Origin of the sequence: Bacillus sp. 03113, from assembly GCF_006546985.1 — a bacterium.
GTDB lineage: Bacteria > Bacillota > Bacilli > Bacillales > Cytobacillaceae > VATK01.
In genome coordinates this window covers 1-89897 of record NZ_VATK01000017.1, presented here as the reverse complement: position 1 = coordinate 89897, position 89897 = coordinate 1, and the positions used below count along the sequence as shown (strand labels likewise).

General features: G+C 36.8%; 95 protein-coding genes, 1 other RNA gene, 2 pseudogenes and 2 other annotated features. Of the genes and pseudogenes, 14 read left to right on the top strand and 84 right to left on the bottom strand.

The genetic code is table 11. From position 1 onward, the window contains the following. Positions 1–92: 92 nt before the first annotated feature. From FDO66_RS16245 to FDO66_RS16200, 11 genes are all read right to left on the bottom strand, one after another. Positions 93–461, bottom strand: coding sequence for a hypothetical protein (locus FDO66_RS16245; protein WP_141433713.1), 369 nt, complete (start codon positions 459–461; stop codon positions 93–95). Positions 462–554: 93 nt separating this feature from the next. Continuing rightward, entirely contained in the window at positions 555–1187 is a 633-nt protein-coding gene (locus FDO66_RS16240) for an AP2/ERF family transcription factor (RefSeq protein ID WP_141433712.1), read from the bottom strand. A 23-nt stretch (positions 1188–1210) separates the two neighbouring features. After that, positions 1211–1498, bottom strand: coding sequence for a hypothetical protein (locus tag FDO66_RS16235; RefSeq protein WP_141433711.1), 288 nt, complete (start codon positions 1496–1498; stop codon positions 1211–1213). A gap of 170 nt (positions 1499–1668) precedes the next feature. Then, a complete protein-coding gene (locus FDO66_RS16230; RefSeq protein ID WP_141433710.1) occupies positions 1669–2295 on the bottom strand; it encodes an ERF family protein in 627 nt (208 codons plus the stop codon). Positions 2296–2365: 70 nt separating this feature from the next. After that, positions 2366–2944: a host-nuclease inhibitor Gam family protein gene (locus FDO66_RS16225; RefSeq protein ID WP_141433709.1), complete on the bottom strand. Its 579-nt coding sequence runs from the start codon at positions 2942–2944 to the stop codon at positions 2366–2368. A 17-nt stretch (positions 2945–2961) separates the two neighbouring features. Then, on the bottom strand, positions 2962–3168 hold the full coding sequence (locus tag FDO66_RS16220) for a YqaI family protein (protein WP_141433708.1): 207 nt from the start codon (positions 3166–3168) through the stop codon (positions 2962–2964). Then, positions 3161–3541 (bottom strand): hypothetical protein, encoded by a 381-nt coding sequence (locus tag FDO66_RS16215; protein ID WP_181444610.1) that lies wholly within the window; start codon positions 3539–3541, stop codon positions 3161–3163. The genes FDO66_RS16220 and FDO66_RS16215 overlap by 8 nt, the downstream gene beginning before the upstream one ends. Further along, positions 3538–3666, bottom strand: coding sequence for a hypothetical protein (locus FDO66_RS21325; protein WP_258535759.1), 129 nt, complete (start codon positions 3664–3666; stop codon positions 3538–3540). Before FDO66_RS21325 ends, FDO66_RS16215 begins: the two co-directional genes overlap by 4 nt. Positions 3667–3678: 12 nt before the next feature. Continuing rightward, positions 3679–3966, bottom strand: a complete 288-nt coding sequence (locus FDO66_RS16210; protein ID WP_141433706.1) for a hypothetical protein — start codon at positions 3964–3966, stop codon at positions 3679–3681. Between the two features lie 11 nt (positions 3967–3977). After that, positions 3978–4676 carry an ORF6N domain-containing protein gene (locus FDO66_RS16205; RefSeq protein WP_141433705.1) on the bottom strand — a complete coding sequence of 233 codons (699 nt, stop codon included), beginning with the start codon at positions 4674–4676 and terminating at the stop codon, positions 3978–3980. A gap of 18 nt (positions 4677–4694) precedes the next feature. Continuing rightward, positions 4695–4913, bottom strand: a complete 219-nt coding sequence (locus FDO66_RS16200) for a helix-turn-helix transcriptional regulator (RefSeq protein ID WP_141433704.1) — start codon at positions 4911–4913, stop codon at positions 4695–4697. A 157-nt stretch (positions 4914–5070) separates the two neighbouring features. Here FDO66_RS16200 and FDO66_RS16195 point away from each other — a divergent pair, with 157 nt between their 5' ends. The 5 genes and pseudogenes from FDO66_RS16195 to FDO66_RS16175 all read left to right on the top strand — a co-directional run bounded on the left by FDO66_RS16195 (position 5071) and on the right by FDO66_RS16175 (position 8392). Next, positions 5071–5631: a helix-turn-helix domain-containing protein gene (locus FDO66_RS16195; protein ID WP_141433703.1), complete on the top strand. Its 561-nt coding sequence runs from the start codon at positions 5071–5073 to the stop codon at positions 5629–5631. Between the two features lie 192 nt (positions 5632–5823). Then, positions 5824–6036, top strand: coding sequence for a helix-turn-helix transcriptional regulator (locus FDO66_RS21530; protein ID WP_141433702.1), 213 nt, complete (start codon positions 5824–5826; stop codon positions 6034–6036). Positions 6037–6544: 508 nt separating this feature from the next. Beyond that, entirely contained in the window at positions 6545–7066 is a 522-nt protein-coding gene (locus FDO66_RS16185; protein ID WP_141433701.1) for a hypothetical protein, read from the top strand. A gap of 70 nt (positions 7067–7136) precedes the next feature. After that, a pseudogene (locus tag FDO66_RS16180) lies at positions 7137–7529 on the top strand (sigma-70 family RNA polymerase sigma factor); the annotation flags it as partial. A gap of 209 nt (positions 7530–7738) precedes the next feature. Continuing rightward, complete coding sequence (locus FDO66_RS16175) at positions 7739–8392, top strand: exonuclease domain-containing protein (protein ID WP_141433700.1); 654 nt, start codon at positions 7739–7741, stop codon at positions 8390–8392. 258 nt (positions 8393–8650) lie between these two features. Here FDO66_RS16175 and FDO66_RS16170 read toward each other — a convergent pair whose 3' ends face one another. The 6 genes from FDO66_RS16170 to FDO66_RS16145 form a co-directional block, all read right to left on the bottom strand. Then, positions 8651–8791, bottom strand: a complete 141-nt coding sequence (locus FDO66_RS16170; RefSeq protein WP_141433699.1) for a YrzI family small protein — start codon at positions 8789–8791, stop codon at positions 8651–8653. A gap of 419 nt (positions 8792–9210) precedes the next feature. After that, positions 9211–9453: a YrhC family protein gene (locus tag FDO66_RS16165; protein ID WP_141433698.1), complete on the bottom strand. Its 243-nt coding sequence runs from the start codon at positions 9451–9453 to the stop codon at positions 9211–9213. Between the two features lie 141 nt (positions 9454–9594). Further along, the gene (locus FDO66_RS16160) at positions 9595–10731 is read right to left on the bottom strand and encodes a bifunctional cystathionine gamma-lyase/homocysteine desulfhydrase (protein ID WP_141433697.1); all 1137 of its coding nucleotides are present in this window, start codon (positions 10729–10731) and stop codon (positions 9595–9597) included. Then, on the bottom strand, positions 10732–11655 hold the full coding sequence (locus FDO66_RS16155) for a PLP-dependent cysteine synthase family protein (protein WP_141433696.1): 924 nt from the start codon (positions 11653–11655) through the stop codon (positions 10732–10734). It abuts the gene before it with no gap. Between the two features lie 260 nt (positions 11656–11915). Then, on the bottom strand, positions 11916–12617 hold the full coding sequence (gene mtnN / locus FDO66_RS16150) for a 5'-methylthioadenosine/S-adenosylhomocysteine nucleosidase (protein ID WP_141433695.1): 702 nt from the start codon (positions 12615–12617) through the stop codon (positions 11916–11918). A 17-nt stretch (positions 12618–12634) separates the two neighbouring features. Continuing rightward, positions 12635–13273 carry a class I SAM-dependent methyltransferase gene (locus FDO66_RS16145; protein ID WP_141433694.1) on the bottom strand — a complete coding sequence of 213 codons (639 nt, stop codon included), beginning with the start codon at positions 13271–13273 and terminating at the stop codon, positions 12635–12637. A gap of 162 nt (positions 13274–13435) precedes the next feature. Between FDO66_RS16145 and FDO66_RS16140 the strand changes: the two genes are divergently transcribed. After that, positions 13436–13642 (top strand): DUF2536 family protein, encoded by a 207-nt coding sequence (locus FDO66_RS16140; RefSeq protein ID WP_141433693.1) that lies wholly within the window; start codon positions 13436–13438, stop codon positions 13640–13642. Positions 13643–13722: 80 nt separating this feature from the next. On the opposite strand, the gene FDO66_RS16135 is transcribed toward FDO66_RS16140, so the two are convergent. The 20 genes from FDO66_RS16135 to cymR all read right to left on the bottom strand — a co-directional run bounded on the left by FDO66_RS16135 (position 13723) and on the right by cymR (position 35081). Next, on the bottom strand, positions 13723–14376 hold the full coding sequence (locus FDO66_RS16135) for a YrrS family protein (RefSeq protein WP_141433692.1): 654 nt from the start codon (positions 14374–14376) through the stop codon (positions 13723–13725). Positions 14377–14507: 131 nt separating this feature from the next. Further along, positions 14508–16295: a peptidoglycan D,D-transpeptidase FtsI family protein gene (locus FDO66_RS16130; RefSeq protein ID WP_141433691.1), complete on the bottom strand. Its 1788-nt coding sequence runs from the start codon at positions 16293–16295 to the stop codon at positions 14508–14510. 68 nt (positions 16296–16363) lie between these two features. Continuing rightward, the gene (gene greA / locus FDO66_RS16125; RefSeq protein WP_141433690.1) at positions 16364–16840 is read right to left on the bottom strand and encodes a transcription elongation factor GreA; all 477 of its coding nucleotides are present in this window, start codon (positions 16838–16840) and stop codon (positions 16364–16366) included. Between the two features lie 556 nt (positions 16841–17396). Then, positions 17397–18032 (bottom strand): uridine kinase, encoded by a 636-nt coding sequence (udk, locus tag FDO66_RS16120; RefSeq protein ID WP_141433689.1) that lies wholly within the window; start codon positions 18030–18032, stop codon positions 17397–17399. A gap of 4 nt (positions 18033–18036) precedes the next feature. Further along, positions 18037–19305 carry a peptidase U32 family protein gene (locus FDO66_RS16115; RefSeq protein WP_141433688.1) on the bottom strand — a complete coding sequence of 423 codons (1269 nt, stop codon included), beginning with the start codon at positions 19303–19305 and terminating at the stop codon, positions 18037–18039. A gap of 187 nt (positions 19306–19492) precedes the next feature. Next, on the bottom strand, positions 19493–20416 hold the full coding sequence (locus FDO66_RS16110; protein ID WP_141433687.1) for a peptidase U32 family protein: 924 nt from the start codon (positions 20414–20416) through the stop codon (positions 19493–19495). A gap of 5 nt (positions 20417–20421) precedes the next feature. Further along, entirely contained in the window at positions 20422–21060 is a 639-nt protein-coding gene (locus FDO66_RS16105) for an O-methyltransferase (protein ID WP_141433686.1), read from the bottom strand. 268 nt (positions 21061–21328) lie between these two features. Next, positions 21329–22462 carry an endolytic transglycosylase MltG gene (gene mltG, locus FDO66_RS16100; RefSeq protein WP_141433685.1) on the bottom strand — a complete coding sequence of 378 codons (1134 nt, stop codon included), beginning with the start codon at positions 22460–22462 and terminating at the stop codon, positions 21329–21331. 426 nt (positions 22463–22888) lie between these two features. Further along, complete coding sequence (locus tag FDO66_RS16095; RefSeq protein ID WP_141433684.1) at positions 22889–23176, bottom strand: DUF1292 domain-containing protein; 288 nt, start codon at positions 23174–23176, stop codon at positions 22889–22891. A 165-nt stretch (positions 23177–23341) separates the two neighbouring features. After that, complete coding sequence (ruvX, locus tag FDO66_RS16090; RefSeq protein ID WP_181444609.1) at positions 23342–23758, bottom strand: Holliday junction resolvase RuvX; 417 nt, start codon at positions 23756–23758, stop codon at positions 23342–23344. Positions 23759–23761: 3 nt separating this feature from the next. Beyond that, positions 23762–24028: an IreB family regulatory phosphoprotein gene (locus tag FDO66_RS16085; RefSeq protein ID WP_141433683.1), complete on the bottom strand. Its 267-nt coding sequence runs from the start codon at positions 24026–24028 to the stop codon at positions 23762–23764. A 78-nt stretch (positions 24029–24106) separates the two neighbouring features. Continuing rightward, entirely contained in the window at positions 24107–26740 is a 2634-nt protein-coding gene (alaS, locus tag FDO66_RS16080; protein ID WP_141433681.1) for an alanine--tRNA ligase, read from the bottom strand. A gap of 379 nt (positions 26741–27119) precedes the next feature. Further along, positions 27120–28187 carry an AI-2E family transporter gene (locus tag FDO66_RS16075; protein ID WP_141433680.1) on the bottom strand — a complete coding sequence of 356 codons (1068 nt, stop codon included), beginning with the start codon at positions 28185–28187 and terminating at the stop codon, positions 27120–27122. Between the two features lie 61 nt (positions 28188–28248). Next, positions 28249–28401, bottom strand: a complete 153-nt coding sequence (locus FDO66_RS16070) for a hypothetical protein (protein ID WP_395939795.1) — start codon at positions 28399–28401, stop codon at positions 28249–28251. Between the two features lie 59 nt (positions 28402–28460). Further along, the gene (locus FDO66_RS16065; protein WP_141433678.1) at positions 28461–28931 is read right to left on the bottom strand and encodes a PRC-barrel domain-containing protein; all 471 of its coding nucleotides are present in this window, start codon (positions 28929–28931) and stop codon (positions 28461–28463) included. Between the two features lie 74 nt (positions 28932–29005). Next, on the bottom strand, positions 29006–31426 hold the full coding sequence (recD2, locus tag FDO66_RS16060; RefSeq protein WP_141433677.1) for an SF1B family DNA helicase RecD2: 2421 nt from the start codon (positions 31424–31426) through the stop codon (positions 29006–29008). A 45-nt stretch (positions 31427–31471) separates the two neighbouring features. Further along, entirely contained in the window at positions 31472–32119 is a 648-nt protein-coding gene (locus tag FDO66_RS16055; protein ID WP_141433676.1) for a tetratricopeptide repeat protein, read from the bottom strand. 91 nt (positions 32120–32210) lie between these two features. Beyond that, positions 32211–33326 (bottom strand): tRNA 2-thiouridine(34) synthase MnmA, encoded by a 1116-nt coding sequence (gene mnmA / locus FDO66_RS16050; protein ID WP_141433675.1) that lies wholly within the window; start codon positions 33324–33326, stop codon positions 32211–32213. Between the two features lie 132 nt (positions 33327–33458). Then, positions 33459–34604, bottom strand: coding sequence for a cysteine desulfurase family protein (locus FDO66_RS16045; RefSeq protein WP_141433674.1), 1146 nt, complete (start codon positions 34602–34604; stop codon positions 33459–33461). A 57-nt stretch (positions 34605–34661) separates the two neighbouring features. Further along, the gene (cymR, locus tag FDO66_RS16040) at positions 34662–35081 is read right to left on the bottom strand and encodes a cysteine metabolism transcriptional regulator CymR (RefSeq protein WP_141433673.1); all 420 of its coding nucleotides are present in this window, start codon (positions 35079–35081) and stop codon (positions 34662–34664) included. 441 nt (positions 35082–35522) lie between these two features. On the opposite strand from cymR, the gene FDO66_RS16035 reads away from it, so the two are divergent. Then, complete coding sequence (locus FDO66_RS16035) at positions 35523–36818, top strand: replication-associated recombination protein A (protein WP_141433672.1); 1296 nt, start codon at positions 35523–35525, stop codon at positions 36816–36818. A gap of 109 nt (positions 36819–36927) precedes the next feature. Here the strand turns inward: FDO66_RS16035 and FDO66_RS16030 are convergent, their stop codons facing one another. From FDO66_RS16030 to FDO66_RS20940, 11 genes are all read right to left on the bottom strand, one after another. Then, positions 36928–37818: a M23 family metallopeptidase gene (locus FDO66_RS16030; protein WP_141433670.1), complete on the bottom strand. Its 891-nt coding sequence runs from the start codon at positions 37816–37818 to the stop codon at positions 36928–36930. 131 nt (positions 37819–37949) lie between these two features. Beyond that, positions 37950–38912: an ABC transporter permease gene (locus FDO66_RS16025; RefSeq protein WP_141433669.1), complete on the bottom strand. Its 963-nt coding sequence runs from the start codon at positions 38910–38912 to the stop codon at positions 37950–37952. Beyond that, positions 38905–39831, bottom strand: coding sequence for an ABC transporter ATP-binding protein (locus FDO66_RS16020; protein ID WP_141433716.1), 927 nt, complete (start codon positions 39829–39831; stop codon positions 38905–38907). The genes FDO66_RS16025 and FDO66_RS16020 overlap by 8 nt, the downstream gene beginning before the upstream one ends. Positions 39832–39946: 115 nt before the next feature. Next, a complete protein-coding gene (locus FDO66_RS16015) occupies positions 39947–40633 on the bottom strand; it encodes an ABC transporter ATP-binding protein (protein WP_141433668.1) in 687 nt (228 codons plus the stop codon). Further along, complete coding sequence (locus tag FDO66_RS16010) at positions 40630–41010, bottom strand: GntR family transcriptional regulator (RefSeq protein ID WP_141433667.1); 381 nt, start codon at positions 41008–41010, stop codon at positions 40630–40632. The genes FDO66_RS16015 and FDO66_RS16010 overlap by 4 nt, the downstream gene beginning before the upstream one ends. A gap of 4 nt (positions 41011–41014) precedes the next feature. Then, the gene (locus FDO66_RS16005) at positions 41015–41788 is read right to left on the bottom strand and encodes a hypothetical protein (protein WP_141433666.1); all 774 of its coding nucleotides are present in this window, start codon (positions 41786–41788) and stop codon (positions 41015–41017) included. A gap of 137 nt (positions 41789–41925) precedes the next feature. After that, positions 41926–42693, bottom strand: a complete 768-nt coding sequence (locus tag FDO66_RS16000) for a tRNA threonylcarbamoyladenosine dehydratase (RefSeq protein WP_141433665.1) — start codon at positions 42691–42693, stop codon at positions 41926–41928. A gap of 109 nt (positions 42694–42802) precedes the next feature. Next, positions 42803–42987: non-coding RNA, 6S RNA (ssrS, locus tag FDO66_RS15995), on the bottom strand. Between the two features lie 60 nt (positions 42988–43047). Beyond that, on the bottom strand, positions 43048–44823 hold the full coding sequence (gene aspS / locus FDO66_RS15990) for an aspartate--tRNA ligase (RefSeq protein ID WP_141433664.1): 1776 nt from the start codon (positions 44821–44823) through the stop codon (positions 43048–43050). Between the two features lie 44 nt (positions 44824–44867). After that, a complete protein-coding gene (hisS, locus tag FDO66_RS15985) occupies positions 44868–46133 on the bottom strand; it encodes a histidine--tRNA ligase (RefSeq protein WP_141433663.1) in 1266 nt (421 codons plus the stop codon). A gap of 82 nt (positions 46134–46215) precedes the next feature. Beyond that, positions 46216–46441, bottom strand: a binding site (T-box leader). Positions 46442–46503: 62 nt separating this feature from the next. Continuing rightward, positions 46504–46656 carry a hypothetical protein gene (locus FDO66_RS20940; protein ID WP_181444611.1) on the bottom strand — a complete coding sequence of 51 codons (153 nt, stop codon included), beginning with the start codon at positions 46654–46656 and terminating at the stop codon, positions 46504–46506. Positions 46657–46875: 219 nt separating this feature from the next. On the opposite strand from FDO66_RS20940, the gene FDO66_RS15980 reads away from it, so the two are divergent. Further along, entirely contained in the window at positions 46876–48606 is a 1731-nt protein-coding gene (locus FDO66_RS15980) for an N-acetylmuramoyl-L-alanine amidase family protein (protein ID WP_141433662.1), read from the top strand. Positions 48607–48889: 283 nt separating this feature from the next. Here the strand turns inward: FDO66_RS15980 and dtd are convergent, their stop codons facing one another. The 4 genes from dtd to recJ all read right to left on the bottom strand — a co-directional run bounded on the left by dtd (position 48890) and on the right by recJ (position 54784). Then, positions 48890–49330, bottom strand: coding sequence for a D-aminoacyl-tRNA deacylase (gene dtd / locus FDO66_RS15975; RefSeq protein ID WP_141433661.1), 441 nt, complete (start codon positions 49328–49330; stop codon positions 48890–48892). Positions 49331–49340: 10 nt separating this feature from the next. Next, positions 49341–51536 (bottom strand): RelA/SpoT family protein, encoded by a 2196-nt coding sequence (locus tag FDO66_RS15970; RefSeq protein WP_141433660.1) that lies wholly within the window; start codon positions 51534–51536, stop codon positions 49341–49343. Positions 51537–51917: 381 nt separating this feature from the next. Next, positions 51918–52430 carry an adenine phosphoribosyltransferase gene (locus FDO66_RS15965; RefSeq protein WP_141433659.1) on the bottom strand — a complete coding sequence of 171 codons (513 nt, stop codon included), beginning with the start codon at positions 52428–52430 and terminating at the stop codon, positions 51918–51920. Beyond that, positions 52421–54784, bottom strand: coding sequence for a single-stranded-DNA-specific exonuclease RecJ (gene recJ / locus FDO66_RS15960; RefSeq protein ID WP_141433658.1), 2364 nt, complete (start codon positions 54782–54784; stop codon positions 52421–52423). The genes FDO66_RS15965 and recJ overlap by 10 nt, the downstream gene beginning before the upstream one ends. A gap of 102 nt (positions 54785–54886) precedes the next feature. Between recJ and FDO66_RS21320 the strand changes: the two genes are divergently transcribed. Next, entirely contained in the window at positions 54887–55018 is a 132-nt protein-coding gene (locus FDO66_RS21320; protein WP_258535756.1) for a hypothetical protein, read from the top strand. 40 nt (positions 55019–55058) lie between these two features. On the opposite strand, the gene secDF is transcribed toward FDO66_RS21320, so the two are convergent. Both secDF and FDO66_RS15950 read right to left on the bottom strand, forming a co-directional pair. Next, positions 55059–57323 carry a protein translocase subunit SecDF gene (gene secDF, locus FDO66_RS15955; RefSeq protein ID WP_141433657.1) on the bottom strand — a complete coding sequence of 755 codons (2265 nt, stop codon included), beginning with the start codon at positions 57321–57323 and terminating at the stop codon, positions 55059–55061. A 664-nt stretch (positions 57324–57987) separates the two neighbouring features. Beyond that, on the bottom strand, positions 57988–58284 hold the full coding sequence (locus FDO66_RS15950; protein ID WP_141433656.1) for a post-transcriptional regulator: 297 nt from the start codon (positions 58282–58284) through the stop codon (positions 57988–57990). Positions 58285–58404: 120 nt separating this feature from the next. On the opposite strand from FDO66_RS15950, the gene spoVB reads away from it, so the two are divergent. Beyond that, positions 58405–59967: a stage V sporulation protein B gene (gene spoVB / locus FDO66_RS15945; RefSeq protein WP_141433655.1), complete on the top strand. Its 1563-nt coding sequence runs from the start codon at positions 58405–58407 to the stop codon at positions 59965–59967. A gap of 26 nt (positions 59968–59993) precedes the next feature. On the opposite strand, the gene FDO66_RS15940 is transcribed toward spoVB, so the two are convergent. Further along, complete coding sequence (locus FDO66_RS15940) at positions 59994–60641, bottom strand: DUF421 domain-containing protein (RefSeq protein ID WP_141433654.1); 648 nt, start codon at positions 60639–60641, stop codon at positions 59994–59996. A 218-nt stretch (positions 60642–60859) separates the two neighbouring features. Here FDO66_RS15940 and FDO66_RS15935 point away from each other — a divergent pair, with 218 nt between their 5' ends. After that, on the top strand, positions 60860–61255 hold the full coding sequence (locus tag FDO66_RS15935; RefSeq protein WP_309475288.1) for a TIGR04086 family membrane protein: 396 nt from the start codon (positions 60860–60862) through the stop codon (positions 61253–61255). A gap of 73 nt (positions 61256–61328) precedes the next feature. Here FDO66_RS15935 and yajC read toward each other — a convergent pair whose 3' ends face one another. The 7 genes from yajC to FDO66_RS15900 all read right to left on the bottom strand — a co-directional run bounded on the left by yajC (position 61329) and on the right by FDO66_RS15900 (position 66433). Then, complete coding sequence (gene yajC / locus FDO66_RS15930) at positions 61329–61613, bottom strand: preprotein translocase subunit YajC (protein ID WP_141433653.1); 285 nt, start codon at positions 61611–61613, stop codon at positions 61329–61331. A 27-nt stretch (positions 61614–61640) separates the two neighbouring features. Next, entirely contained in the window at positions 61641–62780 is a 1140-nt protein-coding gene (gene tgt / locus FDO66_RS15925; protein ID WP_141433652.1) for a tRNA guanosine(34) transglycosylase Tgt, read from the bottom strand. A 47-nt stretch (positions 62781–62827) separates the two neighbouring features. Beyond that, entirely contained in the window at positions 62828–63856 is a 1029-nt protein-coding gene (gene queA / locus FDO66_RS15920; protein ID WP_141433651.1) for a tRNA preQ1(34) S-adenosylmethionine ribosyltransferase-isomerase QueA, read from the bottom strand. Positions 63857–63875: 19 nt separating this feature from the next. Continuing rightward, the gene (locus FDO66_RS15915; RefSeq protein ID WP_141433650.1) at positions 63876–64082 is read right to left on the bottom strand and encodes a DUF2905 domain-containing protein; all 207 of its coding nucleotides are present in this window, start codon (positions 64080–64082) and stop codon (positions 63876–63878) included. Continuing rightward, positions 64079–65080 (bottom strand): Holliday junction branch migration DNA helicase RuvB, encoded by a 1002-nt coding sequence (gene ruvB / locus FDO66_RS15910; RefSeq protein WP_141433649.1) that lies wholly within the window; start codon positions 65078–65080, stop codon positions 64079–64081. The genes FDO66_RS15915 and ruvB overlap by 4 nt, the downstream gene beginning before the upstream one ends. A gap of 44 nt (positions 65081–65124) precedes the next feature. Then, positions 65125–65739 (bottom strand): Holliday junction branch migration protein RuvA, encoded by a 615-nt coding sequence (gene ruvA, locus FDO66_RS15905; RefSeq protein WP_141433648.1) that lies wholly within the window; start codon positions 65737–65739, stop codon positions 65125–65127. 148 nt (positions 65740–65887) lie between these two features. Next, the gene (locus FDO66_RS15900) at positions 65888–66433 is read right to left on the bottom strand and encodes an intercompartmental signaling factor BofC (protein WP_258535755.1); all 546 of its coding nucleotides are present in this window, start codon (positions 66431–66433) and stop codon (positions 65888–65890) included. A 276-nt stretch (positions 66434–66709) separates the two neighbouring features. On the opposite strand from FDO66_RS15900, the gene FDO66_RS15895 reads away from it, so the two are divergent. Continuing rightward, complete coding sequence (locus tag FDO66_RS15895; protein ID WP_141433647.1) at positions 66710–67429, top strand: YebC/PmpR family DNA-binding transcriptional regulator; 720 nt, start codon at positions 66710–66712, stop codon at positions 67427–67429. An 87-nt stretch (positions 67430–67516) separates the two neighbouring features. Here FDO66_RS15895 and FDO66_RS15890 read toward each other — a convergent pair whose 3' ends face one another. The 6 genes from FDO66_RS15890 to nadB all read right to left on the bottom strand — a co-directional run bounded on the left by FDO66_RS15890 (position 67517) and on the right by nadB (position 75034). Next, a complete protein-coding gene (locus FDO66_RS15890) occupies positions 67517–68086 on the bottom strand; it encodes a hypothetical protein (protein ID WP_141433646.1) in 570 nt (189 codons plus the stop codon). Positions 68087–68184: 98 nt separating this feature from the next. Further along, positions 68185–69186: a phosphotransferase gene (locus FDO66_RS15885; RefSeq protein WP_141433645.1), complete on the bottom strand. Its 1002-nt coding sequence runs from the start codon at positions 69184–69186 to the stop codon at positions 68185–68187. Next, positions 69176–71254, bottom strand: a complete 2079-nt coding sequence (safA, locus tag FDO66_RS15880; RefSeq protein ID WP_181444608.1) for a SafA/ExsA family spore coat assembly protein — start codon at positions 71252–71254, stop codon at positions 69176–69178. Before safA ends, FDO66_RS15885 begins: the two co-directional genes overlap by 11 nt. A gap of 253 nt (positions 71255–71507) precedes the next feature. Further along, positions 71508–72614 carry a quinolinate synthase NadA gene (gene nadA, locus FDO66_RS15875; protein ID WP_141433643.1) on the bottom strand — a complete coding sequence of 369 codons (1107 nt, stop codon included), beginning with the start codon at positions 72612–72614 and terminating at the stop codon, positions 71508–71510. Between the two features lie 28 nt (positions 72615–72642). Further along, positions 72643–73479: a carboxylating nicotinate-nucleotide diphosphorylase gene (nadC, locus tag FDO66_RS15870; protein WP_141433642.1), complete on the bottom strand. Its 837-nt coding sequence runs from the start codon at positions 73477–73479 to the stop codon at positions 72643–72645. Further along, positions 73448–75034, bottom strand: coding sequence for an L-aspartate oxidase (gene nadB, locus FDO66_RS15865; RefSeq protein WP_141433641.1), 1587 nt, complete (start codon positions 75032–75034; stop codon positions 73448–73450). The genes nadC and nadB overlap by 32 nt, the downstream gene beginning before the upstream one ends. A 217-nt stretch (positions 75035–75251) precedes the next feature. Here nadB and FDO66_RS15860 point away from each other — a divergent pair, with 217 nt between their 5' ends. Together FDO66_RS15860 and FDO66_RS15855 are read left to right on the top strand one after the other, a co-directional pair. Next, the gene (locus tag FDO66_RS15860; RefSeq protein WP_141433640.1) at positions 75252–76376 is read left to right on the top strand and encodes an IscS subfamily cysteine desulfurase; all 1125 of its coding nucleotides are present in this window, start codon (positions 75252–75254) and stop codon (positions 76374–76376) included. A gap of 74 nt (positions 76377–76450) precedes the next feature. Next, positions 76451–76990, top strand: a complete 540-nt coding sequence (locus FDO66_RS15855; protein WP_141433639.1) for a transcription repressor NadR — start codon at positions 76451–76453, stop codon at positions 76988–76990. Between the two features lie 62 nt (positions 76991–77052). Here the strand turns inward: FDO66_RS15855 and pheA are convergent, their stop codons facing one another. The 16 genes and pseudogenes from pheA to FDO66_RS15775 form a co-directional block, all read right to left on the bottom strand. After that, the gene (pheA, locus tag FDO66_RS15850) at positions 77053–77907 is read right to left on the bottom strand and encodes a prephenate dehydratase (RefSeq protein WP_141433638.1); all 855 of its coding nucleotides are present in this window, start codon (positions 77905–77907) and stop codon (positions 77053–77055) included. Positions 77908–78070: 163 nt separating this feature from the next. Further along, positions 78071–78526 carry an ACT domain-containing protein gene (locus tag FDO66_RS15845; protein ID WP_141433637.1) on the bottom strand — a complete coding sequence of 152 codons (456 nt, stop codon included), beginning with the start codon at positions 78524–78526 and terminating at the stop codon, positions 78071–78073. A 28-nt stretch (positions 78527–78554) separates the two neighbouring features. Next, entirely contained in the window at positions 78555–79844 is a 1290-nt protein-coding gene (gene obgE, locus FDO66_RS15840) for a GTPase ObgE (RefSeq protein WP_141433636.1), read from the bottom strand. A gap of 114 nt (positions 79845–79958) precedes the next feature. Then, positions 79959–80492, bottom strand: a complete 534-nt coding sequence (locus tag FDO66_RS15835) for a Spo0B C-terminal domain-containing protein (RefSeq protein WP_141433635.1) — start codon at positions 80490–80492, stop codon at positions 79959–79961. A 127-nt stretch (positions 80493–80619) separates the two neighbouring features. Continuing rightward, positions 80620–80910 carry a 50S ribosomal protein L27 gene (gene rpmA, locus FDO66_RS15830; RefSeq protein WP_141433634.1) on the bottom strand — a complete coding sequence of 97 codons (291 nt, stop codon included), beginning with the start codon at positions 80908–80910 and terminating at the stop codon, positions 80620–80622. A gap of 12 nt (positions 80911–80922) precedes the next feature. Then, a complete protein-coding gene (locus FDO66_RS15825) occupies positions 80923–81255 on the bottom strand; it encodes a ribosomal-processing cysteine protease Prp (RefSeq protein WP_141433633.1) in 333 nt (110 codons plus the stop codon). Between the two features lie 12 nt (positions 81256–81267). Further along, positions 81268–81576, bottom strand: coding sequence for a 50S ribosomal protein L21 (rplU, locus tag FDO66_RS15820; protein ID WP_141433632.1), 309 nt, complete (start codon positions 81574–81576; stop codon positions 81268–81270). 14 nt (positions 81577–81590) lie between these two features. Then, positions 81591–81671: a sequence feature (ribosomal protein L21 leader region), on the bottom strand. 120 nt (positions 81672–81791) lie between these two features. After that, complete coding sequence (locus tag FDO66_RS15815) at positions 81792–83246, bottom strand: Rne/Rng family ribonuclease (protein WP_309475289.1); 1455 nt, start codon at positions 83244–83246, stop codon at positions 81792–81794. A gap of 55 nt (positions 83247–83301) precedes the next feature. Continuing rightward, positions 83302–84168, bottom strand: a complete 867-nt coding sequence (locus FDO66_RS15810; protein WP_141433630.1) for a M50 family metallopeptidase — start codon at positions 84166–84168, stop codon at positions 83302–83304. Further along, complete coding sequence (locus tag FDO66_RS15805) at positions 84161–84940, bottom strand: M23 family metallopeptidase (protein WP_141433629.1); 780 nt, start codon at positions 84938–84940, stop codon at positions 84161–84163. Before FDO66_RS15805 ends, FDO66_RS15810 begins: the two co-directional genes overlap by 8 nt. A gap of 143 nt (positions 84941–85083) precedes the next feature. Beyond that, positions 85084–85887 (bottom strand): septum site-determining protein MinD, encoded by an 804-nt coding sequence (minD, locus tag FDO66_RS15800; RefSeq protein ID WP_141433628.1) that lies wholly within the window; start codon positions 85885–85887, stop codon positions 85084–85086. A 1-nt stretch (position 85888) separates the two neighbouring features. Beyond that, a complete protein-coding gene (minC, locus tag FDO66_RS15795; protein ID WP_141433627.1) occupies positions 85889–86572 on the bottom strand; it encodes a septum site-determining protein MinC in 684 nt (227 codons plus the stop codon). 272 nt (positions 86573–86844) lie between these two features. After that, the gene (gene mreD, locus FDO66_RS15790) at positions 86845–87363 is read right to left on the bottom strand and encodes a rod shape-determining protein MreD (protein ID WP_141433626.1); all 519 of its coding nucleotides are present in this window, start codon (positions 87361–87363) and stop codon (positions 86845–86847) included. After that, positions 87360–88247, bottom strand: a complete 888-nt coding sequence (gene mreC / locus FDO66_RS15785; RefSeq protein ID WP_141433625.1) for a rod shape-determining protein MreC — start codon at positions 88245–88247, stop codon at positions 87360–87362. The genes mreD and mreC overlap by 4 nt, the downstream gene beginning before the upstream one ends. 193 nt (positions 88248–88440) lie before the next feature. Further along, positions 88441–89460 (bottom strand): rod shape-determining protein, encoded by a 1020-nt coding sequence (locus FDO66_RS15780; RefSeq protein WP_141433624.1) that lies wholly within the window; start codon positions 89458–89460, stop codon positions 88441–88443. A gap of 157 nt (positions 89461–89617) precedes the next feature. Further along, a pseudogene (locus tag FDO66_RS15775) lies at positions 89618–89821 on the bottom strand (JAB domain-containing protein); the annotation flags it as partial. Positions 89822–89897 lie beyond the last annotated feature (76 nt).

Genomic DNA, 89897 nt, shown 5'->3' with positions numbered 1-89897 from the left:
AACCAAAACATTCGACTTCCACAGCATGCATCTAAAATACGTTGCAAGGATTTTCCTCCTTTCTATGAAACTTAATAATTCTTTTGTTAATCTCAATTGGCGATTAAATTACACCATTTACAAAAAGCTTTTAATATTGGCTCTACATTTACATCACTAAATTCTCCACCAAATCCAATGAAACCAGTTTGGCTGAATGTGATGCCCTCTCTCCTTTTAAAATAACTACCGTCTATTTGAATTCGAGCATACTGTAGACCACTTTTTAAAACTTTTACATCTTTTTTTCTTGCCTTACTAACTTTCATATTCATCTGTTGGGCGTGTTCCCCACCGTATTCAAGGTAAGATAACAATTCTTCTGAAAGTATTGCTGTAAGTTTATTAATATCTTCTTCTTTTAAGCTTGAATAACTTAAATCCAAGTTTTTAAAATGCTCTCTTGCTCTGTTCCTATCCAATTTCCCGTCCCTCCTTATGACATTAAGGAAACACAATACAAAATTTGTTACCTACTAAACTCTTTCTGTTTTTTTGTTAATCTCTCAAACCATTCAGAATATATTGTTCGATAAACATTCGTTTTTAAGAAAATAAGCTATTTCGTATTGAATACGAGCTTCTTTTTTTGTATCGAACGCCCCTAAATAACGTTGTTTACCATAAAAACATATACGGGCTTCGTATTTACCATTCGATTTCTTGGTATAACCTTTAATTTCTTGTGTTCGCCTATTATTACCTTGCTCTCTAGCAGTAGCCCATCTGCAATTCCCTTTTTCATAGTTACCGTTATTGTCTATGCGATCAATACTGTGTTTAGGTGATGGTGAATAACCAACATCTTCCAGAAATTCCTCAAACGAGTTATAAAGAAACTTTATCCCTCTACCACCGTAATTTTTGTAATCTTGTCCATTAGTATTGTTGCATCTATTACGAGCTCCCATATAAGCTTTATGCTCCTTCGTGCCAGTTCCTCCGTGTTTAGGAGGACGCTTATAACAACCGCAAGATTTTATTCCACCACTTTTTAAATGACCGCCACGTACTATCTTTTGTGTGCCGCATTCACATTCACAAAGCCACATAACATTTTTATGTCTATGCTTTTCGTCATTTTCTGCACGTTTCAAGACTGTAAATCTACCGAATTTTCGACCTGTTAAATCTATTAATTCAAACATATTACAACCTCCATCAAGATTATTTACTTATTTGCAGCAATCTTTTTTTCAAATAACGTTTTTGCCCATTGGATATCTTTAGTATCCAACGCAAGATCAATCAGGTATAATAAGCCTTCTTTTCCTGTATCGCCTTGAAATGGGGCTAATATGAAGTTATACGGATCACCATATTGGACACTGGTTAGTCTGTTGCCTTTTTTATCCCTTACATATCGTACAGACATTCTATTAGTAAAGGTGTTGATGCCATCTACGTAACCAATATTGCCGCTGTGTATGTTTACGATCCAATCTCCTACTTGGAACACGGGATCACTCCTTTAATCATTAATAATTCCAATGCTATAAGCGATAATTATTAGTATTACTGATGAATAAAACACTACCGTCCAGATCCAATGCTTGTGGTTTAGGAGAAGAAACTCCTGTTGCTGCTCTTGTTGTGTGTCTGGAGTTTCTTGTTTGGGTAGGGACATAATCATGCCCCTTTCTTCATCGCATTAGTTAAGACTTTAATTGCTTCGCTGGCATCGGCAGCCGTATACCATTCCATATCCTTTTGCATGTGCAATTTAAGGGTTTTATAGGCTTCGTCTTTTGTGATGTTCTTGGCACTTGCTACGTCCTTTAGAAGCTTATCTATTAGGTTTAATTGTTTTTCGGAAGCCATTGGAGCGTTTTTATTGAATTGATTATTTTGTTGATTGTTACTATCTGATGCTCCGTTTGCATCGTCATCTTCCTCTGCTGCAATCCCTAGGGCTGCACACAAACTGTATCGTCTTGCATATGTGATTGAGCTCCCTGCCCCTTGTGCTGTGTTTTTACCCATTGGGAGCTTTAGAGGATCAGATTCAATAAACTCTCCACTAGAATGGATGATAAGAGTTGTGATTACGATATTTTCATTTTCTGTTGTGGTAGACTGAAAAAATGATAATTGGTTTGCTGCAAGGTGTGGTTTTGCAACGTTAATAATTTCCTCTAAAGGAGCATACTTGCTCTTAAAATGTGGATTAGTAGACGTTTTCTTTGGCGCAGGACATTCTCCTTGGAATTTACATAGGGCAACAGCGATATTTTTAATGCTCTCACTTCTTTGCATTGTCCTTTCATCTCCTTTTGTGGTACACTACCACTGATATTTGTTTACAGAGGGAAGATAATGGCAGTTATCAACCCTCAAGTTTGAATTCAAATTTATCTTCTCTTTCAACTACAACTACACCAGGAACAATTTCACCCGTTTCCTCATTGACTAAAGATCCATCAACTACAGTGCAATCCTTTTTTAACTCACTCCATTTTGTTTCCCATTTAGGCTCTGCATATCCAGCTGTTTTTGCGTACTCAAGTAACACAGCTTTATCTTTTTGATACTCTGGTTGTTGTTTCGTGAGCGACATTTTTCCAAACGGTAGTGGTATTGTTTTCTTTGCTTTCTTGCCAGCTTCCAACTGCTTAGTGACCTCTGCTCGTAAATAAGATTCTAATTGACCGCTGTAATGAGACTGCTTGTCCACAAATTCTTGCTTGGCTTGTACACCCCATTCCTTGATCTTTTCAATTTTGGCTAGGAAAGGCGCAATTTGAGCTTCGATGATAGAATCGATTTCAGCTTTCTTTCCCTCGAAATAAGAGATACGGCGTGAAGCTTCTGCAGCTGTTTCTAGGTCAGTGACAACGAATGGTTGATACACGACTTCCTTTTCTTGTTCCTCGATTGCAGTTAATACGTTTTCTAGTGTTTGCATGGGTTTATTCCTCCTTATTAAGCTTGTTTGAATTCAAATTCCATAACCTCGGTTAAATACCGATCTAAATTTTCTTTCAAGATGATTTCTCCATCATGTTCGATGTATTCATCACCAAGAAGGACTTCATCCCCAAAATAATCTGTTCCAAAATGTTCTGGCTGCTCAACTAAATTCGCATACCCTGTTTTCTCAACTCGGACAATATCAGGATGCTCAAGCAATTTCTTCACCTTCTTCGGCAGGATCAGATCCAGTAAGGTCTACGTCCTCTTCTAAGGTTTTAAAATCATAAAAAGAACTGTAATTAACCTTGTCCGAGTTAAAGTTAAACCACGCATAACCATCTTTTTCTACTTCTCGAACACTACCATTTACAACATTTGATAACTCACTGATCCGTCCTGAAGCTACAGATTTATCTTGATCAAAACCATAATCAAGTAGTGATACTTTTCCTCCACGGTCCAAAACATCAGATACAAACTTCAATAACGCTTCTTTATCAAACTTTTCCATTTCAATATCCACTCCTTCAAAATATTTAGTCCAATCACCTTTTACTATTTGGTCACGCAAGGTTTCTAGGAGGTTCAAGCTTGCTTTTGAGCGTCTTTCTTCATTTCTTCTTTTACTTTTTCACTCATGAATTTGTATAGGATTTCATGGACCTTCTTTTCAGTTGTTGCAAAGTGAGGTCCTTTGATGATTCTTACTTTCATGGTTAGGACTCCTTATAAGATTTTTGTTATAACACGTATCAACTTTAGTATCTTTTGAAATTCTGATGGCGCCTGTTCTAAATAAGAAATAATCACCAATGTATCAGAATCAATATTCAGTACTTTCGCAAGCGTGCGAGTAACTTCATATGACGGAGGTGGCATTCTATCGTTTTTTAGTTTACTCAAGTAGGATACGGTTATTTTTTGCCCTTCTTTTTCACATTGAGCGACAATATCAGTTAGGCTTATGTTCAATTTGTTGATTTGCTCAGAAATGATTTCATGATATTTTTTCACTGATTATCTCCTTACGAAACTCTTCTTGGCATGAAGTTGTTAACATAACTAATTGCTTGTTGTAGTTCTTTCTTTTTCACATCTTTGTAACTGGCAACAGCGAAACGATCTTTGATTTCACGATAGATTTCACGGAATAATTTCGATCTCTTTTCTGGATCGCTTTCCAGCTCATAAACACGTTTAGCAACAGCTTTTTGTAGCGTTCTTTGTTCACCACTATCAAGAGTTATTTGTTCATCTACCTTTTGATCAACTCTATCTATTAGCATTCTAATTTCATGTTGCTCTTGCTTGATTGCTTGTGTATCTTCTACTAGATCAGCTGTGGTACGAAGTACAGTGATAAGAGCTTTATCTTTTGAAAGAGGGACGACGTTATCTTTAACGTTGTAATATTCATCAACGAGTAATTCGTATGCATCCCAAGCTTCATCGGTGTTTAACGATTTCGCATGTAACCATGCTCCTTTTTCTGTCCAAAGGTAAAGTTTATTAATCTTTAACGACTTATCAATTTGATAAGTTGATTTAAACTCTTTAAGATCATCACCTTGAAGAAGTATAAAATGTTTACCTTCTTTGTAACGTTCTTTATTTCTATTAAAATTAACTTGGATTCTTTCCGCATCAGTTCCATAGGATTCAGCTAATTGCGTAGTTAAAAGAACTCTTTGTTTGTTATGAATAATTGGTTGTAATTGTTTCATTACAAATCCTCCTAATTATTAGACAGACAAGTCTGTCTTGTTTATTTCAAAAACAATATCATTGGGACTAACTTTAAATATTCTAGCTAGTTCTAATAAGTTAACTGTGCTAGGTTGAACAACATTTCTTTCCCATCTAGAAATGACAGTAATGTCTTTCTGGTCTTTGAATAGTTGTCCTAATTGATGTTGTGTTAACCCACTTTGTAATCTTAACTCTCTAATGGTGTTTTTCAACTTTTTCTCACCGCCTTTCTAGACTAAATTGTCTATCTGTTTATTATAATACTATGACTAAGTTTTTTCGTCAAGACTAATTTGTCTAGTTTTTAAATTTTATTGCTCTTTGAGTCTTGTAAGTTGTAAACTCTTTAATTGAGGAGGTGTTTTAGTAATGGAATATAAGGATTTATTAGCTGAATATATAAAAAAGTCAAACATGACTCTTGATCAAATAGCAGAAGAATGTAAAAAATACGGCATTAATATCCACCCAACATATATAAGTAAACTCAGATTAGGAAAAAGGCCTCCTGCTTCATATGTAGTTACTGCTGTATTAGCAAAGGTACTAGGAGGAGATCCGCAAAAATTATTATCATCAGGCAGAAATGAAGAATCACAAAACGATATTAACGAGTTATTACTGGCTCTGCAGATGGTATATCCAGATTTAGAGGGTAAAGATTTATATGAAAAAATGCTCGAAGTTCACTTTTCGTATATACCGTTAGTTAGTCCTCCTGATATGTCCAGAGAAGAATTTGAAGAGATATTAAAAGAATCTGGTTATGATGGAGATTATATTGAAAATAATAATGAATTTGATTTCAAAAAAGCTTTTGAAGGACAGACATTAAAATGGGGTGACGAGGTTTTAGACTTAAATGAAGATGAAAGAATAAAGGCAATGGAATTATTGAAAGTTCTATTTGGCATTAAAAAAGACACTTAGCTTGTGCCTTTTACTAACCTAAGGTATTCGGATGCAATTTTTTCGTTAAAACACTTGGTTAGTAGTAATTTGATGTCTATTTCTTTTGTTTCGCAATGCTTTTTTTCTTCTTTAATATGCACATGAACACCCCTCTTGATAGAACGTATGTTCTTATTTTAGCATAAAACTACCTAGGGAGGCGATTAGTTTTTGTATAAAGTCGGTAAGTGCAAACTTAGCGACCTCTTAAAATCAAGAGATCTGACACAACAACAACTAGCTGAAATACTACATATATCGAAATCGACAGTTTCAGAATACGCTAATGACAAGTACACCATGTCATATGAGCGTGCTATGAATATTTCAGCTATACTAGGTTGCGCTATGGAAGATCTTTATGAACGGGTTGCGGGCGATTGATTCAATCGTCTGATGGAAAGTTCCTGTACTCCGAACCCGAAACAAAAACTAATACGACCTTGTTACTACATTTTGCTTAAATAAGAACATTTGTCCTTCATTTCTATAATTCAATGGTACTAAAATATAGAAAAATAATGAAGATGGTCACGACAACTTTTTACGAGGTTTCTACAATGAAAGACATCATTCGACAAAAAAAGTACAAAAATTCACAATTCAGTCATACTTTATGCGATTTCCGCACTTGTCGATGGTAACTTTTTGTATTACTGTCGAACGCTTACATTTGAAGCAAGCACGAAAAACATAATGTTCTCCTTCCATGTAAAAATCATAAATATGCATAAATTTACAATTAGTCCTTTTGTGTTCTAGGTGATGTTTTGCGATATTGTAAAGTTGTTCAAAAGTTTTCATACTCGCATTATATTTGTAAGCAAGACAATTTTCCTTAGTAATTCATGGTTTGGATGTGATAATGTGGAATTATGAAGGGGTGATAAGGATGAATATTTTTAGAAAAAAAATTACTCATAGACAAGCAGTTGCTGTTTTCATTAATAGTCTTCATGAAGACATTAAAGAAATATGGCCGATTTTTGTTCGTGATCTAAAAGAGTACGGTGGTACTATTAGTGATGAACTAGAGAAAATTTATATGGCAGAGCTATTTTTAGCAATAACTTCATTAGAATTAATCTCTCTAAAAAAAGTATTTAAATCAGAACAGGTTGATCTTCTGTATGATTTGGTAGTGTTAAACTTGGCTGCAGCAGAAGATGGTTTCGGAGAGTATGCAAAACATACGATAGAAGAAGAATATTTAAACGTTATATATTATTGTACGGAACATAATTTTAATTTTTTAGATGAAATGAGTAAAATGTTGTACCATAAAATCGAAATAAAAACGGAAGAGGAGAAAGCATATATTTCTCCCTTAATTTTAACTGTTATAAATACATATTTAGCTACTAATATAGGTAGATGGAATAAAATAGATAAAAAATTCAAAATCAAAGGATAAAACGTTAGTAAAAAATTAAATAGTTGAAGATGTACTCCACTCCTTCCTTTAATCGCACTTCCCTATTGTAATGAGTAATGAAATACTTATGCATTTAAGAGCTTTAAAAAAGACAAAGAAGGATGTTTCACTTCATGATCCAATAGGACAGGATAAGGAAGGAAACGAGATTAGCTTAATTGATATTTTAAAATCAGAGTCAGAGGATGTCATTAATACAATTCAACTAAATATGGAGCTTGAGAAGGTTAAGGAGTATATTGATGTATTAGACGACAGAGAGAAAGATGTCATTGTTGGTCGATTTGGACTTGATTTACAAAAAGAAAAGACCCAACGCGAGATAGCAAAAGAGCTGGGAATTTCAAGAAGCTATGTGTCTCGCATTGAAAAAAGGGCATTGATGAAAATGTTCCATGAATTCTACAGAGCAGAAAAAGAAAAGAAGAAAAAACAACAATAAATCTTATACCAACTGGAGGCTGTCCGATATGTAGGGCAGTTTTTTCTTGCTTTTGGGAATTATTTCCATCTGTCTGATCGTGCAATCAATATCATATCCTTTGAAAAAATTTTTTTGCTTGTTTATTTTAAACAAGTCAACTTATTTACGCTGAATCTCACTTTGTTCTATAATTAAAGCACTCACAATAACTGAATGAGGTGTTATACGTGATAAAAAACCAACGCATTGGATTATTATTAGATGTTGAAACGACGGGTTTATCACCCTATCAAGATGAAATGATTGAATTGGCATTAATCTTATTTTCATATTGTCAGGACACTGGAGAATTTATAGAGGAATTGGAACATGATTCTTTTTTAAGGGAGCCCTTATCCGAAAGTTCAAGAAATAATTACGAATCTGCCTATAAGATACATGGGATTCCTTTTCAGGAAGTAGAAGGGAAAAGCTTTCATGATGTGAAAATTAAAACATATTTTCATAGAGCTGATTCTATTTTTGCCCACAATGCTTCATTCGATCGAAGCTTTTTATATCAAATGTACCCTGAAATAAACCTTTTAAAATGGTATTGTACGATGCGAAATATTGAATGGAAAAAATATGGTTACCAAAACAGCAAGCTAATCACCTTACTCCAAGCCCATCAAATTACAAATTATCAATCACATAGAGCGATGGATGATATTACATATTTAATGCAGCTGCTGAAAAAACAAAACCCTCAAGGAAATTATTATTTAAAAGAGGTTATAAATAAAAAGCCCATGAACAAATACCAGCCAGTAAAATCGAAAAATAAAGTTAACAAACAAAAGTCATATTATCCTTTTTCCTCTAACCCTTTCAGTGGATGAAATGATTAGTAAATAGATGGCCTAAAATTAGTTACCTTTAAATTTAGGCCATCAGTTTTTTTAAAAATTTTTGAAGACGATCTAGACTTTTTTCCGTCGAAAAGACAAAGTGATGAGCAAAATATGCAGAAACATATAAACCACCTCCAAAGAAATCGAGTCGTTAGGTGGAATCTTTCTCCACCCAGAGGATTGCTTGACGTCCTTGCAAAATGTATATCATTTTCATAACCACCTTTCTTTTTATTTTTGTATGGATTAATACATACGATGCATTGAATATTGACGATCCTTATTTTCTTCATAAATCCTATTAACCATTTCCTCATGTTGAATCTCTTCAGTAGATAATGTTCTCTTTTTTATCGTAATCGTTAAAAATAAAATGTGTAATGTCATTGTGTGATCACCTCCCTTATCTACATTCATTAGTCCTTCGTTCCTTTTTTTGGACACAAAAAAGCCGCAGTAAGATATTACACCTGCGGCAATACAAATAAATATAAAAAGCCGCAGGGCACTATTCTCCCTGCGGCATGGATAGACAAATGAATAAAATTAAGCAGTCCATTCCTTATTGGTCGAATATGTGCAATGAGCATATGAAATTTGATTAGTCTTTGCAATTGTCATTTTAATCATTTTATTCGACCTCCTTTTAAGTAATTTTATGCTTACATTGGTAAGTATATCCACAAAAAGAAAATTTGTAAACACTTTTTTAAGAAAAGAGCACCCAATTTGTATAGGGTGCTCTTGCCTTTAAATATATTCGAAGGGTCCGTTTAAGAAAAATTTCTCTGAACCTTGTTTGTTAATTAATATTCTTCTTCCATTTCAGCAAGCTTCTGTTTACATTTCTTTGCCTTTTGGAAAAAGAAGATAGCAGATGCAAGAAAAGCTGTTGAAGCGAGCATCAGCAATTGTAAATCAAGGAGACTCTTTGCAGCATCAGGAATGATCACTCCTAAATATAAAAAAGCTCCTACAGCTAGTAATGTAATGGCGAATCTTTTAAAATCAGCCATTTTTCCGTGTAATTCCTTAGCAGTCTGTTTCATCATCATCACCTTTACATTTTTTTCAAACTATAAAACTTATATTATCATAAAAAAACAGCATGGAGGTGATGAAATAAATAGAAATATTGGTAACTAGTTTTCTATCATGGAACAAACACCTTCGTACTTTGGTTTGAGCCGCTATTCTTTTAAAGCAGTTGATAAATCGGTTAGCAGGTCCTCAATATCTTCTAATCCTACAGAAATGCGTATTAATCCATCTGTAATCCCTAGCTGATCTCGACGTTCTTTTGGAATAGATGCATGAGTCATTTTTGCAGGTATGGATATTAAACTCTCTACTGCCCCTAGGCTTTCAGCAAGCGTAAAATAATTTAGCCTTTTAATCAGTTTATCTGCTTTTTCTTCACTGCCAACATCGAAGGAAACCATCCCTCCAAATCCAGTTGCTTGCTTCTTTGCAACTAAGTGATTCGGATGCCATTCAATTCCAGGGTAGTATACTTTTTCAACAAAAGGATGCTTAATTAAAAAGTCAACAATTTCCTTGGTGTTTTGTTCATGTTCTTCCATTCTAATACCTAGCGTTTTCATTCCTCGCATTAATAGCCAAGAGTCATTCGGGCCTAATACTCCCCCAGTAGCATTTTGAATAAAATGTAATTCTTTCCCGAGATCAGATCGATCCACGACAACAAGACCTGATACAACATCACTATGTCCGCCTAAATATTTTGTCGCACTGTGTATCACAATGTCAACGCCTAGTGAAAGAGGTGTTTGCCAGTAAGGAGTAGAAAATGTATTATCAACAATGGTTAGAAGATGATGTTGTTTTGCAATAAGTGCTGTTGCTTTAATATCGGTGATTTTTAAAAGTGGATTGGTTGGAGTTTCGATAAAGATTGCTTTTGTATTCGGTTTTATTTCTTTTATTATATGTTCAAGATTGCTAGTATCAATGAAGCTTGCTTCGAGTCCAAAACGATTCAATACTTTCGTCATAATACGGAATGTTCCCCCATAAACATCGTCCGTGATCAAAATATGATCTCCTTTTTGAAAAAGCATCATAACAGCCGTTATGGCAGCCATACCAGAACCAAAGGCAAATCCTCTTGTTCCACCTTCTAAGTCCTTTATTAGCTCTTCTAGTGCATGACGAGTAGGATTCCCAGTTCTCGAGTATTCATATCCCCTATGAATGCCTGCCGCTTCCTGCTTGTAGGTGCTAACTTGATAGATTGGATAAGAAACGGCACCTGTATGAGGATCAGATGGAATTCCTCCATGGATAAGCATCGTTTTCTTTTTCACTTATATCCCCCCTTCATAAATTTTCTTGCTCAAATATCGCTCGCTTCCATCCGGAAAAATGGTCACAATATTCGTTCCAGCTGGGGCATGACTCGCTTCTTTTAGCGCCGCATGTAAAGCAGCACCTGAAGAACTCCCAATAAGTAATCCTTCCTTTAAAGCAGCCTCTTTCACTCGAAAAAAAGCATCTTCATCTGAAATTGTATAAATGGTGTCAAAAAAAGATGTATCCATAAAACTTGGAAGAAATTCCATCCCTATTCCCTCTGTTTTATGTGAACCTGCATTTCCGCCATTTAAAATGGAGCCCTCAGGTTCTACAATAACGGTTTTCACTTTTTCGCTCTGATCCTTTAAATATCGAGCTGTTCCCATAAAGGTTCCCCCTGTTCCAGCTCCTGCAACAAATATATGAACATTTCCTTCGAGTTGTTCCCAAATTTCTGGTCCAATCGTTTCATAGTATGTGTTTGGATTTGCTGGATTAGAAAACTGCTCAGGTGAAAAGGCGTTAGGAATTTCCTGTAATAGCTCTTGTGCTTTCGTTATCGCGCCTCTCATCCCTTCAGAGGTCGGCGTATGAACAATTTTTGCCCCTAGGGCTTTCATGATGATTTGCTTTTCAATACTAAATTTTTCAGGCACACAAAGGATTACATTAATCTTTTTATTTAAGGCAGCAAGGGCTAAGCCTATTCCTGTATTTCCCGCTGTCGGTTCAATAATCGTACCACCTTCTAATAGCTTTCCACTTTCAATAGCTTCCTTTAACAAAGACGCCCCAAGACGATCTTTTACACTTCCACCAGGATTCATATATTCAAGTTTAGCAAATATGCGAACTCCGTTTGGAATCCGATAATGTGTAAGCTCAACCAATGGAGTATTGCCAATTAGCTCATGGATATTCTTATATACCTTCAGATAGGCCGCCCTCCCTTATTGTGTCTAGCTCCGACGTACAGGATGTACTAGTGCCGATATTGCCACAGGACGTGGCGCTCTTAATCGGCCAGTGCCTACCCCTTGTGAAAAATAACCCTTTGCCTCTAAAAGCAAAAAACGCTTTTGGAGGCAAACGAACATTTTTCTTCAGGGCTGAACAAGGCACTTCCGACGTACAGGATGTACTAGTGCCGATGCTGCCACAAGACGTGGCGCTCTTAATCGGCTGCTTTTCTTTTTTAATTTTCCGTTAATCTAGCAACCATTTTCATTACTAGGGTAGCTGAATGTAAACCAGCTTGATCTAAAAACTGATCAAAGGATATATTGGATTCTTTTCCAGCTATATCAGATAAAGCGCGTATAATAACAAAAGGAACTTTAAATTGATGGGAAACCTGCGCAATCGCTGCTGCTTCCATTTCGACAGCTTGAAGATGATCGAACTTTCCTTTTATAAACTCAACTCTAAGAGGATCATTCATAAAAGAGTCCCCTGTTGTAATGAGCCCTTTTACCACTTGAATGTCTGTAATCGCTTTTGCACATTCTTCTGCTACCTGCACTAATTTTTCGTTCGCTATAAACGCCGCTGGCAGCTGAGGCACTTGACCATATTCATATCCGAATGCTGTTACGTCCACATCATGATGACGAACCTCTGTTGAAATAACCACATCTCCTACCTCTAGCTGAGGATTTAATCCTCCTGCAGAACCTGTGTTAATTACATAATCTGGTCTATATTTTTCCATTAAAATCGTCGTTGACATTGCTGCATTTACCTTGCCAATCCCAGACCGCAATAAGACGACTTCCGCTCCATTCATAAATCCTGTTGTAAATTCACAGCCTGCGAATGTCATTTGCTGCTTATCTGTTATATTTTCTCTAAGTATTGTTACTTCCTCTTCCATTGCTCCGATGATGGCAATTTTCATTTTTTAAAACCTCTTTCTTATATTTTTACACCTTCCATAATCCAGACAAAGTCGTTGCATTTAGAAAATGTAACCGTAAAGCTATTCTCCTCCATCATTTTCTTTAAAACTGGAATGGTAGGATAATACTCTCGTTGTAAATCCTCTGCTAGATTATGAAAGCCACTTTGTACAGCATCTGAGATCGCTTGCTTAAAGTCCTCTAAAGATTTGTACATCGTATCCGCAAAAATTATTTTACCACCTGGGGCCAGTATGTTGCTATAAGATAATATCGCTTCTCCTTTTTCTTGATCGGTTAAATGATGAAAAGCATACGTACTTACAATTGAATCTAAAGCTAGATCGGCTGGATAATGAAGAAAATCACCTTTGAATATATTTGCGTTAGCACCTATTTTTTTTTCTCCGATTTTTTTCATAGCATCAGATGGTTCAATCCCTGTAACCTTCAGCCCTTTCTCCAACAGTTTTAAAGTTAAATTGCCCGTTCCTGTGCCAAATTCTAGTACGTGACCAAATGCACGATCAGCAACTTCTTTTAATATCTCATCATAATTGTAAAAAACCTTTTGATATTCAAGATCATTTCCCATCACACTTTTGTCATAGTTCTCTGCCCACTTTTCGAATAATTCAACAAACTCTGTACCCACCTGTAACCCTCCCCTATACAAATTATTCGTATAAACATACTATGTTTTATAGAGTTACATGTTGCCTATTTTTCTAGCGGCAAATGTATTGATTGGCGTATACAGATCCATTAAACTGAAGCTATACATATAGGATAAACCTTACTGGGAAGGATGTTTGAAATGAATTTACATCTAGATTTTATAGAAGATAAAATAGAATTTTTTGAAGATCATGATCTTAAAAATTTAGAAAAAAAAATAAACAATCAAATTGAAGTTAACAAGGGGATTCTTCTCTCTGTTCATTCTGTTTCCAATCAAATGCATGTCGATGATAGCGGCAGACCTTATCACGCTGCTGTTGTTCATTTTAAAATTAAAAAGTAAATTGGGTATTTTAAATAGGACAGGCATCCGTCAGAGATCTTGAAATAAATTTCTGATGGATGCCTATCTAATTTCTCGCTTTACCGAATGTTAATTGCATTTAATTCTTCCACTTTTGAAGGCTTCCAACCTTTACCATCTATCCATTCAATATACACCCGATATTTTTCCTGCTTATCCTTTGTCGAAACAGTTCCGATTGCTTTCTGAGGATCATGATTATTATTCCCGATATATACAACCGTCATATTTCCTTTTTCAATCCCTGTTGCATATGAAAGAGCGTTTAGCATTTCATCCCAATCGACTGTGCCTGTTTCATAAAGAGTAGCATGTTCTCCAGTTTGAGTAGTACCTACAGGCTTCCAAGATGGATTCTCAATCGTTCTTATTACGCTTGAATCGCTGCCGCCCTCTGTAATAATAGGTTCCTCACTCGTTTCTTGTTTTGAATCATTATCGTCTAATTGATCAGACTGACTCTTATGATCCTTCTCTTTAACGCCAGCAGATGCCTCGTTAGCTTTTTTATTTTCATTCTTTGCATCTGTTTCCTTTTCAATTGCAGGCTGCTTCACATTTGGAGCTGCAGTTTCGCCGCTAAAAAAGATTTTTACAGTTACGAATATAATCAATATCACAACAATGGCGATTAGTCCATTTAATATAAGATTTGTTTTTCGTCTTTTTGAGCGTTTCGCTGTACGAGAGCTTCTGTTTATTTCCTCATTCATAAAGTTATCCACCCCATTTTTTCTTCTATAATGGTTTCCATTATTTTACCATAATATTGAATAATTCTTAAAGAAAATACATGTTGGAAGAAAACATTTCTCCCAACAAGTCACTTTACCATATTACCTTTCTATTCTACAGAGGAAAAGGAATTATTTTGCCGTTGATCGTAGTTATATAGTTCCTTTACCATATCAGCGAAAAGTGGATTAATCCCCCCTTGTTGTCCTTCAACGCCTAAATTTACAACAACTAAAGCATATCTTGGATTTTTATACGGAAAATAACCCGCAAACCATTTGTTATGCAGCTGTTGCCCTTCCTTAAAAACGCCTGTTTCTGCTGTTCCAGATTTTCCAGCTACCTCATATGGAAGATCTTGAAACCATCTTCCTGTACCTTCCTTATTTGTAACAACTTCACGTAAAAGAGATTGTAGCTTCATTGCAGTGAAAGGAGATATCGTCTCTCCATCTAGCTGCTTCTCATCAAATTTAATAATCGAATTGCCATTTTTATATTCGATCGTTGAAGCTATTCGAACCATTTCTTTTTCTCCGCCTCTTGCGATTGTTGCCATCATATTTGCAACAGATAAAGGCGTTACTCTTACCTCATGCTGCCCAATTCCTGTCATTGCGACATAATTATCATCTTTTTTCGCTTCTTCTGATAGGAAAACTCTTCCACTATCTTCATCTGCTAATTGCTTAAAATCTTGAATATGGTAAATGTCCCCATTCCACCCTGCTTGTCCAACTAATGAAAGTTTTTTTGCATACTCTTCAATTAGGTTAGGATCGATCTCTTTGAGTTCTTTTGCTAAGGTTGCAAATGTATTATTACAACTTTTTGCAAAGCTATCAGTAAAGGTTAAGTTTCCGTATTGATAGGTTACATCCTGTTCTCCATTGATTTTCTTACTACAATCAAAGGTTCTTGAAGGCTGATCAAGATGATGATCAATAGCAGCTGCAGATACGACTGTTTTAAATACAGATCCTAAAATTTGCTGCTTTAGCATTAAATTTTCTATACCACCGGTATCCTTTTGAAAAGGGGTATATTTATTAATTTCTGGTACAGATACCATTGCAAGTACGGAATTCGTTTTTATATCCAATAAAACGAGCCCGCCTTTTTGTATTCCATGTCCTTTAACTTGCTCTTCAGCTATTGACTGTAGGCCACGATCAATTGTCGTCTTTATATTGATTGGATAAAATGGATTCGCGGGTTCTACATATTTTACATTGATCCCAAACAAAGGGCCTCCCATCGCATCAACGTGGTAAACGAGCTTTGATTTCCCTTCAGACAGAAGAAACTCATCGAAGCTTTTTTCTAAGCCTGTTAATCCGACTAATGTTCGTGAGGAAAATTCCTTTCCAGGATATCTGCTTTTTAAAACTTGATCATTTTCTCCTGCAATCCCAATCAATTGTTCGGCAAGATTTTTCGTTAGATTATATTTCTTGTCAACCGCAAATACTCCTGGAATTTTTAAATCATTAATTTTTTCCATTTGACTACTCGTTAGTTCGACTGGATCTCTTCTGCCAAAAACAATAGGTTCCTTCGTGTTTTCAATAGCCCTTTTTAATGAAGACTCTGAAATTCCAGTTATAAGAGATACTTTTTTACTGTCCCAATCCATATTTTTTAAAAACGGAAAAAGTATGAGTACTTTTTTTGTTTGCTGTGTCAAGGATTGCCCATTTTGATCAAGAAAATTTCCTCTTCCGTTATCTATTACCATTTCCTGTGATCGTTGTTCGACGCTTTCTTCTAAAAGATTAATATTATGGCTAGAAAAATGCTCTGTTTCAAAAAGCTGAATTTGCATTAGCCTACCAATAAGAATAAAAAATGAAGTAAAAAAAAGGAATAGAAATACGACCATTCGTTTTCTCCACATAAAAAACACCTCGTCAAAAGTGTTGACGAGGATTTCCTTTTTCAAACTTATTTATCGTAAAATGTCTATTACTTAATCTCTACAATACGAACTTTCATTTCTCCACCAGGTGTCACAACAGGAATTTCATCCCCAACTTTACGGCCAATTAAACTTTTTGCAATCGGTGAATCGTTAGAAATTTTCCCTTCAAACGGATCTGCTTCTGCACTTCCAACTATGGTATAAGTTTCTTCTTCTCCATCCGGTAATTCAATAAAAGTAACTGAGCGACCTAATGAGACCACATCGCTTGTCATCTCATCTTCTTCAATAATTTTTGCATTTCGAATCATATTTTCAAGTGTAGTGATTCGCCCTTCAACGAAGGCTTGTTCTTCTTTTGCAGAATCATACTCAGAGTTCTCCGATAAATCCCCAAAACTTCTAGCAATTTTTATTCTTTCTACAACTTCTTTTCTTTTTACTGTTTTTAATTGCTCTAATTCTTGCTCAAGCTTCTCTTTCCCAGCTTGTGTCATTGGAAAAATCTTTTCAGTTGCCAAACCCCTTCACTCCTTCTAATTTTCCACAATCACAAAAAGATTGCGTAATCGAATATATGTATCTCATTCCCACAATTGGAAATACTTAGACGCACCCCAATAAAAGGGGCGCGTAAAAAAGATTATATTGGATTAAGACCCCACTGCATACCGAAGATGGTAAAGTATAAATCCATTTTTTACTTACTAAACCAATTTTTAATATAACAATTATTTTAATACTTCCATAACAAAATGCGAAGATTTTTTTATATAAAATAGAGTATCAAAATGATTACTAAAGCAGTTTGTTCACATTTTTGTCAAAATTTATTTCGCGTATACTTTTTCTTCAATGCTGTTCAAGCCGCCTCCGACGTACAGGATGTACGAGTGCCGATGTTGCCACAGGACGTGGCGCTCTTAATCGGCCGCTTTTCTAATTGTCCAGCTCCGCCGCCTAGCCCCTCAAGTCATAAGTCAAATCACTCCAGAAATCAGGATTTCCTGCGTGATTCGCCTTATGCTTGTCGGGGCTAAACAAGTCGGCTCCGCTTTTCTATATTATGCTATTGTTTCACAAAAATGATTTTTGTTCAAGAATTGTTTGAACTTTTGTTACCATTAGATCAATTGCGACATGATTATGCCCACCCTCTGGAATAATGATATCAGCATATCTTTTAGTAGGCTCAATAAATTGATTATGCATTGGCCGAACAACACTTACATATTGTTCAATGACCGAATCCATTGATCTTCCTCGTTCTTTAATATCTCTTAAAAGCCTTCGAATAATTCTTAAATCTGCATCTGTATCAACATAGAGCTTTATATCCATTAAATCCCTTAAGCGTTCATCCTCAAGAATAAGAATTCCTTCTAGAATAATGACATCCTTTGGCTCTACATTGATTGTCTTTCCTGATCTAGTATGAATGGAATAGTCGTATACAGGCTTTTCAATCCACTCATATCGTAGAAGCTTTGTTAAATGCTCGATCAATAAATCATTATCAAAGGCTAGAGGATGATCATAATTTGTTTTTAATCTTTCTTCAAAAGGAAGATGCGATTGATCTTTATAATAAAAGTCTTGCTCGAGCATTAAAATGGAGTGCCCTTTAAAGCATTCATAAATGGATTTTGTGACACTAGTTTTTCCAGAGCCTGAACCTCCGGCTACCCCAATCACTACTGGCTTGCGATTCATGAAATTAAAGCTCCTTTCGCATCATGTTATCGCGGTAAACCGGTTGATTCACCTTAAATTTTACGATTTGCAATGGATGACGAGCTGCATCTAGCTCATTTCCATCTTCATCCCAAATTCTCTCGATCACTTGTGTAAAATTATCTATCTCCGGACCAAAGAACTCTACTTCTTGACCTGGTTTAAAATGATTTCTTTGCTGAAGTGTTACCATCTTTGTTTCTGAATCATAATCAAGCACTAATCCTACAAAGTCAAAAGCAGTCTTTTTGCTATGATTTCCAAACATTTGCTCTTTATACCCTGGTACGCCTTCAAAAAAGGCAGGAGCGGTATCTCGATTGGCGCATTTATCTAATTCCTTTAGCCATTTCTCTTCAATTTTGAAATTATCAGGATCTGCACAATAATCATCAATGATTTTCCGATAGACACTGACAACCGTTGCAATATAATGAATAGATTTCATTCTGCCTTCTATTTTAAGACTATCAATCCCCAGCTCAATCATTCTTGGAATCGACTCAATAAGCTTAAGATCCTTGGGACTCATAGCAAAGTGGGCATCTGTCTCTTTAAATAATGCTGTTTCTTGATTTCCGTCCAGCTGATAAAGATCATAATCCCATCTACATGATTGACAGCATCCACCACGATTTGAGTCGCGTGCTGTCATATGATTACTTAATGTACATCTGCCGGAATAGGCAATACACATAGCTCCATGAATAAAAGTTTCGATTTCTATATCGACCTTTTCTTTCATCTCGCGAATTTCTTCTGCACTTGTTTCGCGGGCTAATACGACACGCTCTAGCCCCTCTTCCTTCCAATATTGAACAGCCTTCCAGTTTGACAACGATTGCTGAGTACTTAAATGAACTTCAATTTCTGGTGCCAATCTTCTGCAAGTTTCAATAATTAAAGGATCTGCAACAATGATCCCTGTAATCCCTGTTTCTTTTAACCCAAGAATATATTCCTCTAATCCATCAATATTTTCATTATGAGCAAAAATATTGGTTGTTACATAAATTTTCGCCCCATACTGCTTGGCAAACTCAGCGCCTTCCTTCATTTCTTCGAATGTAAAGTTATCGGCGTTAGATCGAAGACCATATTCTTGGCCTCCTATAAATACAGCATCTGCACCATATTTCACAGCTATTTTTAATTTTTCTAAATTTCCAGCTGGTGCTAATAGCTCAGGTTTTTTTGTTATGACACGTTTGCCATTTACCACTTGTGAGATAGGTTCTTTCACTGCTACCATTATGAAAACCTCCTTATCATTTTTTTATCCCGCATTAACGGTCAGTAAAATCCCCAACCTCAGATTAGAAGTGTAAACGAGAAGTCCTAGTTAAGGGATAACTGACAGTAAAAGCCCGATTGGTTCAACTAACAATCAGTAGGGAATGAAGATAACCCCACTGATTAAAGTTTCACTTTTCAATCAATTAATAAACCGTTTCTTTAAAGAAAAACCCTGTATCTAATGGTCGATTTAGCGGTTGAATATTTTCTATTTCCGCTACTAAATCATCTTTTATATCATCATACTGATCTACATCCTCTACACATAGATCAATTGCTTTGCGGTAGAGCTTTGTAACAGCCAGAATATACTCAGATGACTTTAATAGACCATCAATTTTAAAGGAATCTACCCCAGCTTCAATCATTTCCTGTAATTCATCAATAATACAAATATCATTTGGACTCATAATATGCGTTCCATTTTCATCTTCAAAAATGGGATATTTGTTTTCTCGTTCTTTGTCATGCAAAAACATATTAGTCGCTTCGATATTTTCATGCTTTTTATCGCCAAGAAACTCAAAATAGTGATCAAGTAAGTTACGTTTCGACTGGAACATCGCTGTCATACCATGAACTTGTACCTCAATTTCCACCTCAGCCTTTTCCTTGATTTCAACAATAGCATCCATATTGATTTCACGAGCGAGAACAGCTCTTTTTGCCCCTTTTCTCCCCCAATAATTACATGTATACCAATTTGTGGCGGTTGTTTCAGTATTCCAATGAAGCTTAAGATTAGGAGCATTCTCACGTGCAGACATTATTACTGCTGGATCACCAAAAATAACGGCATCCGGCTTTACTTCATTTAAAAATTTGAGGTAGTCATCTAAATCTTGTATTCGGTCGTTATGAAAAATGGCATTCATCGCCACATATACCTTTTTGTTTTGGGAATGGGCAATTTCGATTGATTTCTTAACATCTTCTCTAGTAAATTCTCCAGCCAAACGCAGGCCATAATGCTGTTCGCCAATGACGAAAGCGTCTGCTCCATTTTCTGATAATGGGAGAATATCTTCAACTGATAATGGTGTGACAAGTAATTCTGGTTTTTTCAAATTATTCACCTCTTCTTGCTAATTGCGATCCCGTCACCGACAGGAATAATAACCGTATCATAATCAGGATGATTCATTAACCAATGGTTAAAATCATTGATTTTTCTTACAAGGCTGCGTATTCGTTTATTCTCTATTTTTTCCTCATATACAAGTCCTTTAAACAGAACATTATCGGTAATAATGATACCTTTTGTACTTAAATAGGAAGAATATATATCAAAAAAAAGTTGATATTGCCCTTTTGCTGCATCTATAAAAATACAGTCAAAAGGTGCATGTTTTTTAATTTCTTCCTCTACTTCTAGAGCATCACCTTTTACAAGCAAGATTTGCTCTTGTTTATCAGCCTTCTGAAAATACATTTCTGCTAATTCATAACGTTCTGCATCTCTTTCTATTGTAATAATCCCACACTGTGGTAATGCAAAAGCCATCCTTAAAGCAGAGTAGCCGATAGCTGTACCCACTTCTAAAATTTTCTTTGGCAACTGAATTCTCAATAATTGCAGCAAGCATTCAATTCCTGCAAGCTCCATGATTGGAACATGATGCTCTTTTGCATATGCTTCCATTTCCAAAAGGAGCTTTGGTCTATCTAGAATCAAACCATCTATATATTTTTGCAGCTTTTCATCATTCAAGCTGCCTCACCTCTATCCGTCATCATCAAAATCTCTTTAGACATGAAAAAATAGCGTTCACAGATTGGATATTTCATAAATACGTATTTCATACGCATTATGGCTAATGATAAGCCATGATCCTTGCAAACTGTGGTTGACGCTATTAACAAGTTTAAAAACACTTCAATTATTTTAACATAAAAAAAGAAGGAATGCTATTCTTTCTAACTTCCTCCTTTTTCTATCAATAGTCAAATGACATTCTTTTCTTACCCTTAACGTTCAGTTACTTTCCCGTAATATGCTCCGCTTTTTTTGCGTTATGCTCGTCTAATGTTTTAGAAAAAAGCACATCTCCACTAGGCGTTGCCAGGAAATAAAGGTAATCCGTTTGGGCAGGATTTAGCACTGCTTCAATCGAATCCTTTCCTGCATTGGCGATCGGTCCAGGTGTTAAGCCTACATTTTTATAGGTGTTATAAGGTGAATCTATTTCTAAATCTTTGTATACTACTCTTTCTTTATGTTCCCCTTGTGCATAAAGAACGGTAGGATCTGTTTGCAGCGGCATGTTTATTTTCATACGATTATAAAAAACACTCGCGATTTTATTTCGATCAACTTTTTCAGTTGCTTCTTCTTCAACTAATGAAGCCATCGTTAACAATTTATGTGGAGTAATATCTGTTTCATTTATTTGATCGCTGTATTCACTTAAGACTTTATTTGTTTGATCCAGCATCACAGAAACGATTTCTTCTATAGGCGGGTTTTCCTCATAAAATGGATATGTCGCGGGAAAAAGGTAGCCTTCCAGTGGATATTTAATTTTCGGATTCAATATTTCACTGGTAAGTAAATCAGGGTATTTTTCCATTAAGCTTTGGATAAAATTTTTGTCATTTAATTTATTTAACACGTCTTCTTTTGAATGATTTGTTTTTTCAGCAACGATTAAAGCAATTTGTTCAAGTTGTTTTCCCTCTGGTATCGTTACTTTAAAAACAACCTTCTCCATTACCTTTCCTGTTTTTAAACTCTTCACAATATCAGGAATGGTCATTGAGGGCAACATATTGTATTCTCCAGCCATAAATCCAGATTCATTTTTCAGCTTTACATAATATTTAAACACTCTTGCATCTTTAATGATTCCATTGTCTTCTAAAGTTTGAGCAATTCCAGAAACACTTGATCCAATTGGAATGACAACTTTCTTCTCTTGTTTACTATCAGGGTCAACAGGTTTTAACGCTGACTGAATATAAAAATAGCCTCCTCCAACAAGACTACCTAGCACAACGATAAGAATAATTGCGATAGTTGATACAATTTTCCGTACGGTTTTTGCTTCAGTTTGCCTTTCTTGCAGGTTTTGAAAGAATAATTCTTTTTTAAAGTTTTTTTGCTCTGACGACATACGGTCCCCTCCATCTAACAGGGTGATCCTATTTTTCTTTTATCAACCCTTAACTTACATCTCGAAACATTATACTATATATCTAATAATCATCGCAAAAATTGACAAAAAAATTTAGGCTCTTTTCGTATAGATTGTTGTTATTTAACCCGTATCCTGAATACACTTCGCTTTCCGCGGGCGAGTGTCGAGCTTCCACGTCGCTATGCTCCTGTGGGGTCTCGTCTTTCTCGCTTTTCCCGCAGGAGTCTACGTGTATTCAGGCTGCTCAGTACTTCAACCATGATTATTATTTTATTCAAAACAACAAACTTTTAGAAAGCAGCCAAAATTTATAAAAAAAGAGTGCCCATCAAAGGCTGGGCTGCTCTAAGAACGACTTCTTGGAAGCACCTAGCACTTTGTTAAAGGGCACTCTCTTATTTATTATTTTTCCTCTTGTTCGTCTAAGAAAGTGTTGAGCATTTCTTCGACAAGATCCCACTCTTCATCTGATTCAATCGGCTGCAATTCTCCATCTTTTGTTTCTTCATTTGGAATAAAAGAAGAAGCATGAATCTCAATCTCTTCATCTTCATCTTCCTCTGCTCCTATTGGATAATATAGAACATAGGATTTTCCGAACTCTTCCGAATCAAAAGTGAATAGCACTTCACATAATTGCTCATTTCCATCTTCATCAACGATTGTAATATTGTTTTCTCCGTGATTCATAGGTCACCTCTTTAATTTAGTATTAGAAATATACTCTTTGAAGATTGACTGGTATCTAGCTCTAGCGCCTAGCCGCTCGGATCATAAGCCACAATCCTCCAGAAATCAGGATTTCCTGCGGATTGCGTCTTATGTCTGTCGCGGCTGATCAAGGCGCTTCCGCTTTTATTTTTGGCTATCTAGATATCCTTGCAGGATTATAGATGCAGCCATTTTATCAATTACTTTTTTCCGTTTTTTTCGACTAACATCAGCCTCTAGCAAAAGACGTTCTGCAGCCATAGTCGTCAGACGCTCGTCCCACAGAACAACCGGCAAACCAAATAGCTGTTCAAGCTTACTTGCGTATTCTTGGCTAGCTTCGCCTCGAAAACCAATGGAGCCATTCATATTTTTGGGCAGTCCAACGACTATTTTACTTACTTCATGTTCCTTTATTAATATTCCTATTCTTTCAAAACCAAATTCATTTTCATCCTCATTAATTTTGATGGTCTCAATTCCTTGAGCTGTCCATCCAAGGGCATCACTTACTGCCACCCCTACTGTCTTTGAGCCAACATCTAAGCCCATAACCCGCATGCATTATCCCTCACGTTGTTTTTTTAAATACGATTTCACTAGCTCCTCAATAATTTCATCTCGCTCAAGCTTACGGATGATATTACGAGCATCTCGATGTCTCGGAATATAAGCAGGGTCTCCTGATAAAAGGTAACCAACAATTTGATTAATTGGATTATATCCTTTTTCTTGAAGAGCTTCATACACTTGAAAAAGTACTTCATCCACATTACGCTCAAAAGGCTCCTCTGGAAAATTAAATCTCATGGTTTTATCAAATGAGCTCATATTCAACACCTCACTTTTTCTGCTAGGCGATTCAGATAGCAAATAGTTACCTTCATTTTACACTACTTCTACTTAATATCAAATGGATTTAACCCATTCTTCTACAAATTGCAATGCATGATCTAGCTTGCTTGGGTCTTTTCCACCCGCCTGAGCCATATCCGGACGGCCACCGCCGCCTCCGCCGCACCGACTTGACACTTCTTTGACGATTTTCCCAGCATGATAGCCTTGTGGAATTAAATCCTTCGTGACTCCAGCAATTAAGCTTACCTTGCCTTCGTTGACACTGCCTAAAACGACTATTGCTGAACCAAGCTTTTGTTTTAGATCATCTGCCATATTACGAAGGGTATTGATATCAGAAGCTTGGACCTTTGTAGATAACACATTGATTCCATTTACTTGAACGACTTTTGAAACAAGATCTCCAGCTTCGATATGGCTTAATTTTCCGGCTAATGATTCATTTTCACGCTGCAGCTGCTTGATTTCAGTCATTAGTTGATCAATTCTGTGAGCAACTTCTTTTGGATTTGTTTTCAACTTATGAGCAGCATCCTTAAGAATATGAATTTGGTCATTTAACAATTGGTAAGCAGCTTCTCCAGTTACAGCTTCAATACGTCTTGTTCCTGCACCAATTCCGCTTTCAGAGACTATCTTAAATAGTCCAATCACAGAAGTATTTGGTACGTGGCAGCCTCCACAGAGCTCTAAACTATAACCTCCTACTTGAACAACACGTACAATTTCCCCATATTTTTCTCCGAAGAGAGCCATTGCTCCCATTGCTTTTGCTTCGTTAATCTTTTTAAAGTCAATCTGAACTGGGAGACTGCTCCAAATTTTCTCATTCACAATCGTTTCAATTTGTTCAATCTCCTCTGGCTTAATTTGGCCAAAATGAGAGAAGTCAAAGCGGAGTCTTCCTGCTTCAACTAAAGATCCAGCTTGGTTAACATGCTCACCAAGCACATCCTTCAGTGCACGATGAAGAAGGTGAGTAGCCGTATGATTTTTAATAATCTTGCCTCGATTTTGCTCATCTACGGATGCATGAACCGCTTCGTTAACACGAAGCACACCAGTTTGAACAGCTCCTTTATGAAGATTTTGTCCATTTGGTGCTTTTTGCACATCCTTAACAGATACAGTTGCCTGTTCAGAAGTTAAAATCCCTGCATCTGCAATTTGACCTCCACTTTCAGCATAAAAAGGAGTTGTATCAAGGATGAATTGAATCTCGTCTCCTTCGTGAGCTTCATCAACAGGAGAACCATCCTTTAGGATAAAAACAACTTTAGCATCTGCTTCAAGCTGATCATAGCCAATGAATTGGCTTTCTATCTTAACTTCGCCTAGTACGCCACCTTGAACCTGCATGGAGTCTACGTCTTGTCGGGCATTACGGGCACGCTCTCTTTGAAGCTCCATTTCATGCTCAAATCCAGCATGGTCAATTGTCATTCCTTCTTCTTCTGCATACTCTTCTGTAAGCTCTACTGGGAAACCATACGTATCATAAAGTCTGAAAACATCCTTGCCTTGAATGGTATTATTACCATTTTCTTTTTCCTTTTTAATAACAGAAGACAAGATGGATAACCCTTCGTTTAGTGTCTCATGGAAGCGTTCTTCTTCATTTTTTATGACCTTTTGAATAAAAGTCGTTTTATCTTTTACTTCTGGATAAAAATCAACCATAATTTCTGCAACAACAGGAACAAGCTCAAACATAAATGGACGATTGATATTAATTTGCTTTGCATAGCGTACAGCTCTGCGTAAAAGGCGTCTTAAAACGTAGCCCCTGCCTTCATTTGAAGGAAGTGCTCCATCCCCAACAGCAAATGTAACCGTTCTGATATGGTCAGCAACAACTTTAAAGGCAACATCTGTTTCTTGGTTTTGATTATAAACAGCACCAGAAATTTCTTCTGTTGCTCGAATGATTGGGATAAATAAATCCGTGTCAAAATTTGTCTGCACATCTTGAACAACGGATGCCATACGTTCTAGACCCATCCCAGTATCAATATTCTTTTTCGGCAGTGGAGTATATGTACCATCAGGATTATGATTGAATTCTGAGAAAACAAGATTCCATACTTCTAGGTAACGTTCATTCTCCCCGCCTGGATATAGTTCAGGGTCATTTTCGTCATTCCCATAAGCAGGACCACGATCATAAAAAATTTCCGTATTTGGACCACTCGGACCTTCCCCTATATCCCAGAAGTTTCCTTCAATACGAATAATTCTTTCAGCTGGAACACCAATCTTGTTATTCCAGATTTCAAAAGCCTCTTCATCTTCAGGGTGAATCGTAACAGATAGTTTTTCTTTTTCAAACCCAATCCATTTTTCATCGGTTAAAAATTCCCAGGCCCAAGTAATAGCTTCAACTTTAAAATATTCACCGATTGAAAAATTTCCTAGCATTTCAAAAAACGTATGATGTCTTGCTGTCTTTCCTACGTTTTCAATATCATTGGTTCGAATTGATTTTTGTGCATTTGTAATACGTGGATTTTCTGGTACCACACGACCATCAAAATATTTTTTCAAGGTAGCTACACCACTGTTAATCCATAATAATGATGGATCATCATGGGGTACTAACGATGCACTTGGTTCGATAGAATGTCCTTTTTCTTTAAAGAAGTCAAGATACATTTGACGAATTTGTGAACCAGTTAGCTTTTTCATAATAAAAACCTCCTTATTTATAGAAAAGCCTCTTCATCACTGTGTTTCATTTATGTAAACACAAAAAGCCCCCATCCCTGGACAGGGACGAGAGCTATACTCGCGGTACCACCCTGATTTTGGATATCATCTGTCTCATATCCATCTCTCATACACCTTAACGCGGTTAAACGACAGTGATTAGCTGCACTCTGGATTAGCTTTCTGTTATCCTTCACCTGAATTTCTTGCAGCCAAGGAAATTCCTCTCTGACTTGCTTTAAAAGCAATAAAGTGGGCTATAACATACTTGATCCTTCTTCATTTTACGATTATATTTCTCATAACGCATTATAGCTAGATCGATATATGCTTGTCAATGTCCTTTATAATCTTCTCCTTAAATACTTGATTTTTTCCCAAAATGGATTCGAGCATGAATAAGCGCTACCTTGACGATAGACAAAACAGGGACAGCAAGGATAAGGCCAATAATTCCTCCGACCTCCCCTCCAACAAGGAGGGCAAACATAATAAATAAGGGGTGCATTTGAAGGCTTTTCCCAACAATCATTGGAGATAATACATTCCCTTCTAAAAATTGAAGCGCAATAATAATAATAATTGTAATGATCACCATTTTAAAAGAAATCGTTAATGATATTAATACAGCTGGGATGGCTCCTATGATGGGGCCATAATAAGGAATGACATCGGTTACGCCAATAATAAATCCCAACAGCAATGGATATCTCATATGAAAAAGCCAAAATAATAAGGCAGAAATGGTTCCAATGATAACACAAACGAGTAGTTGTCCTCTTATATAGCTGCCTAAAGAATGATTCACATCTCTTAAAAAGTGAACTCCTTCTCTTCTCCACTTTCTAGGCGTAATATACCAAACTGCTTTTTTCATTAATGTAATATCCTTAAGCATATAAAACGAAATAAAGGGAATTAACGCAAGCAGAATAATGAAGTTAGCGAGATTAACAAACCAATTTAATATGTTAGAAAGCAGAAGATCGATCTTTGCTTCTAATGTTGTAATCCCATCATCTACTCGGTCCTGAATCCCATCTGGCCAATTGGCAGTTTTTTTCTCAATAAAACTAGTCCATTCACGATATTGATCAGCCAATTGAGGGGCACTTTCTGCTAGTTCCTTTAGCTGGAGATTAAACGCAGGAATCACCATATAGAGAGCATAACCAACTCCTCCAAAAAACAAAAAATATATAAAAAATACACTTAATCCTCGATTCCAACCACTTTGATGAAGCTTCTCTACAATTGGATGAAGCAAATAAGTTATAAAAGCAGCTATTATAAACGGACTAATAATCGTCATGATCAGTTTTAAAATGGGAAGCCATACTTGCTGAAGCTTTATAAACACAAATAACACAACGAATAATAATAGCAAAAACCCCAATCGATAATACCACTTAACCTGAATATCCAAAGCACACACCTCCATAAACTTATTCTTAAAAAAGAAAAGCTTTTTTATTCAAAAAAAATGATCAGCCGCTTTCGGCTGACCATTTTCTGCTATCTTCTTCAAATAAATCATCTAGGGAGCTTAAACTACCGTCTTCCTCAACTTGATGAGTATGGATAACTCCATCAACTACGGATAACTCAATAAAACAACTCCAGCAATAATACTGGCTCATACCTATTTTACCAATATCCTTACTTTGGCAGTTGGGACAATGAAACACAGGACGACACCTCACATTTTAACATTAATGATAATGGCATCCTTCCCAATTGCAGGTGGTTCATCTGTTTTAATGACCCGTCTTCCCTCCAGTACATCTGAAAAGAAGCCATCAGATAATTCATACCCTACAATTGTCCCCACTTCTTCCAGAAAATATACATCTTCTAGTAATCCAAGCCTTTCTCCCTCATTAGTCATCATCATTCGTCCAGATAAACGATGATGATGAGTAAAGGAGAAATCACTCGGTTTTTTTAATGGTTTTATGGACTGTTTATTGTCAATCATAATTCCATCTCTGCCAAAGCTTGAAATTGAATGAATAGGGATCATAAATGTTTTTTTGAATATAGCTCCCTTTTCTAATAGTAATCCTTTTACTGCTCCATCTGAGATGCTAACGTCACAAACTTCACCTATTTTTGCCCCATTTGCCAAATCAATAACCGGTAATCCTTTTAATAAAGAGACTGTTCGCAGGAGATCTTCCCCCTTTCCGAACAGTTATATTTTTCGTTTTTAAATCAAAAAATATCGGCAGAAACGTTTTCCAATTATGAGGTCGCTTCTACTTTATCTACAAAATCATAAGGGGTTAAATTCTCCATTCCAATCATCGGATCAACATTCATAAGTTCATCCTCATACTTAAGCGGGCTTGTTTGTGCTATTTTTTCACTTTGTTTTTTATCACTAGAAAACGTCTCTTGTATTTTTTGCACCAATGTCGTATTCCTAGCTTCCTCATCTCCTCTTTTTACGCCTAGTTCTAGAGCTTCCTTTTCACCACATAAAATAAGAAATTGCTTACTTCTCGTGATGGCTGTATAAATAAGATTTCTTCTTAGCATGCGATAATAGCTCTTAACGACTGGCAAAATGACGATGGGGAACTCACTGCCTTGAGATTTATGTACTGAGCAGCAAAAAGCATGTGTAATCTGAACTAAATCTTGCCTTGTATAAGTCGCTTCTACTCCATCAAAGGAAACAACGATCATATCCTGCTTTTCTGTATTTTCTTTCACATAAAAAATAGAAACAATTTCACCCATATCCCCATTGTAGACATGGTTTTCTGGCTGGTTGACTAATTGTAAAACCTTATCGCCTACTCGATATTTCACATCCCCAAAAGCAAGTTCTTTTTTTGTTCCATTGGGATTAGGATTTAAGATTTCCTGAAGGAGTACATTTAATCGATCAATGCCTGCAGGGCCGCGATACATCGGGGCAAGAACTTGCATATCTCTCGGTGAATATCCTTTTTTCACCGCATTCATGACAACCTTTTCAACGACTTCCCCTATTTGAGACGCTGAACATCGTATAAAAGAACGATCTGCTTGCTGCTCTAAAATATTTTCAGGCAACCTGCCATTTTTCATCGCATGAGCTAAATCAATAATAGAAGAGCCTTCCGCTTGTCGATATATATCTGTTAAACGAACAGTTGGTATACATTCAGAACGAAGTAAATCCTTTAATACTTGTCCAGGACCAACTGACGGAAGCTGATCTTCATCGCCAACAAAAATGACTTGAATGTTTTTTGGAAGAGCCTTTCCTAATGAATTGGCCAGCCATATATCAACCATCGAGGTTTCATCCACGATTAAGATTTTTCCTTCTAATGGATTGTCTTCATGATATTCAAAGCCATCTACTCCATTCCAGCCTAATAATCGATGAATCGTTACAGCTGGGAGACCGGTTGATTCCGACATCCGTTTCGCCGCTCTTCCTGTAGGTGCTGCTAATAAAAACGGAAACGGCTCTTCCTTTTTATAATCCTTGCGATCTAATGAACAGCCATGCAGCTCCGCAAATAGCTCGACTATTCCCTTTATAACCGTTGTTTTACCAGTGCCAGGCCCACCTGTTAAGATCAGCATCGGAGACATTAAGGCGGTTTGAATCGCTTCCTTTTGCGAAGGCGCATATTGTACCCCTAGTCGATCCTCTAGCTTGCCAAGTGCCAATAAAAATTCAGATTCAGGAAATTGATTTTCGTATTCTGTTTGCTCTAATATACGCTTAATATTTGTGACAAAGCCCTTTTCTGAAAAATAAAGCGAAGGCAAGTATGTCCTATCCTCTTCAATTATCACTTTTCCTTCTTCTCCAAGTTTTATCACTTCATTTGAAATATCGCTAAATTCGATCGTATCACGTTTATTTTCTTCTAGAAGGGCCCTTACTTGCTGAAGAAAGGCTGCTGTTTCTAGATAGACATGGCCTGATTGAATACTTTCTGTTTCTAAAATATAAAGGCAAGCAGCTTTTATTCGATCAGGATGATTTCCAGAAATCCCAAGCTGATACCCCAATTCATCTGCACGTCCAAAACCAATCCCTTCTATGTCCTCAACGAGCTTATAAGGATTTTCTTGGATGACATCAATCGTTTGATCCTTATACATTTGATAGATGCGCATTGATAGTTGAGGGCCAAAGCCATATTGATTTAAGGCAATCATGGCCTGCTCTAATCCTTGATGCTCCATTAACGTGTTATACAATAATTTTGCTTTGTCAGGAGGGAGCTTAGGAACCTTTTCTAAAATAGAAGGGCTATTTAAAATTCTTGAAATCGCATTCTCCCCTAATGTCTCTACAATACTTTCAGCTGTTTTTCTTCCGATTCCTTTAAATAGCTCACTCGATAAGTAAGTGACTACTCCTTGCTTTGTTTGAGGGATATCCTTTCTAAAATGCTGCGATTGAAACTGGACCCCAAATTTTGGATGATCTTTAAATTCTCCGTAAAAAATATACGTTTCTTGCTCGTGTATTTTAGGAAAATAACCCGTAATTACCGCTTCTTTTTCTTCATAGTTTTCATTCGTTTCTTCTACACGAATACGCAGCACCGTATATAAATTTTGCTCATTATGGAAGATGGTCACTAAATGCTTTCCCTTAATAAATTTTTCTTGTTCCTTAAATAAATCAAGTTTATCCTGCTGATCCACAATCTCCCTCCTTTCTTATTGTTATTGATTGTTTTTATCGTTTTCTTACGCTTTCAGTAATTTCTTTCCATAACCAGCTAACAAATGATCTGGTTGTATCGTTAAAGCTTTATCAAACATTTTTAGCGCTTTTGTTTCATCTTCCTTAAAACCATACGCAACTCCAAGATTGTAATAAGCGTCTGCGTGATTTTCATCAATGTTAATACACTTCTCAAGTTGAGTAATCGCTTCATCAATTAATTCAAGTTTCGCAAGACATAAGCCATATTGAAATAAGGCTTCTGCATCCTCTTTATTTAACTCCACACTTCTTTGTAAATACGGAAGCGCATACTTCGTTTGCTCAAGTTGGATATAACACATCCCTAGCATAAAATAATTATCACTTGAATCAAGTCCATGATTCATTGCTTTATCAAACATTTTTATTGCTTCTTCAAACTGCTCCTGCTCAAAATATAAATTCCCAGCACTATAATAGGCTGCAGCCGCTGATCCATCTATTTCAATTGCTTTTTCATAAAATTTTAGTGCTCGATCCGTATCTCCTACGGCAGCAAGTACATTTCCAAAATTAATATAGGCTACAGGATCGGTTGGATTTTCATCGATAGCTTCCATAAAAAGCTTTGCTGCTTCTTCCCAATTACCCTCCTGCATGTATTGAATCCCCTGTTGATTTTTATCCATTCAGCACACTCCATTTCTAATATAAAAGTATATCATAATTAATAGACAAAAAAGAGAGAAACCCAATAGTACCTTTGGGTTTCCCTCTATTTTAGCCTACATACGTTAAGCGTTCACTATGATAAAAAATCTCATCAATCGTTCCCCCGCCTAGACATTCTTCATCATGATAAAAAACGACGGCTTGTCCAGGTGTCACAGCTCTAATCGGTTCATGGAAAATGACTTTAGCACATTGATTTTCCAGTAATTGAACTGTAACTTTATGGTCTGGTTGACGATATCTAAACTTCGCTGTACATTCAAAAGATTGTGGTTTTTCTTCATTTGAGACCCAGCTTATATTCGTGGCAATGATCGAGTCCGAGTAAAGTTTATGATGATGGAAGCCTTGACCTACATACAAGACATTTTTCTTAATATCTTTCCCGATCACAAACCATGGATCGCCTGCGCCACCAATACCTAAACCATGGCGTTGACCAATTGTATAATACATAAGTCCATCATGACGGCCAAGAATTTCTCCATCAAGTGTTTCCATATTGCCAGGCTGTGCTGGTAAGTAATTGCTTAAAAAGTCTTTAAAGTTTCTTTCTCCAATAAAACAAATACCTGTACTATCTTTTTTAGCAGCTGTTGCAAGACCAGCTTCCTGCGCAATTTTTCGAACCTGTGCCTTTTCAATATTCCCAATTGGAAACATGACTTTTTCAAGCTGACTTTGAGAAAGCTGATTCAAGAAATACGTCTGATCTTTATTGTCATCTATTCCTCGCAGCATTTTATATTCCCCGTCCATATAGGCTACTCTTGCATAGTGACCTGTAGCTAAATAGTCTGCACCAAGCATCATAGCGTGGTCAAGAAATGCTTTAAATTTGATTTCTTTATTACACATCACATCTGGATTTGGCGTTCTGCCAGCCTTATACTCATCTAAAAAATAAGTAAAAACTTTGTCCCAATATTGCTTTTCAAAATTTACTGCGTAATAAGGGATCCCAATTTGGTTACAGACGCGAATGACATCTTCATAATCTTCTGTGGCTGTACAAACTCCGAACTCATCTGTATCATCCCAGTTTTTCATAAAAATACCGATCACATCATAGCCCTGTTCCTTTAACAATAAAGCAGCGACAGAGGAATCAACACCACCAGACATCCCAACAACGACGCGTGTGTCTTTTGGTTCTTTTTTCATCTTCTCACCTCACCTATTTCAAAACTTATAGGAGCATATTTTCTAGAATGATCGAATAAAGTAGCAATCTCTTTATTATCTTGTCTCACTCAATATACGCTATCCTATTTTCCTTCTTATATATGGAAATAGCTATTTTGCTGTTAAACGCTGAACAATCTTTGCTGTCTCCAGCGCAGCCTTCTTAATCTGTTCATCTGTATTCGATAACCCAAAGCTAAAACGAATGGAGTCTTGAATACGATGAGAGCTTTTGCCAAACATGGCAACGAGAACATGAGAAGGATCGATGGAACCAGCTGTACAAGCTGAACCACTTGATGCAGCAATTCCAGCTAAGTCTAAATTAACCAATAGTGCCTCCACATTTGTACCAGGAAAACTTAAGTTTAATACATGTGGGAGTGATTGTTCAACAAAACCGTTTTGATAAAATTTAATTTGCTGATTTTGCAGCGTTTGAATAAAAATTTCTTTAAAATGCAAATACGTTTTTCTGTGATCTTCCATTTCTTGTTGAGCAATTAAAACAGCCTCATAAAATCCTGCCACAGAAGGGACATTTTCTGTTCCTGCACGTCTTTTTCTTTCCTGCTCCCCACCGAAAAGACGGGAAGGCAAAGAAATTCCATTTCGTACATATAAAAAACCAATCCCCTTTGGTCCATTGATTTTATGAGCCGACACAGATAATAGATCAATCCCCAATTCATTAACATCGATTTTTTCAATCCCATAAGCCTGTACAGCATCTGTATGAAAAATCGCTTGGTGACTTTTTATCATGTCCCCTATTTCTTTAATAGGCTGGATCGTTCCAACTTCATTATTCCCGTACATAATTGTAACAAGTATGGTATCTTTCCTTAAGGCTTTTTGAAAATCTTGAAGTCGTATTTTTCCGGATTCATCAACCGGTAAATACGTAACCTCAAAACCATTTTTTTCTAGCTGCTGGCATGTATGTAGAACAGCATGATGCTCCACTTGAGTTGTAATAATATGCTTCCCTTTTTCCTTATAGGCCTCTGCAACCCCAAAAATGGCATGATTATCAGCTTCGGTTCCTCCGCTTGTAAATATAATTTCATTTTCTTTTGCACCAAGGCTTTTTGCCATGAAATGACGAGATATGTCTACGATTTTACGTGCTTCCCGTCCAAAAGAATGAATACTAGAAGGATTACCAAACTGTGCATTCATGACTTCATACATTTTAGCAATTACTTTTTCATGCATAGGAGACGTTGCAGCATGATCAACGTAAATCCTTTCCAACACTTTCACCTTCTTAAATAATACTTCCTAACTTCCACATACTCACTAATACTAGCTCTAAATATAAAACATATAAGAATCTGGAGCACTATCTTCCGTATGATTCGCTAAATCTTCAATGGTTGTACTGTCTAGCACATTTTTAATTGCATCGCGAATTCGAATCCAAAGTTCACGTTTGGCTGGCTCTTCGTTTTCAATCCCCTCAACGGGAGTGATGGGCCCTTCTAACACTCTAATGATATCTCCTGCAGTAATTTTTGAAGGCTCATCCCCTAGAACATAGCCTCCATATGCTCCACGAATACTTCTTACTAAGCCCGCATTTCTTAATGGAGCAATCAATTGTTCTAAATAATGCTCTGATAAATTATTCATTTGCGCGATTAATTTTAATGAGAGTGGACCTTCTCCGTGTTTTTTGGCTAATTCGATCATAATTGTTAAGCCATAGCGTCCCTTTGTAGATATTTTCATAAAATAGCACCTCGACTTTTTATTATTTCTTGTTTTACGATAAGAATATTACTATTAATTTTGTATCAAGTTTGTTTAGTTAGATGGATTGAAAATAGGGTAAACCCATTAAGGGAATGTGAAGTTTTTGTAGCAGTAGAGAAGTTCATGCGCGGTGTTCAGTACAATAAAAAACACAGCTTTTAAACGGCTAACCCAGTTCCTAATCATCATTACCTAAATAAAATCTATATATATAAAAAGCATAGCAAAAACCTGACTAATTAGATAGACTTTGTTATTATAGCACATTTAGTTTAACGAAATAAAATAAGGATGTTCATACAAAAGAAGTTTCAATTATCTAATTTTTTCTTACTGCTTTCTTCCTTTTATCAAAAAAGCTATAATATTACTATACAAAACATATGTTCTTGCATATTTTTTTAAGGAGGATTTCCAATGTTTTTTGGAGAACCGCTTGCTTACCGGATGCGACCAACAAATCTTGATGAAATTGTTGGTCAAGAAGAGATCATCGGAAAAAAGACAAGTTTATATAAAATGATTCAAAATGGATATGTCCCTTCCATGCTGTTATATGGGGAGCCCGGTATTGGGAAGACGTCGATTGCTTTTGCAATTGCAGGAACGACTAATATTCCTTTTATCGCTTTAAATGCGACAACAGCTGGAAAAAAAGATGTGGAAGCCGTTGTCGAGGAAACACGTCTTACTGGGAAAGTCATTTTGTTTTTAGATGAAATTCATCGCTTTAATAAAGCACAGCAAGATTATCTTTTGCCTCATGTCGAACGAGGAGATATTATTTTAATTGGCGCCACAACTGAAAATCCATTTCATGATGTCAATCCTGCAATTAGAAGCCGATGTGGACAAATTAAACAGCTGACACGATTAACCGCTGAAAATATACAAGAGCTTTTAAAGCGTGCTTTACAGGACGAGAAAAAAGGCTTAGGAAAGATCTCGATTCAAATAACTGATGAACAAATACAAACGATCGCTTTTGGGGTCAATGGTGATGCGAGAAAATCATTGACCTTATTGGAATCGATTGTCTATTCGTCATCCAAGGAGAATGAAACATTTATAGTAGAAGATAAAACAATCCAAAATATGATTGAAAAAGCAGGCGTTTATGGAGATAAAAAAGGATCGAATTTTTATAACTTATTATCTAGTCTCCAAAAAAGCATTCGAGGCAGTGATGTCGATGCGGCGCTCTATTATCTTGCTCATCTATTAGAAACAGGGGATTTAGTTGCCGTTAATCGCCGGCTATTAGTGATAGCCTATGAGGATATCGGACTCGCAAATCCAGCTGTTGGAAACAATGTATTGGCAGCTGTCACCTCAAGCGAACGCTTAGGCTTACCAGAAGCGCGAATTCCATTAGCCGTGGCAGTCGTTGAAATGTGTCTTTCGTCTAAATCTAATTCTGCTTATCAAGCATTAGATAAAGCAATTGATGAAATTAGACAAGGAAAAGTGGGTGAAATTCCAAAGCATCTCCGCGACGGACATTATTCAGGCTCAAAAGTGCTAGGGCATGTTGGATATAAGTATCCACATGACTATCCGATTGGCTCATTTGGCGGATGGGTTGAGCAAGATTATCTTCCTAACAATTTAAAAGGAACAACCTATTATCATCCAATTGAGGCTGGAGAAGAAAAACGCTTAGCAGCGATTTATCATAAGCTCGAGGAGTTTAAAAAGGGGAAGAAATCATAAAGGTAACCAGAAAAGTGCAGGGCGCCAAACAATTGACGATCAATGAGAATTTTTTGATTTTTCAAGTGATTGACTTATGATTCGAACTGTTGGCGCCTTTGCATTCTTTTTAAGATTTTGACTTCCCTTTAGGAGAAATGATGTCACCATTTTCCCCACCAACTGGCATAGACTTTCCATTTATATGATGAAAATAAAGAGGGAGTCCTTCAGTCAAAAACATACTTGTTTCTACAGGGTTTTGTCTTTGATGATGAATATGTAAATGTGGTTCACTAGTCGATCCAGAGTTTCCCACTCTAGCTAAAGGTGTACCTACTTCCACCACTTGACCTTTCTTAACCAAAATCGAACCTTGCTTAATATGTGCCAAGACTAAATAGGTATCTGTCTCTTCTATTTTTATATAAATATAATTTCCTATCATTGTTTCATTATCTTCAGATCCTGGAAGAATATCTTTCTCTTTATCATAGGCTCCAACAATCTTTCCTTTGATAGGAGCTATAATTTCTTTATTATAAATCCCATAATCATTAAGATTTTTACTTTTGATTGAGTGTGGATTCATAATGAAGTCATATGCCCAACGTTCATTAGGAACAACCACGTGCGGTTGATTTGTTTTAATATCATTTCCACCCCAACCAACTTTAACAGCTTCATCGAATGGTAATTCTATGGAAACAGCAGGTTTTGTTGCTTTAATACTAGCGGGATAAGCAAGATTACCAATATGTAAAAACCAACAAAAAGGGAAAGCCATTATGACACACAAAAAGAACGCGATAATTAAGTACCTCGTTATTTTGTTTCGTCTAATAAGCTTTATTATAAAAACGATCAATATCGCTAAAGTTATAATTACCCCGGCAATACTACCGCCCATTATCCCCCACCAGCTAACTACACCTAATACTCCACCGATAAAGTATGCACTAATCCATTCAACTAATAGAAAAAGTGTAATATTCAAAATGAATATTTGCTTAAACTTCAAAATAACCCCCTCCTTTACTTCAGCAAAAAAAAGCAGACGAAAACGCGACTTTCTGGCGTATCATCTGCACTAGTACTTCTTGTACGGCCTAGATTTATTCATAGGGTTTTTTGTAAATAAATTTACGTTTTCTAAGCTGCTACATCTCTCTTTTTGAAAATATAAAAGGCAAGAAATATAAATAATGCATAGTACAGGATAAGCATAATGGTCGAGAACGTCAGAGTCATTCCTTTAACCATAGGAACTCCTTCAAAATATTGCATTAAATCAGTATTAGCGAATAGTATATACTTTGCCCAATCAAATTTCATCGCGAGCAGTCTTGTTCCTTGTGCTCCCATAAACATAAGGAAGATAGAAATCCCAATAGCTAATGAACTATTTCGGAACACAGCAGATATCATAAAGGCCATTGTTGAAAGCATTAATAAGGTAATTGAATTCAAGCCATAAAAAATAATCAAATGAACGAGCATCGTTTGTTCTGTTACTTTTCCGTTAAAGTAATTTAAATATGGTGATGCAGCCTCTGGAAATCCAAATAGAACCGCTCCTAGTAAGGTTGAAAAAACAAATAAAATAAAGAGCATCATCAATCCAAACAGAAGCACCGTTAGATATTTTGATAAGAGCACTTTCCATCTGCTGATTGGACGAATTAACAAAAGCTTGATTGTTCCCCAATTAAACTCACTGGCAACAATTCCTGCTGCTACTATAATCGTAAATAAACCGGCAATTGAAATAAGATTAGACGCATCCTTTACAAAATCCCACGCAGAATACTCTTCTTGATTGGGTGATATATTGTGATCGAGACGGTATTGATTGATTACCATTTGTCTTTTGATATGTTCTTTTGCTTCTTTGTAACCAGCCCCATCCATTTCTTCAAGCTGCTGTTTAAAGCTTTTATTTTGTTCCTCTAAACCACTTCTCCAATTATCATTATTAGGGATTTTAACGCCATTTTCTTGATATTTTATAACAGCTCCCATAACAGAGACCATGAGAACGAGGAGGACAAGCATAACATAAGTCCCAGGTCGATTAAATATTTTCATCCATTCATTTTGAACGAGCTTAAGCATGATTAACTGCCCCCTTTTCCGATGTTACTTCAAGGAATCGTTCCTCTAATGTTTTCGTGACTTCTTGAATTCCATAAATTGACACATCCGCTTCAACTAAGGTCTTAACAACTTCCGGAAGCTCCTCTCTTGAAACCGGAACAGTGATTCCTTTGACGACTTCTTCTATTTGCAGATCTTTATATTTTTCTTTTAATACAGCCTCAGCTGTTTTTTTCGGTTCCACTTCAATTTCATATAGTTTTTCATTACTTTGAACAAAATCATGCACAAGCTGAACATCTACAAGCTTTCCTTTTTGAATAATGCCGATTCGATCACACATCATTTCCATTTCTGAAAGCAAGTGACTTGAAACGATGACAGCCATTCCTCTTTCTCTTGCCAGCATTCGTACGTGATCACGAATTTCCCGAATCCCTGCTGGATCTAATCCATTCGTCGGCTCATCTAAAATTAACACCTCTGGGTCATGCAATAAGCATTGAGCAAGTCCAAGTCTTTGTCTCATCCCAAGAGAGTAGGTTTTCACTTTATCATGAATACGTTCTGTTAAACCAACAAGCTCCACGACTTCATCAATTTTTTGCTTTGTAATCCCCTTCGTCATATTGGCATAATGAAGAAGGTTTTTATAGCCGCTTAAAAATTTATACATTTCAGGGTTTTCAACAATTGCACCTACATGCCTTACCGCACTTTCAAAATCCTTTGTAATACTTTTTCCACAAATCGTAATATCTCCATCCGTGATCCCAATAAGTCCTACTATCATTCGAATGGTTGTTGTTTTCCCCGCACCATTCGGACCAAGGAAGCCAAATACCTCCCCTTTTCGTACTTGGAAGCTTAAAGAATCAATAATGGTTTTCCCTTTAATTTTTTTTGTCACATTTTTAATTTCAACAAAATGCTCCAACATTCATTCGCTCCTCTCTCGTTTCTTTATTGAAATACATGAAACTAGCTAGATTTTTTCCGGATTTTTATTTATCGGCGATTTCTTAGCTTTTATCGGCGAAACCCAGAAATACTTATAAGTTCTTCTTCATCCAATCTAAAACAGATAAACCTTCTCTTTCTCTCAATTCTTCCACATGATGTCGAGCAATGATATTTCCATCCTTGATTCCTATCACCTCGTCTAAAATAGATTCTACTTCTAATATTTCATGTGTCGTGATGATCACAGTCTGGTTGTCAAAATCTATATAGGAAAGCAACCCTTTTACAATTGAGTCGCGAACCATTGGGTCTAAGCCAGAAAAAGGTTCATCCAGCAGTAAAATCGGCGTATTGCGTGCAAGTACAACGACTAACTTCAATCTGCCTCGATTTCCTTTGGATAATTGCTTCACCTTTTTGTCTGGATCTAATTTCATAAAGATGAGCAGTTCGTCTGCTTTGTCCATTTGAAAATCTGAAAACTGCGTTGCCGCAAATTGAATCGTATCCTTAACGGTAAATGAAGGATAAAACATATCTAATTCCGTTAAATAGGCTACTCGATCTGCTACTCTTCTTGATGAAGGGATGCCATCCACTAATACTTGACCAGAAGATGGATGGACAAGTCCGGCAATCATTTTTAATGTCGTCGATTTGCCACTTCCATTTGGACCGATCAATCCATATATTTTTCCTTTATCAAGCTGAAAGGAAACGTTATTTAAAGCGTACCCTCTTCCATACTTCTTTGTCACCTGTTGAAATTCAATCAATTCTCTTCCCCCTGACTCAAATCAATGTATTGCTGAAGTCCAGAGATCATTTCCGTATTCGTAAAGCCAAGCTCTTTCATGCTGTTCACGAATGATTCAATAATATCCATTTGCAAACGCTGCTTTAAATGAATGATCATTTCTCTATTTTCTGTCACAAACGTTCCTTGTCCTCGTTTTGTTTCCACCATTTTCATCCTCTCCAATTCACTATAGGTTCTCTGAATCGTATTTGGATTTACTCCTGCTTTCACTGCCATTTCTCGTACAGACGGAAGCTTTTCTCCAGGTTTTAGCTCATTTCTGGCAATTTGCAAATGAATTTTATCCATAATTTGCATATAAATTGGTCTCGATGTTTGGAATTCTTCCACCAAAAGATTACACCTCCACTTTCCGTTCTAGAAGCCATACGGATATTAATAATACAGTGATCGCAATTAAAATATAGATGATCATTTTAGCAAGCGAAAACTCTAAAGTATCCATTTTTCCATCTATAAAAAGCGAGCCTATTGTTATGGATAATGATTTTAGACCATCAATATGAATTACCCAGCTTTCCTTCAAATGCACATAGAAAGGCTGACTTCGGATATAGGTTCCTATAATATTTATGGCTATCCATATTCCTCCAATCATAAACGGTCTTATTTTTTTTATCCATGTAATCTTTGATAATGAATGGTAGACCGTCCAATAAAAGAACATCCAAATGCCAGCATAAATGGACCAAACTAATATTCCTGCTCCGATCAAAAGCAACCCTTTAAATCCTACCGTAATATCCTCCACTGCTTCCGCTCTTGATATCGACCAGCTTGCGATTAAGATTGAGCATAGAATAGAGATCAGATAATAAACAATGCTGGTAGATAATTTTGCCAATAATAATTTCACTGCATTTTGAGGATTATGAAGCCAAAGCTGAGTTCTTCCTTCTATTTGCAAAGAAGATAACAGAAATATAGGGATATAAAGACTGTGAGCTCCTAATAAGCCAATCGAAACCGAAGCAAAAATCATTGGTTCATTAAAATATCGCGAGAAACCAAACGATCCAACAGAAATAATAATAGGAAGGCAAATCATCGTTAGAAAAATATTCATAGAAATCTTCAATTCTTTAAAAACTAACCCTTTAAAAGCTTGCAAAAATAAAAACCTCCTTAAATTATTAATGTAATAGTGTTCTAGTTAGATAGTACACTATTACATTAATAATTGTCAACCCTAATTTTCCCAATAAAAAAAGAGAGTGGTTTTATTCACTCTCTTTCATCTCTCATTATTCACTTTTCATCCTTCACACGATTAATCTTCACATCACTAAGGATACTGCGTACAACATAACTAGCGGCAATTAAGCCGGCAACGGATGGAACAAACGCATTCGAGGAAGGCGGCATTTTTGCCTTGCGAATTTTAGCATCGTCCTTTCCAACCGTTTTACGAACGTCTTCACGAATGACGATCGGGCTTTCATCTGAAAAAACAACAGGAATTCCTTTTGTGATCCCTTCTTTTCTTAGTCTTGTCCGAATTACTTTTGCTAAAGGATCGGTATGAGTTTTAGAAATATCAGCAATTTTGAATCTTGTTGGGTCCATTTTATTTGCAGCACCCATGCTTGAAATCATCGGGATTCCTCTTTTTAAGCATTCCTTCATTAAATGGATTTTATATGAAATCGTATCAGATGCATCGATGACAAAATCTAATCCATAGCCGAAAATTTGTTCATATGTTTCTTCTGTATAGAAGATTTTCAATGCCGTTACATCGCATTCAGGATTGATATCCATAATTCTTTCTTTCATCAGCTCTGCCTTTGGTCTTCCAACTGTTGAAAGTAGGGCAATAACTTGACGATTCACGTTGGTAATATCCACATCATCCTTATCAATCAGTACGAGCTTCCCTACACCAGATCTTGCTAACGCTTCAGCTGCAAAGGAACCAACCCCTCCTATTCCAAGTACAGCTACTGTACTATTTTTCAATTTCTCTAACCCTTCTTTTCCTATCGCTAGCTCGTTTCTTGAAAACTGATGCAGCATTTATCTCCCTCCATATCATCATCTTCGTAATAAATGTTAAATTTTATATAATTCCTACAAAAAATCCTGAGTATACACTCAGGATTCATCAATACATTTATGTATGGGACTAAGTCCCAATTATGCCGTCGTCTTAAAAGTCCTTCTTTTGAACCCGCAACTTGCAGGTGGGTGTTCTGTTCCAAATAGTAGTAAGTCCTTGTGATAGGCATTTACGCTATTTGAAAACGCAAACTCCCAAGTCAAAAATGTTCGGTCAAAAATGAGGGTAAACAACGTACACATTAGGACTACCTTTTATTGTCCTAATTATACCATATTTTCTTTTCCCATACAAGCTGACAGAATAGGTCATTACTCGTTATTTTTCAGGTTTAATGCTAGTTCAAGCTCATCTAATTGCAATGGACTAACTTCACTTGGAGCATTTGTTAATAAGCAGCTTGCGCTTGCTGTTTTCGGGAATGCAATTGTATCTCTTAGGTTCGTTCTTCCCGTTAAGAGCATCACAAGTCTGTCTAACCCAAGGGCAATCCCGCCATGTGGAGGCGTACCATATTCAAACGCTTCAAGCAAGAAGCCAAATTGAGCGTAAGCTTCTTCTTGTGTAAAGCCAAGTGCTTTAAACATTTTCTCTTGAACGTCTTTTTCAAAAATACGTAAAGAGCCGCCACCGAGTTCATATCCATTTAGAACGATATCATACGCTTGAGCTTTTACTTGAGAAGGATCTGTTTCAAGCAATGGAATATCTTCTCTTACTGGCATTGTAAATGGATGATGTGCTGCATAATAACGGTTTTCCTCTTCCGCGTACTCAAGAAGCGGCCAATCCGTTACCCATAGGAAGTTAAATTTCGATTGATCAATTAAATCTAGCTCTTTTGCAAGCTTTAAGCGCAATGCACCAAGTGAATCAGCTACAATTGCTTTTTTATCTGCTACAAATAAGATTAAATCGCCTTCTTCGATTGATAAAGCAGCTGTCATTTCTTGCTGCTCAGCTTCAGATAAAAATTTAATAATTGGTCCTTTTAAACCATCTGCCTCAGCCTTTAACCACGCTAAGCCTTTCGCACGATAGCGCGCTGCAAACGCCGTTAAGCCGTCAATATCTTTACGCGTATATTTTCCTGCACCATTTTTTACATTAATCGCTTTAACTTGGCCGCCTGATGCAACAGCACCTGAGAATACTTTAAAGCTAGAGCTTTTGAACACCTCAGATAGATCAACTAATTCCATTTCAAAGCGAGTATCCGGCTTATCAGATCCGTAACGACCTATCGCTTCATCATAGGACATACGCTGGAATGGAGTTGCAATATCTATTCCTTTGACTTCCTTCATAATTTTTGCCATCATTTGTTCAATAAGAGCAATAATTTCATCCTGACCTAAAAAGCTCATTTCCATATCAAGCTGTGTAAATTCAGGCTGGCGGTCAGCACGTAAATCCTCATCACGGAAACAGCGCGCAATCTGATAATATTTTTCAAAACCGCTCACCATTAAAAGCTGTTTAAATATTTGCGGAGATTGCGGAAGCGCATAAAACTCTCCAGGATGCACGCGGCTTGGTACTAAATAATCTCTCGCTCCCTCGGGAGTACTCTTTGTTAAAATTGGCGTTTCAACATCAAGAAAGCCTTCATCGTTAAGAAAATCACGCATCGTTTTCGTCACAAGATGACGCATTTTAAACGTTTCAAACATTTCTGGGCGTCTTAAATCTAAATAACGATATTTTAATCGCACATCCTCCGAAACCTCTGTACCATCTTCAATCATAAATGGAGGATTCTTCGCCTCGTTTAAAATCGTTAGTTTTTTTGCATGTATTTCAATTTTCCCTGTTTTTATATTTTCATTGATTGTGCTTGCATCTCTTTCAACCACAATTCCTTCAATATCAAGAACATATTCATTTCTTACTTTATCGGCTACAGCAATCGCTTCTTCTGAAATCTCTGGATTAAATACAACCTGAACGATCCCTGTACGGTCACGAAGATCTATAAAGATGAGTCCACCTAAATCACGTCTTCTTTGCACCCATCCTTTTAGAGTAACCTTTTCACCAATTACAGACTCAGTTATTTCCCCACAAAAATACGATCTTCCAAACATTTAAAAAGCCTCCTGTTAATTAAATACGTGTACGCACTTTCTGACTATAATCCTTTTAATACATCAATTAGGGAATCCAGCTCAACTTCTGTTTGTTCTCCAGTTTCCATAATCTTTACGTTGATTTTTTTTGCCAACAATTCATCTTCTCCTAAAACTGCAACGACTTTCGCCTTCAATCGATCAGCAGCTTTAAATTGACCTTTAATTTTCCGATCAAGATAATCTCTCTCCGCCGAAAAACCAGCCATACGAAGCTTTTGAAGAAGACCTACCGTGTAGTCTTTTGCTTGATCACCAATGGCAACGAGATAACAGTCAATTCCTTCTTTGATCGGCAGCTCTACACTTTCAGCATTTAATGCAGCAATCAGTCTTTCAATGCTCATCGCAAAGCCAATTCCTGGAGTATCTGGACCGCCTAAATCTTCAACTAAACCATTGTAGCGCCCCCCGCCACAAAGCGTAGTAATCGCCCCAAAGCCTTCTGCATTGCTCATAATTTCAAATGCAGTGTGATTATAGTAATCTAAGCCTCGAACAAGATTTGGATCGACTTCAAAAGGAATATTTAAATCTGTTAAATACATTTTTACTTTATTAAAATAAGTACTTGACTCTTCATTTAAATAATCAAGAATCGAAGGTGCGCTTTTCATAAGCGGATGATTTCGATCCTTTTTACAATCAAGAATGCGCATTGGATTTTTCTCTAAACGGCTCTGACAGTCAGAACAAAATTCTCCGATACTTGGTTTAAAGTGGTTAACAAGTGCTTCACGGTGTGCCTGTCTGCTTTCTTTATCTCCAAGACTATTCACAACAAGCTTTAATTTTTTCAAGCCTAGCTCTTTATAAACGGACATTACAAAAGCCATTACCTCTGCATCAATCGCTGGATCCTTACTGCCAAGCGCTTCAACCCCAAATTGAACAAATTGACGAAAGCGGCCTGCTTGAGGACGTTCATAGCGAAACATTGGGCCTAAATAATAAAGCTTAATTGGCTGGCTTGCATAACCATGCATTTTATTTTCTACAAATGAGCGAACAACAGATGCAGTGCCTTCTGGTCTAAGAGTCAAGCTGCGTTCTCCTCGGTCCTCAAATGTATACATTTCCTTTTGAACAATATCCGTTGTATCTCCAACTCCTCTTAAAAACAACTCGGTATGTTCAAAAATAGGAGTACGAATTTCATGATATTGAAATTTTTCACATAGCTCTCTTGCTTTTTTTTCGATATACTGCCATTTTTCTACTTCTCCAGGAAGTATATCCTGGGTTCCCCTTGGTATTTGAATAGACATAATGTATCGTCTCCTTCCATTATGTAAGATGACATATGGCCTCAAGAATGCAAAAAACTCCCGTCGCCTTGTAAATAATGCTACAAGGGACGAGAGTTATATTCCCGTGGTGCCACCCTAATTGAAGATGCTAAAGATCTTCCTCTTTTACAGTTAACGCCTGTGAACGTTCTCCCCTACTTAAAATTCAGAGAGAAACCTAAGGAGTGTCTTTCATTAAGTCAACAAGTGGAAATGCTTTCAGCCCAATGGACATTTCCTCTCTTTTCAAGTGATTCTTAATTACTCTTCTCCATCATTGGTTATCAATAAACACAATTATTATAATATATAATACGAATCAACGATTCTTTTGTCAAGAGACGCTTTTTTAATTGCGATTCATTTGCTTTTTCAATTTTTTTATCTCATGAAGGCTTAATCCAAATTCTTGAGTGAATTCTAAATTCTCTGCTTGCGTACTGTTCTGAAAATCAACACCAGTTAACTGATGGTCTCCGAACAATGCCGTTTTGTTTTTCATCCCGTATCTCATATTCTTCATCCAATCGTTTTTTATATATTGTTGCCAAACGATTTAAAAATTATCGGCTTTTTCATGATACAATGTGTATACTTATTGATGATTGAGTGATGAAAACGGAAGGAATTTCGAAATAAAAGTAGAATTAGTAGTATACAAAAAGTGAAAGTAACATACAACATCAATGGCTTTATACGCGAAAAGGAGGTTAGCACTGGATTGGCTAAAATAGTAAGCTGGATGCTGGTGAGTTTATTGATAATCATTCTAGCACAACCACAGCATTCATTGGCAGCAAATGAGGTAGTTAAAATTGAGACCGATCAACTCAACGTTAGAGAAGGTCCAGGATTAACCAATAAAGTAATCGCTCAGCTTTCGAAGGGCGAAAAATATACGCTTTTGAAAGAAAAAAGAGAATGGTATCAGATCGAATTAAAAAATGGACAAAAAGGCTGGGTAGCCAATTGGCACGTTTCGAAGGATGAAAAGAAGCAAGACATGAATTCCACTAACTTTTCTTCTGCTATTGTAAATGAAAGCGGACTAAGGATTCGAAATGGCCCAGGATCCTCCTATGAAGTAATTGGAACAGTAAAAAAAGGGCAGACTTTACAAGTATTATCAATTCAAAATAGCTGGGTTCAGGTTGAAACTTCCTTTGGAATTGGATATGCATCAAAAGAATACCTTGATCTAAAGAAAAACAATACAAATACTTCTAATACTAGTTCAAAAAACGGTTTTGTAACAGAGGATTCGGTAAACATTCGTAATGAGCCTTCAAAACAAGGAAAAATCATTGGTCAGCTAGGAAAAGAAGCTCCAATTAGCATTCTCTCCCAATCAAATGGGTGGACCGAAATCCTTCTACAAGGAAGCTCTGGCTGGGTAAATAGTCAATACATCAGCACTCAAGCATCTGAAAACCCAGATAACCCTGTCTACGATACCACTTCAGGAACCATAACAGCTACTAGCTTAAACATCCGAAGCACTCCTTCTTTAGATGGTGAAATTATTGGCTCTGTTAAAAAAGGAGAAACCGTAAAAATAGCGACTGAACAAAACAGCTGGTCGAAGATCGAAATACAACCAGGAAAATTCGGATGGATCTCAAGCTTATTTATTAATAAAAATGAATCTGATCAATCGGTCTCGGAACCATCAACATCTAAGAATAATAAAGTTTTTATTATACATAATGGCACAAATGTAAGAAAAAATCCTAACGTACAAGCTCCTGTTGTTCAACGTGTAAATGAAGGTGAAAGCTTTACTATTATGAATCATAAAGAAGATTGGATTGAAATCCGGCTCTCAAATGGAGAAACAGGATATTTAGCTGATTGGATCGTATCGGTTCAGGATGGTTCATTTAAGGAAAACCAAAAAGGACTTGGAAATAAACTAAGAAATAAAACGATTATTATTGATCCTGGTCATGGAGGAAGAGATACTGGAACGATTGGAGCAAAAGGAACCCTTGAAAAGGAGCTTACACTTAAAACAGCGATGCTCGTTTATCATCAATTAAAAGCTTCAGGGGCGAATGTGATTCTGACACGAAATAGCGATACCTACGTTCCATTGATCTCAAGAACGAGTGCATCAAGCTTTTACCATGCGAGTACATTTGTTAGTATTCATTATGATAGCATTCCTGATCGAAGCGTAAATGGGATGACAAGCTACTACTATTATCCATATCAAAAGGAACTAGCTGCAGCTGTCCATGACTCTATTAAAAGTCAAACAAAGTTAGCTAATCGAGGTGTTCAATTCGGTGATTTTCACGTTTTAAGAGAAAATCGAAAAAATGCTGTCCTAGTTGAGTTAGGTTATTTAAGCAATCCAAAAGAAGAAAAACTTATGAAATCCAGTTCCTTTCAAGAAAAAGCAGCAAGAGGGATCTACGAGGGATTAGCTAACTATTATAAAAATCAGTAAGCAAGAAAAGTGCAAGCGCCCTTGCTCATCGATGTAAAGTGCTGGACTGAATCGAGTGAGATAAAAGAAACACGAAGAGCGCAAGCGTCGATGTTGACTTATCGTAGACGAGGTGAGGGAAGCTTCTAGTCGATAGGGCGCTGGCCGATTAAGAACGCCACGGCCTTATGTATTCATCGGCACTAGTACGTCCTGTACGTCGGAGCTAGACACCAGTCTTCCTTCAAAAAAAGTTTTACATTACAAAAGGGCAACCTACTTGCAGGTCGCCCTTATAGGTTTTCTATTTACTTTCAAGTATAAGTGTCACTGGTCCATCATTTACTAATGAGACATCCATCATCGCACCAAATTGTCCTGTTTGTACTTGAACGCCTTTTTCTTTTAGTAGAGTGTTAAAGACTTCATAAATCGCTAAAGCTTGTTCTGGTTTTGCTGCATTCATGAAATTAGGTCTTCTTCCCTTACGGCAATCTCCATACAAAGTGAATTGAGAGACAGATAAAATCTCCCCTTTCACATCAAGCAGTGAATGATTCATTTTTCCGTGCTCATCCTCAAAAACTCGAAGATTCACAATCTTTTCTGCCAGTACCGCCGCGTCATCCGTATTATCCTCATGAGTAATGCCGACAAGCAATAAAAAGCCCTTTGAAATTGAACCTACTACTTTATTTTCAACTTTTACATTCGCTTCTTTGCTTCTTTGCAAAACGACTCTCACATCATTCACCCTAATTCATCATTCTTCTAACCGAATAAATATCAGCGATTTGTTTTATTCGATCAACAACCTTTTGTAAATGGCTAACATTTAAGATAGCGATTGACATTGTAATCGTTGCGACTTTATTACGATCTGAACGCCCTGATACGGCTGATATATTTGTTTTTGATTCATTAACAGCTTGAAGTACTTCATTCAATAGACCACGACGATCGTACCCGCTTATTTCAATTTCAACATTATACTCTTTACGATCATTTATATCTATTTCCCATTCAACTGGAATGAGTCGGGCTTTTGCATCGTCTGAATCGATATTTGTACAGTCTGCACGATGAACAGATACACCTCTGCCCTTCGTGATAAATCCAATAATTTCATCTCCAGGTACTGGATTACAGCAACGTGACAGTCGGATTAACAAATTATCAATACCGGATACTCTAACACCAGATTCTCTTTTCCGAGTAGAAGGAAATGACTTTAATTCAGAGACAGCCTTCGAAATTGTAGCAACCTGCTCCATATCTCGTTTCTTACGCCATTTTTCTGATAAACGATTGGCAACCTGTAAAGCAGTAATCCCATTATAGCCAACAGCCGCATACATATCCTCAACAGTGGCAAAGTTATATTTTTCAGAAACTTTTTTCAAATTTTCAGGAGTTAATATTTCTTTTGGATCAAATTCCATATTACGAATTTCTTTTTCGATTTGTTCTTTGCCTTTATCAACATTTTCATCTTTTTGCTGCTTTTTAAAGAATTGCCTTATTTTATTTTTCGCTTGAGATGTTTGCGCAAGCTTTAACCAATCCTGACTTGGGCCATATGAATGCTTGGAAGTTAAAATTTCAATAATATCTCCTGTTTTTAACTTATATTCAAGCGTCACCATTTTCCCATTGACCTTTGCACCAATCGTTTTATTTCCAATTTCTGAATGAATTCGATAAGAAAAATCAATTGGAACGGAACCAGCAGGTAACTCAATAACGTCCCCTTTAGGAGTAAATACATAGACCATATCGGAAAAAAGATCAATTTTCAAAGATTCCATAAATTCTTCTGCATTCGCAGTGTCATCCTGAAAATCTAATATTTCTCTAAACCATGACATTTTTTGTCCAAAGGAAGCATCATTATTGACTGGCTTTCCTTCCTTATAAGCCCAGTGTGCAGCAATCCCGAATTCTGCAATTCGATGCATATCAATTGTACGAATTTGCACCTCAAGAGGCTCTCCTTTTGGCCCAATGACCGTTGTGTGGAGTGATTGGTACATATTGGGCTTTGGCATCGCAATATAGTCTTTAAATCTTCCTGGCATTGGTTTCCAGCATGTATGGATGATTCCTAATACAGCATAGCAATCCTTGATGCTGTTTACGATAATCCTTACAGCAAGCAAATCATAGATTTCATTAAATTGTTTATTTTGAATGGCCATCTTCCGATAAATACTATAAATATGCTTTGGACGCCCGGAAATATCTGCCTTGATCGTTACTTCGTCTAAACGACTTTTCATATCATCAAGGACTTCTTTTAGATAAAGCTCTCGTTCATCACGTTTCTTCTTCATTAAATTAACAATTCGATAGTACTGCTGAGGGTTTAAATATCTTAATGCTGTATCTTCTAGCTCCCATTTAATCTTAGATATCCCTAAACGATTAGCAAGGGGCGCAAATATTTCTAATGTTTCATTTGAAATCCGTCTTTGCTTCTCTGCTGGAAGGTGCTTTAATGTTCTCATATTATGAAGTCTATCCGCTAATTTTATTAAGATAACACGAATATCCTGTGCCATCGCAACAAACATTTTGCGGTGATTTTCCGCTTGCTGCTCTTCATGAGACTTATATTTAATTTTTCCGAGCTTTGTAACGCCATCTACAAGCATAGCCACTTCTTCACTAAAGGCTTCTTTAATATCCTTTAATGACACTTCTGTGTCCTCAACGACATCGTGGAGAAAACCAGCGCTTACCGTAGCAGGATCCATTTCTAAGTCTGCTAATATTCCTGCGACTTGGATTGGATGAATAATATACGGCTCCCCTGATTTTCGATATTGTTCACGATGAGCATGATTGGCATATTCATAAGCCTTCTTAATCATGTTTACATGCTCTTCATTTAAATATTGGCTTGTTCTTTCGATGACTTGCTCGGCGGTCAATACTTGATCAATCGCCATGGAATCACCTTTTGTCATTATTTATAAACGAATGAGCATTAAAATGTTATGATAAAAACCAAATTCGTTTATTTTATTAAAAACAATCAGTTCTAAACTTACAAGAATATTCCAAATGTTATATTTAAAGAAAGGAATCATATCTTAAAGCATTATTGATAAGAGCTGATTTAAATAGAGTAATTGTTACTATTATCGAAAAAAAAAGCTAGGATGTAAAGTAATTAATTGTTATTTTCTTGAATCTATAAAAAAATGTCGAAATAAGTCATTTATTTTTCAATTTATTGAAAAATACAGCATTCAAAAAGAGCGCCTAGCAGCGCTCTTTTCAGACTTAAAAACGTGTGATCAAACTTGCTTACTAAGAAACGAACCCTCTTAATATTCCATAAGTGCTAATACGTCATAGCCCTCTAATTTTTTGCGGCCTTCTAAAAATGATAGCTCAATTAAGAAGGCGATGCCCGCTACTACTCCTCCAAGCTGTTCGACTAATTGAATGGTAGCCTCAATGGTACCACCTGTTGCCAGCAAATCATCTGTAATTAGAACCTTCTGGCCTGGCTTAATAGCGTCCTTATGCATGGTCAAAACATCTTTTCCATATTCCAGACCATACTCAGCCTTAATCGTTTCACGCGGCAGTTTTCCTTCTTTACGAACAGGGGCAAAGCCAATTCCTAAAGAATAAGCAACTGGACAGCCAATGATAAAGCCCCTTGCCTCTGGACCAACTACTAAATCGATCTCTTTTTCCTTAGCATATTCTACAATTTGATTAGTTGCATACCGGTAAGCTTCTCCGTTATTCATTAATGTTGTAATATCCTTGAAGCGTATACCTGGGATTGGCCAATCCTCGACAATCGTAATGTATTGCTTTAAATCCATTCTTCCACTTCCCCTTCTATTTTCACAGAATCATTTATCGCTAAGTCAAACCAGCTCTTTAATTGCTGATAGGACGAAAATATTAATTCTTTTTCAAGCTTAAACTGATTTTGTTTTTTCTGATAAGAGACAGACTCATCTAAATCACGTTTACGAGCTTGTTTATTTAAAGAAATGAGTCCATTTTCAATTGTAACAAAATCCAATTCAAAAAACACCCTCGACATAAAGTCAATTGTTTCCTTGCTCCAGCCACGATATTTCGCTAACTCATTACCATGCTGGGACAGATTAAAAGGACTCTTCTTAGCTAAGAAAGCATAGTACCATTTGAAATGATCCCTTGTTGGCATCGTGCTTAAAAAAGCACTGTCTTCTTTATAAAAGCAGGCATAGATTCGATCAGGACTTTTCCCTGCTACCACTTGTTTTAATAAATCAAGGTTAGCAGGAAGATCAACAAGTATGACCTGAGCTTTTTCTAGTTGAATGGAGACTGCATCCTCCATCGTTTTTACGACTTCACATTTGCCTTTTATTTTATTCTGATATGCATAACTTAGTGTTTCTTGGAAAAAAACCCAAGTTGCATCCTTCACTGAAGCATCTTCGATCAATTTATCCACTCGATTTCCTCGAAAATCAAAAAGCTGCCATGTCTCCACTGCTGCGTCTTGAATGAAAATTTGCGGTTTACGAATATTATTCCATTCATTGATCGAAAGCTCACCGATGACTGAGACCTTTGAAACCGGAGCGATTTGATCACACAAATCACCTAATCCAAACCCGACTCCATCGAGTGAGGCGCTCTCTTTTTCTAATACGAGCTTTAAATGATTTTGATTAGAACCGATTTTTTTCATTTGACCGATACCTGCTCCTTGAATCAGCACCTTTGGTTTTGGATTGCCCGTTCCGTATGGTGATAGTTGATTCATCTCATCTAACGAAGCGATATCAATTTCCTTTATGTTTATCTCAGCATCCAAATACGTAATTCGTTTAAAATCCTCTTCTGTTAATATATCGTTTGCTTGTTGATTTAATCTTGATCTGAGCTCTTCTATGTCCTCAATTTTTAATGTCATTCCCGCTGCCATCGGATGTCCGCCAAAATGCGGAAGAATGTCTCTGCATTGTGACAAATTGTGAAATAAATCAAATCCGACAATACTTCTTGCTGAGCCTTTGGCGATCCCTTTTTCATGATCATAGCTTAAAACAATCGTCGGACGGTAAAATTTTTCCACAAGCCTTGATGCTACAATCCCAATGACGCCTGCATTCCAGCCTTCTTTACCAATAATTAAGACTGCATTTTCATCAATGGGAAAATGCTGATCAACTTCGGCAATAGCTTCTACGGTTATTTCATTAACGATAGCTTGTCTATCCTTATTTATTTGATCAATTTCATCAGCAATGGATTCTGCTTCTGAGATATCGTCCGTCAGTAATAATTGGACAGCAGGATCTGCTTGATCGAGTCTTCCAGGGGCGTTCAACCGAGGAGCGATCCCGAAGCCGATCGTTTCTTCATTAAGCTCAGCTTGGTCTATTTTTGCTACATGAAATAGCCGTTTAAGCCCTACATTTCCTGTTCCTCTTAGCTTCTGAATCCCTTTTTTGGCAATCAAGCGATTTTCACCTGTTAGAGAAACGAGGTCAGCAATCGTACCAATGGCGGCAATTTCAAGCAAATGTTCAGGGAGTTTTCCATACAAAGCGTGTGATAATTTAAACGAAACCCCGACCCCAGCTAATTCTTTAAAAGGATATTCGCTGTCTGGATGCTTTGGATGAACAATGGCAAAGGCATCTGGAAGAATTGGGCCTGGTTCATGATGATCGGTAATAATTAAATCCATCCCCAGATCCTTTGCAACCTTCGCTTCATGCACAGCCGCAATCCCAGTATCAACGGTAATAATCAGCTGAACTCCTATATCAAAAGCATGAGTAAAGGCCCCTTCATTTGGCCCATAACCTTCAGTAAATCGATTCGGTATGTAAAAATCTACATTTGCCCCTAATTCCAATAATGTTTTCATCAACACTGTCGTGCTAGTTACACCATCTGCATCATAGTCTCCAAAAATTAGGATCTGCTCTTGATCCTCAATGGCTTTTCTAATTCTTGCAACAGCCTTTTCCATATCTGTGAGTAGATAAGGGTCATGAAATGTTTGTTCATGATCAAATAAAAACTCTCGTGCATCGTCAATGGAGGTTAGCCCTCTGTTTACTAGCAAAGCAGCAACAAGTGGTGTTATTTTCAATTCATTTACAAGTTGATCAATATGATTTTTTTCAGTATCTCGAACAATCCAACGCGATTTTGAGCGCAGCATTACGTTTCACCTCTCAGCCCATTCATTATACAAGAGGAATACTAAGCTTTCAATTAAGAAAAGCGGAAGGCGCCTTGATTCGCCCTGAAGAAAAATGTTCTCATGACTCAAAAAGTGCATTTTTTACTTTTAGAGGCATGGGGTTATTATTCACATGGGCTAGGCGCTGTAGCTAGACAATCGAAAAGCAGAAGGCTCCTGCAATTAGACAAATCGAAAAGCGGAACTGCCTAATTACCGCATCAAAAAACCGCAGGAAGTCCTGCGGGTAGGGTTAAACTTGCGGGGCATCTGAAACTTTCTTTTTTTCTTTGACTGTTATAATGACCCCTTTTTTCTTCAATTCTTTTCTTTTCCATACAACCCATAGCTGAGCAGCTATAAATATAGAGGAATATACACCTGTAAGTAATCCTACGAGTAAGGCGATTGAGAAGTTACGTATCGATTCACTTCCAAAGATAATAATTGCCACAACCGTAATAACTACTGTTAACACTGTATTGACTGAGCGCCCGAGCGTTTGTCTTAAACTTGTATTCACAACATCAGCAATATCTTCAACCGTTTTAAGACGTTTTTTCTTTTTCATATTTTCACGCATACGGTCAAACGTTACGATCGTATCGTTTATCGAATAACCGACAATCGTTAATATTGCCGCGATAAAGGTTAGGTCAACCTCCAAACGCGTAATACTGAAGAACATAATGATAAAGAATGCATCATGAAGCAATGAAATAATGGCTGCAAGTGCCATATATATTTCAAATCGAACCGTCACGTAAATAATGATCCCGATTGAAGCTATTAAAACGGCATAAAAAGCATTCTTTGCTAACTCTTTTCCTACGGTAGGAGAAACGGTGCTGATATTAGGTTCTGAACCAAATTTTTCATTAAATTGCGAACGCATTTGGGCAATCTCTTTTTTGTCCAAAGCGCCAACAACTCGGACAACTCCACGATCTTTTTTGTCACCAGAAATGACAATATCATCAGCGTTCATATTTAACTTATTAAATTCTTCTTCTATTTCACTTTTCGTTAAAGCATGATTAGAGGCAATTTCTATTCGTGACCCACTTGAAAAATCAATGCCTAAATGTAAACGGAAAACAGACAGTATAACAATACCAGCAATAGTTAAAGCAATTGATAACGCAAAAAATTTATTCCGATGCTTAACAAAATCAAAGCGATCGAACTTTGTAGGAAGGTCGTGTGCATCGAAGTTTTCTTTAATATCATGAATCGCTTTTTTCTTTACGCCAAACCAGCCTGGCTTTTTATTAAAGAGATTGCTATTCACCCACAAACCAAGCAATAACCTTGTTCCATAAACAGCTGTTATAAAGCTAACAAGGATACTTATGATCAACATGGTCGCAAAGCCTTTTACAGAGCTTGTCCCGTAAAAAAATAACACAGCAGCTGTTAAGATGGTTGTAAGATTGGCATCAAAGATGGTCGATAATGAGTTTTGATTCCCCGCCTGAAAGGCAGATTTAATCGATCTCCCTACCTTTATTTCTTCTTTAATCCGTTCATACGTAATGATGTTGGCATCAACAGCCATCCCAACACCTAGGATCAATGCTGCAATTCCAGGCAATGTCAATACTCCGTTCATCCAATCAAATAAAAGTAGGATTAAGAATATATAAATACATAAAGTTACGGATGCAATAAAACCAGGAAAACGATAGTAGAAAATCATAAATAAGAAGATGATCGCCACCCCAACAATGCCAGCATATATCGTTTCGTTCATGGCCTGTGCCCCAAATTTTGCTCCAACAGAGGTTGAATATTCTTCGTGAAGCTTAACTGGCAATGCTCCAGCATTTAGTAACGAAGCCAGCGTTTTCGCCTCTTCAATCGTAAACTGTCCTGTAATGGAAACATCGCTTTGATTAAAGACTTGTCTCACTTGTGGAGCTGATAAATATTTTGGATCCTTCTTCGTTGCTTCCTGCTTGAAGGAATCCCCTTCTTGATAGTCCAGCCAAATAACAAGAAGATTATTTGGAGCTCCCATATCAACGATTTTCTGAGTTACTTCCTTGAATTTGTTTGCACTTTTTAATTTAATCGAAACACTAGGTTTTCCATTTTCATCAAATGTTTGCTTCGCTCCACCCTCAGCAAGATCTGATCCATCAAGCATTTGTTGATCATTCACATCACGAAAGGTTAAATTCGCTTGAGTAGACAGAATTTCGCGAGCCTTATCCTGATCCTTAACTCCTGCAAGCTGGACACGGATTTTATTATTGCCTTCCACTTGAATATTTGGCTCATTTACACCTAATACATTCACCCTTCTATCAAGAGCTTCTGCAGCACTTGCTAATGTCTCTTTATCAATCTTTTGACCTTTTATTGCAGGTTCTACTTTATAAAGAACTTCAAAACCACCTTGAAGATCCAGTCCCAGCTTAATATTGCTTAAAACATTTTTCGTTGTCGCTCCCATTAAACCGGCAATAAAAAGGATTACCAGAAAAAATGAAACGATCCGACTACGCTTAACCATTATGTAATTTTCCTCCCTTAGTAAAAAAGAACGCGTATCCATCGAGTTAGTTTAGCTTTGTAATTTGTTTTTAAACACAAAAAATCCAACAGTCTCATTATGAAACAGATTGGATTAGCTGTCAATTGAACAAAAAGCGGAAGCGCCCGTTTAGCGGCGTATGGACTGGAGCGCTCCTAATCTAGCTGTGGCTCCTAGCCCCTCGAGGTCATAAGCTGTACTGTTCTGTGGCAAACTACGCCACGCCACAGTCCATCTTATGCTTGTCGGGGCTGTGCAAGTCGCTTCCACTTTTTCATGTATGAGATAAAGGAAACACGAAGAGCGTAAGCGATTCGATGTTGACTTATCGTAAGGAGGAGAGCGAAATACATTAGTCGCTGGGCGCTGGAGCTAGACACCAGTCGGAGTTCTGAAAACTTTCTTATCCTTTTAAAAAAAGGACTGTTTTCGTATAGATTATTGCTTTTAAACGCGCAGCCTGCATACACTTCGCTTTCCGTGGGCGAGCGTCAAGCCTCTTCATCGCATACGCTCCTGCTGGGTCTCGCCTTTCTCGCATTCCCACAGGAGTCTACGTGTATGCAGGCTGCTCCGAAACGTTTCTCCCAATTTTTTTATGTCAAAAGCAACAAACTTTGAGAAAACAGCCTAAAAAAAGATTTCACTTTAATAGTTCCAGTCGATCTTTCTCATTATCAAGCGAAAACTCATCTGATTTATATGATTCGATTGTAGCAAAGTTAAGATAATCACTCACTTTTACCATCATGATGTCTTGCACAATTTCAAAAAGTTTGATTTCTTCTTTTGCTTTTCGCCATTTTTTTTTCGTTAAATAATTCCAAAGCTCATCCTCTGTGATCGTGTTATAGCCCAAAAGCTGAAATTCCTCAAGCTTACTTTGCAATGCTGGTTCTACCACTTTTCGAAAATGATCATATTTATGCCCAGCTTCCATTACAAGAGTCCCTCCCTATTATCTTTAAGAATCGAAAAAATCCTTGTCATGCTTTGTCCACAGTCCTGCATATAGATAATTGTAAATGATAATGCCAGATTTGAGAAGGTCGTGAATAGCATGTCTACATTTCTAAAAGGAACGATGGTTTTATTAGCAGCAGGATTCGTGACTCGAATAATGGGCTTTATTAATCGGATTGTCATTGCTCGAATAATAGGTGCAGAAGGAGTAGGCTTGTTTATGATGACTTTCCCCACCTTAATGTTAGTCATCACCATTACTCAGCTTGGTCTTCCGGTTGCCATTTCAAAAAATGTTGCAGAAGCACAAGTAGAAGGAAATCATCGAAAAGTAAAAAAGATATTAGTCGTTTCTTTAGCAACTACAATTACACTATCTTTCATTTTTACACCAGCTCTTTTCTTCCTTGCTCCTTATTTATCCAAAACTTTATTCACAGATGATAGAACCTATTTGCCTTTACTAGTTATTACACCTATTATCCCAATCATTGCTGTTTCATCTGTTATTAGAGGATATTTTCAAGGAAAGCAAAATATGAAGCCAGCTGCTTATTCTCAAATGATTGAACAATTGATTAGAATTGCATTAATCGCTTTTTTTACAAAGGCCTTTTTACCATACGGAATAGAATATGCAGCTGCTGGAGCGATGCTTGCTTCCGTTATCGGAGAGCTGTCTTCTTTAATTTTTCTATTAACAGCCTTTAAATTGAAAAAAAGCTTCCGACTCAGGAAACAATTTTTCCAATACATTCATTCAGGAAGATCAACTCTTACCGAGTTAATGAAAGTGGCATTGCCAACTACTGGAAGCAGAATGATCGGTTCGATTGCATGGTTTTTTGAACCAATCGTCGTTTCACACAGCTTATACCTTGCAGGTGTCACTGCTGTGACAGCTACAAAACAATACGGAGCTTTGACGGGGTTTGCACTCCCTTTATTGTTTCTTCCTTCATTTTTTACAAATGCCCTATCAACTTCTTTAGTTCCTGCTATCAGTGAGGCCAATTCGCAAAATAACCAAAGATTAATAGAATTTAGACTTCGGCAGGCTCTTAAATATACGTTTATTACAGGTGGACTAGCTGCTGTAGTTCTTTATGTCCTTTCCGATTCCCTTATGGAGATCATGTATGGATCAAAGAACGGAGCCTATTTTATCACTCTTATTGCCCCGTTTATTATTTTTAGTTATTATCAAGGACCACTTCAAGCTGCATTACAAGCTCTTAATTTAGCTAGAGCTGCAATGATCAATAGTTTAATCGGGTCGATCGTTAAAATAGCGGTTATTTTTGTCCTAGCAAGCCAGCCAAGCTTAGGGATCATAGGCGTAGCTTTAGGTATTATCGTTGGTTTTGTCCTTGTTACCATGCTACATTTAGCAACAGTTATTAAGAAAATCTCTTTTACCTTCTATTTGAGAGACTATATAAAAACGATCATTGTCATTGTCATTTCAGGGATGGTTGGCCATCGATTAAACCTCATGAATATGACCAGCTTTTCTTTAGCTCAAAAAGTATTTATTATTGCGATTTTTATGACCTTGTTTTACTCCCTCTTAACGATCCTTTTTGGGTTAGTTAAAAAACATGAATTATTAAAAATACCATTTATAGGGAATTTTTTAGCGAAACTATCCTTTCGCTAATAGGCAATAACGGAAGGATAACTGTATTATTCTTTATCGATTAAATCGATAAAAAACTCACCATTTTGATAGCTGCAAAAGGACACCTGCTTTAGGTGTTTAATTCCTCTTTGTCGAAGTTGACTACGTAGCCAGAGATTCGTTTGATTGATTTTTTCTAAATTTTTTTCTTGTATGATTCCATCAATAATGAGCGGAACCATAATCCCTTTATTATGGCTTCTGCTTTTTTCAAACACAGATAATTTCCCTGATGGTTCTAATATAGCGAATTCAACATCAGATAAATTGCGTATATTTTTCTCTCTTAGCTGTAAAAGTAAATCGTCAAAATTATATCTTTGTTCCTTCATTGCCTTCTCATCAATTTTTCCTTGATTAATAATTATGGTTGGTCTACCATCTAAAAAATCTCTAATCCTCTTACTTTTCAATGACAATAATGCTAAAAAAATTTGAACACCCATTAATAAAAGCATTGGCAAAATCGTATTAAGAATTTGATCCGTTGGATCTTCAATTGCTACAACTGCCAACTCAGCAATCATAATAAATACGACCAAGTCTAATATACTTAAAGATCCAATTTCCCTTTTTCCCATTAAACGAAAAATCAATAATATGAGTCCATATAAAAATAAAGTTCGAAGGATAATGATCAAATATACGTTCACTCTTCTCTCCCCCTTAAATTCCATTCAAAATTATTTTTCACATCAAACCGAGAAACATAATTAGAAAAATTTTCAATATAGATTTCTAATACATTTAGAAAAGCAGTAGGCGATTTGAACGATTGAAATGAACATGCTCGTTCTATTTTTTTATCTTTTGAATAGGCTGTACTAGAGAAGGATTGATTCATTTCAGAATGTGTAGTTGAAGGGAGAGAGTGAATATAGAAGAGTCTAAAAGCTATGGAAGTGCCGTTCTTTATGGTGTTATAGCCATTTTTATTGTTGCTCTTATTAGCAGCCTTATTTTTTCATTGCTATTAAGATTTACATCGATTGATGAAGCAGCACTAAAGTTCCCGATTACAACAGTATCCTTTATTACTTTATTTGTAGGTGGCTTTATCTCAGGAAAAAGAAGAAAGGAAAAAGGCTGGTTTTTAGGTGGATTAACGGGTTTTGTTTATTCCTTTATTATCTTTTTATTTCATTATTTAGGTTTTGGAAAACTATTTTCTTTCGATGAAATGGTTTATCATATTTGTTTTTTTCTAACAGCTATGATGGGTGGAATATTAGGAGTAAATACATCTTCAAAATCGCGTTCAATATAACTTTACACGATAAAAGAAATGGAAAAGAGGAATCGGCATGTATCCGCTTCCTCTTTTTCCCACTTTTTAATAATTATGATTTTGCTAATGCGTCGCTTGAAGCTTCAACGACTTCACGAACAGCATTTCGATCATATGTAAGTCGGCTTCCATCTCCGCATTTAATAACAATTTTTCCTTCATCCACTGAATCAATGATTCCGTGAAGTCCGCCTATTGTTACAATTTTATCGCCCTTTTTCAAATCGCTTTGCATTTGCTTAACGTTCTTTTGACGTTTTTGCTGCGGACGAATAAGCAAGAAATAAAATAAAACAAACATAATCAATATTGGTGCAAGACCTGCTAGATTTCCCATCTTTTCCCCTCCTTTCAAGTATGATATTTAAAAGTTTTTAGCATTGGGTTTATTGAAACCGTAACGTTCAAAAAACTCTTCCTTGAAGTCTCCTAAACGATCGTCTTTTATCGCTTGTCTGACTTGCTCCATTAAGTTTACCAGAAAATATAGATTATGATAAGTCGTAAGTCGAATCCCAAATGTTTCATCACAACGAATTAGATGACGAATGTAAGCACGACTGTAATTTCGGCATGTATAGCAGTCGCATTCTTTATCTAACGGGCTAAAATCTCTTGCAAACTTTGCATTTTTCACAACCAATCGTCCTTCTGAGGTCATGACTGTTCCATTTCTGGCAATTCTCGTAGGAAGAACACAATCGAACATATCAATCCCTCGAATGGCACCATCAATTAATGAATCTGGAGAACCAACCCCCATCAAATATCTTGGTTTTTGATCAGGAAGAAGTGGGGTTGTAAATTCAAGAACTCGGTTCATGATGTCCTTTGGCTCTCCAACGGAAAGACCTCCGATTGCATATCCTGGAAAATCTAATGAGACAAGGTCCTTTGCACTTTGCTTTCTTAGCTCCTCATATTCTCCACCCTGAACGATTCCAAATAATCCTTGCGAATTAGGTTTTTTATGAGCTTGTAAACAACGCTCAGCCCAACGTGACGTTCTTTCAACCGACTTCTTCATATAATCGTATTCAGCCGGAAAAGGTGGACATTCATCAAAAGCCATCATAATATCAGATCCAAGTGCATTTTGAATTTCCATCGCTTTTTCTGGCGATAAAAATAGTTTGTCTCCATTTAGATGGTTGCGAAAATGAACCCCTTCCTCTTCAATTTTTCTAAAATCACTTAAACTAAACACCTGAAACCCGCCAGAATCCGTTAAGATCGCACGATCCCAATTCATAAATGAATGAAGTCCACCAGCTTCCTCAACGATCTCATGACCTGGTCGGAGCCATAGATGATACGTATTGCTTAAAATGATCCCAGCACCTATGTTTTTTAAATCCTCTGGGGCCATCGTTTTTACGGTAGCTAATGTTCCAACCGGCATAAAAACAGGTGTTTCAAACGATCCATGGGGAGTGTGAACACGTCCAAGACGTGCACCTGTTTGCTTACATGTTTTGATTAATTCATAACGTATTGCAGTCAAATTGATACTCCTTCCAGTTTGTTTTGGACATTTGTGATTTAGATGCTTTAAACAATGAACATCGCATCGCCAAAACTAAAAAATCGATAACGTTCAGATACAGCCTCCTGATAAGCATGAAGAACATTTTCTCTTCCTGCCATAGCACTAACAAGCATGATAAGGGTCGATTTAGGAAGATGAAAATTAGTAATTAATCCATCAATCGCTTTAAACTCATAGCCTGGATAAATGAATATACTTGTCCAGCCATTCTCTGCAGCGAATTTTCCATCATTTGATTGAGCGATGGTTTCCAATGTTCTTGTTGACGTAGTCCCTACCGTAATGATTCGTCCGCCGCTTTTCTTTACTTCATTTAATAACCGAGCAGTCCCTTCTGACATTTGATAAAATTCCGCGTGCATTTGATGGGCATCTACGTCCTCTACGCTGACTGGTCGAAATGTTCCCAAACCAACATGCAAAGTAATAAAAGCGATATGAACACCAAAATCGCGCAGCTCTGTTAACAGCTCCTCAGTAAAATGCAACCCTGCTGTTGGAGCTGCTGCTGAGCCTCTTTCACGTGCAAAGACGGTTTGATACCGGTCTTTATCTTCTAACTGCTCATGAATGTAAGGGGGTAATGGCATTTCTCCTAGCTGATCAAGAACTTCATAAAAAATTCCCTCATATGAAAACTTAAATATTCTGCCACCATGATCAGATTCTCCAATACAAACAGCTTTTAAAAGCCCCTCTCCAAATTGAATTTCAGTTCCGACTTTAACTCTTTTTGCTGGCTTAACAAGTGTCTCCCAGCTATCTTCCTTTTGCTGTTTCAACAAAAGAACTTCAACTTTTGCTCCTGTTTCAGCTTTTACACCAAAGAGTCTTGCTGGCAGGACTCTCGTATCGTTTAGCACGAGACAATCTCCTGGCTGTAAAAAATCTTTTATATGCTTAAATTGACTGTGAATAAGATTTCCAGTCTTTTTATTCAATACCATGAGTCTGCTGCTCGTTCTATCCTCAAGAGGGGTTTGAGCAATTAACTCCTCAGGCAAGTGAAAATCAAATAATTCTACTTTCATGTCTATTTTTTCCCTCTAACTAACGAAATTTTCCTATCAAATAAAAAATGATGGATAATACTACACTGACCATTATAGAAGTGACAACAGGAAAATAGAAGGTTGTATTCCCTTTTTTTATCACGATATCCCCTGGAAGCTTGCCTAGAGGAATAAAATGCATAACCAATCCAATGAAAAATAGGATGATGCCTATCGTCATAAATAGTTTAGCGATGCCCGTCATTCATTTGGCGCCTCCATTTTGAAATGATCATAGACAAGATGGGTGACAACTCTTCCACGAGGCGTTCTCTGTAGAAAACCGATTTGTAATAAAAACGGTTCATATACATCTTCAATGGTATGTGATTCCTCACCAATCGTAGCAGCTATTGTCTCCAGACCAACTGGTCCGCCGCGAAATTTTTCAATAATCCCTTTTAATAATTTATGGTCAATATGATCTAATCCTAAACGATCTACCTGTAATAACTCTAAGGCTTCCTTCGTATTATCATATTGAATTGTACCATTGCCTCTCACTTGTGCAAAGTCTCTTACTCTTCTTAATAACCGATTAGCGATTCTAGGGGTTCCTCTTGATCGCTTCGCAATTTCAGAAGCAGCCAACTCATCAATCGCAGTTTCAAGTACATCTGCCGTACGAATCACAATATTTCTTAATTGTTCTTCATTATAATATTCTAAACGGCTTAATACTCCAAATCGATCTCGCAATGGTGCTGATAATGATCCTGCTCTTGTTGTCGCCCCTACTAGGGTAAAGGGAGGAAGATCAAGTCTAACAGATCGAGCACTCGGGCCTTTTCCTATTACAATATCAAGGCAAAAATCTTCCATTGCAGGATACAGAACTTCTTCTATCGCCCTAGGAAGTCTGTGAATTTCGTCAATAAATAATACATCTCCAGGCTCTAAAGCGGTTAGAATCGCAGCTAAATCCCCAGCCCTTTCGATGGAAGGGCCAGCAGTCGTCCGGATATTTACACCCATTTCATTCGCAATAATAGAGGCTAATGTCGTTTTCCCTAATCCAGGAGGTCCGTATAAAAGAACATGATCTAATGTTTCTTGTCTTAACTTGGCGGCTTCAATAAAGATTTCAAGATTTTCTTTGATTTGATCCTGACCAATATATTGCTTTAATGTTTGAGGACGTAAGCTTAGTTCAAACGATATATCCTGAATATCAGCTTCACCTGAGATAATACGTTCTTCCATCTTATGATCCCGCCTTCTATATACTTATCAAGCTTTCATATGCTTTATATTTTTAAAAGTTTTTGCAATGCTGTTTTAATATATTGATCCGTCGTCATCTGTTCTTTTTTTAATTCAGGGGAAATTCGTTTTATTTCTTTATCTGAGTAACCAAGCGCCTTTAAAGCAAGAAAGGCTTCCTCTAGTTCAAGGGAAAATTGATGATCAGCTACAGCCATTTCTTGATCTGAGAATAAATCAGGAAAATAATCTGGGACGATCGCAGATAATTTCCCCTTCAAGTCTAAAATCATTTGTCGTGCGGTTTTTTTCCCAACTCCAGGGAATTTTACCAAAAATGCTTCGTCCTCATTTTCAATTGCTTCTATTAATGGTCTCGGCTCTCCTGAAGCTAAAATGGCAAGTGCACCTTTTGGGCCAATGCCTGACACATTTAATAGCCTTGTAAAAAGATTTTTCTCTTCTCTTGAATGAAAGCCATATAAAGCTACTAAATCCTCTCGAACATAGTAATAAATAAAAATTTGAATCTCTTGTTTCAGCTGCTGAGAATAAGCAAATGGATTTGGCGTTGCGATCTGATAGCCAATCCCGGCATTCTCCAACACAATATATTCAGGGCAAACGTAATCCAGCTTCCCTTTGATAAATTCAAACACAATCCTTCGCTCCTCTAATTTGCTGTACAACATTGTAACATACAAAAGGCATTAGGACGAAGTAAAAATCTTTTAGAAGAACGATTAGATATTATTTAAATAGCAAAAAGAAACAGAAGATGCCTCGGATCACCTTCTGTATCTGCAACTAGGATTCTTTTTTGGAATAGGGCTTGAGGGATTTCATTACGTCAAGGTAGTTAGATCTTGTTTTAATTGGAATCCCATGCTTTAATTCAAGCTGTTTATGACTTTCAAGTTTTTTTATATCAATTTGAAAAAAAGATTGGATGATATTAAAGTGGTTTGGCTTACCATTATAGATCGTCAAAATACCTTCATCAGTTATTCCGAAATATCCATTTGCTTTAAGAAGAGGTGAAATGTCATCGATTTGTTTACGAAAAACAATGTGATCTGAGTGAGAATCGATAACTTTCCAGTCCTTATACTTGGTAAAAATCACTTCATTGGATAGAAAAGCTTCCTTTACCACTTCTTGGCTGATTTCTCCATCTAAATACTTTCTTTCTAGAATGACCTTAAATGAATGGCTTTTCACTGTATTTACTATTTGGGCATTGGCATAAACGGTATGTAATTTCATTATTCCACTCTCAGGATACCACATTGGCAGTAACAAACAGATAGCCATTGTAACGACAAAATAGGAAAACACCCTTATCATTCTCATGATGACCACCTCTTATCTCGTATTAACAGGCTTTACTCCTATACATTTTCATAGAAAACAGATTTCTGCTCTAGGATGATTAATTGAAATCATTCTCCCTTCTTTTTAAGCTTTTCCATTTTTTATATGGTTTATCCACATTTATTAGATTAAAACTGTCTATCTTTTTTCATGATTAAACTCGAAACAGATTATGTAATTGATGTATAATAGAAAGCAGTTTATTTTATCATTATTATTTTTAATAGATAGATAATAGAAAGAGAGTGTTTTTGAATGGGTCGTAAGTGGAACAATATTAAAGAAAAGAAAGCTTCAAAAGATGCAAATACAAGTCGCATCTATGCAAAGTTTGGACGCGAAATTTATGTTGCAGCCAAGCAAGGTGAACCAAATCCAGAATCAAATCAGGCTTTAAGAGTCGTACTCGAACGAGCAAAAACATACAGTGTACCGAAAACAATTATTGACCGAGCGATTGAAAAAGCAAAGGGTGGCTCGGAAGAAAACTTTGACGAGCTTCGTTATGAGGGCTTCGGACCAAATGGTTCTATGGTCATCGTAGATGCATTGACCAATAACGTAAACCGCACAGCTTCAGAAGTACGTGCTGCCTTTGGTAAAAACGGTGGCAATATGGGAGTAAGCGGATCAGTAGCATATATGTTTGATGCAACAGCTGTTATCGGACTTGAGGGTAAATCTGGAGATGAAGCACTCGAAATTTTAATGGAAGCCGATATTGATGTACGCGATATTTTAGAAGAAGATGAAGCAGTGATCGTTTATGCAGAACCTGATCAATTCCATGCCGTACAAGAAGCATTTAAAAATGCTGGAGTTACTGAGTTTACAGTAGCAGAACTCACTATGCTTGCGCAAAATGACATAACTCTAACACCAGATGCACAAGCACAATTTGAAAAAATGATTGATGTACTAGAGGATTTAGAAGATGTTCAGCAAGTATACCACAATGTTGATTTAGGCGAATAATCGGAAAGCAGACCTTTGATATAGTAAAAGGTCTGCCTTTTTACATGTCTAAAGAAGATTCATTTAACATTTATTTTAAAGCTGTATTTACCGAATATTCCTTTGATCATTTGTAATTTTCACCACTTTTTTACCTACATATGGCATAACAATTTGATTGATATCCATTTCGGTTTTCTTTATCAAATCATTATTTACATAATCAACATAAATGATCACTTTGTCTCGATTCATCTGAACGCGAGCATTTTTTACATTTTCTACTGATTCTGTTGCTGCCTCAATTTTCCGAGCTAATTTATTTGCATCTGAAATTCGATTATTTCCATCTGGAAGTGGTCGATTATCGATTCTAAACGGTTCATTTGAAATCCCATTTCTTGCATTTAAGTCATACCCGCGGATATTATTTGTTCTACCTTCATCACCAAAGGTATGGTCCATGATTTCAGTTACGGGGCCATCATTATCTCGTTGATCTAAAATCGTTACATTTCCACGATTATTATCATGCTTTTCATTGGAATAATACCCAATTGGCTGAGTCATATCTGTATAACGATCCTGAATAGCAGCATCTTTATTAGCCCCACATCCCGCTATGCCAATTACAGCCAAAGCAGAAAGCGGCAAGAGTGTCATCTTCTTAAAATTCAATCCGAACTCCCCCTTCGCTAATGAAACAAGAAAGTGACCTAGAAAAAAAACAAAGCCATAGGTCCCTTTACATTTAGCTTGTCAGGATCAGGTTCGATTCATTCAGGTAGATTTGTCCATTCATCGTTTTGATTCATCTGTTTTATTTGCTGAAAAAACAATTTTCTTTTTTCAAACTGATTTAAAGTAAACTCTAAAAGAAGCTGAAATATTGTTGTATCTTTCAAATTGTTCTCTCGAATTATTCGATTCCATTCTCTTAATAAATCAGCTGGATATCCTAATCCATAAAGAAAGCTTTTTTGATGTAAAAATGGTTCGATAATTTTTAGCTCTGTTAGCTTTTCAAAGGACCAATTAAGGAAAGGTAAAATTCTGTTTGCATATTGAAGATAATCAACACATTCAGGTCCTATATTAATTAAGTCAAAATCAATTAAGAAAAGGTCTTTATTTTTAGATCTTAGAAAATTATGATGAGCGACATCTCCATGTAATATCACTTGATTACTCATTTGAAAATAGTTAATGTCCCCTTTTAGTCCATTTAATGACCATCGGGCCCATTTCATTAATTCTTGGATCACATTTCTAGGAAGGAACTGTTGTATAATAGGAATATTATTTATAAACAACATCGTTCTTTCATACCATTTTTCTAATAGCTGATGGGAAGAAAGATTATTTTGATAACGATTAATTAGTTTTGCTGATGTAAGATGATATTTTTTTAACAACTGTAAACCATCATTACAATCCTCCCAGCTTTTGTAGGAAAAGGGAGCTGAGGATGGTTGAATATATTCAATACATCCATAATAATTTCCCTCAAAATAAAGAGGAGATTCCTCATCAAACATATAAAACTGATATGTTTGATGGAAGCCATTTCGTTTCAAGGATGCCGTAAAAGCTTTTTGTAGGCTTAATCTACTATGCGTTCGAAACTTTTTTACAATAAATGGTTTATTATTAGATTCGATAAAAAAAACATTTTTTCGAATAAGCTTTATTGATTCTAAATGAAAAGGAATGTTCTTTTTTAGAAAATGAAAGAGACGATTTGAAAATAAATCGTCTCTTTTATCATTAATCATCATATGCACTGCTCTCATCCTCAAAGTTAGGTGCTCCAAAAGGTGCATTAGGAACTATTCCGTAACCATATGGACTCATATAAGGAGGTTGTGCAAATTGCGATTGCTGTGTATACGGCGCGCTATATATAGGTGCATTCCCTCCTGGTCCAAACACTTCAGGATTTGGTTCCGCTCTATACATTCCTGCATAAGGAGGAGGAGAATTTGGCTCATTGCCGCTTCCCATATAGCCTTGAGTTGCTGGAAGTGGTGCCTGACTTTTAGGATATTGCCCATATGAAGGGAATTTTGGTCCTCCACATCCACAATCGTCTTCCAATGGTTGTATCGATGATGGCATTTGACTGTGTAATGGTGCTAAAGGCTTTTGGGCATCATCCATAACACCTGCTACTTGTGGCATCTGTCCAGATGGCGGAAAATTATAGGGCATTTGTCCATATGGTGATGGAATCGGATGACCATAGCCTGGAAAAGGAATGCCGTGATGAACTGGTGGATATGGTGGATATGGGACAGGCATAGTAGGTGAATATGCTGGATATGCATGCGGTAGTTGAGCCATGTGTGGCAGCTGTTCCATTTGTGGCATTTGTGCCATTTGCGGTAATTGTGCCATGTATGGCAGCTGTTCCATTTCCGGCATTTGTGCCATTTGCGGTAATTGTACCATGTGTGGCAGCTGTTCCATTTGTGGCATTTGTGCCATTTGCGGTAATTGTGCCATGTATGGCAGCTGTTCCATTTCCGGCATTTGTGCCATTTGCGGTAATTGTGCCATGTATGGCAGCTGTTCCATTTGTGGCATTTGTGCCATTTGCGGTAATTGTGCCATTTGTGGCAGCTGTTCCATTTGTGGCATTGCCATTTGCGGTAATTGTGCCATTTGCGGTAATTGTGCCATTTGTGGCAGCTGTTCCATTTGTGGCATTGCCATTTGCGGTAATTGTGCCATTTGTGGCATTTGAGGCAATTGTGCTGATTCTTCTGCCGCTAATGGGGCTTGTTGCTGTGACATTAATGGCAAGTTTGGACCATAAGGAGCGGAAGAAGACTCATCGTCATATAAATTACTGGCACTTGGGTTTTCTACACCAGGCATTCCTCCAGGATATGGGGGATATTGTCCCATTGGTACAGAAGCTCCCTGCACTGGTGATAAAGGTGCTTGTTCCTGTGGGAAATAGCCATATGGATGGTGTTGATACATAAACGGGTATGTCGGATAACCTGGATTAGAATACATCGGCTGATCATAACCTCCTTGTTGTAAAGGAATTTCGATGGGCGATTGATCCTCCATCTTAATTTCCTCTTTTAATGGTTTAGCTTCAGGAAAAAGATTAGCTGGTTTTTGCGGAAGCTGTGCTCCAGGAATTGGCGGCTCCTGTACAGATAAATTAGCCAAGTTCATTATATAATTATTTTGCACTTCTGATTCTGGTATCATTGGATGCGGCATTTTTGGAATCGGTTTTGGTAATGGCTTCTTTTCTTCAGCTTGAGCTAACGCTTTTTGAGGTGCTTGTTTTTGCGGTGCTGCCTTTTGTGGCGCCGCTTTCTGTGGTGCTGCTTGTTGTGGTGCTGCTTTCTGTGGCGCCGCTTGTTGTGGTGCTGCTTTCTGTGGTGCTGTTTGTTGTGGTGCTGCTTTCTGTGGTGCTGCTTGTTGTGGTGCTGCTTTCTGTGGTGCTGCTTGTTGTGGTGCTGCCTTTTGTGGTGCTGCCTTTTGTGGCGCTGCCTTTTGTGGTGTCACTTTTACTTGTTCTTTTTTAGATAATTCAGCTTTTTCAGTTATTGGTAATGTCTTTGGCTTTTCTTTTACGAATGGTTGCTCCAGCTTTTGGGTTTCTTTTTTTGAACCGAGGCTGATTTTCGCTTCGGATGCTGGCTTTGGAGCCTCTTTTATTACCGATCCCCCTGAAGTAGGAACTTTTATTTTCATTCCGGGCATAATCATATCTGGGTTGCTGAGCTGTGAATTTAATTTTTTTAATTCTTCAAAATTCACGCCATACTTTTTGGCGATTTTCCAAAGAGTGTCCCCTTTCTGTACGATATGGATTTTCACTCTGATTTCCCTCCTATGCATAAGTCCATACATTGTATGACGGAATGGGCAAATTGCTAACAATCTATATTAAAAGTTATGCTAATTTTCATAAAAGTATGTTTTGAATATATTAGCTATAGATTCTTCTTCCATAGATAAAGAGGATAACCTAAAATAAGTGAATATCACTTGTGTTAGGTTATCCTCTTTTATAAGGCGTAACTTCCATCAGTGGGGGTCTTACTGCTCGTTAATGCGGGATAAACCATTATTACGATTGAATTAACATTCGATCTAATGCTAATTTTGCATTTTTTGCTACTTCATCTTCTACTATAATTTGGTTATGTTCCTCTCCATTCTCAATCGCCTCTAGACACCATACTAAATGTGGAAGATCAATTCTGTTCATGGTTAAGCATGGACACATATGTGGATTTAAGGAAATAATTCGCTTATTAGGATGGTTTTGTATCAGTCTTTTAACAAGATTCATTTCAGTTCCTATTGCCCAAGAGGAACCTTCTTCGGCTTTTTCAATCATATCAATAATATAGTTTGTTGAACCAGCAAAATCAGACAGTTCGACAACCTCACGTCTGCATTCAGGATGTACTAGAACTTTCATTTCTGGATACTGTTCGCGAACATCCAACACATTTTTTACTGTGAAATTTTCATGAACCGAGCAATGCCCCTTCCAAAGGATTACCTTCACTTTTTCTATAGCCCCTTCAAATTCCAACTCATTTGTTATTGGGTTCCAAACAGCCATTTCTTTTAAATCAATGCCTAATTTATATGCCGTATTTCTGCCAAGATGCTGGTCAGGTAAAAATAACAGTCTTTGTTTTTCAGTCAATGCCCAAGAAACCAGTTTTTCAGCATTAGATGAAGTGACTGTCGCACCTCCATGACTTCCTACAAAAGATTTAATCGCAGCGGTTGAATTCACATAAGTTAACGGAAGAATGGTATCTCCAAAGAGTTGTTGAAGCTCAGACCAAGCTCGTTCTGTTTGATAAATATCTGCCATATCTGCCATTGAACAGCCTGCCCGCATATCCGGTAAAAATACTTTTTGTTCCCTTGTTGTTAAGACATCTGCCGTTTCTGCCATAAAATGAACACCACAAAAAACAATATACTCAGCTTCCTTATTTTGAGCGGATAGTTGAGCTAATACCAATGAATCTCCTGTTGCATCTGCAAATTTAATGACTTCATCCTTTTGATAATGGTGCCCTGGAATAAATAACCGACTGCCAAGCTTTTTCTTAATAGCAATAACCCTTTCTTCTAGTTCCTTTGTTGACATATTTATATATCGTTCTGGCAGAACATTTGCCTTTGCTTCCACTGTTTGAAATATATTCATTTCTCTTCTCCCCTTTTTCTAATTCCCGTTAATTGACCGTGACCTTTACACTGATGTCTAATGATTGAACGGAATGTGTTAAAAATCCTAGTGAAATATAATCCACCCCTGTATCTCCATAATCAGCAAGATTATTCATCGCAATTCCACCTGAAGCTTCTGTCACAATTCCTTCAGGTACAAGTTTAATCCATTCTTTTATTTCAGCTGGAGTCCGATTATCAAACATGATGACATCTGCTTTTGCTTCAATTGCCTCAATGACTTGTTCTTTCGTTTCCGTTTCTACCTCAACCTTAACCATGTGACCTAAAGAAGCACGAACATTATTAACTGCATTCATGATCGATCCTGCAAAAGAAATGTGATTATCTTTAATCATGACAGCATCATAAAGGCCGAATCGATGGTTAAACCCTCCTCCAACTCTTACAGCATATTTCTCTAGCATCCTCAGCCCTGGCGTTGTTTTTCTTGTATCACAAATTCTTGTTGTAGAATGTGAAATAAGGCTTAACGCTTCTGCTGTTTGTGTCGCTATTCCACTCATTCGTTGGATCAAATTTAAGGTCACTCGTTCGCCTTTTAATAATGTCCAAACCGTTCCTTGAACAACTGCAATGGTCTGACCCTTTTCAATTCGATCTCCATCTTTTACGTTCATTTCAATTTGAACCTCTTCATCCAACAGTGCAAAACCAGTTCGAATAACTTCAGTTCCACAAAACACGCCAGATTCTTTCGCAATATAAACAATTTTTCCTTTTTCATTTTCAGAAAAAATAAGCTCGCTTGTTACATCCCTTTCTCCGATGTCTTCCATAAAAAATTGCTCAAGTTGTAAGCGTAGCTTTAATTTGTTCATTCTTCCCATCCTTTTCACTATGTCTCTTATGATCTATTTTCTTTCTTAACCAATGTGAATCATCCTCGTATGGAAAATCAGCACGAAAATGCCCTCCTCTGCTTTCTGTTCTGTCTAAAGCAGAACTGGTTATAAGCCAAGAGGAAATAAGCATAAAAACCTTTGTTATTTCTTCCTTTGTTAAAGTGGAATAATCCATTTCAAGCCATTTTTTCACTTGAAATTGCTCCAACCATTTTTTGTGTCTCTCTAATCCTTGTTTAGTTCTGACAATTCCTGTGAACTCCATCATTCTTTCCTTCAATTCCGATATATCTGGTAATGGAGGCTGAACTTCCTTTACAAAAGACTTTAAGGGTATTGATTGTCTAATGCTATTTTGGTTTGTTTGTAAATTGATCCATGAAGCTAGATTTTTACCGAAAAACAATCCTTCTAACAATGAATTACTTGCTAAACGATTGGCTCCATGAATACCTGTACATGCCGCTTCACCAATGGCGTATAATCCTAAAATATTTGTTTTTCCATAGAGATCTGTTTCAATACCACCCATTAAAAAATGACTTCCTGGAGCGACTGGAATTAAATTTTTTCTTAAATCAATTCCATTTGACTCGCATAATTGTGTCACGGTTGGAAAACGGGTTTGAAAATTTTTTATACTTGAAATATCTAAATAAACAGATTGTCCATTCTTGATATATTGATAAATAGTTTGAGAAACAACATGTCTTGGAGCTAAATCACCTTGTGGATGAATCCCGTCCATAATGAACGTTAAATCTTCCGATACGAGCCTCGCTCCCTCTCCGCGTACAGCTTCAGAAACTAATCCTTGAGCTTTTCCATCCACGTAAAGCAATGTTGGATGAAATTGGACAAATTCCATATCAGAAATCGCAGCCCCCGCTCGATAAGCAAGGGCAATCCCATCACCTGTAACGGTCTCAGCGTTGGAAGTAAAGCTATACACCTGTCCGCATCCCCCTGTTGCGATGACGACATGGGGCGCAAAAATAGATTCTATTTGTCCATCAGAGTTTTTTCCATTTACCCCAAAACAGCTATTTTGATTCTTATCCACAAGGAGCTCAAAAACAGTCATATTTTCAATGATTGTTGTTTTCTTATTTTTACGATGAAGATAGAAATCAATAACTCTCTGTCCTGTAGCATCCCCACCACCGTGAACAATCCTCTTTTGTCGATGAGCACCTTCCATGCCGAGCATTAAAAGTCCATTTGAAGCTTGGTCAAAGGGGCAGCCTTCTTCAACAAGCTCTTTAATTAAAGCAGGAGCTTCTTTTGTCATTTTTATAACTATATCTGGATCGTTGTGAAATCGACCAGCTTCTAATGTATCGTCAGCATGCTGCCTATAATCATCGCCTTCTCCTATAGCAGCAGCAATTCCTCCCTGCGCTTTATATGAATTACTATTTTGAACATTAGACTTTGTGATAATTATCACATTCAAGTCAGAACGAAGCCTTTTAGATAGCTGTAAAGCAGCTACTCCGCTTCCAACAATAATTACATCAGCACTTTTCATGTTAATTACTCCCTTTATTAACAGGTGTCTTGACACCTATATTTACATAGTTTTAAAATATTGACAAGTCTTTTTTATGTTTTTCATTTTTTTTCTAAAAAGAAAAGCGTAAGCGCCCGTTTAGCGACGTATGGACAGGAGAGATAAAGGAAACACGAAGAGCGTGAGCGATTCGATGTTTCCTTCAAATAACATAGAATATGGGGAGTACTAAATCATGATATATTTTGATTATGCGGCAACATGTCCAATAGATCGAGAAGCAGGTGAAGCTTTGATCAAAGCTTCACAAGAATATTATGGGAATTCGAATAGCCTTCATAATATAGGGAGTAAAGCAAGCCAGCTATTAGAAAACTGTCGGGAAGCAATGTCCAGCTTCCTACATGTAAAATCAGATGGAATTTATTTTACAAGCGGGGGATCGGAAAGCAATTTTTTAGCGATACATTCCCTTCTAACTGCAGCTAAAAAGGCTGGAAAGCATATCATCACTGGAATGGCTGAACACTCATCAATCCATAGTACGATGAAAATATTAGAAAGCAATGGATACAGCGTAACTTATTTACCCTTTAATGATAACGGCCTGATTGATATCAGTAAGCTGAAACAAGCAATTCGTGAAGATACGATTATGCTTTCTATTCAGCATGGAAATTCAGAGATTGGAAGTATACAACCTCTAGAAGAGATTGGAATCATTTGTAAAGAAAAACAAATCCTTTTTCACAGTGATTGTGTTCATACATTTGGAAAGATTCAATACCATGAAGTAGCCAATTATGTACATGCTATGTCGGTTTCAGGGCATAAATTTTATGGACCAAAAGGAATTGGAGCCGTATACATTGATCCTGCTTTAGGATGGAAAGCTTTTTTCCCTGAAAGCTCTCACGAGAAAGGCTTTCGTCCAGGTACAGTGAATGTCCCTGCTATCGCATCGATGATAACAGCTGCACAAAAGATACAATCATGTATAGGAAAAAATGAAAACACGTATCATTTGCTTCGAGAAGCCTTTATTAACTCACTAACTCCCATAAAGGAGGACATCGTGATCTATGACGCAAGAAATAAGCAAATGCCTTCGACGGTTGGTTTAAGAATAAGAGGAATGGAGGGACAATGGATCATGCTTGAATGTAATCGTCTAGGATATGCAATTTCAACCGGAAGTGCTTGTCAAGTTGGGTTACAAAGTCCATCTAAAACCATGAAGGCCCTTGGATTACCGGATGATCAAGCGAAAGAATTTATACGAATTTCTTTTGGACAAGAAACCGCACTCGAGCATGTTAAACAACTAGGAAAAACAATCGTTTCTATTGTTCAAGATTAAAAAAAACATCTCTAATTTTTAACACCATCTAATTATGATAAAATTGTACTATTGAGTAAGGGGGGAAAACGGAAATGAAGGATCAGATTAAGCTACTCGGAGAAGAAAGAAGAACTGCCCTGCTGAAATTACTGAAGGAAAGCAGCAGCCCAATTACAGGTAGCGAGCTTGCTGCGAAAACTCATGTAAGCAGACAGGTAATCGTAGGAGATATTACCTTATTAAAGGCTAAAAAAGAACCGATTATTGCAACAAGTCAGGGCTATATATACTTAACTCAAGCCTCACCATCTGCTACTTTTGAACGAACCATTGCTTGTTCTCATCCTCCACAAAGAACAGAGGAGGAATTAAATCTATTAGTAGATCATGGAGTGACTGTAAAGGATGTAACGATTGAACACCCTGTGTATGGAGATTTAACCGCTTCTATTATGGTTTCTAATCGTAAAGAAGTTCAACAATTTCTTGAAAAAGTGAAATATACAAATGCTTCCTATTTATCAGAATTAACAGGAGGCATTCATCTTCATACGATTTCTGCTCCTACGGAATTAGCACTAGCTGAAGCAGAGCAAGCACTAAAAAAAGCAAAAATCCTTTATGAGGAATAGAAAGACTGGCATCCGCTATTGTTAGTAGATGCCAGTCTTTTTACCTTATTCTCTTCTTTCGGTTATTTCAACTGAAAGCAAGGGTAGCTTCCTAGAATTTTCACTTTACAATCTAAAGCCTCAAGCTCGGCAATGGCTCCAGGTATTAAGACTTCATCTAATTGCCGATCAATATCAATAATAAATAAATAATTGCCAAGTCCTGTTTTCGTTGGTCTTGATTCGATTTTGATGAGATTGATATTTCTCCATGCAAACGCTGATAATACTTGATGAAGTACACCAGAACGATCCATGGACGGTAAAGTAACCATAAGCGTTGTCTTATCTCTTTTATATGCAACCTGTTGAGAGGATAAATCAAAGGATTTTTTCGATAAAACAATAAATCTTGTATGGTTATCTTTAAAATCATGAATATCATGTTGAACGATAGAAAGACCATATTCCTTTGCAGATAAATCATTTCCAATTGCTGCTCCTAATACCTCAGGATGATCCTTAATATATTGAGCGGCCGCAGCGGTTGAAGTTGTATTTCTACAAGGTACTTTATTAAATTCTTTATGTAAAAATTTATAGCATTGTGCAATCGCATGAGAATGACTGTATATACATTCTATCTCCTTCAATCGGCTCTGATTTAAAGGATGAACCATAAGGTGCTGTCTGATTGGAGCTGTTACTTCTCCTTTTATCGGTAAATCCACTTCATGGATTAGATAGTCTAATGTAATATTTACAGATCCTTCTAACGCATTTTCCATTGGAACAAAAGCAAGATCAATATCATCCTTCATCACTGCATCAAAACAATCGGGGATAGTTAAGTAAGGATAACATTTCATATTCGGAAACATTGCTCGAACAGCAATGTCTGTAAAAGTTGCTTTTGGTCCTAAATAGCCAATTTTCAAAACAGTTCCTCCTCAGAAAAGCACAAGTGCTTAATCAGCAGCGACAATCATTAGAACCCATTCTCAGCTTATGATTCGAGTCATTAAAGACACTAGTGCTAAACAGCAATCTATATATAAAAGAGTTCTTTTTAAAAATCAGCCAGATACTGAGCGATCTTATTTACGCTCCTGTACCTAGCACTTCAATCTTTTCAACAAATTCAAGCCTTCTCAAAGCTTTTAATAATCCATCTATCTCTATTTCCATTCCAGCTGTGTTCAAGGAGAGAGTTACATTGGCTCTTCCTTGTAAGGGAATTGTTTGGTTAATCGTCAGTACATTACAGCCTGATGAAGCTACAACACTTAATAATTGAGAAAGAGTACCGGAACGATCCTCTAAATAAAAAAACAAAGTTATTAATCGTTCTTTTACGATCGTATGAAACGGAAATACTGTATCTCGGTATTTATAAAAAGCACTTCTGCTTAAATCTACTTTTTGAACAGCTTCCCAAACGGACTCAACTTTTTTTCGCTCAATCATTTCTTTTGCTTCAAGTGTTTTTTTCATCGCTTCAGGCAAAACATCTTCCCTTACTAAAAAAAACTTTTGATCGATTTTATCCTGCTTCATTATCTCTCACCCAACCCATTGCCCATGGCTATTCAATGAACTCGAACTCATAGTCAAACAGCTTTACGATATCCCCATCTTTCGCGCCTCTTTCTCTTAATGCATCGTCTACCCCCATTCCTCGAAGCTGACGAGCAAAACGACGAACGGATTCATCTCTTGAAAAATCGGTCATCTTAAAGAGTCTTTCGATTGCATCTCCAGTTAAAATATAGCTTCCGTCTGAATCTCTATTGATGATAAATTCCGTTTGTTCTTTCTCATGTTTATAGAGAACACGGTGAACACCCGTTTCTTCTTCTTCCTGAATAAGTGGAAATTCAGGTGTTTGTTCAATCTTATCCGCTATGGCAAATAATAAATCTCTTAATCCTTGTCGAGTTAAAGCCGAAATAGGGAAAATTGGATAATCCTCCTGCAATTGCTCTTTAAATCGTTCTAGATTTTCTTTCGCATCAGGCATATCCATCTTGTTTGCCACGATAATTTGCGGTCTTTCTGTTAAACGCAGGTTATATTCCTTTAATTCCTGATTAATAGTCACATAATCGGTATATGGATCTCTACCTTCGATCGCCGCCATATCAATGACATGCACAATGACTCTTGTTCGTTCAATATGACGTAAAAATTGATGTCCCAATCCAACACCAGCATGTGCTCCTTCAATTAGACCTGGTAAATCAGCCATTGCAAAGCTGCGACCATCTTCTGTTTCAACCATTCCTAAATTAGGGGCAATCGTTGTAAAATGATATTCTGCAATTTTAGGCTTCGCTGCAGAAACGACGGAAAGCAAGGTTGATTTTCCTACACTAGGAAAGCCAACTAAGCCAACATCGGCTAATACCTTCAATTCAAGAACAATTTCCCGCTCCTGACCAGGCTCCCCATGTTCAGAAAGCTCAGGCGCTGGATTTGCTGGAGTTGCAAAACGAGTATTCCCCCTTCCGCCTCTTCCTCCTTTTGCAATTACCGCTTTTTGCCCATGCTCTGTCAGGTCAGCAATAACCTCATTAGTTATTGCATCTGTAACGACCGTACCAGGAGGAACATTTACAACCATATCCTTTGCATTTTTACCATGCTGATTTTTGGACATCCCATGCTCGCCACGAGGAGCTTTAAAATGTCTTTGGTAGCGAAAATCAATTAGGGTGCGAAGTCCTTCATTTACCTCAAAAACAACATTCGCTCCCTTCCCGCCATCACCGCCAGCAGGTCCTCCGTTTGGTACATATTTTTCACGACGGAATGCAACCATCCCATTGCCTCCGTCTCCACCTTTTACATAAACTTTGACTTGATCCACAAACATACGAAATTCCTCCCGACTGCAGTATGCTTCTTTATACTGCAAGTCCATTTTAATTGCTTTATGAATCTTTTTATAAACCTTCATTGCCAATGAAGGGTAATTAAAATGATCCAATCAATCCATTAATAGCTCAAAAATAATTTCTTGTCTTGAGAACTCTTGAATCGCAATATTCATTGCGATTGATGATTCACTGCACAAAAAATGCTCTATATTTTCCATCTTTTCTATTATTCCGCTAAATTCAAAAAAGAAACGAGTTCCATCCAATCTAGGTTCAATTGAAATAAACAAATGATTCTCATGATATAACTTGACAGACGTTTCTAGAGATGAAAAAAAACGCTTAGTCCATGCTGTAATCTTATCATCGTCTAAAATTTGAGATTTTATTTCACTCAAAACTTCATATTCCAATTGAAAGGAATGGTTTTCCCAATTGTAGGTTAATAGCATAGAGGTAAATTGAGGAATATTTAAATTAGAAAGCCGAGACTCTTGAATGGCTTCTACGACTATTTCATCAATAATTTCTTTCGCTCGCTCCATTTTATTTAAGTCAAGATTGCCTTTAATTAATTGAAGCTTATTTAACCAATCATGACGCGAGTGACGCAGTAACTCTATCGTACTCCAGTCTTTTTTCATCCTTGTACTCCTACCACAGTTTTTAAGTGACGCAACTGCCTCTAGTTAGTATAACAAAAAAGAATGTATACGTAATAGAAAAAAATAAAAACCCTAACTACTAAGTTAGAGTTTTTATTTTCAAGATTTACGCTTCTTGTGCAACAGGATATACGCTTACTTGTTTACGATCACGGCCTAAACGCTCAAATTTAACGATTCCGTCAACTTTTGCGTAAAGAGTGTCATCTCCACCACGACCAACGTTTACTCCTGGATAAATTTTCGTTCCACGCTGACGATATAGGATAGAACCACCAGTTACTAACTGTCCGTCCGCACGCTTCGCACCAAGGCGCTTAGAGATTGAATCACGACCGTTTTTAGTAGAACCTACTCCTTTTTTCGAAGCAAAAAACTGAAGATCTAATCTTAACATATGTCCCACCTCCTATTTTTTGAAGGTCAATTTAATAAATTTCCCGTAATCCTGTTCAATTGTTTGAAGCTGAACGATCATGCCTTCAAGCAAGAGCTGCACCTTCTCCTGAGTTTCATCAGGAAGGGCTTCTGGCATCTCACATTGAAGAAAGCCATTCTCTCCTTGCTGAATACCTGGTTTGATACCTGTTAATGACATAATTGCATTAACAGCACCAAAAGATACAGCAGATACTCCCGCACATACGATATCTTCACCATGTTTTCCATACATAGCATGACCGCTAACTGTAAACGATTGAATGTGACCTGTTTCATTACGGTTAATAGATATTCGAATCATTCTATCTCAACCTTAAGCGTTGATTTTTTCAATCACAACTTTTGTATATGGTTGGCGATGACCTTGCTTTTTACGGTAGTTTTTCTTTGCTTTATATTTGAAAACAATGATCTTCTTTTGACGACCTTGTTTTTCAACTTTAGCAGTAACAGTAGCTCCTTCAACAACAGGGCTTCCTACTTTTACTTGATCTCCACCTACGAAAAGCACTTTTTCAAAAGTAACCGTTTCACCAGCTTCAGCGTTAAGCTTCTCAATGTAGATTGCTTGACCTTCTTCTACACGGATTTGCTTACCACCAGTTTCAATAATTGCGTACATTCCAATGCACCTCCTTGTAAACTAAGACTCGCCATATGCAGGCGTCTTGCCGCAGCAAAAGCTTATGTACCTGTTCTGTGCGGTTGTAGCATGGGCGCTACAAACAATAACATGAAAATCCTATCATAAAACTCTTAACTCTGTCAATCATAATCTATAAGCATAATGGAGGTCTAGGTTAATTTTTTAAATCCTCAAACTTAAAACAACAAACATTATTTCCTATTTAGATCTTTTAAATTTCCAAATTGACGGAGCTCATAAAAGGGAGCTGGTGATGAGGAAATAGAAAAGATGAATTGAAAGCCTAATAGTTCTTCCATTCTCTTCTTATGTATGTCCTTTTCTCCACAAAAGAACTCCTTCACCTCTGCTGAAAGCTCGATTAAAACGGCTTCAAAATCCCCATTTCGATACTCCCACAGCTCTCTTTCTAATCGAAAGGCGATGGTTTCCGCACTTAACACTCTTCCTGTTCCTTCACATACGGAACATTTCGTCATCAATGCTTCTGAAATTGATACCTTTGTTTTTTTTCTTGTTAACTGCAAAATCCCAAGCGGTGTAAAACCAATCAAATTCGTTCGTCTTTCATCCTTCATTAATTCCTTTTCCATCTGCTTGCTAATCTGGTCCCTGGCTGCATCATTCTTCATATCAATAAAGTCGATTAAGATCATTCCTGCAAGATCTCTTAACCTTATCTGTCTAGCAACCTCTATTGCAGCTAACTTGTTTGTTTTCAACACGGTATCTTCTAGATTTTGCTTTCCTTCAAATTTTCCGGTATTCACATCAATAACCGTTAACGCTTCACCTTCATCAAAAATTAAATAGGCTCCATTTTCAAGCCAGACGATTCTCTTTAATGCTTTATCAATTTCCTGCTCAACGTGAAAAGCAGAAAAAATATTTTCTTTCCCGTTGTATAAAGTAAAATCAAGACTCATATGCCTTTTCTTAAGATTATCCATTAAACTGAGATCATCGACAATGACCTCTGCTGTATCCATTTTTGTCAGCAAAGCATCGAGCTCATCTAAAAACGTATCTTTATTATAGAGATTTGCAGGTTTTTTCATGTTCTTTGCTTTACTCATAAGTAATTGGTATTGTTCACGTAAATAAGTAAATTCTTCTATTAATTCATCATCGGTTAAACCTTCACAGGATGTTCGAAAAATAAGCCCTTCTTCTTCATTCTTAATCGTATATCCAAAGCGGCGCAGCTTCTCTCTAACTGGATGACTTTCAATCTTCTTAGATACAGCTACATAACAACCATTTGGCATATAAATAAGATGATTGCCTGCAAACTCGATAATTCCCGTAAGTCTAGGTCCCTTAGTACCTGTGGCATCTTTTTCAATTTGAACAAGAAGCCTTTCACCTTGATGAACATAGGATGAAATTGTTTGATTTCCTTTGTCCCGATTTTTATGCTTGTTCACCACAAAGGAAGCTAATTTATCTCGATGAATAAATCCGCTTTTCCCTTCTCCTATTTCAATAAAAGCCGCATTCATTCCTGGAACGACTTTAGCCACTGTTCCAACATAAATATGACCGACATTAGAAACTCGACTTGGTTGATTCACAACCAATCTTTCCACATTTTTTTCTTTAAGAAAGGCAAAACGCTTCTCTCTAGATGTATAGTTTATGATCACTTTTTCCAACAAATATTCCTCACTTTTACAGCTAATACGATTCCTATAGTCTATTTTAATACAAATACAACAAATCACCAATCCTTGAAGTTATTTGTTTCTCTGTAAAATAAGCGTGTAATAATTCATTCTCATCAAGTGATCCTTTTTCCTTGCCATCGTTATTCACGATAATTGGGTGTTTATAGCCGCGTTGAAATCGTTCTAGAACATCTATAATCATCTCATCTTCCTTTACTATTAATGGCTTTAAGGAAGAAACATTATTCTTTTTTCCATAATATCGTTCTAACAAAAAACGAATAAATACATATCTGCTTTGTTTTCTTTCATGATAAAGAGAAAATAGAAGGAAGCCAATGATGAGCCAAGCATTTACATTTTGCGGCATAAATAGAAGAGTGAAAAGAGTAAATATGAATGTGCCTATAAAAGAAAAATAAATCGTCATTCGATGCGCCATAGGAAAAGCTTTATTTCGTGATAACCATATAAAAGCTAATTTTCCTCCATCTAATGGCCAAATTGGCAGTAGATTAAAAAAAAGCACCATGAAATTATATTGAATAAATAGGAAATAAATATTTTCTGGCAAAATAGAAGTTTGGAAAAGGAGGAAGGCTAGGCCAAACAACCATAAATTCTGAACAGGCCCTGCAATCGTCACGATAAATTCTTCTTTCAGCGGACGATTTCCATGCTCATCCATTTCCACAACTCCTCCGAATGGCAACAAATTAATTTTTTTTATCCTCCATTGAAAAAATTCTGCAACACACGCATGTCCTAATTCATGGATAAAAATGATGAAAACTAAAAGAAACAGCTCTATAAAATATCCTGTGATAACTGCAATGATCATGATCAGCCAAAGTAATGGATGAATTTGAAATGATCTTAATAATTTAATCCCTCTATTCAAATTGGATCACCTGAATGGGGTCAATAAAGTTATCACCTTTTTTTATGGCAAAGTAAAAGGATCCTTTCGAACCATCATTTGTAACATTTCCTACCTTCACCCCTTTGTCAATGTATGCATATAAATGAACGTTAATATCGGCTAAATTTCCGTACCATGATTCACTATTATCTGAATGCTGTATGATCACCGTTTTTCCAAAGCCATCTTTTTCACCTATAAAGCTTACGAAGCCTTCATTCATCGCATCGACTGTTGCTCCTTTTCCTGTTTCAATCGTGATCCTTTGTCCGTTTTTACTAAAATTCTCCAATATCCTTCCTGAAGCTGGTAACGCATATGGCTCATCATTTGATTCTGAACGGTTTTCTTTTTTATTTGTAGAAGTTGGAAGGAAAGCCAATGGTTTTCCAAATTTTTGTTCATACCAGTTTGACACAGTCGCAAATTGAAAGTCTTCATTCATGGTCTGAATTACAAATTCTCTTGCAGGCTTTACCGTTTCAGAATGATTTCGAAAAATAATAGCTGTAAACAAAACTAAGCAGCCAGAAGCCAATATTTTAAAAAGGAACCATTCTTTTTTAAATAAAGGATGTTCTTGATGCTCTTTTATATTTTCAACCCCTTCAATATGCTCCATTTTCTGAAAACCATAACGTTCCTCATCATCCACCCAAAGATTTCTATTTTCAATATTTTTGATGATTCTTTCTCTTTCTCTCTTTCGCTTTTCAATTCTCTTTCTTATCTCATCATTTCTTGAGCGCATCTTCTCCCCACCATTCTCGTTAACCTCTTTGTACAAGTTTATGAATACCCTCAAAAAGTATGACAAGAACAAAAGCGCACAAAAAAACATGGGGTTAAAAACCCCATGCAATTTTCCTTACTATAGCAAAGCAAACAACTAAGTTATTTCGCTCCAAAAAATTTTTTGATTCTCGAAAATACACCTTTATCTTCTTCCTCCAAATGCTGAAGAGGAACAGTTTCACCTAAAATACGACGCGCAATATTTCTGTAAGCGATAGAAGCTCGGCTATTCGGATTTAACGCAATCGGTTCACCGTGATTAGAAGCTTTAATAACCTCATCATCATCTGCGACAATTCCAATTAAATCAATAGACAAATGAGCTGTAACCTCGTCAACATCGAGCATATCACCATTTTTCATCATTTGGCTTCTAATACGGTTAATAACTAGCTTTGGAGGTTCAACATTTTCTTCCTTCTCCAATAAACCAATGATACGGTCTGCATCTCTCACAGCAGAAACTTCAGGTGTCGTGACGACAATCGCTTTATCAGCACCTGCTACTGCATTTTTATAGCCTTGTTCGATACCAGCAGGACAATCTATAATGATATAATCATAGTCTTGCTTAAGATCATCAACTAGCTTTTTCATCTGCTCTGGTTTCACTGCTGTTTTATCGCTTGTTTGGGCAGCTGGAAGCAGATAAAGAAGATCGTCAAATCGCTTGTCTTTTACAAGGGCTTGATGGACCTTGCATCTTCCCTCTATCACATCCACAAGATCATAGATAATACGATTTTCAAGTCCCATTACAACATCAAGATTCCTAAGCCCAATGTCTGTATCAACTAAACAAACCCTTTTGCCTTGCAATGCAAGAGCGGTCCCCACATTAGCGGAAGTCGTTGTCTTTCCAACGCCTCCTTTACCTGATGTAATGACAATTGCTTCTCCCACCTTAGTATCCCCCTTCCAATCTTGTCAAACTAGGTCTAAGATGCATTAAAACTTGTAATCTATCAATTGCTATTTCATTATTTTCATCGATAAAAGCGCATTCCATTTCATTTTTAACCTGTTCAGGATATTGATCAAGAGTTGTATGTATGCAATCATCAATTCTAAGCTGAGAAGGCTTCATCACAGATGCAGCAATGACTGCCTTTTTATTACCTGTACAACCCGCATGAGCAATCCCTCTCAAAGTTCCAAGAATAAAAATATTTCCTCCCGCTAAGACCGTACCGCCAGGATTCACATCGCCAATGAGCAACAAATCACCAGATGCTTCCAATATTTGTCCTGAGCGAACGATTCTTGCTGCTGAGACAATTTCATTTTGTTCTTTCATTTTTTCTGCATCAGCTCTCGTTACAACATTTGAATAAATCGATTCCACCATAAAATTCTTCTTCTGGTGAATCAAATGGAGCAGTTCTTCTTGCTGAACATTCGATAAATACCGATTTCCCACTTGCACCTTGACTGAAATAAGCGGTCTGCCATCAGGAGAATATGAACTGTTTTCAGAAAGCTTTACATTCAGTTCTTGTATTAATTCTTCATAGGAACAATTATCGTCTAGATGAAGTGTTAACCCATCCTTTGTTCCTTTTATCGTTACATATTGTTTTTTTTTCATTTCAAGCAGTTCACCTCGGGTAGGAAAGGGGCATTCGTTCAAAATAAACCTTAAAGCATAGATACTATAGATCCTGCAAAAAAACACATCAAATATTACCCATACATTCGACAAATACCTTCTATATTCCTTTTCTAACTTCATCAAGTTCAGAAAAAACAATTACTTTATCACTAATTTGTTTTATTCGTTTAAGTTTTATCTTTTCGATCTATTTATGTACATTTGTTATCATGTGGGGAGTCTTCTAAAAACACACTCCCCTTATCGGGTTAGTCATTTCTTAATTCAGAAGCGTATTTATCAAAAAACCGTTTTAATGGGACGGCAACAATTATTAAAAAGGCTATATTCAAAATAAAAGTTGGAAATAAACGAATTTGAATAAAGTTTGTAATAACCAGATCCGTCCGATGAAGCAAAAAGACAATCCCATAGACTCCGAATTCAAGGAGAACCACTCCTAGCATAATTACAGATGAAACCATTACTAGATTTGTCTGAAGGATCTTCATCAGCTTCGTGCAAATATAAGCAATTAACGGATAGATACATAAATAAATTCCAATTACTTCAGTATACACAACATCAAACAACAAACCAAAGATAAAGCTATATACATATCCATGCTTCTCATTACCGTATATCGTTAGAAACAGGAGGAAGATCATTAAAAAATGTGGTACTAATATTCGATTGCTGTGAAATAGCTCGGCAGGCAATAATTCTACAAAGATGCTTTCGAGGATAAAAACAAATAAGAGTAAAAGCGGAAGCAGTAATCTTCTCACAGATTCTTCTCCTCGCCTTCAGCCATATCTTTTTTATTTGGCTGGGTCATAACTCTTTTTACAACCATAAGATGTTCAAGGTCATAAAAATTTGCTCCAGGCTTCACATAAGCAGTTTGAGTTAAGCCATTGTCATCAGGTTCCACATCTACAATTGTCCCAATAAAAATGTCTTCAGGAAATACGCCGCCTAATCCAGAAGTACCTACCAATTGATCCTTATTAACTGTTTCACCATTTGGAATATCTTTTAGAAGTAGAAGACCCTTATCTTTATCATAGCCTTGAATAAGCCCCATTACACTGCTTCCATCAATCGATGCAGAGATTCGATTCGTTGGATCCATTGAACTTAATAATTGAACAGTTGATGTATACGGCTGACTATTTTTTACTTTTCCGATTAAACTACCATTTGACGAAATAACAGCCATATCTTTTTCTACACCGTGTGTCGTTCCTTGGTTGATAATTAATAGCTCGTTCCTTTGCCAACGATCTGGATTTCTTCCTATTACTGTAGCTTGAGTAATTTCAAAATCACTTAATGAATCTTGTATATCTAATATTTTACGTAGTTCATCGTTGTCTTTCTTTAAGCTTTGTACCTGATATTCTAGCTGTGCCAACTCATCTAATTTTGCTTTAAGTTTTTTATTTTCTTTATATGTATTTTGTAAATCATCCATATTTCGAAATACTCCAGCAATATAATGAGCCGGTCTTGACACAAGGGTTTGAACCCAGCCTGTCGTATCTTTTACAAATTGCTCTGGCCAAGTTAGTTGTTTACGATCTCTCAATGAAAACCCTATTAATGCCACGAGAATAATAATGCTGACAAGCAAAATTATCAGGCGTTTATTCAAAAAGAACTGTGGCATTTATGACACCTCAAATTTTTTTATTTGTATGCTGATGAATGAATGAAACATAAGAACTTTAATGTAAAAGAATGACTGAAAGGTCATTCTTTTACATTAAGCGATATTCATTTTTAGACAGTAAAATCTTAAATCGTACTAGTTTTGCAAAGTGGGAATTGCAACTTAATTTTCTTCTTGTTATATAAGCTTTTTAGCGTGAATCTCTAGATTTGTTTTTAAATAAATGAATATGGTCTAATGCTTTTCCTGTCCCAATTGCCACACAATCAAGAGGACTTTCAGCAATTAATACAGGCATTTGTGTTTCTTCCGTAATCACCTTGTCCAAATTGCGAAGTAATGCACCACCGCCGGTTAACACAATTCCTCTATCCATAATATCCGCAGCTAATTCTGGAGGAGTTTTTTCCAGCGTATTTTTTACAGCCTCAACGATTGCATACACTGTATCGTGAAGGGCTCCTGCAATTTCAGCAGCTGTAATTTGAATGGTTTTAGGCAATCCAGTAAGCAAGTCTCTGCCACGGATATCCATATTTTCAATACCCTCTGGATTCCCTGCCGATCCAATCTCCATTTTAATGGCTTCAGAAGTACGATCACCGATCATTAGATTATACGTTTTTCTAATATAGTTAACAATCGCATCATCCATTTCATCTCCTGCAATTCGAATGGATTGGCTTGTTACAATCCCTCCTAATGAAATGATGGCCACCTCTGTTGTACCCCCGCCGATATCCACTACCATACTTCCAGTTGGCTCCCAAACAGGAAGATTTGCACCAATCGCAGCTGCAAATGGCTCTTCAATTGTAAAAGCATCTTTTGCACCCGCTTGGCGTGTTGCATCAATAACAGCACGCTCTTCAACCGCTGTAATTCCTGAAGGTACACATACCATTATATAAGGCTTTCCTGAGAAAATTCCACTTTTAATCGCTTGTCGAATGTAATATTTCATCATTGTAGCGGTTGTTTCATAATCTGCGATGACACCGTCCTTCATCGGACGCAGTGCAACAACATTCCCCGGTGTTCGGCCAATCATATTTTTAGCGTCATTTCCAACTGCTACAATATTTTTCGTATCCGTCTGTAAAGCGACAACTGAGGGCTCTCTTACAACAATCCCCTTGCCTTTTACATATACGAGTGTGTTTGCTGTTCCTAAATCAATTCCAAGGTCTCTTGTACCAATTCCAAACATAATTTTGTATCTCCCTTTCTGATACGTATTGCTTAATAAAATAAGGTCATTCCATTTATTTTTCTTTATTTATTAGTTGTCATTTTTCAAAAATGACCTATTTATGTCAAAAAACCATAAGTAATATTATAGACTAACGTTGCAGAAAATCATAGTATCATAAATAACCTTTTTCCTTTAAACTGACAAATTTATTTTCTCCAATGATTAAGTGATCGAGAAGGTCGATTCCTATGATTTTTCCACATTCATGTAATCGCTTGGTCACCTCTATATCTTCTCTGCTAGGTGCGGGATCTCCGGAGGGATGATTATGGATACAAATAATGGAAGCTGCTGATCTGCGAAAGGCTTCTTTGTAGTAGGGTAAGTACCCGGCGCCTTGCTTAGTTACCTAAGTAGGTTTCCAAGAACTCCCCTCCAAACCGTACGTACTC

Bases quoted from the DNA above. Each gene is read 5' to 3' on its own strand.
- mtnN (WP_141433695.1), bottom strand. From the start codon at position 12,617: ATGAAAATTGCCATCATCGGAGCAATGGAAGAGGAAGTAACAATACTT.
- FDO66_RS20940 (WP_181444611.1), bottom strand. From the start codon at position 46,656: ATGAAAAACAAAACGGCATTGTTCGGAGACCATCAGTTAACTGGTGTT.
- FDO66_RS15900 (WP_258535755.1), bottom strand. From the start codon at position 66,433: ATGAGAATGATAAGGGTGTTTTCCTATTTTGTCGTTACAATGGCTATC.
- FDO66_RS15885 (WP_141433645.1), bottom strand. From the start codon at position 69,186: ATGATGATTAATGATAAAAGAGACGATTTATTTTCAAATCGTCTCTTT.
- FDO66_RS16070 (WP_395939795.1), bottom strand. From the start codon at position 28,401: ATGAGCCAGTATTATTGCTGGAGTTGTTTTATTGAGTTATCCGTAGTT.
- FDO66_RS16225 (WP_141433709.1), bottom strand. From the start codon at position 2,944: ATGCAAACACTAGAAAACGTATTAACTGCAATCGAGGAACAAGAAAAG.
- nadC (WP_141433642.1), bottom strand. From the start codon at position 73,479: ATGAACAAATTAAAGCTACGCTTACAACTTGAGCAATTTTTTATGGAA.
- mltG (WP_141433685.1), bottom strand. From the start codon at position 22,462: ATGTCGTCAGAGCAAAAAAACTTTAAAAAAGAATTATTCTTTCAAAAC.
- FDO66_RS16085 (WP_141433683.1), bottom strand. From the start codon at position 24,028: ATGAGCTCATTTGATAAAACCATGAGATTTAATTTTCCAGAGGAGCCT.
- rpmA (WP_141433634.1), bottom strand. From the start codon at position 80,910: ATGTTAAGATTAGATCTTCAGTTTTTTGCTTCGAAAAAAGGAGTAGGT.
- FDO66_RS21325 (WP_258535759.1), bottom strand. From the start codon at position 3,666: ATGAAAGTAAGAATCATCAAAGGACCTCACTTTGCAACAACTGAAAAG.
- FDO66_RS16205 (WP_141433705.1), bottom strand. From the start codon at position 4,676: ATGAAACAATTACAACCAATTATTCATAACAAACAAAGAGTTCTTTTA.
- FDO66_RS16240 (WP_141433712.1), bottom strand. From the start codon at position 1,187: ATGTTTGAATTAATAGATTTAACAGGTCGAAAATTCGGTAGATTTACA.
- FDO66_RS15895 (WP_141433647.1), top strand. From the start codon at position 66,710: ATGGGTCGTAAGTGGAACAATATTAAAGAAAAGAAAGCTTCAAAAGAT.
- FDO66_RS16055 (WP_141433676.1), bottom strand. From the start codon at position 32,119: ATGGATAAAAATCAACAGGGGATTCAATACATGCAGGAGGGTAATTGG.
- cymR (WP_141433673.1), bottom strand. From the start codon at position 35,081: ATGAAAATATCTACAAAGGGACGCTATGGCTTAACAATTATGATCGAA.
- aspS (WP_141433664.1), bottom strand. From the start codon at position 44,823: ATGTTTGGAAGATCGTATTTTTGTGGGGAAATAACTGAGTCTGTAATT.
- FDO66_RS15835 (WP_141433635.1), bottom strand. From the start codon at position 80,492: ATGAAAAAAGACTGGAGTACGATAGAGTTACTGCGTCACTCGCGTCAT.
- nadA (WP_141433643.1), bottom strand. From the start codon at position 72,614: ATGAATATATTTCAAACAGTGGAAGCAAAGGCAAATGTTCTGCCAGAA.
- FDO66_RS15860 (WP_141433640.1), top strand. From the start codon at position 75,252: ATGATATATTTTGATTATGCGGCAACATGTCCAATAGATCGAGAAGCA.
- ruvB (WP_141433649.1), bottom strand. From the start codon at position 65,080: ATGGAAGAACGTATTATCTCAGGTGAAGCTGATATTCAGGATATATCG.
- FDO66_RS16035 (WP_141433672.1), top strand. From the start codon at position 35,523: ATGTTTTTTGGAGAACCGCTTGCTTACCGGATGCGACCAACAAATCTT.
- FDO66_RS16165 (WP_141433698.1), bottom strand. From the start codon at position 9,453: ATGAAACAGACTGCTAAGGAATTACACGGAAAAATGGCTGATTTTAAA.
- FDO66_RS15950 (WP_141433656.1), bottom strand. From the start codon at position 58,284: ATGGAAGCTGGGCATAAATATGATCATTTTCGAAAAGTGGTAGAACCA.
- minC (WP_141433627.1), bottom strand. From the start codon at position 86,572: ATGAAAAAAAAACAATATGTAACGATAAAAGGAACAAAGGATGGGTTA.
- spoVB (WP_141433655.1), top strand. From the start codon at position 58,405: ATGTCTACATTTCTAAAAGGAACGATGGTTTTATTAGCAGCAGGATTC.
- FDO66_RS16185 (WP_141433701.1), top strand. From the start codon at position 6,545: ATGAATATTTTTAGAAAAAAAATTACTCATAGACAAGCAGTTGCTGTT.
- FDO66_RS15780 (WP_141433624.1), bottom strand. From the start codon at position 89,460: ATGTTTGGAATTGGTACAAGAGACCTTGGAATTGATTTAGGAACAGCA.
- FDO66_RS15825 (WP_141433633.1), bottom strand. From the start codon at position 81,255: ATGATTCGAATATCTATTAACCGTAATGAAACAGGTCACATTCAATCG.
- recJ (WP_141433658.1), bottom strand. From the start codon at position 54,784: ATGCTGCGCTCAAAATCGCGTTGGATTGTTCGAGATACTGAAAAAAAT.
- FDO66_RS15855 (WP_141433639.1), top strand. From the start codon at position 76,451: ATGAAGGATCAGATTAAGCTACTCGGAGAAGAAAGAAGAACTGCCCTG.
- FDO66_RS16000 (WP_141433665.1), bottom strand. From the start codon at position 42,693: ATGCTGCATCAGTTTTCAAGAAACGAGCTAGCGATAGGAAAAGAAGGG.
- FDO66_RS16025 (WP_141433669.1), bottom strand. From the start codon at position 38,912: ATGCTTAAGCTCGTTCAAAATGAATGGATGAAAATATTTAATCGACCT.
- FDO66_RS16115 (WP_141433688.1), bottom strand. From the start codon at position 19,305: ATGGTAGCAGTGAAAGAACCTATCTCACAAGTGGTAAATGGCAAACGT.
- mnmA (WP_141433675.1), bottom strand. From the start codon at position 33,326: ATGAAAAAAGAACCAAAAGACACACGCGTCGTTGTTGGGATGTCTGGT.
- FDO66_RS16140 (WP_141433693.1), top strand. From the start codon at position 13,436: ATGAATTTACATCTAGATTTTATAGAAGATAAAATAGAATTTTTTGAA.
- FDO66_RS21320 (WP_258535756.1), top strand. From the start codon at position 54,887: ATGACTCAAAAAGTGCATTTTTTACTTTTAGAGGCATGGGGTTATTAT.
- rplU (WP_141433632.1), bottom strand. From the start codon at position 81,576: ATGTACGCAATTATTGAAACTGGTGGTAAGCAAATCCGTGTAGAAGAA.
- FDO66_RS15845 (WP_141433637.1), bottom strand. From the start codon at position 78,526: ATGAAGCAGGATAAAATCGATCAAAAGTTTTTTTTAGTAAGGGAAGAT.
- FDO66_RS15970 (WP_141433660.1), bottom strand. From the start codon at position 51,536: ATGGCGATTGATCAAGTATTGACCGCCGAGCAAGTCATCGAAAGAACA.
- yajC (WP_141433653.1), bottom strand. From the start codon at position 61,613: ATGGGAAATCTAGCAGGTCTTGCACCAATATTGATTATGTTTGTTTTA.
- obgE (WP_141433636.1), bottom strand. From the start codon at position 79,844: ATGTTTGTGGATCAAGTCAAAGTTTATGTAAAAGGTGGAGACGGAGGC.
- FDO66_RS15805 (WP_141433629.1), bottom strand. From the start codon at position 84,940: ATGCGCTCAAGAAATGATGAGATAAGAAAGAGAATTGAAAAGCGAAAG.
- hisS (WP_141433663.1), bottom strand. From the start codon at position 46,133: ATGTCTATTCAAATACCAAGGGGAACCCAGGATATACTTCCTGGAGAA.
- FDO66_RS16095 (WP_141433684.1), bottom strand. From the start codon at position 23,176: ATGAATCACGGAGAAAACAATATTACAATCGTTGATGAAGATGGAAAT.
- FDO66_RS16195 (WP_141433703.1), top strand. From the start codon at position 5,071: ATGGAATATAAGGATTTATTAGCTGAATATATAAAAAAGTCAAACATG.
- FDO66_RS16170 (WP_141433699.1), bottom strand. From the start codon at position 8,791: ATGACATTACACATTTTATTTTTAACGATTACGATAAAAAAGAGAACA.
- udk (WP_141433689.1), bottom strand. From the start codon at position 18,032: ATGAATCGCAAGCCAGTAGTGATTGGGGTAGCCGGAGGTTCAGGCTCT.
- FDO66_RS15965 (WP_141433659.1), bottom strand. From the start codon at position 52,430: ATGGATTTAAAGCAATACATTACGATTGTCGAGGATTGGCCAATCCCA.
- FDO66_RS16135 (WP_141433692.1), bottom strand. From the start codon at position 14,376: ATGAATGAGGAAATAAACAGAAGCTCTCGTACAGCGAAACGCTCAAAA.
- secDF (WP_141433657.1), bottom strand. From the start codon at position 57,323: ATGGTTAAGCGTAGTCGGATCGTTTCATTTTTTCTGGTAATCCTTTTT.
- FDO66_RS16230 (WP_141433710.1), bottom strand. From the start codon at position 2,295: ATGCAAAGAAGTGAGAGCATTAAAAATATCGCTGTTGCCCTATGTAAA.
- FDO66_RS15915 (WP_141433650.1), bottom strand. From the start codon at position 64,082: ATGACGGGCATCGCTAAACTATTTATGACGATAGGCATCATCCTATTT.
- FDO66_RS16130 (WP_141433691.1), bottom strand. From the start codon at position 16,295: ATGTGGAGAAAACGAATGGTCGTATTTCTATTCCTTTTTTTTACTTCA.
- queA (WP_141433651.1), bottom strand. From the start codon at position 63,856: ATGAAAGTAGAATTATTTGATTTTCACTTGCCTGAGGAGTTAATTGCT.
- mreC (WP_141433625.1), bottom strand. From the start codon at position 88,247: ATGCCACAGTTCTTTTTGAATAAACGCCTGATAATTTTGCTTGTCAGC.
- ruvX (WP_181444609.1), bottom strand. From the start codon at position 23,758: ATGCGGGTTATGGGCTTAGATGTTGGCTCAAAGACAGTAGGGGTGGCA.
- nadB (WP_141433641.1), bottom strand. From the start codon at position 75,034: ATGAAAAGTGCTGATGTAATTATTGTTGGAAGCGGAGTAGCTGCTTTA.
- alaS (WP_141433681.1), bottom strand. From the start codon at position 26,740: ATGAAAAAGCTAACTGGTTCACAAATTCGTCAAATGTATCTTGACTTC.